91 protein-coding genes (1 of these 91 cut by a window edge) are annotated in these 99574 nt (G+C 70.7%); 42 read left to right on the forward strand and 49 right to left on the reverse strand.

Annotation, left to right across the window (positions count from 1 at the left end):
• Together ACIP89_RS14640 and ACIP89_RS14645 are read left to right on the forward strand one after the other, a co-directional pair.
• Window positions 1–2064, forward strand: the final stretch of a protein-coding gene (locus ACIP89_RS14640; RefSeq protein ID WP_402115222.1) for a DNRLRE domain-containing protein. Its footprint begins 3963 nt before the window's first position; only the last 2064 of its 6027 coding nucleotides appear in the window; the start codon falls outside the window, past its left edge; it ends in the stop codon at window positions 2062–2064.
• A 138-nt stretch (window positions 2065–2202) separates the two neighbouring features.
• Window positions 2203–2730: a hypothetical protein gene (locus ACIP89_RS14645; RefSeq protein WP_401920910.1), complete on the forward strand. Its 528-nt coding sequence runs from the start codon at window positions 2203–2205 to the stop codon at window positions 2728–2730.
• Window positions 2731–3135: 405 nt separating this feature from the next.
• Here ACIP89_RS14645 and ychF read toward each other — a convergent pair whose 3' ends face one another.
• Entirely contained in the window at window positions 3136–4224 is a 1089-nt protein-coding gene (gene ychF, locus ACIP89_RS14650; RefSeq protein ID WP_401929565.1) for a redox-regulated ATPase YchF, read from the reverse strand.
• A gap of 358 nt (window positions 4225–4582) precedes the next feature.
• Here ychF and ACIP89_RS14655 point away from each other — a divergent pair, with 358 nt between their 5' ends.
• Window positions 4583–5179 (forward strand): DUF6542 domain-containing protein, encoded by a 597-nt coding sequence (locus ACIP89_RS14655; protein WP_402115224.1) that lies wholly within the window; start codon window positions 4583–4585, stop codon window positions 5177–5179.
• Window positions 5180–5480: 301 nt separating this feature from the next.
• Here ACIP89_RS14655 and ppgK read toward each other — a convergent pair whose 3' ends face one another.
• Complete coding sequence (ppgK, locus tag ACIP89_RS14660; RefSeq protein ID WP_401920921.1) at window positions 5481–6218, reverse strand: polyphosphate--glucose phosphotransferase; 738 nt, start codon at window positions 6216–6218, stop codon at window positions 5481–5483.
• 101 nt (window positions 6219–6319) lie between these two features.
• A complete protein-coding gene (locus ACIP89_RS14665; RefSeq protein WP_185092206.1) occupies window positions 6320–7309 on the reverse strand; it encodes a 4-hydroxy-3-methylbut-2-enyl diphosphate reductase in 990 nt (329 codons plus the stop codon).
• Between the two features lie 128 nt (window positions 7310–7437).
• Between ACIP89_RS14665 and ACIP89_RS14670 the strand changes: the two genes are divergently transcribed.
• The 4 genes from ACIP89_RS14670 (at window position 7438) to ACIP89_RS14685 (ending at window position 11230) form a co-directional block, all read left to right on the forward strand.
• Window positions 7438–8808, forward strand: a complete 1371-nt coding sequence (locus ACIP89_RS14670; protein WP_401929568.1) for an APC family permease — start codon at window positions 7438–7440, stop codon at window positions 8806–8808.
• Window positions 8809–8868: 60 nt separating this feature from the next.
• Window positions 8869–10080: an exodeoxyribonuclease VII large subunit gene (gene xseA, locus ACIP89_RS14675; protein WP_402115128.1), complete on the forward strand. Its 1212-nt coding sequence runs from the start codon at window positions 8869–8871 to the stop codon at window positions 10078–10080.
• A gap of 88 nt (window positions 10081–10168) precedes the next feature.
• Window positions 10169–10438, forward strand: a complete 270-nt coding sequence (locus ACIP89_RS14680; protein ID WP_401929571.1) for an exodeoxyribonuclease VII small subunit — start codon at window positions 10169–10171, stop codon at window positions 10436–10438.
• 201 nt (window positions 10439–10639) lie between these two features.
• Window positions 10640–11230, forward strand: coding sequence for a malonic semialdehyde reductase (locus ACIP89_RS14685; protein ID WP_401920927.1), 591 nt, complete (start codon window positions 10640–10642; stop codon window positions 11228–11230).
• A 117-nt stretch (window positions 11231–11347) separates the two neighbouring features.
• Here ACIP89_RS14685 and ACIP89_RS14690 read toward each other — a convergent pair whose 3' ends face one another.
• A complete protein-coding gene (locus ACIP89_RS14690) occupies window positions 11348–11866 on the reverse strand; it encodes a DUF4245 domain-containing protein (RefSeq protein WP_402115129.1) in 519 nt (172 codons plus the stop codon).
• Between the two features lie 141 nt (window positions 11867–12007).
• On the opposite strand from ACIP89_RS14690, the gene glpX reads away from it, so the two are divergent.
• Complete coding sequence (gene glpX, locus ACIP89_RS14695) at window positions 12008–13039, forward strand: class II fructose-bisphosphatase (protein ID WP_401920931.1); 1032 nt, start codon at window positions 12008–12010, stop codon at window positions 13037–13039.
• Window positions 13040–13384: 345 nt separating this feature from the next.
• Here glpX and ACIP89_RS14700 read toward each other — a convergent pair whose 3' ends face one another.
• Both ACIP89_RS14700 and ACIP89_RS14705 read right to left on the reverse strand, forming a co-directional pair.
• On the reverse strand, window positions 13385–13756 hold the full coding sequence (locus tag ACIP89_RS14700; RefSeq protein WP_390086844.1) for a WhiB family transcriptional regulator: 372 nt from the start codon (window positions 13754–13756) through the stop codon (window positions 13385–13387).
• A gap of 161 nt (window positions 13757–13917) precedes the next feature.
• Window positions 13918–14586 (reverse strand): DUF1707 domain-containing protein, encoded by a 669-nt coding sequence (locus tag ACIP89_RS14705; protein WP_401920933.1) that lies wholly within the window; start codon window positions 14584–14586, stop codon window positions 13918–13920.
• A 190-nt stretch (window positions 14587–14776) separates the two neighbouring features.
• Between ACIP89_RS14705 and ACIP89_RS14710 the strand changes: the two genes are divergently transcribed.
• Complete coding sequence (locus ACIP89_RS14710; protein WP_401920935.1) at window positions 14777–16444, forward strand: fumarate hydratase; 1668 nt, start codon at window positions 14777–14779, stop codon at window positions 16442–16444.
• Window positions 16445–16487: 43 nt separating this feature from the next.
• On the opposite strand, the gene ACIP89_RS14715 is transcribed toward ACIP89_RS14710, so the two are convergent.
• The gene (locus tag ACIP89_RS14715; RefSeq protein ID WP_401929576.1) at window positions 16488–17510 is read right to left on the reverse strand and encodes a LuxR C-terminal-related transcriptional regulator; all 1023 of its coding nucleotides are present in this window, start codon (window positions 17508–17510) and stop codon (window positions 16488–16490) included.
• 157 nt (window positions 17511–17667) lie between these two features.
• Here ACIP89_RS14715 and ACIP89_RS14720 point away from each other — a divergent pair, with 157 nt between their 5' ends.
• On the forward strand, window positions 17668–18912 hold the full coding sequence (locus ACIP89_RS14720) for an MFS transporter (RefSeq protein ID WP_402115131.1): 1245 nt from the start codon (window positions 17668–17670) through the stop codon (window positions 18910–18912).
• 337 nt (window positions 18913–19249) lie between these two features.
• Window positions 19250–20551 (forward strand): M18 family aminopeptidase, encoded by a 1302-nt coding sequence (locus ACIP89_RS14725; protein ID WP_402115133.1) that lies wholly within the window; start codon window positions 19250–19252, stop codon window positions 20549–20551.
• A gap of 98 nt (window positions 20552–20649) precedes the next feature.
• Here the strand turns inward: ACIP89_RS14725 and ACIP89_RS14730 are convergent, their stop codons facing one another.
• Window positions 20650–22176, reverse strand: a complete 1527-nt coding sequence (locus ACIP89_RS14730; protein WP_401929581.1) for a ricin-type beta-trefoil lectin domain protein — start codon at window positions 22174–22176, stop codon at window positions 20650–20652.
• Between the two features lie 107 nt (window positions 22177–22283).
• Here ACIP89_RS14730 and ACIP89_RS14735 point away from each other — a divergent pair, with 107 nt between their 5' ends.
• From ACIP89_RS14735 to ACIP89_RS14745, 3 genes are all read left to right on the forward strand, one after another.
• Complete coding sequence (locus ACIP89_RS14735; RefSeq protein WP_401920939.1) at window positions 22284–23687, forward strand: class II fumarate hydratase; 1404 nt, start codon at window positions 22284–22286, stop codon at window positions 23685–23687.
• Between the two features lie 41 nt (window positions 23688–23728).
• Window positions 23729–24448, forward strand: a complete 720-nt coding sequence (locus tag ACIP89_RS14740) for a DUF402 domain-containing protein (protein ID WP_401920940.1) — start codon at window positions 23729–23731, stop codon at window positions 24446–24448.
• 385 nt (window positions 24449–24833) lie between these two features.
• Window positions 24834–26741 carry a SpoIIE family protein phosphatase gene (locus ACIP89_RS14745; protein ID WP_402115136.1) on the forward strand — a complete coding sequence of 636 codons (1908 nt, stop codon included), beginning with the start codon at window positions 24834–24836 and terminating at the stop codon, window positions 26739–26741.
• Window positions 26742–26975: 234 nt separating this feature from the next.
• Here the strand turns inward: ACIP89_RS14745 and ACIP89_RS14750 are convergent, their stop codons facing one another.
• Complete coding sequence (locus tag ACIP89_RS14750) at window positions 26976–29270, reverse strand: transglycosylase domain-containing protein (protein ID WP_401920943.1); 2295 nt, start codon at window positions 29268–29270, stop codon at window positions 26976–26978.
• A 222-nt stretch (window positions 29271–29492) separates the two neighbouring features.
• On the opposite strand from ACIP89_RS14750, the gene ACIP89_RS14755 reads away from it, so the two are divergent.
• The 5 genes from ACIP89_RS14755 to ACIP89_RS14775 all read left to right on the forward strand — a co-directional run bounded on the left by ACIP89_RS14755 (window position 29493) and on the right by ACIP89_RS14775 (window position 34409).
• Window positions 29493–30464, forward strand: coding sequence for an SPFH domain-containing protein (locus ACIP89_RS14755; RefSeq protein ID WP_402115138.1), 972 nt, complete (start codon window positions 29493–29495; stop codon window positions 30462–30464).
• 41 nt (window positions 30465–30505) lie between these two features.
• Window positions 30506–30694, forward strand: coding sequence for a hypothetical protein (locus ACIP89_RS14760; protein ID WP_402115226.1), 189 nt, complete (start codon window positions 30506–30508; stop codon window positions 30692–30694).
• A 114-nt stretch (window positions 30695–30808) separates the two neighbouring features.
• Window positions 30809–31333: a PadR family transcriptional regulator gene (locus tag ACIP89_RS14765; protein ID WP_390086823.1), complete on the forward strand. Its 525-nt coding sequence runs from the start codon at window positions 30809–30811 to the stop codon at window positions 31331–31333.
• Window positions 31330–32016, forward strand: coding sequence for an ABC transporter ATP-binding protein (locus ACIP89_RS14770; protein WP_401920949.1), 687 nt, complete (start codon window positions 31330–31332; stop codon window positions 32014–32016). Before ACIP89_RS14765 ends, ACIP89_RS14770 begins: the two co-directional genes overlap by 4 nt.
• On the forward strand, window positions 32013–34409 hold the full coding sequence (locus tag ACIP89_RS14775) for an ABC transporter permease (RefSeq protein WP_402115140.1): 2397 nt from the start codon (window positions 32013–32015) through the stop codon (window positions 34407–34409). The genes ACIP89_RS14770 and ACIP89_RS14775 overlap by 4 nt, the downstream gene beginning before the upstream one ends.
• Before the next feature lie 28 nt (window positions 34410–34437).
• On the opposite strand, the gene ACIP89_RS14780 is transcribed toward ACIP89_RS14775, so the two are convergent.
• Window positions 34438–35403, reverse strand: a complete 966-nt coding sequence (locus ACIP89_RS14780; RefSeq protein ID WP_401920952.1) for a hydrogen peroxide-inducible genes activator — start codon at window positions 35401–35403, stop codon at window positions 34438–34440.
• Between the two features lie 132 nt (window positions 35404–35535).
• Between ACIP89_RS14780 and ACIP89_RS14785 the strand changes: the two genes are divergently transcribed.
• Window positions 35536–36090 carry a peroxiredoxin gene (locus ACIP89_RS14785; RefSeq protein WP_073744729.1) on the forward strand — a complete coding sequence of 185 codons (555 nt, stop codon included), beginning with the start codon at window positions 35536–35538 and terminating at the stop codon, window positions 36088–36090.
• A 12-nt stretch (window positions 36091–36102) separates the two neighbouring features.
• On the forward strand, window positions 36103–36636 hold the full coding sequence (locus tag ACIP89_RS14790) for an alkyl hydroperoxide reductase (protein ID WP_360453165.1): 534 nt from the start codon (window positions 36103–36105) through the stop codon (window positions 36634–36636).
• Window positions 36637–36743: 107 nt separating this feature from the next.
• Here ACIP89_RS14790 and ACIP89_RS14795 read toward each other — a convergent pair whose 3' ends face one another.
• The 4 genes from ACIP89_RS14795 to ACIP89_RS14810 form a co-directional block, all read right to left on the reverse strand.
• Complete coding sequence (locus tag ACIP89_RS14795) at window positions 36744–38159, reverse strand: AI-2E family transporter (RefSeq protein ID WP_401920953.1); 1416 nt, start codon at window positions 38157–38159, stop codon at window positions 36744–36746.
• 152 nt (window positions 38160–38311) lie between these two features.
• Window positions 38312–39022, reverse strand: coding sequence for a transglycosylase SLT domain-containing protein (locus ACIP89_RS14800; RefSeq protein ID WP_401920954.1), 711 nt, complete (start codon window positions 39020–39022; stop codon window positions 38312–38314).
• Between the two features lie 390 nt (window positions 39023–39412).
• A complete protein-coding gene (locus ACIP89_RS14805; RefSeq protein ID WP_401920956.1) occupies window positions 39413–40735 on the reverse strand; it encodes a PhoH family protein in 1323 nt (440 codons plus the stop codon).
• 429 nt (window positions 40736–41164) lie between these two features.
• Window positions 41165–41926, reverse strand: coding sequence for an isoprenyl transferase (locus tag ACIP89_RS14810; RefSeq protein ID WP_024492153.1), 762 nt, complete (start codon window positions 41924–41926; stop codon window positions 41165–41167).
• 190 nt (window positions 41927–42116) lie between these two features.
• On the opposite strand from ACIP89_RS14810, the gene mgrA reads away from it, so the two are divergent.
• Entirely contained in the window at window positions 42117–43157 is a 1041-nt protein-coding gene (gene mgrA, locus ACIP89_RS14815; RefSeq protein ID WP_401920957.1) for an L-glyceraldehyde 3-phosphate reductase, read from the forward strand.
• A gap of 296 nt (window positions 43158–43453) precedes the next feature.
• On the opposite strand, the gene ACIP89_RS14820 is transcribed toward mgrA, so the two are convergent.
• The 3 genes from ACIP89_RS14820 to ACIP89_RS14830 form a co-directional block, all read right to left on the reverse strand.
• On the reverse strand, window positions 43454–43912 hold the full coding sequence (locus tag ACIP89_RS14820; protein WP_402115142.1) for a hypothetical protein: 459 nt from the start codon (window positions 43910–43912) through the stop codon (window positions 43454–43456).
• A 61-nt stretch (window positions 43913–43973) separates the two neighbouring features.
• A complete protein-coding gene (locus ACIP89_RS14825) occupies window positions 43974–44807 on the reverse strand; it encodes a class I SAM-dependent methyltransferase (RefSeq protein ID WP_402115227.1) in 834 nt (277 codons plus the stop codon).
• A gap of 80 nt (window positions 44808–44887) precedes the next feature.
• Window positions 44888–45706, reverse strand: a complete 819-nt coding sequence (locus ACIP89_RS14830) for a prepilin peptidase (RefSeq protein WP_401929594.1) — start codon at window positions 45704–45706, stop codon at window positions 44888–44890.
• 75 nt (window positions 45707–45781) lie between these two features.
• Here ACIP89_RS14830 and ACIP89_RS14835 point away from each other — a divergent pair, with 75 nt between their 5' ends.
• Window positions 45782–46192 carry a DUF192 domain-containing protein gene (locus ACIP89_RS14835; RefSeq protein WP_401929595.1) on the forward strand — a complete coding sequence of 137 codons (411 nt, stop codon included), beginning with the start codon at window positions 45782–45784 and terminating at the stop codon, window positions 46190–46192.
• A 427-nt stretch (window positions 46193–46619) separates the two neighbouring features.
• Here ACIP89_RS14835 and ACIP89_RS14840 read toward each other — a convergent pair whose 3' ends face one another.
• The 3 genes from ACIP89_RS14840 to ACIP89_RS14850 form a co-directional block, all read right to left on the reverse strand.
• Window positions 46620–47828, reverse strand: a complete 1209-nt coding sequence (locus ACIP89_RS14840) for a glycosyltransferase family 39 protein (RefSeq protein ID WP_402115145.1) — start codon at window positions 47826–47828, stop codon at window positions 46620–46622.
• A 95-nt stretch (window positions 47829–47923) separates the two neighbouring features.
• Window positions 47924–48289: a hypothetical protein gene (locus ACIP89_RS14845; RefSeq protein WP_402115147.1), complete on the reverse strand. Its 366-nt coding sequence runs from the start codon at window positions 48287–48289 to the stop codon at window positions 47924–47926.
• On the reverse strand, window positions 48286–48879 hold the full coding sequence (locus ACIP89_RS14850) for a hypothetical protein (RefSeq protein WP_401920965.1): 594 nt from the start codon (window positions 48877–48879) through the stop codon (window positions 48286–48288). The genes ACIP89_RS14845 and ACIP89_RS14850 overlap by 4 nt, the downstream gene beginning before the upstream one ends.
• A gap of 277 nt (window positions 48880–49156) precedes the next feature.
• Between ACIP89_RS14850 and ACIP89_RS14855 the strand changes: the two genes are divergently transcribed.
• Together ACIP89_RS14855 and ACIP89_RS14860 are read left to right on the forward strand one after the other, a co-directional pair.
• Window positions 49157–49789, forward strand: a complete 633-nt coding sequence (locus tag ACIP89_RS14855) for a GNAT family N-acetyltransferase (RefSeq protein WP_402115149.1) — start codon at window positions 49157–49159, stop codon at window positions 49787–49789.
• Window positions 49790–49890: 101 nt separating this feature from the next.
• Window positions 49891–50394, forward strand: coding sequence for a DinB family protein (locus ACIP89_RS14860; RefSeq protein WP_401920966.1), 504 nt, complete (start codon window positions 49891–49893; stop codon window positions 50392–50394).
• A gap of 90 nt (window positions 50395–50484) precedes the next feature.
• Here ACIP89_RS14860 and ACIP89_RS14865 read toward each other — a convergent pair whose 3' ends face one another.
• The 3 genes from ACIP89_RS14865 to ACIP89_RS14875 all read right to left on the reverse strand — a co-directional run bounded on the left by ACIP89_RS14865 (window position 50485) and on the right by ACIP89_RS14875 (window position 53002).
• Window positions 50485–51462, reverse strand: coding sequence for a YihY/virulence factor BrkB family protein (locus ACIP89_RS14865; protein WP_402115151.1), 978 nt, complete (start codon window positions 51460–51462; stop codon window positions 50485–50487).
• 155 nt (window positions 51463–51617) lie between these two features.
• Window positions 51618–52040: a hypothetical protein gene (locus ACIP89_RS14870; RefSeq protein WP_402115154.1), complete on the reverse strand. Its 423-nt coding sequence runs from the start codon at window positions 52038–52040 to the stop codon at window positions 51618–51620.
• A gap of 35 nt (window positions 52041–52075) precedes the next feature.
• Window positions 52076–53002: a nitroreductase/quinone reductase family protein gene (locus ACIP89_RS14875; RefSeq protein ID WP_402115156.1), complete on the reverse strand. Its 927-nt coding sequence runs from the start codon at window positions 53000–53002 to the stop codon at window positions 52076–52078.
• 329 nt (window positions 53003–53331) lie between these two features.
• Here ACIP89_RS14875 and ACIP89_RS14880 point away from each other — a divergent pair, with 329 nt between their 5' ends.
• Entirely contained in the window at window positions 53332–53715 is a 384-nt protein-coding gene (locus tag ACIP89_RS14880; RefSeq protein WP_402115158.1) for a VOC family protein, read from the forward strand.
• A 139-nt stretch (window positions 53716–53854) separates the two neighbouring features.
• On the opposite strand, the gene ACIP89_RS14885 is transcribed toward ACIP89_RS14880, so the two are convergent.
• Together ACIP89_RS14885 and ACIP89_RS14890 are read right to left on the reverse strand one after the other, a co-directional pair.
• Window positions 53855–54256, reverse strand: coding sequence for a hypothetical protein (locus ACIP89_RS14885; RefSeq protein ID WP_402115161.1), 402 nt, complete (start codon window positions 54254–54256; stop codon window positions 53855–53857).
• A gap of 91 nt (window positions 54257–54347) precedes the next feature.
• Window positions 54348–54812 carry an ATP-binding protein gene (locus ACIP89_RS14890; protein WP_401920972.1) on the reverse strand — a complete coding sequence of 155 codons (465 nt, stop codon included), beginning with the start codon at window positions 54810–54812 and terminating at the stop codon, window positions 54348–54350.
• 347 nt (window positions 54813–55159) lie between these two features.
• Here ACIP89_RS14890 and ACIP89_RS14895 point away from each other — a divergent pair, with 347 nt between their 5' ends.
• The 3 genes from ACIP89_RS14895 (at window position 55160) to ACIP89_RS14905 (ending at window position 57172) form a co-directional block, all read left to right on the forward strand.
• Entirely contained in the window at window positions 55160–56026 is an 867-nt protein-coding gene (locus ACIP89_RS14895; protein ID WP_401929611.1) for a helix-turn-helix domain-containing protein, read from the forward strand.
• Window positions 56023–56274 carry a DUF397 domain-containing protein gene (locus ACIP89_RS14900; protein ID WP_401920976.1) on the forward strand — a complete coding sequence of 84 codons (252 nt, stop codon included), beginning with the start codon at window positions 56023–56025 and terminating at the stop codon, window positions 56272–56274. The genes ACIP89_RS14895 and ACIP89_RS14900 overlap by 4 nt, the downstream gene beginning before the upstream one ends.
• A gap of 82 nt (window positions 56275–56356) precedes the next feature.
• Window positions 56357–57172 (forward strand): SAM-dependent methyltransferase, encoded by an 816-nt coding sequence (locus tag ACIP89_RS14905; RefSeq protein WP_401920977.1) that lies wholly within the window; start codon window positions 56357–56359, stop codon window positions 57170–57172.
• A 301-nt stretch (window positions 57173–57473) separates the two neighbouring features.
• Here the strand turns inward: ACIP89_RS14905 and ACIP89_RS14910 are convergent, their stop codons facing one another.
• From ACIP89_RS14910 to ACIP89_RS14975, 14 genes are all read right to left on the reverse strand, one after another.
• The gene (locus ACIP89_RS14910; RefSeq protein WP_402115228.1) at window positions 57474–58124 is read right to left on the reverse strand and encodes an OmpA family protein; all 651 of its coding nucleotides are present in this window, start codon (window positions 58122–58124) and stop codon (window positions 57474–57476) included.
• An 8-nt stretch (window positions 58125–58132) separates the two neighbouring features.
• Window positions 58133–58747 (reverse strand): hypothetical protein, encoded by a 615-nt coding sequence (locus tag ACIP89_RS14915; protein ID WP_402115164.1) that lies wholly within the window; start codon window positions 58745–58747, stop codon window positions 58133–58135.
• Between the two features lie 31 nt (window positions 58748–58778).
• Window positions 58779–59435: a pilus assembly protein TadG-related protein gene (locus ACIP89_RS14920; protein ID WP_402115166.1), complete on the reverse strand. Its 657-nt coding sequence runs from the start codon at window positions 59433–59435 to the stop codon at window positions 58779–58781.
• Complete coding sequence (locus ACIP89_RS14925; RefSeq protein ID WP_402115168.1) at window positions 59432–59665, reverse strand: hypothetical protein; 234 nt, start codon at window positions 59663–59665, stop codon at window positions 59432–59434. The genes ACIP89_RS14920 and ACIP89_RS14925 overlap by 4 nt, the downstream gene beginning before the upstream one ends.
• Before the next feature lie 210 nt (window positions 59666–59875).
• A complete protein-coding gene (locus tag ACIP89_RS14930) occupies window positions 59876–60946 on the reverse strand; it encodes a response regulator (RefSeq protein ID WP_402115170.1) in 1071 nt (356 codons plus the stop codon).
• A gap of 14 nt (window positions 60947–60960) precedes the next feature.
• Window positions 60961–62316, reverse strand: coding sequence for a sensor histidine kinase (locus tag ACIP89_RS14935; protein ID WP_402115172.1), 1356 nt, complete (start codon window positions 62314–62316; stop codon window positions 60961–60963).
• A 50-nt stretch (window positions 62317–62366) separates the two neighbouring features.
• Window positions 62367–63251, reverse strand: coding sequence for a DUF5936 domain-containing protein (locus ACIP89_RS14940; RefSeq protein WP_401920985.1), 885 nt, complete (start codon window positions 63249–63251; stop codon window positions 62367–62369).
• A gap of 14 nt (window positions 63252–63265) precedes the next feature.
• Window positions 63266–64204, reverse strand: coding sequence for a type II secretion system F family protein (locus tag ACIP89_RS14945; protein ID WP_402115174.1), 939 nt, complete (start codon window positions 64202–64204; stop codon window positions 63266–63268).
• Window positions 64205–64214: 10 nt separating this feature from the next.
• Window positions 64215–65552 carry a CpaF family protein gene (locus tag ACIP89_RS14950; protein ID WP_401920987.1) on the reverse strand — a complete coding sequence of 446 codons (1338 nt, stop codon included), beginning with the start codon at window positions 65550–65552 and terminating at the stop codon, window positions 64215–64217.
• A 45-nt stretch (window positions 65553–65597) separates the two neighbouring features.
• Entirely contained in the window at window positions 65598–65969 is a 372-nt protein-coding gene (locus ACIP89_RS14955; protein WP_402115176.1) for a TadE/TadG family type IV pilus assembly protein, read from the reverse strand.
• A 3-nt stretch (window positions 65970–65972) separates the two neighbouring features.
• Entirely contained in the window at window positions 65973–66308 is a 336-nt protein-coding gene (locus ACIP89_RS14960) for a TadE/TadG family type IV pilus assembly protein (RefSeq protein ID WP_401921095.1), read from the reverse strand.
• Between the two features lie 252 nt (window positions 66309–66560).
• Window positions 66561–67832, reverse strand: coding sequence for a CpaE family protein (locus ACIP89_RS14965; protein ID WP_401920990.1), 1272 nt, complete (start codon window positions 67830–67832; stop codon window positions 66561–66563).
• A gap of 7 nt (window positions 67833–67839) precedes the next feature.
• Window positions 67840–68547: a Flp pilus assembly protein CpaB gene (cpaB, locus tag ACIP89_RS14970; RefSeq protein WP_401920992.1), complete on the reverse strand. Its 708-nt coding sequence runs from the start codon at window positions 68545–68547 to the stop codon at window positions 67840–67842.
• Between the two features lie 136 nt (window positions 68548–68683).
• Window positions 68684–69550 carry a hypothetical protein gene (locus ACIP89_RS14975; protein WP_401920993.1) on the reverse strand — a complete coding sequence of 289 codons (867 nt, stop codon included), beginning with the start codon at window positions 69548–69550 and terminating at the stop codon, window positions 68684–68686.
• Between the two features lie 580 nt (window positions 69551–70130).
• Between ACIP89_RS14975 and ACIP89_RS14980 the strand changes: the two genes are divergently transcribed.
• Window positions 70131–71864 carry a chitinase gene (locus ACIP89_RS14980; protein WP_401920994.1) on the forward strand — a complete coding sequence of 578 codons (1734 nt, stop codon included), beginning with the start codon at window positions 70131–70133 and terminating at the stop codon, window positions 71862–71864.
• Between the two features lie 103 nt (window positions 71865–71967).
• Here the strand turns inward: ACIP89_RS14980 and ACIP89_RS14985 are convergent, their stop codons facing one another.
• From ACIP89_RS14985 to ACIP89_RS15000, 4 genes are all read right to left on the reverse strand, one after another.
• Window positions 71968–73443, reverse strand: coding sequence for a GntP family permease (locus tag ACIP89_RS14985; RefSeq protein WP_401929628.1), 1476 nt, complete (start codon window positions 73441–73443; stop codon window positions 71968–71970).
• Between the two features lie 299 nt (window positions 73444–73742).
• The gene (locus ACIP89_RS14990) at window positions 73743–74153 is read right to left on the reverse strand and encodes a RidA family protein (RefSeq protein ID WP_311303532.1); all 411 of its coding nucleotides are present in this window, start codon (window positions 74151–74153) and stop codon (window positions 73743–73745) included.
• Window positions 74154–74159: 6 nt separating this feature from the next.
• Window positions 74160–74918 carry an IclR family transcriptional regulator gene (locus ACIP89_RS14995; protein ID WP_401920997.1) on the reverse strand — a complete coding sequence of 253 codons (759 nt, stop codon included), beginning with the start codon at window positions 74916–74918 and terminating at the stop codon, window positions 74160–74162.
• 73 nt (window positions 74919–74991) lie between these two features.
• The gene (locus ACIP89_RS15000) at window positions 74992–76023 is read right to left on the reverse strand and encodes a sugar kinase (RefSeq protein ID WP_402115178.1); all 1032 of its coding nucleotides are present in this window, start codon (window positions 76021–76023) and stop codon (window positions 74992–74994) included.
• A gap of 157 nt (window positions 76024–76180) precedes the next feature.
• Here ACIP89_RS15000 and ACIP89_RS15005 point away from each other — a divergent pair, with 157 nt between their 5' ends.
• Window positions 76181–77497: an amino acid deaminase gene (locus ACIP89_RS15005; protein WP_402115180.1), complete on the forward strand. Its 1317-nt coding sequence runs from the start codon at window positions 76181–76183 to the stop codon at window positions 77495–77497.
• Between the two features lie 133 nt (window positions 77498–77630).
• Entirely contained in the window at window positions 77631–79238 is a 1608-nt protein-coding gene (locus ACIP89_RS15010; protein ID WP_402115181.1) for an amidohydrolase family protein, read from the forward strand.
• On the opposite strand, the gene ACIP89_RS15015 is transcribed toward ACIP89_RS15010, so the two are convergent.
• Entirely contained in the window at window positions 79235–80077 is an 843-nt protein-coding gene (locus tag ACIP89_RS15015; RefSeq protein ID WP_402115229.1) for a siderophore-interacting protein, read from the reverse strand. The genes ACIP89_RS15010 and ACIP89_RS15015 overlap by 4 nt on opposite strands.
• Window positions 80078–80166: 89 nt before the next feature.
• Here ACIP89_RS15015 and ACIP89_RS15020 point away from each other — a divergent pair, with 89 nt between their 5' ends.
• Entirely contained in the window at window positions 80167–80997 is an 831-nt protein-coding gene (locus ACIP89_RS15020) for a TetR/AcrR family transcriptional regulator (RefSeq protein WP_402115183.1), read from the forward strand.
• A 9-nt stretch (window positions 80998–81006) separates the two neighbouring features.
• On the opposite strand, the gene ACIP89_RS15025 is transcribed toward ACIP89_RS15020, so the two are convergent.
• Window positions 81007–81174, reverse strand: a complete 168-nt coding sequence (locus ACIP89_RS15025; protein ID WP_402115184.1) for a DUF5670 family protein — start codon at window positions 81172–81174, stop codon at window positions 81007–81009.
• Window positions 81175–81294: 120 nt separating this feature from the next.
• Between ACIP89_RS15025 and ACIP89_RS15030 the strand changes: the two genes are divergently transcribed.
• A complete protein-coding gene (locus tag ACIP89_RS15030; RefSeq protein ID WP_401929639.1) occupies window positions 81295–82140 on the forward strand; it encodes a DUF1206 domain-containing protein in 846 nt (281 codons plus the stop codon).
• Between the two features lie 69 nt (window positions 82141–82209).
• On the opposite strand, the gene ACIP89_RS15035 is transcribed toward ACIP89_RS15030, so the two are convergent.
• Entirely contained in the window at window positions 82210–83103 is an 894-nt protein-coding gene (locus ACIP89_RS15035; RefSeq protein ID WP_402115186.1) for a serine protease, read from the reverse strand.
• Window positions 83104–83318: 215 nt separating this feature from the next.
• Between ACIP89_RS15035 and ACIP89_RS15040 the strand changes: the two genes are divergently transcribed.
• The 3 genes from ACIP89_RS15040 (at window position 83319) to ACIP89_RS15050 (ending at window position 85958) form a co-directional block, all read left to right on the forward strand.
• Window positions 83319–83531 carry a DUF4287 domain-containing protein gene (locus ACIP89_RS15040; RefSeq protein WP_123523909.1) on the forward strand — a complete coding sequence of 71 codons (213 nt, stop codon included), beginning with the start codon at window positions 83319–83321 and terminating at the stop codon, window positions 83529–83531.
• 696 nt (window positions 83532–84227) lie between these two features.
• Window positions 84228–85439, forward strand: coding sequence for a pyridoxal phosphate-dependent aminotransferase (locus tag ACIP89_RS15045; RefSeq protein WP_402115188.1), 1212 nt, complete (start codon window positions 84228–84230; stop codon window positions 85437–85439).
• A 126-nt stretch (window positions 85440–85565) separates the two neighbouring features.
• Window positions 85566–85958, forward strand: coding sequence for a hypothetical protein (locus ACIP89_RS15050; protein ID WP_073736763.1), 393 nt, complete (start codon window positions 85566–85568; stop codon window positions 85956–85958).
• An 89-nt stretch (window positions 85959–86047) separates the two neighbouring features.
• Here ACIP89_RS15050 and ACIP89_RS15055 read toward each other — a convergent pair whose 3' ends face one another.
• Entirely contained in the window at window positions 86048–87874 is a 1827-nt protein-coding gene (locus ACIP89_RS15055) for a phosphoenolpyruvate carboxykinase (GTP) (RefSeq protein WP_402115189.1), read from the reverse strand.
• Window positions 87875–88085: 211 nt separating this feature from the next.
• Here ACIP89_RS15055 and ACIP89_RS15060 point away from each other — a divergent pair, with 211 nt between their 5' ends.
• The 3 genes from ACIP89_RS15060 to ACIP89_RS15070 all read left to right on the forward strand — a co-directional run bounded on the left by ACIP89_RS15060 (window position 88086) and on the right by ACIP89_RS15070 (window position 91083).
• Entirely contained in the window at window positions 88086–88787 is a 702-nt protein-coding gene (locus ACIP89_RS15060; RefSeq protein ID WP_401921012.1) for a hemolysin III family protein, read from the forward strand.
• 137 nt (window positions 88788–88924) lie between these two features.
• Window positions 88925–90442, forward strand: a complete 1518-nt coding sequence (locus ACIP89_RS15065; RefSeq protein ID WP_402115191.1) for an MFS transporter — start codon at window positions 88925–88927, stop codon at window positions 90440–90442.
• Window positions 90443–90453: 11 nt separating this feature from the next.
• Window positions 90454–91083 (forward strand): TetR/AcrR family transcriptional regulator, encoded by a 630-nt coding sequence (locus ACIP89_RS15070; protein WP_401921016.1) that lies wholly within the window; start codon window positions 90454–90456, stop codon window positions 91081–91083.
• A gap of 7 nt (window positions 91084–91090) precedes the next feature.
• Here the strand turns inward: ACIP89_RS15070 and ACIP89_RS15075 are convergent, their stop codons facing one another.
• Window positions 91091–93109, reverse strand: coding sequence for a thioredoxin domain-containing protein (locus ACIP89_RS15075; protein WP_402115193.1), 2019 nt, complete (start codon window positions 93107–93109; stop codon window positions 91091–91093).
• A gap of 141 nt (window positions 93110–93250) precedes the next feature.
• Between ACIP89_RS15075 and ACIP89_RS15080 the strand changes: the two genes are divergently transcribed.
• On the forward strand, window positions 93251–93817 hold the full coding sequence (locus ACIP89_RS15080) for a Uma2 family endonuclease (protein ID WP_402115194.1): 567 nt from the start codon (window positions 93251–93253) through the stop codon (window positions 93815–93817).
• Window positions 93818–94300: 483 nt separating this feature from the next.
• On the opposite strand, the gene ACIP89_RS15085 is transcribed toward ACIP89_RS15080, so the two are convergent.
• On the reverse strand, window positions 94301–98146 hold the full coding sequence (locus ACIP89_RS15085) for a hypothetical protein (protein WP_402115196.1): 3846 nt from the start codon (window positions 98144–98146) through the stop codon (window positions 94301–94303).
• Between the two features lie 373 nt (window positions 98147–98519).
• Here ACIP89_RS15085 and ACIP89_RS15090 point away from each other — a divergent pair, with 373 nt between their 5' ends.
• Window positions 98520–98696 (forward strand): hypothetical protein, encoded by a 177-nt coding sequence (locus tag ACIP89_RS15090; RefSeq protein WP_401921024.1) that lies wholly within the window; start codon window positions 98520–98522, stop codon window positions 98694–98696.
• The last annotated feature ends 878 nt before the right edge of the window (window positions 98697–99574 follow it).

The raw sequence follows: 99574 nt of genomic DNA on the forward strand, positions 1-99574 counted from the left end.
GACGCGGGCCGGGTGGCGAGCACCCGCACTCCCGGATCGACCGGCTCGGATGCGGGCACGCTGAAGTACACCTACTACGACGCGGACACCACAGGAACCTGCGCCTCGGTCGAGTGGGACGGCCTGCTCTGCAAGACGACTCCGGCCGCCACCATCACCGGCGGGGGGTCCAGCCCGGATCAGGCCGTCACCACCGTCTACACCTACGGTCGGTGGGGCCAGATCGTCACCGAGTCCGAGACCGCCAACGGGGTGACCCGCACCACCACCACCACGGCCGATCCGACAGGGCGTCCGCTCAAGACGACCGTCACCGGCGGTGCTGGAACAAGTACCCCGGCCACCGCGATCACTTACGACGAGTCCACCGGACAAGTCGCCAGCACCACCGCCAATGGGCAGACCTCCACCACGGAGTACGACGCCTTGGGCCGGACAGTCTCCTACAGCGACGGAGTGGGCAACACCACCTCCTACGCCTATGACATTCTCGACCGCCCGGTGACGGCATCCGACTCGGCGCCCTCCACCACGTCCTACACCTACGACGACACAACCGGCCAGGCGCTGTCCGTCACCGACTCGGTCGCGGGGACGTCCAAGGCCGTCTCCTACGACGCCGACGGCGCACTCACGGGTGAGTCCCTTCCCGGCGGTTACAACCTGGCCAGGACGTTCGACACAGCCGGCAGCCAGACCTCTGTGACCTACACGGACTCCGAAGGCACCACCGTGCTCTCCGACTCCGCGACCTACACCATCCACGGCAAGCAGGCCGGCCACACCCAGACCGACGGCGGGACCCTGTCCACCGCCTACGAGTACGACGCCCCCGGGCGTCTGGCCCTGGCCAACGACGACAACGGCACCACAACGACCTCGCGCGCCTACGCCTTCGACGCCGATGACAACCGCACCTCGCTGACCACCACCCTTGCCGGGGCGGACGGTACCGCCACCACCTCCACCAAGGCGTACCAGTACGACACGGCGAACCGCCTCAGCTCTGAGGGCCACACGTACGACGCCTTCGGTCGCACCACCAAGCTGAACGGCAACACCCTGGCCTACTACGTCAATGACCTGGTCGCCAGCGAGACCGCGGGAGACACCCGCACCACCTGGGGGCTGGACGCCGCCGGTCGCCTGGCCTCGTCGGCTACCGCGACCACCAGCGACAGTGGCACGACCTGGTCGACCAAGAGCACCACGGTGAACCACTACAGCTGTGGCTGTGACACTCCCTCCTGGACGGTCACGACCGCTGGCTCGACTTCCGCCGTGAGCCGCCACGTCTCGGACCTCACCGGCGGTCTCGCCGCCATCACCGGTGCCACCGGCGATGTGGTCCTCCAACTGGCCAACTTGCACGGCGACATCTCCGTCCAGATGGACCTGGACACCGCCACCGCCACCGTCCAGCGTTATGACGAGTACGGCAATCCGCTCGATCCCACCGCTGCCGCAGCGAAGTACGGATCCCTGGGCGCCTACCAGCGCGCCACGGACGGCCTCGCCGGATACACCCTCATGGGTGTCCGAATGTACGATCCCGCCACCGGCCGCTTTCTACAGGCCGATCCGGTGTACGGGGGCAACACCAGCAGCTACATCTACCCCGCCGACCCGATCGGTCAGTCGGACACCAGTGGCGAGCTGAAATACCGCTACCAGACGAAGTCGACAAAGAATTACACCCTCGGAATCAGCCGGAACTGCACCTCATCGAAGTCGAAGTGCAGTCTGTCGTGGTACGTGAAACTGAAGGCGATCTGGAAGAAGCACGGATCGTTGAAGTTCGTGTACAGCATCGTCCTTCCGCTGTACAACGCCGCAAAAAATCAGAGCTACGGCCACCTGGAGTCGGGCACCTACACCTTCCATGGCTCCTGGGGCGTCCCGAACGGGAGAGGCAGACCGGAGTCGGATCGCGGGAAGTACAGGGCCATGGGGATGACCTTCTGGTTCGACTGGACGGACAACGTCGAATTCAGCGGAAAATTCACCGTGCAGAAAGTATGTGTGAAGAACCCGACGCTGAACGTGTACGGTCTTTTCACCTGAGACTTCGCAGAGTGATCCAAGACGTCTCGTGAGTACGCCGCTGGGGGGAAGGACGCGAAAATCGCTGCTCCCCCTGGCGGCGCAACGTTTTCTGAGACTCGATGCGATCGAGTCGCTCCCTTCGAAAGGTGTCGGAGTATGGCAAATTTTGCAGACTGGCGAGACAGGATGCTCCGAGCAGCATGGCGAGAGGGAGACGATCTGCCGCAAGAAGTTCTGGAATGGATGTCCGAGCTGTACGGAGAAGCCGGCGAGATCTCGGAGGAGGTCTTTTGTGAACTTTGGACCTCGCGAACCTTCTCGATGGCCAGGGCGGCTTTCCAGGTCATTGAAAAGTCAGCAGAAGAGGAGACCGGCAAGAAGACAACTGGGGAGGAATACTGCTACATCGACTATGTGCGCGACCCGGACATCGGGCCGGTCGGCGTCGTCAAGATTAAATCCGTAGAAGTCTCGATGCCAGATTGGGAAGAAATCTTGGGCACCATGGCAGAAGGGGTTCAGGAATTTGTTATGAGTCATTACAGAATCGTCTGGCCTGTTTGCGAGAATCACCGAACAGGTTTGCATGTGGGCTATTTCCGTGGCATTTCAGTCTGGCGCTGCAGAGAAGGGCATACGGACGGTCACGTAGTGAGAGCGATCGATCCTGTCACCCGCCTTTAAGGCTGTGTCCTACATGGCGAGTTGGTCATTGTGCCAGGTATGGACGGTGGGAATGGATCGTTCCCGACGGACTCTGGGCGATCGCGAGGCCACCGCTGCCGCCGACCCGAGTTCGGTCGCAGGACGGCGGGGTCGCGAACATCGATGACTCCCGATATCGCATCCCCGTTGCCGCACCTTGGACGTTCACAGGGATAGCTCGAATCCCGGACACTCTGCTTGCACTTTTGGAAAACGTTGGCCACCCACGCCTCCTCTCGCGCCGAGAGCGAGGCGGCCCCTGTATCGCTCTCCGTGCGGCGCGACTGCGGGGACACCTGATGGGGCCGGGACGAACTCGTCCCGGCCCCATCAGTCACTTGTACTTTCGGGCTGAACTCCACCACATCAGCGACGTGGTGGAGTTCAGTTGTTGAAGCGGAACTCCACCACGTCCCCGTCCTGCATGACGTAGTCCTTGCCTTCCATCCGGGCCTTGCCCTTGGCGCGGGCCTCGGCGACCGAGCCCGTTTCAACCAGGTCGTCGAAGGAGATGATCTCCGCCTTGATGAAGCCCTTCTGGAAGTCGGTGTGGATCACACCGGCCGCCTCGGGGGCCGTGGCGCCCTTCTTGATCGTCCAGGCGCGCGCTTCCTTCGGGCCTGCCGTGAGGTAGGTCTGCAGGCCCAGGGTGTCGAAGCCGACGCGGCCGAGGGTGGCGAGGCCGGGCTCTTCCTGGCCCATCGACTGGAGGAGTTCCAGGGCCTCGTCGTCGTCGAGCTCGATCAGCTCGGACTCGATCTTGGCGTTGAGGAAGATCGCCTCGGCCGGGGCCACCAGGGCGCGCTGCTCGTTCTTGAAGTCCTCGTCGACCAGCTCGTCCTCGTCGACGTTGAAGACGTAGAGGAACGGCTTCGTGGTGAGCAGGTGCAGCTCGTGGAGGAGGCGGCCCTTCTCGGTGGAGGCCGTGATGCCCGCGTGGAACAGGGTGTCGCCCGCTTCGAGGATCTTCTGGGCCTCCTCGACGGCGGCCAGGACGGCGACCTTCTCCTTCTGGAGGCGGGCCTCCTTCGTGAGGCGCGGGACGGCCTTCTCGACGGACTGGAGGTCGGCGAGGATCAGCTCGGTGTTGATCGTCTCGATGTCGTCCTTGGGCGAGACCTTGCCGTCGACGTGGACGACGTTCTCGTCCTTGAAGGCACGGATGACCTGGCAGATCGCGTCCGACTCACGGATGTTCGCGAGGAACTTGTTGCCCAGGCCCTCCCCCTCGCTCGCGCCGCGCACGATGCCCGCGATGTCGACGAAGTCGACCGTCGCCGGGAGCAGCTTCTGGGAGCTGAAGATCTCCGCGAGCTTGTTCAGGCGGGGGTCGGGCACGCCGACGACGCCGACGTTCGGCTCGATCGTGGCGAACGGGTAGTTGGCCGCCAGCACGTCGTTCTTGGTCAGGGCGTTGAACAGGGTCGACTTGCCGACATTCGGCAGGCCGACGATTCCGATCGTGAGCGACACGGTGGCGACTTCCCTAGGGGGTGGGCGGGCTGGGCAGTGAGGTCCGGCCCCGGTGGGCCGATTCTCCAGTTTACGGGCGGGGGCGAGCGCGTAACCACGGGTCCCGTCGGGTGCTGATCCGGTTCCCATTGGGCCGTGTGGCATCGAACTCATCGCCAAGGTCAGCCAAAGCGCGTGTCCCGCACGTGATTACTGCCGCCCGGCGACCTACGTTGTCCCGGTGGAGCAGCACAGGACACGTCCCCCGCAGCGCAGCCGGACTCAGCAGGCCCCGCTGTCCCCGCTCGGGACCAAAGGAGCCAACGTGGGCAACGGAGCGAAGGGAGCGGTCGGCGAGAGCGCGGCCGTCTACCGGGTGATGAGCGCACCCGCGGGCCGGGCGCGCCCGGTGCCGCCCGCCGTGCTCGCCCTGCGGCGGCTGCCGAATCCCCGGCTGACGGGTATCGGCGCCGGGCTCTTCGCGGCCGCCACCATGTTCGTGCTGGCCTGTGCGGACTGGCTGCTGTTCGACAGTTCAGCCGTCGTGTTCGGTGTGCTGTTCCTGCCGGTCAGCGCGCTGACCGCGTTCTGGGTGCGCCCCGCGGACCTGGTGACCGCGCCGATCAGCGTGCCGATCGCGTTCGCCGTCGGGATCATCCCGATCTCGGGCGGCACGGGCGGCTTCGGCGGGCAGATGATGGCCATCGTCACCGCGCTCGCCGTCCACGCCGGCTGGCTGTACGGCGGCACGCTCGTCGCCGGGCTCATCGCGACCGTACGCAAGGTCCGGCTCATGCGGGCCCGGCAGCGCCGGATGCTGCTGGCCGCACAGACCGCGCGGGCGGGCGGCCAGCAGCAGCCGCCGCAGTCCCCCGGGGCCGCTGGACAGCCGCCCCGGGCAGCCGCCGGACAGGCACGAGCCGTGGCGCAGTCTCCCCGCGCCGCCGGTCAGGCACCCCGGCGTCGGCAGCGCTGACCCGGACGGGGCGCGGACCCTGCGGACCCGGACCCGGCGGACCCGGACCCGGACCCGGCCGGAACGCGGACCCGTTCGGGGCGCGGACGGCGGCCGGGGCGCGGACGGCCCCGGGCGCGGACGGCCCTGGGCGACCGGAAGCCCTGAACGAACCGAGCCAGGACGCGAGCACCGTCCGGAAACCCTCGGCAACCCGAGCCAGGACGCGAGCACCGTCCGGAAACCCTCGGCGGCCCGAGCCAGGACGCGAGCGGGGCGATCCGGGGCCGGACGGAGACGCTCCGGGAGCGGGAGCGGTCTCTCAGCCTTCCTTTGCCGCCATGGCCGCGCCCACGATGCCGGCGTTGTTCTGGAGCTCCGCCGGCACCATCTCGGCCCGTACGTGCTCGATCAGCGGCAGGAACTTCTCGGCCTTGCGGCTGACACCGCCGCCGATGATGAACAGCTCGGGCGAGAACAGCATCTCCACATGGACCAGGTACTTCTGCACCCGGTGCGCCCAGTGGTGCCAGCTCAGGTCCTCGTCCTCCTTGGCCTTCGTCGAGGCGTGCTTCTCCGCGTCGTGGCCGTTCAGCTCCAGATGGCCGAGCTCGGTGTTGGGCACGAGCCTGCCGTCGGTGAAGAGCGCGCTGCCGATACCCGTACCGAGCGTCAGCACGATGACCGTGCCCTTGCGGCCGCGTCCGGCGCCGAAGGTCATCTCCGCGAGGCCGGCCGCGTCCGCGTCGTTCAGTACGGTGACCGGCAGGCCCAGCTTGTCGCTGAGCAGCGTGCGGGCGTCCAGGTCGATCCAGCCCTTGTCGACATTGGCCGCGGAGCGGGTGACGCCGCTGGTGACCACGCCCGGGAACGTGATGCCCACCGGGCCCGACCAGTCGAAGTGCCCGACCACCTCGGCCACGCACCCGGCCACGTCATCAGGTGTGGCCGGGTGCGGTGTGAGTACTTTGTGGCGCTCGCGCGCCAGGTCTCCGCGCTCCAGGTCCACGGGAGCACCCTTGATCCCGGATCCGCCGATGTCCACGCCGAAGATCTCCATGTGATCCACGGTACGGGCACCGGGCCCCGCTCACTTCCCGGAGCGGAAATCCAGAGCGGAAACCGGAGTGGGAACCCCGCGTCGGGTCACCCCGCGTCGGGTCACTCCGCGGACAGGGCCGCCGCCTCCGCGCGCAGGTCCCGGCGGAGCTCCTTGGGCAGCGAGAAGATGATCGACTCCTCGGCCGCCTTCACGATCTCCACGTCCTCGAAACCCCGCTCGGACAGCCAGGCCAGCACACCGTCGACCAGCACCTCCGGGACGGACGCACCGGAGGTGACGCCGACCGTGGAGACGCCGTCCAGCCAGGCCTCGTCGATCTCGTCGGCGGAATCGACCAGGTGCGAGTCGCCCGCGCCCGCGCCGAGGGCGACCTCGACCAGCCGGACCGAGTTGGAGGAGTTCTTGGAGCCGACGACGATCACCAGGTCGGCGTCCGCGCCCATCTGCTTCACCGCGATCTGGCGGTTCTGCGTGGCGTAGCAGATGTCGTCGCTGGGCGGCGAGATCAGGAGCGGGAACTTCTCCTTGAGCGCGCCGACGGTCTCCATCGTCTCGTCGACCGAGAGCGTGGTCTGGGAGAGCCAGACGACCCGGGACGGGTCGCGCACCTCGACGTTCGCGACGTCCTCGGGGCCGTCGACCAGCGTGATGTGGTCCGGGGCCTCGCCGGAGGTGCCGATGACCTCCTCGTGACCCTCGTGGCCGATGAGGAGGATGTCGAAGTCGTCCTGCGCGAAGCGGACGGCTTCCTTGTGGACCTTGGTGACCAGCGGGCAGGTCGCGTCGATCGTGGCGAGCTTCCGTTCGGCGGCCTCGTCGTGCACGGTCGGGGCGACGCCGTGCGCGGAGAACATCACGATCGAGCCCTCGGGGACCTCCGCGGTCTCCTCGACGAAGATCGCGCCCTTCTTCTCCAGCGTCTGCACGACGTATTTGTTGTGGACGATCTCGTGGCGCACGTAGACCGGTGAGCCGTACTGCTCCAGAGCCTTCTCCACGGCGATCACAGCACGGTCCACGCCCGCGCAGTAGCCACGGGGAGCGGCGAGCAGGACGCGTCGGGGTGTCGTAGCAGTCATGCGTCCCATCGTAACGGCCTCCCCCGCGCCGCTCGCTGGTCCGCTCCCCGCCGCGGGAGCGGCCGTTAGGCCGTACCGAACAGGCGCGGGGCCCGCGCAGTCGCGAGACTGATCTTCACGCGACCAACGGAGGACCCATGGCCGGCAGCGGTACGGATTCCACCAGTGGCAGCACCGCGGACCGTGCGGGGCTGCGGCGGACGCTGGGGTTCCGGGATCTGGTGGTTTACGGGCTGCTGTTCATCGCCCCGATGGCGCCGGTCGGCGTCTTCGGCACGCTCGACGCGAAGTCGCACGGCGCGGTGGCGCTGGTCTACATCGCGGCGACCGTGGTGATGGCGTTCACCGCCTTCAGCTACGCCCAGATGGTGCGGGTCGCTCCGCTGGCGGGTTCGGTGTTCGCGTACGCGCGCAAGGGGCTCGGGGAGGGTCCGGGGTTCATCGCGGGGTGGATGGCGATGCTCGACTACCTGCTCATCCCGGCGGTCGCCTACCTCTTCTCCGGGATCGCGATGAACTCGCTGGTGCCGGAGGTGTCGCGGTGGGTGTGGACCGCGCTGGCGGTGGTGCTCACGACGCTGCTGAACCTCTGGGGCGTGCGGGCGGCGGCCCGGGTCGGATTCGCGGTGCTCGCGATGGAGATCGTGGTGCTGCTGGTGTTCGTGGTGTCCGCCGTGGTGGTGCTCGTGCAGGACGGGGCGCACCGCGGCTGGCTGACACCGCTCAACGGGGACACGGGGTTCTCCGCCTCCGCGGTGCTGGGCGCGGTGTCCGTGGCCGTGCTGTCGTACCTGGGCTTCGACGCCATCGCCACGTTCGCGGAGGAGGTGACGGGCGGTTCGGCGAAGGTGGCGCGGGCGCTGCTGTTCTGCCTGGTGCTGGCGGGGTTCCTGTTCGTGGCGCAGGCCTATCTGGCGGCGCTGCTGGAGCCGATGACGTCGGCGGAGCTGGCCGCCGACCCGGTCGCCCAGGGCTCGGCCTTCTACGACACGGTGGACTCCGCGGTCGGGACCTGGCTGCACGATCTGGTGGCGGTCAGCAAGGCGATCGGGGCGGCGTTCGCGGCGCTGGCCGGGCAGGCGGCCGCGGGCCGGCTGCTGTTCGCGATGGCCCGGGAGCGCCGGCTGCCCGCGCTGCTGTCCAAGGTCGATCCGCGCTCGGGGGTGCCGCGGGTCGCGATCCTGATCGCGGCGGTCGTGACGCTGGTGGCGGCGGTCTGGGCGGCCCGGCGCGACGACGGCCTGGACCATCTGGTGTCGGTGGTGGACGTGGGCGCGCTGACCGCGTTCGTGCTGCTGCACGCCTCGGTGGTGGGCTGGTTCGTGGTGCGCCGGATGGAGGGTGCGCCGAGCTGGTGGCGGCACGTCCTGATCCCGGTGGTGGGCGCGGGCGTGCTGATCGCGGTGATCGTGGAGGCGACGTCGAGCGCGCAGGTGGTGGGTGCCTGCTGGTTCGTGGTGGGGCTGGCGGTGCTCCTGGTGCAGCGCGGACGCCGGGTGACGGGGTGAGAGCGAGGCTGTGGCCGCGGGGCCGCCCGGCTGTCGGTGGTGCCGGATACGCTCGCTCGCATGGCTCTCCAAACATCACCGGAAGCTCCGCTGCCCGTCGGTGACGTGTCACGGCTCATCGGCGGCTGGATCGACCGGCTCGGTGCCGTCTGGGTCGAGGGGCAGATCACCCAGCTGTCGCGGCGCCCGGGTGCCGGAGTGGTGTTCCTGACGCTGCGCGACCCCTCGCACGACATCTCGGTGAGCGTGACGTGCTTCCGGCAGGTCTTCGACCGGATCGCGGACGTGGTCACCGAGGGGGCGCGGGTCGTCGTCCTCGCGAAGCCCGAGTGGTACGCGCCGCGCGGGCAGCTCTCGCTGCGCGCCACGGAGATACGGCCGGTCGGCATCGGCGAGCTGCTGGTCCGGCTGGAGCAGCTGAAGAAGTCACTGGCCGGGGAGGGCCTCTTCGCCCTCGACCGCAAGAAGCCGCTGCCCTTCCTGCCGCAGCTGATCGGGCTCGTCTGCGGCCGGGCCTCCGCGGCGGAGCGCGATGTCCTGGAGAACACCCGGCGCCGCTGGCCCGCGGTCCGCTTCGAGGTCCGCAACACCGCCGTGCAGGGGGTGCACGCGGTGAATCAGGTGATCGGGGCGGTGCAGGAGCTGGACGCGCTCCCGGAGGTCGACGTGATCGTCGTGGCGCGCGGCGGGGGCAGCGTGGAGGACCTGCTGCCCTTCTCGGACGAGCAGCTGATCCGTACGGTCGCGGCCTGCCGCACCCCGGTGGTCTCGGCCATCGGACACGAACCGGACTCCCCCCTCCTCGACCTGGTCGCGGATGTGCGGGCCTCCACCCCGACGGACGCGGCCAAGCGCATCGTGCCCGACGTGAGCGAGGAGCTGGACCGGGTCCAGCAGCTGCGGGACCGGGCGCTGCGGACGGTACGGGGGCTGCTCGACCGCGAGGAGCGGGGGCTGGCGCACGCGCTGGGGCGGCCCTCGATGGAGCGTCCGCAGCGGATGGTGGACGAGCGCGCGGCGGAGATCGACGCGCTGATCGGGCGCGGGCGGCGGGTGCTGGGGCATCTGCTGGACCGCGCGGACTCGGAGCTCGCCCACACCAGGGCCCGGGTGGTCGCGCTGTCCCCCGCGGCGACCCTGGAACGCGGCTACGCGGTGCTCCAGCGGGCGGACGGGCACGTGGTGCGCGATCCCGCCGACGCCGGGGCGGCGGGGGACGCGCTGCGGGCCCGGGTCTCCGGGGGCGAGTTCGTGGTGCGGGTCGACGGGTGAGCGACACCTTCCGGGGCCGGCGGACAGCGCCCCGGAGGCCGGCCGGGGCCGGGGATGGACGGACATGCCGACGCATAGGGTGGATCACATGACGGACGACGGGACGACGGCTGCTGCGGCCACGGGCACGCTCGGATACGAGCAGGCGCGCGACGAGCTGATCGAGGTGGTGCGCCGGCTGGAGGCCGGCGGGACGAGCCTGGAGGAGTCCCTGGCCCTGTGGGAGCGGGGCGAGGAGCTGGCGAAGGTGTGCCGGCACTGGCTGGAGGGCGCACGCGCCCGGCTGGACGCGGCGCTGGCGGGGCCCGCCGCTCCCGGGGACGGCGCCGAAGGCGGCACGGCGGCCGACGCCGGCTGAACCGGCCCTTTGGGCGCCAGGGGCGCGGAGCAGGGGCACGGAGTACGGGGGTATCGGGCGGCGCGGAGTGCGGAGCGTGTGACCGCCGGCACTCGCTGTGGAGTGAATCACTCCCGTTTTAGTTGAAAGTTAACCTACCTCTCCCGTACGGTGATCGGTGTCGTTCGATCCCCCGTGTACGTCCGGAAGGTAATACGCAAGATGTCCCTCGTTCTTGACCCCGCCGCCCAGGACCTCCTCTTCCGTGAGGCCCGCACCGCCAACACCTTCACCGACGAGCCGGTGACCGAGGAGCAGGTCCAGGCGATCTACGACCTGGTCAAGTACGGCCCGACCGCGTTCAACCAGTCGCCGCTGCGCGTCATCCTGGTCCGCTCGGACGACGCCCGCGCCCGCCTCGTCCAGCACATGGCCGAGGGCAACCAGCCCAAGACCTCGACCGCTCCGCTGGTCGCGATCCTGGCCACCGACAACGAGTTCCACGAGGAGCTCCCGGCGCTGCTCCCGCACTTCCCGCAGGCCAAGGACGCGTTCTTCTCCGAGCGCCCGGTCCGCGAGTCCGCCGCCGCGCTGAACGGCGCGCTGCAGGCCGCCTACTTCATCATCGGCGTCCGCGCCGCCGGCCTGGCCGCCGGCCCGATGACCGGCTACGACGCCGCGGGCATCGAGAAGGAGTTCCTGGACGGCGACCACAACGTGCTGATGGTCGTCAACATCGGCAAGCCGGGCGAGGACGCCTGGTTCCCGCGCCTGCCGCGACTGGCCTACGACGAGGTCATCAAGAGCGTCTGAGCCGCACCGGCCGAACGCCTCCTCCCGGACCCTTCCGGCCCGGGACACACGGGAAAGTCCCTGGAGCACCCGCTCCAGGGACTTTCCCGTTTCCGCACGGCCCCGCCCCGAAGGGCGTCAGGAGGTCTTGAGCGCCGCCGCCATCTCCGCCAGCCGCTCCGGCGACGCGGAGCCGGTGACGACCGTGGTCGCCCCCTTGCCCTCGCGCACGAGGGCGTCGTACTTCGGGCCCTCCCAGTGCTGCCAGGCCTCACCGGCGACCTGCTGGGTGCGGCCGGTGTCCTTCGCGTTCTGGCTGACAGCGGAGATGTACTTCTTCGCCGGGGAGGTGGACTGCTCCACCGCGACGTACCCGCCGTCCGGATCGAGGAAGCCCAGGTGCCAGCTGTTGCCGACCTCCCGCTCGTAACTGACGGAGGTCGGCTTCCACTTCTCCGCCAGACCGCTGGGGGCCGCCACCGGGTAGGGGGCCGCGCGCCGCGCGGTCAGGAGCTCGACCCGGTAGTCGACCGCCTTGACCGGATCGGCCTTCTCGTCGTGCGGGACGAAGATGTAGACGACTCCCGCCACCGCGGCGATCACCGCCAACGACAGGAACATGTCCCGCACCGTCTGCTTGCCTCGCTTGCTTGCCACGGGTCCATCGTCGCATCAGCCCCCGCTCGGCCGAATCGGGGGCGCCCGCTCATAAGTGACCCGGTCTGCTCATTTTATCGACCTGACGATAGAGTCACATCACCCTCATCCGGTCGTCGTCGTACAGAAAGGTGCGCTCCGATGTCCGAGCATCATCTGCCGTCCCAGCTGGAGGTCTCCCCGGAGGCCCCCGACCGCAACCTCGCCCTGGAGCTCGTCCGGGTCACGGAGGCCGCCGCCATGGCCGCCGGACGCTGGGTCGGCCGCGGGGACAAGATCGGCGCCGACGGCGCCGCCGTGAAGGCCATGCGGACCCTCGTCTCCACCGTGTCGATGAACGGCATCGTCGTCATCGGTGAGGGCGAGAAGGACGAGGCCCCCATGCTGTTCAACGGCGAACGGGTCGGTGACGGCACCGGCGCCGAGGTCGACATCGCCGTCGACCCGATCGACGGCACGACCCTGAACGCCAAGGGCATGCCGAACGCGATCGCCGTGCTGGCCGCAGCCGACCGGGGCGCGATGTTCGACCCGTCCGCGGTCTTCTACATGGACAAGCTGGTCACCGGGCCGGAGGCGGCCGACTTCGTCGACATCAACGCCCCCGTCTCGGTGAACATCCGCCGGGTCGCGAAGGCGAAGAACTCCACCCCGGAGGACGTCACCGTCGTCATCCTGGACCGCCCGCGCCACGAGGGCATCGTCAAGGAGATCCGCGAGACCGGCGCAAGGATCAAGTTCATCTCCGACGGGGATGTCGCGGGCTCGATCATGGCCGCCCGCGACGACACCGGCGTCGACCTGCTGATGGGGATCGGCGGCACCCCCGAGGGCATCATCTCGGCCTGCGCCATAAAGTGCCTCGGCGGTGTCATCCAGGGCAAGCTCTGGCCGAAGGACGCGGCCGAGCGCCAGCGCGCGCTGGACGCCGGTCACGACCTGGACCGGGTGCTCTCCACGGACGACCTGGTCAGCGGCGACAACGTGTTCTTCGTGGCCACCGGCATCACGGACGGCGAACTGATGCGCGGTGTGCGCTACCGCGCGGAGACGGCGACCACCGAGTCGATCGTGATGCGGTCCAAGTCGGGCACCATCCGGAAGATCGACTCGACCCACCGGCTGTCGAAGCTGCGGGCCTACAGCGCGATCGACTTCGACCGCGCGAAGTGACGTAGGCACGTCCGGCACGTTCACCTGAAGGGGCGCCCCCATGTGCGGTGGGGGCGCCCCTTCACGTCTTCACGCTCGAACGGATGCGGTGCGCCCGCACGCGGACGATGCGACGGACGCGGCGCACCCGCACGACCTCCGGTTGCGACAGAGACGGGGTGCCCGCACGACATCCGGTTGCGGCAAAGACCGCGACAAGGCCGCGGCAAAGACAGGGTGCCCGCACGGCGTCCGGTTACGACGGATGCGGTGCGCCCGCACACGGACGAGTCCGAGGGGCGCGGGAGTGTCCGCGCGACGTGCCGGACGGATGCCACGACGTGCCGGACGGCTGCGGTGGGACCGTCAGCCGGCCGCGGCGATGTGGCCGGCCGCGCCGGACGCCTTGAGCTCGGCCTCGCGCCGCCGGCGGCGGGCGAGGGCCACGCGGCGCTCGGCGGCCGTGAGGCCGCCCCACACCCCGTACGGCTCGGGCTGCACCAGGGCGTGTTCCCGGCACTCGACCATCACCGGACAGCGCGCGCAGACCCGCTTCGCGGACTCCTCACGCGAGAGCCGGGCAGCGGTCGGCTCCTTCGACGGGGCGAAGAACAGCCCGGCTTCGTCCCGGCGGCACACCGCCTCCGAATGCCAGGGGCCTGCCTGGTCCTCCCGAGCGGGATTCCGCTGGGAAGGCACGGCGGCGACCTGCAGGGGCTGATGCGGCAGTTGCAGCACGGTCCACTCCTGACGACGGCTTCGCGGGCGAGAAGACGATGCAGCTCTCCCTACCCGCTGTGCGCGCGCCTAAGCACTGAGTGGCACTCAGGTCCGGTCCGCGAAATTGCGGCCGATCGTGATTTCGGCTGAAATCCGTTCCTCCCGCATCCGCCTCTCCGTCACTGGCCGAGGTGTTTGCGCAGCCGGTCCTGGAGATCCGTAATGAACTTCCCGCGCTTGGGCTTTGCCTCGACGCTGCCGAACACCGAATAACCGTTGACCACCACTACGGGCGCCTCCGGATCCCCGGATTCCAGAGTCACGACTTCGAAATTCCCGAAGATGCCAGTTCCGCTGCCGCGCAGCGAGATGTTCTCGGGAACCCGGATCTCGACACTTCCGAAGATGGAGGTCGCGTTGATCACCGTCAGACGCTGTCCGAAAAGCGCCTCGGTCAGATCGATCTCCACACTGCCGAACAACGAGAACGCGTTCGTCCGGCCGCCGACCCGCCAGCGCCCCTTGCGGGTGGAGCTGCTGAAGACCGCGACCAGGTTCTCGGCCGGACCCGCCGCCGCCTCGGGGCCGTGGGCGTACGGCGCGGCGGCGGGCCTGGCGGCCGCGCCGCCCGGCGCGGGCAGGTCCCGTACCAGCGGCTCCAGTTCACCGACGGTCTTGGCGCGGTAGACCGCGTCGACCCGCTCGCCGTGCTCCTCCGCGGTCAGCCGGCCCTCGGCCATGGCTTCCCGCAGGATGTCCGCGATCCGGTCGCGATCGGCGTCCGAGGCGCGGATGACGTCGGGTTCCGCCGGCGCGGTGGGCTGCTGGGGGTGCTTTTCGAGGTCCACCGGCCCAGCGTACCCAAACGCGATAGATCGCGACTAGGCCTTGAGCGGTGACGGCGAGGCGTGAAGCCCAGCGCGCGAGGCCGCCGGGTGAGCCTTACCTCACAGACTCGCCGCCGTCGCGGGGTCCTACCCTGGTGGGTGCGCTGCCCAAGGGAGGGCAGCCGCTGTCACCGAGTGAGGAATGGCCGTAATGCCAGAGTTTGCGTACTCCGATCTGCTCCCCCTGGGAGAGGACACCACGCCGTATCGTCTGGTCACCTCCGAGGGTGTCTCCACCTTCGAGGCCGACGGCCGTACGTTCCTCAAGGTCGATCCGGCGGCGCTGCGCACCCTGGCCGCGGAGGCCATGCACGACATCTCGCACTACCTGCGGCCCGCGCACCTGGCGCAGCTGCGGCGGATCGTGGACGACCCCGAGGCGTCGTCCAACGACAAGTTCGTCGCGCTCGACCTGCTGAAGAACGCGAACATCGCCGCGGCGGGCGTGCTGCCGATGTGCCAGGACACCGGCACCGCGATCGTCATGGGCAAGCGCGGGCAGAACGTACTCACCGAGGGCGGTGACGAGGAGGCGCTGTCGCACGGCATCTTCGACGCGTACACCAAGCTCAACCTGCGCTACTCGCAGATGGCCCCGCTGAACATGTGGGACGAGAAGAACACCGGCTCCAACCTCCCGGCCCAGATCGAGCTGTACGCGACCGACGGCGGCGCGTACAAGTTCCTCTTCATGGCGAAGGGCGGCGGCTCGGCCAACAAGTCGTTCCTCTTCCAGGAGACCAAGGCGGTCCTCAACGAGGCCTCCATGATGAAGTTCCTGGAGGAGAAGATCCGCTCCCTGGGTACGGCCGCCTGCCCGCCGTACCACCTGGCGATCGTGGTCGGCGGTACGTCGGCCGAGTTCGCGATGAAGACCGCGAAGTACGCCTCCGCGCACTACCTCGACGAGCTGCCCGCCGAGGGCTCCCCCACCGGTCACGGCTTCCGGGACAAGGAGCTGGAGGAGAAGGTCTTCGAGCTGACGCAGAAGATCGGCATCGGGGCGCAGTTCGGCGGCAAGTACTTCTGCCACGACGTGCGTGTGGTGCGCCTCCCCCGGCACGGCGCCTCGCTGCCCGTCGCCATCGCCGTCTCCTGCTCGGCCGACCGCCAGGCCACCGCGAAGATCACCGCAGAGGGCGTCTTCCTGGAGCAGCTGGAGAAGGACCCGGCGCGCTTCCTCCCGGACACCACCGACGAGCACCTGGACGAGGCGGGTGACGTCGTACGCATCGACCTCAACCGCCCGATGGACGACATCCTCGCCGAACTGACCAAGTACCCGGTCAAGACCCGGCTCTCGCTGACCGGCCCGCTGGTCGTGGCGCGCGACATCGCGCACGCCAAGATCAAGGAGCGGCTGGACGCGGGCGAGGACATGCCGCGGTACCTGAAGGACCACCCGGTCTACTACGCGGGCCCGGCGAAGACGCCCGAGGGGTACGCCTCCGGCTCCTTCGGTCCGACGACCGCGGGACGGATGGACAGCTACGTCGCGCAGTTCCAGGCGGCCGGCGGCTCCAAGGTGATGCTCGCCAAGGGCAACCGGTCCAAGCAGGTCACCGACGCGTGCGACGCGCACGGCGGCTTCTACCTCGGCTCGATCGGCGGCCCCGCGGCGCGCCTCGCGCAGGACTGCATCAAGAAGGTCGAGGTCGTCGAGTACGAGGAGCTCGGCATGGAGGCGGTCTGGAGGATCGAGGTGGAGGACTTCCCGGCGTTCGTCGTCGTCGACGACAAGGGCAACGACTTCTTCACCGAGCCCGCCCCGGCCCCGACGTTCACCAGCATCCCGGTGCGCGGCCCCGGCCTCGGCTGACGTACGTGCCCAAGGCTGAGGGGCGTCGCGGCCGCGACGCCCCTCAGCCGTCGAGCAGGCCCGATGTCGCGACCAGGTAGCCGAGTTGGGCCCGGCTGGTGCTGCCGAGCTGCTCCGAGACCTTCCGCATGTGCTCGGCCACGCTGCGGCGGCTCATCCCGATCCGGCGGGCTATCGAGGCGTCCGTCTCGCCGTTGACCACCGCCCGCAGGATGGCGCGTTGCAGGTCGGACGTGACGACGGGGGTGCGCAGCGGCGCCCGCTCCGGGCGCACCGGCACCGCGCGGGCCCAGGCCTCGTCGAAGGCGCGGGCCAGGAACCGCACCAGTGACGGGTGCTGGACGCGCAGGGCTTGGTGGGGTTCGTCGGATAACGGGACGAACGCCAGGTCCCGGTCGAACACCATCACCCGGTCGACCACCTCCGCGAGCGTCCTCACCTCGGCTCCTGCAGCGGTCACCTGCTCGATGTACGCGAGGGTCGTGCGGTCCGAGCGGACGGTGTGCTGGTAGACCGTCCGCTGCCGGATGCCCCTCCTCAGATTGCCCAGGTCCCTGGTCAGCGCCTCCTGGAGCACGTGCGCCGGGCGGCCGCCGCCGGGTTGCGCGGTGCGGACCTGTTCCCGGCAGCCGCCCACCGCCGCCTCCAGCGCCTTGCTGATGACGGCCTCCCCGGACAGCCGGGTGAGCGCGGACTGCCCGCTGCGGTGCACATCCGCGTACAGGGTCTCGAAGACGGAGAGCGCGGCGCGGGTGGCGCGCAGCGCGCGGCGCCGGTCCAGGAGGTCCTCCTGGAGCGGGGCGAGCGCGGTGTAGGACGCCGTCTCCGGCGGTACGGGGACCATGAATCCGGGTGAGCCCCGGTCGGCCACCATCAGATGCAGCTCCCGCAGGCAGCCGGCCACCTCGCCCTGCGGAAGACATCCGGCCACCAGTGCGCGCCGGTACGTCGCGAGCGCGCTCTCGCAGGGGTGTTCCGGGCCGGTCCCGGCCCCGCCCGGTGCGGAGCCGTCCGTCGGCGATTCGCGGCAATCGCATGCCGGTGGGCGGGAATGATCGTCCTTCACAAGTATGCAGATTACCTTTGTGCACAAGGGATGACGGCGGGGAGTTCAGCGGTTCGGCGACTATGAACGGGTGACGCCCGGCCCCGACAACACCCTCAGCCGGCCGAGCGCCGAATCGGCCGGCTCGCGGTACGGAGTCCGGCGATATCGATTCCTCGTGACCGGCTACGCGATCTCCTCGTACGGCACCTTCCTGAATATGGTGGCGCTCAATCTGTTCGTCTATGAGACGACCGGACGGGCTCTCGCCATGGGGTTGTTCATGGCGGTGCGACTGGCGTCCGGATTCGCCGCCGGACTCACGGCCGGCGGTCTGCTCGCCCGATTCACCGCGAAGAGCGTGATGCTCTGGACGAATATCGCGCAGGCGTCGGTGATGCTGCTGCTGGTGCTCGCGCCGGACGGGCTGCGGACGGCCGCGCTGATCGCGGTGTCCGTGGTGGTCGGCTCCTGCGGGACCCTGTTCATGGTGTCCCTGCGCAGCTCCATTCCCGAGATGGTCGGCGAGGACCGGCGCTCGTGGGCAAACTCCCTTTCGATCACCGGTCGTTCACTGGCCATGGTGGCGGGTTTCGCGTCTGCGGGCGTCGTCGTCTCGCTCGTCGGGTACACCGCCGCCTTCGTCGTGGACACGGCCACCTTCGCGGTCTGCGCGGTGACGGTGGCCCTGCTCCCCATCCCGGGCGGCGGCGAGCGGCGCGACGGGAGCGGGCGCCGGGCCCGGCCGGAGCCGGAGGAGGCGGCCGCTGCCGGACCGGGGGCGGACGGTGCGCCCGCCCGTCGGCGGGGGCCCGCCGCACTCGCCGCCCTGGCCGCCGCGCCCGGACTGGCGCTGATGGTGGCGCTGCGGGGGGTGGACGCGCTGGGCTCGTCCTCGCACAACGCGGCGCTCCCGGTCTACTCCAGCGAGCTCGACGCCGCGCGCCCCGCCGTGTTCGTCAGCGCCTTCTGGTGCCTGTGGGCGCTCGGCAACATCGTGGTGCAGCAGCTGATCCAGCGATACGCGCGCCGCACCGGCCGGTCCGTCGGGGCGCTGGGCTTCGGCTGGGGCACCTGTCTCATGTCGGCGTCGTTCATCCTGGCCTTCGCGGGGTTCCCGCCGGCGGCCACGGCGGCGATCGCGCTGGTCGCGGGGGCCGCCGACGGGCTCACCGAGGTCTCGTACACCTCGCATCTGCAGACCCTGCCGGCCGGGCCGCGCGCACACGCCTTCGGGCTCTCCGCCACGGTGGAGAATCTCGGGTTCGGCGCCGGAATGATCCTGGTCGCGGCCGCGCTCGACCACTACACCCCACTGACCGTCGTCGGCTGGTCCCACGGTGCCGCGATCGTGGTGGCCGGGGTGTTCCTGATCCGGGTGGCGGGCCTGCGCACGTCTTCGCCCGGCCCGTCCTCCCCGTGACGGGGACGAGCGCGGAGGCCGGTGCCGGGCCGGTCCGCGTACGGCTGTATTCAGCCAAATCCGCAGCGGACCGTACGGGGCCGCCGTCCGGGCCACCGGCCGGGGACGCCCGCACCGCACCGCCGCATTCGCGCACCGGGCCGCCGGCCGGGCTTGCGGGGTGCCCGGCCGATGCGGTGAGTTGTCCGCGTCGCGGGAGCACCCGCACCGCCCGGCCGGCCCGGTGCGGACGCCGCCCCGCGATCCGGCAGCACACCTTCACGCCCGACCACCCGCATGTCCGAACACACGCACGCCCGAACGCCCTCACGTCCCACACCGGAAAGGCGGAGACCGCATGACGCCGGTCCAGCACCGCAGCCACGTCGACGATCTGCTCTCCTTCATCAGGGCGAGCCCCTCCCCGTACCACGCCGTGGCGAGCGCCGCCCAGCGGCTGGAGAAGGCCGGCTTCCGTGAACTGCGCGGCACGGACGACTGGACGGGCACCACGGGCGGCAGCTTCGTCCTCCGGGGCGGCGCGCTGATCGCCTGGTACGCCCCCGAGGGCACCACCGCCCACACGCCCTTCCGGATCATCGGCACCCACACCGACTCACCGAACCTGCGGATCAAGCCCACTCCGGACACCGGCTCCGCCGGCTGGCGGCAGATCGCGGTGGAGATCTACGGCGGCGTCCCGCTCAACACCTGGCTCGACCGGGACCTCGGCATCTCCGGACGGCTCGCCCTGCGCGGCCCCGGCGGCACGACCGACTCCCGGCTCGTCCAGATCGACGAACCGCTGCTGCGGGTGCCCCAGCTGGCCATCCACCTGGACCGGTCCGTCAACGACGGCCTGGCCCTGGACCCGCAGCGCCACATCGCCCCGGTCTGGTCGCTCGGCACCGCGCAGGAGGGGGCGCTGCTGCGCCGGGTCGCGGCGGCGGCCGAGGCCGATCCGGACGAGGTGCTGGGCTGGGACCTGATGCTCCACGACATCCAGCCGCCCGGATACCTGGGCGCGGAGGAGGAGTTCGTGGTCTCCTCCCGGCTGGACAACCTGGTCTCCGTGCACGCGGGTGTCACGGCACTGGCCGGAGCGGCGACGGCGGCCGGGGAGCCCGCGTACATCCCGGTCCTGGCGGCCTTCGACCACGAGGAGGTCGGCAGCGGCTCCGACACGGGTGCGCAGAGCCCGCTGCTGGAGCGCGTCCTGAGCCGTTCGGTCACCGCACGCGGCGGCAGCGCGGAGGACTGGTCGCGGGCGCTGGCGGGTGCCTTCTGCCTCTCGGCGGACATGGCACACGCCGTGCACCCCAACTACGCGGAGCGGCACGACCCGGACCACCACCCGCTGCCCAACAGCGGCCCCACGGTCAAGGTCAACGTCAACCAGCGGTACGCCACCGACTCGACCGGCATCGCGCTGTTCGCGGCGGCCTGCGAGCGGGCGGGCGCCCCGTGGCAGCCGTTCGTCTCCAACAACGCGATGCCGTGCGGTACGTCGATCGGCCCGCTCACCGCGGCCCGGCTGGGTGTCCCGACCGTGGACGTGGGGGTACCTGGGCTGTCGATGCACTCGGCGCGCGAGCTGTGCGGGGCGCAGGACCCGGGTCACCTGGCGGCCATCCTGGGCGCGTTCGTGACGTCCGGCTGACCCGGGGTGCGCGGAGGGGCCGCGTGCCGCCCCCTCCCCTGGCCCGGGGTGCGCGGAGGGGCCGCGTGCCGCCCCTCCGCGCACCCGCGGACCCCGGTCTACGCGAAGCGCTGGCGCGCGCTCCCGTCGCAGGTCTGGAGCCTCAGCGGCTCGTGGGCGCCCGCCAGGGTCGCGCACAGCCCCGTCGAGGCGGCCGGGCTCAGGGTGCCCGACTGCCGGACGAACCGCTGGTTGGCGGCGCCGGAGCAGTTGTAGAGGATGAGGGCGGCGCCCGCCTTGTACTCCGCGCCCGGTACGTCCAGGCAGCGGTCGTGGCTCAGGGCCGTACGGACGGTCTTCGTGCCCGAGTCGTACCACCAGTTCTGGTTGCGGCCGCCGTGGCAGTCCCAGCCGGTCACTCCGGTGTTGTTGCGGGTGACGGAGGCGGGGACGTCCAGGCAGGCGCCGGTGGACTCATTGGTCAGCGGCTTGAAGACGTCGTCCCAGGCGGCGGGCTGCAGCACGGGGGCGCCGGTGCTCGCCGGATCGGCGCAGCTCGCCTCGCGCAGGCCCGAGTTGTAGATCTGGGTCAGGCAGGAGGCGAAGGCGCCGTGGCCCGCCGCGTTCGGGTGGAAGGACTGCCGGAGGGAGTTGGAGTCCGGCGGGAAGTGCGACAGGTCGATGAAGAGGCCGCGGGCCCAGGTCGACTCGCTGCACACCTCGTGGCCGTGGAAGAGCCGGGAGTTGTCCAGGTAGACGGCTCCGGTGTCGGCCGCCGCCTTGCGCATACCGCGCTCGAAGGTGGGAACGGCGGTGTTACGGCCCCAGGCGGCGTCGGAGTCGTATCCGGCGCAGCCGCCGGGAAGCTTGCCGGGGAAGTTGGGGTTGTCGTAGAAGTCGGGTCCGATCGGGCTCGGGTAGCCCATGACGACGAGCTTGTAGTCGCCGGCGGCGTACCCCGCGTCCGACATGACGGTGCGCAGGTCCCTCACGGTCTTCTCGACCTTGGGGACGAGTCCGTCGACGCGGGCCTGCCAGCCGCCGGCGTACTTGGGCTCGCAGGTCCCCTGGATGAGGACCCAGCGCTCGACGCAGTCCGTCATGACCGGACCGAACTGGAGGTCGTCATTGGCACCCGCCACCAGCACGACCATCTTGATGCGGGTGTTGCGCGCCTTGATGGCGAGGTTGTCGCTCTGCACCAGTTCGTCGGCGTACTGTTTCGAACCGCCGATGACGATGTTCCCGGTGTACGCGCCGGAGCAGGAGACGTTGTACGTGACGTCGGCCGGGATGCCGGTGCGGTGGATGGCGGAGTCCGGCGAGCGGTGGCACCAGTTGTCGGGGCCGTTGGTGCCCGCCTCGTACGTGCCGACGCCCTCGCCCGAGATCTCGCTGTCGCCGAGCGAGATCAGCCCGGTCTTGCGGTCCGCGAGCGGGCGCTCGGCCGGGTCGCCGTACAGCCGGGTGGCCTCGGCGGCGCGGATGGCCTCCAGTTCGGGCGAGAGCGCGGTGGATGCGGTAGTGGTGGTGGCGGACTGCGCCGCGGCCGCCGGACCGGCGGCCGCGGTCATCCCGCCCAGGGCCGCCGCCGTGGCGGCGACGGCCGCGACGGTACAGCGGAGTCTGAACCTTGTGCGCCTCATTGCGCCTCCCGAGATTGTTGTTACCCACGGTATTTACTGGTCGGTAGGCGACTTGGGAATACATAGAACAAGACAAGTGCTCATCTTTTTCAGGAGGTTGAACCGGAGTGGACGACGTCACTACAGGTGGAAAGCACCGCATCGAGCACGATTCGATGGGCGAGGTGAGGGTGCCCGCTGACGCCAAGTGGCGGGCCCAGACGCAGCGGGCCGTGGAGAACTTCCCGATCTCCGGGCAGCGCCTGGAGCGGGCCCACATCGAGGCGCTCGCCCGCATCAAGGGCGCCGCCGCCAAGGTGAACGCCGAGCTGGAGGTGGTCGATCCGGAGATCGCGCGGGCCATCCAGGACGCGGCGGCAGAGGTCGCCGAGGGGCGCTGGGACGCGCACTTCCCCATCGACGTCTTCCAGACCGGCTCCGGCACCTCGTCGAACATGAACACCAACGAGGTGCTGGCCACCCTCGCCACCGAGCGCCTGGGCCGCGAGGTCCACCCCAACGACCACGTCAACGCCTCGCAGTCCTCCAACGACGTCTTCCCGTCCTCCATCCACATCGCCGCGACGGGCGCGGTGACCGGCGAGCTGGTCCCCGCCCTGGACCACCTCGCGGCCGCCCTGGAGCGCAAGTCCGCCGAGTTCGCGACGGTCGTGAAGTCGGGGCGCACGCACCTGATGGACGCGACACCGGTGACCCTGGGCCAGGAGTTCGGCGGGTACGCCGCGCAGATCCGTTACGGCATCGAGCGGCTGTACGCCTCGCTGCCCCGCCTCGCGGAGCTGCCGCTGGGCGGCACGGCGGTCGGCACCGGCATCAACACCCCGCCCGGCTTCTCGGCCGCGGTGATCGCGGAGGTGGCCCGCGTCACCGGACTGCCGCTCACCGAGGCCCGGGACCACTTCGAGGCACAGGGCGCGCGGGACGGCCTGGTGGAGACGTCCGGCCAGCTCCGTACGATCGCGGTCTCGCTGACCAAGATCTCCAACGACCTGCGCTGGATGGCCTCCGGACCGCGTACCGGACTGGCCGAGATCAGCCTGCCCGACCTCCAGCCGGGCTCGTCGATCATGCCGGGCAAGGTCAATCCGGTCATTCCGGAGGCGGTGCTCATGGTCGCCGCCCAGGTGACCGGGAACGACGCGACGGTCGCCGCCGCGGGGGCCGCGGGCAACTTCGAGCTGAACGTGATGCTCCCGGTCATCGCGAAGAACCTGCTGGAGTCCGTACGGCTGCTCGCCAACGTCTCCCGGCTGCTCGCGGACCGCACGGTCGACGGCATCACCGCGAACGCGGAACGGGCCAGGGAGTACGCGGAGTCCTCGCCGTCCGTCGTCACCCCGCTGAACAAGTACATCGGGTACGAGGAGGCGGCGAAGGTCGTCAAGAAGTCCCTGGCCGAGCGGAGGACGATCCGCGAGGTGGTGCTGGCCTCGGGTTACGTCGAGCGCGGGGACCTCACCGTGGAGCAGCTGGACGAGGCGCTGGACGTGCTGCGGATGACCCGCCCGTGACGCGCGTCGCCGCGGTGGGGCGGCCCCTCTAAGATCTCTTCATGACAGGTACCGGAGAGACCGAGCGCTGGGCGCCGGGTGATCAGATCCTGTGGCGCTACCGCGGCAACGGACCGCTGCGGCACGGTCCCGCGCCCGGCGGGGCACGGAACCCGGTGCACATCTGCCGGCCCGTCACCGTGGCCCAGGACACCGAGGACCTGCTCGCCGTCTGGGTGGCGCCCGGCACCGAGTGCGTGAAGCCGGTGCTGGCGGACGGCACCGACGTGCACGCCGAGCCGCTCGCCACCCGGTACACCTCGCCGCGCACCACCGCCCGCACACCCTGGCTGGGCAACGGGGTGCTGAAGCTGGCCCGGCCCGGCGAGCCCTGGTCGGTCTGGCTGTTCTGGGAGCCCGGCTGGGAGTTCCGCAGCTGGTACGTGAACCTGGAGGAGCCACGGACCCGCTGGGCCGGCGGCATCGACTCCGAGGACCACTTCCTGGACATCTCGGTCTACCCGGACCGCAGCTGGCTCTGGCGCGACGAGGACGAGTTCGCCCAGGCCCAGCGGGTCGGCCTGATGACCGCCGCGACCGCCCGGCGGGTACGGGAGGCGGGGCGCGCGGCGGTCGGCGTGATCCGCGAGTGGGGGGCGCCGTTCCGGGACGGCTGGGAGGACTGGCGGCCCGATCCGCGATGGCGGGTACCCGCGCTTCCGGACGACTGGGACCGGCTTCCGGATGACTGGGACCGTACCCCTTCCGCCATGCCGTCGTGAGACCCTTGATGCACCCCAGGAGGGCAAACGTAGGATCGTCCCGAGGACGGACGGTCCGCCCCACCCTCCGGGCGCCGCAGACGAGCTGACCGTAAATCATCGAGTCATCGCACTGGTTGCACGTTTCATGACCGCATCAGTCGTATGAGTCGCACGAGTTGCCCGCATCGCATGAGCCACTACGAGGGGGTGGAGACGTGCACACTGTCCGCCGCTCCATCGCTGAAAACGTTGTCACCGCCGCCGTTCGCGGACGTCCGGTTTCGGCCCGGCGTTCCGGGGCATGCGGTGTCAGCCGTTGTTATTGCCGCTCATGGCGGGGCACAGTAGCGCCCCACAAGGTGATTGCCTCATACAACCGGCCCGGACGGACGGAACCCCAAGCGTGACGGAGCACCCCACCTCCCACGAAGGCCGGCAGCCTCTCGCCGCCCGGCCGCAGGAACGCGCCCGGCCCCGGCAGCGGGATACCGCATCCGCGGCCGCCTCCGCGATCCCCGGCCCCGCCAAGGGCCCCGGTCCGGCCGCTGCCGGACCGGGCCCGGCGGCCGGCCCCGACCCCCAGGCGGTGGCCCGCCGCGAGGGGGACCGGCTGCGCTTCGTAGGTGCCGCGACCCGCCGGATCGCCCGCGGGATAGACCTGGACGAGATCGTGCTGGGCCTGTGCCGGGCCAGCGTGCCGACGTTCTCCGACGCCATACTCGTCTACCTCCGCGACCCGCTGCCGGTCGGCGACGAGCGCCCCGTCCACCCGTTCGTGCTGCGGCTGCGCCGCTCGGACCGGCTGCGGCTGAGCGACGAACTCCCCGACGGGCTGCCGGAGAGCGAGCGGCTCCGGCCGGCCTTCATCGATCCGCAGACCGATCTGACGCCCGCCGCCGAACTGTGCGAGGTCCGGCCGGGCGGTGCGCTGGCCGAGGTGCTGCGCGGGGTGCGGCCGGTCTTCGGCGACTCCGCCGCGGCCCGTGCCGCCCTGCCCGAGCTGCTCGGCGCCGGCCGCACCGTGCCGTCCGGCCACCGGGCGATCCTGGCCCCGCTGCGCGGCCGGCGCCGGGTGATCGGCGCGGCGGTCTTCCTGCGCGGCACCGAACGCCCGCCGTTCGAGGCCAACGACCTGCTGGTCGCGGCCCAGCTCGCGACGCACACCGCGCTCGGCATCGACAAGGCCGTGCTGTACGGGCGCGAGGCCTACATCGCGGACGAGCTCCAGCGCACCATGCTGCCCGACTCGCTGCCGCAGCCCACCGGGGTCCGGCTCGCCTCCCGCTATCTGCCGGCCGCCGAGACGGCCCGGGTCGGCGGCGACTGGTACGACGCGATCCCGCTGCCCGGCAGCCGGGTCGCCCTGGTCGTGGGCGACGTCATGGGCCACTCCATGACCTCCGCCGCGATCATGGGCCAGCTGCGCACCACCGCGCAGACCCTGGCCGGGCTCGACCTGCCGCCGCAGGAAGTGCTGCACCACCTCGACGAGCAGGCCCAGCGGCTCGGCAGCGACCGCATGGCGACCTGCCTGTACGCGGTGTACGACCCCGTCGCGCACCGCATCACCATCGCCAACGCCGGCCACCCGCCGCCCGTGCTGCTCCACCTCGGCGGCCGCGCCGAGGTGCTGCGGGTACCGCCGGGGGCCCCGATCGGCGTCGGCGGAGTGGACTTCGAGGCCGTCGAGCTGGACGCGCCCGCGGGTGCCACCCTGCTCCTCTACACCGACGGCCTGGTCGAGTCGCGGCTCCGGGACGTGTGGACGGGCATCGAGCAGCTGCGCGAGCGGCTCGCCGCCACCGCCCGGCTGACCGGGCCCGACCACTCGCCGCCGCTGGAGGCCCTCTGCGACGACGTGCTGGACATGCTCGGACCCGGCGACCGGGACGACGACATCGCGCTGCTCGCCGCCCGCTTCGACGGGATCGCGCCGAGCGACGTCGCGTACTGGTTCCTGGAGCCGGAGGACTCCGCCCCGGGCCGGGCCCGCAGGCTGGCCCGCCGCGCGCTCAGCCGCTGGGGCCTGGAGGACCTCTCCGACTCGGTGGAGCTGCTGGTCAGCGAGGTGGTGACCAATGCCGTGCGGTACGCGGAGCGGCCGGTGACGCTGCGGCTGCTGCGGACCGACATCCTGCGCTGCGAGGTCGGTGACGACTCCCCGCAGCTGCCCCGCCAGCGCCGCGCCCGCGACATGGACGAGGGCGGCCGCGGTCTGTTCCTGGTGAACCGGCTGGCCCGGCGGTGGGGTGCGACGCGCCTGTCGACGGGCAAGGTCGTCTGGTTCGAGATGCCGACCCGGGGCCAGTAGCAACGCCGCGAGGGGTACGGCGCGGACGGCGGCTCCCGGCCGACGCCGCGCCGGAGCGGCGACCGGCCCGAACATTTCCGGCCATCTCCTGGACGGGGTGATCCGCCCCGTCCCGCCCCGTCCCGTCCAGGACGCGGCTCCGCGGAGTGTCCGAACGCCGGAACGGGCGGTGTACGAGGAGGAATCCTCGTACACCGCCCGTTCCGGCGTTCCGGCGGCCGGTTCAGCGTGACGTCACTGCGTCAGGCTGTTGTCGCCGTTCGGCAGGTCGCCCCCGGGGTCCACCGGCGGCTCCGCCGAGTCGCTGGGGTCCGGATCGGTCGACGGATCGGGCGGCGGGTCGCTCGTCGGGTCGTCCGACGGGGAGGGCGGCGGCGTCGACGGGGACGTGCTCTCCTTCGGCGGCGAGGACGACGGGGGCGGGCTGGACGGCGTGTGCGAGGGCGTCGCGTCGTCCGAGGGCGAGGTGGACGAGCTCGGGGTGATGGACGGGCTCGGCGGGGTGACCGCGGCGCCCATGTCGGTGTCCAGGTCGAACTTGCCCGGGTCGCCCATCGCCTGGGCGGTGAAGCTCGCCCAGATGTCGGCGGGGAAGCCGCCGCCGTTGACCCGGCCGCCGCCGCCGGCGCCCTTCAGGGGCACCTGGGAGCCCTTGTTGATCTTCTTGCCGTCGTCGTCGCTGCGCGGGTAGGCGGCCTCGCCGAAGAGACCCACCGAAGTGACCAGGCGGGGGGTGTATCCGGTGAACCAGGCCGACTTGTTGTCGTCCGAGGTACCGGTCTTGCCCGCGATCTGCTGGTCGGACAGCCCCTCCGCGTTGCGCACCGCGTCGTGGGCCGTACCGTCGTCGACCACACCGGTCAGCACGGAGGTCACGGAGTCCGCGGCCTGGCGCTTGATGACCTGCTCACCGATCGCGTCGGGCAGCTCGATCGCTGACTCGCCCTGCTTCTGGGCCGACTTCACGATCTGCGGCGTGACCTTCTTGCCGTGGTTGTCGAGGGTCGCGTAGACCCCGGCCATCTCCATCGGGCTCGCGCCCATGGAGCCGAGGGTCTGGGCCGGCACCGCGTCCAGTCCCTTCACGTCCATGCCGAGCTTGCCCGCGGTCTGCATGACGCGGTCCATGCCGACGTCCACGCCCATCTGCGCGAAGACGGAGTTGATGGACTTGTTCATCGCGGTCTGGACGGTGACCTGGCCGTAGTCCGCGTCGTCCTCGTTCTCCGGCGCGAACGCGACGGTACTGCCCTTGACCGGGCGCTTGCTGGTGCCGTCGTAGCGGGTGTCCGCGGTGATCCGCTGGTTGTCCTGGGTCTGCGACTCCTGGTCGAGCGCCGCCGCGAGGATGACCGGCTTGAAGGTGGAGGCGGGCTGGTAGTCGCGCCGGGTGGCGTTGGAGATGTAGTGCTCGGTGAGCCCGCGTCCGCCGTACATGGCGAGCACTCCGCCGGTCTTCGGATCGACCGAGACGGCACCGGCCTGGACGTCCTGGTCGAGCTTGCGCCCCTTGGTGTCCAGCTTGTCGGTCAGCTTGGCCTTGACCGACTTCTCCAGCTCCTGCTGCTTCTTCCGGTCGATGTTGACGGTGATCGTCCAGCCGCCGGCGTCGAACTGCGCGTCGGTGATGTTCTCCTGCTTCTGCACCGCCGCACGCGCCGCGGCGACGATGTAGCCCTTCTGGCCGGAGAGGCCCTGTGCCGGCTTCGGCGTCTGCGGGATCTTGAACTTCATCCCCTGGCGCTCACCCGCGTCCAGCCAGTGCTGGTCGACCATGTTGTCCAGGACGTAGTTCCAGCGCTCCTTGACGAGCGCCTTCCCGTTGTCGCTGGCGACGGCCCAGTCGTACTGGCTCGGCGCCTGGAGCAGCGCGGCGAGGTAGGCGCCCTCGGCGACGTTCAGCTGCTTGGCGTCCTTGTTGTAGTACGCCTGTGCCGCGGCCTGGATGCCGTAGGCGCCGCGGCCGTAGTAGCTGGTGTTGATGTACCCGGCGAGGATCTCGCTCTTGCTCCGCTTCTGGTCGACCTTCAGCGAGATGACCAGCTCTTTGAGCTTCCGGGTGACCGTCTGGTCGGCGTCGAGGTAGTAGTTCTTGACGTACTGCTGGGTGATGGTCGAGCCACCCTGCTTGCCCTTGCCGGAAACGGTGTTGACCAGACCTCGGGCGGTGCCCTTGAAGTCGACGCCGTGATCGTCGTAGAAGGACTTGTTCTCCGCGGCCACGAAGGTCTTCTGGACGGCCTTGGGGACCTCGGCGAGGCTGACGATCTCCCGGTTGACCTGTCCCGTGCGGGCCAGCAGGGTGCCGTCGGAGTACTTGTAGACGTTGGACTGGAGCTTGGCCTGTGCGTTGCCTTCCGGCACCTGCACGACCATGTAGAGCACGGCGAACGCGCCCATGCCCAGCAGGCAGATGCCCAGAGCGGCGCCCAGTAGTTTTCGCCAGGTGAAGAGTCTGCGTATGCCGCCGCTCTTCACGGCCCGCCGCGACCCGCGCCGCTGGGCTCGTCGCGCATCCGCTCGACCCATTGCTGTGTTGCTCCCGTTTCTCTGCTCGACCGGATCAGCCCGGACCAGCCAGCTAACACCGTTGGCAAGGACAGAAAGCCAACGATCCACCCTTTTCCGGACGTGACAATCAGCACCCGCTCTCAAGGGAACCGACTCACGAGAGGTGCGCAGGGTTGCCACATCAGTTAATGTGTAATCACATTGCTAGCACTGCGCCAGCCCAGACAAACGGGGGATTCCATGACCGATCCGCACGTCCCGGCCACGCCCACCGCACCGTCGGCCGACCTCACGCCGGACGCGCCCCAGATGCCGGAACCGCAGGTCCGGGAGACGACGGCGCACAGCATCCCGGGCGGCATCGGCCTGCTGCTGACGGTGATCGGGGTGATCGTCGGCGTCGGTCTCGCCATCGTCGGCGGCATCGTCGGGTCGAACGGGAACAACGGCGTCGGCATCCCGGTCTGCATCCTCGGGGTGCTGCTCGCGATCGTCTCGTTCTTCTGCATGGGCGGTGTGAAGATGGTCGCACCGGGCGAGGCACGGGTCATCCAGCTCTTCGGCCGGTACGTGGGCACGATCCGCGCCGACGGTCTGCGCTGGATCAACCCGCTGACCTCCAGCCGCAAGATCTCCACCCGGGTCCGCAACCACGAGACCGCGGTCCTCAAGGTGAACGACGCCTACGGCAACCCGATCGAGTTGGCCGCGATCGTCGTCTGGAAGGTCGAGGACACCGCGCAGGCGCTCTTCGAGGTCGACGACTTCCTGGAGTTCGTCGCCACCCAGACCGAGTCGGCCGTCCGGCACATCGCGATCGAGTACCCGTACGACGCCCATGACGAGGGCGGCCTCTCGCTGCGGGGCAACGCGGAGGAGATCACCGAGAAGCTGGCCGTGGAGCTGACGGCGCGGGTGCAGGCCGCCGGCGTCCGGATCATCGAGTCCCGCTTCAGCCACCTCGCATACGCCCCCGAGATCGCCTCCGCGATGCTCCAGCGCCAGCAGGCGGGCGCCGTCGTCGCGGCCCGGCAGCAGATCGTGGAGGGCGCCGTGGGCATGGTCGAGATGGCGCTCACCCGGATCGCGGAGCAGGACATCGTCGAGCTCGACCCGGAGCGGAAGGCGGCCATGGTGAGCAATCTGATGGTGGTGCTGTGCGGTGACCGGGCGGTGCAGCCGGTCCTCAATACGGGCACGCTCTACCAGTGACCGAGCAATCGCCGCGGCGCGGGCCGCAACAGCGCAAGCAGATGCTGCTGCGGCTGGACCCGGCGGTACACGACGCGCTGGCGCGCTGGGCGTCGGACGAACTGCGCAGCGCGAACGCGCAGATCGAGTTCCTGCTGCGGCGGGCCCTCGCGGAGGCGGGGCGGCTGCCGGGCGGGGCGGCGCCGATCCGGCGCCGCGGGCGGCCGCCGAAGAGCCCCGACCAGGAGTGACCCCCCGGGGGCCCGGACACCCGGGTCCCCGGTTCCGGATCGCGGCACGGCCCCCGACGCCGGCGGAACAGCCGGTATACACAGCAGGTATACACGCCGTGTACAGTGCTCCGCATGTCTATCGGCCACACCCTGCTCGGGCTCCTTGAGTCCGGCCCCCGCCATGGTTACGACCTCAAGCGGACGTTCGACGAGAAGTTCGGTCACGACCGCCCGCTGCATTACGGACAGGTCTACTCGACCATGTCCCGGCTCCTCAAGAACGGCCTCGTGGAGGTCGACGGCGTGGAGGCCGGCGGCGGCCCCGAGCGCAAGCGCTACGCCATCACCGACGCCGGCATCACCGATGTCGCCGCCTGGCTGGCGCAGCCGGAGAAGCCGGAGCCGTACCTCCAGTCGACCCTGTACACCAAGGTCGTGCTGGCCATGCTCACCGGCCGCAGCGCCGCCGACGTGCTGGACGCCCAGCGCTCTGAGCACCTGCGCCTGATGCGCATCCTCACCGACCGCAAGCGGCGGGGCGACCTCGCCGACCAGCTGATCTGCGATCACGCCCTGTTCCACCTGGAAGCGGATCTGCGCTGGCTGGAACTGACCGCCGCACGGCTCGACAAGCTCGCGGAGGTGGTGGCCCCGTGACCCCCGCCGGCTCCCTGCTCACCGCACACGACCTGCACAAGACCTACGGCTCGACCCCGGCACTGGACGGCGCCTCCTTCTCCGTCCACCCCGGCGAGGTCGTCGCCGTGATGGGCCCCTCCGGCTCCGGCAAGTCCACCCTGCTGCACTGCCTCGCCGGAATCATCACCCCCGACTCCGGCACCATCACCTACGCCGGCCGCGAGCTGTCCACGATGTCCGACGCGCAGCGCAGCGCCCTGCGCCGCAGCGAGTTCGGCTTCGTGTTCCAGTTCGGCCAGCTCGTCCCCGAGCTGACCTGCGTGGAGAACGTGGCCCTGCCGCTCCGGCTGAACGGCACCCGGCGCAAGGCCGCGGAGCGCACCGCCCTGGAGTGGATGGAGCGGCTGGAGGTCGACGACCTCGGCGCCAAACGCCCCGGCGAGGTGTCCGGCGGCCAGGGCCAACGCGTCGCCGTGGCCCGTGCGCTGGCCGCCTCCCCGAAGGTGATCTTCGCGGACGAGCCGACCGGCGCCCTGGACTCCCTCAACGGTGAGCGCGTCATGCAGCTGCTCACCGAGGCGGCCAGGTCCACCGGTGTCGCCGTGGTCCTGGTGACCCACGAGGCCCGGGTCGCCGCCTACTCCGACCGCGATGTCACCGTGCGCGACGGCCGGGCCCGCGACATGGAGCACGCCGTATGACGCTGCTCGACGAGAAGAGGACCCCGGCGGGACCGGTGCCCGCTCCGGAAGCCCCCTCCCGCACCGCTCCCTGGCTGCGCGATCTCGCGCTCGGCATCAGGTTCGCCGCCGCCGGCGGCCGCGAGGGCTGGGTCCGCACCCTGCTCACCGCCGTCGGCGTGGGAATCGGCGTGGCCCTGCTGCTCACCGCGGCCTCCGTGCCGCACATGCTCGACGAACGGTCCGCCCGGGACCAGGCCCGCTCCGAGACCAAGGTCTCCGACTCCCCCGACGTCTCGGCGAAGAAGTCCGACAGCTCGGTCCTGCGGATCGAGGCGAGCACCGAGTTCCGCGACCGCTCCATCACCGGCTTCCTGATGCGTCCCGACGGCGCCCACCCCGTCGTCCCGCCGGGCGTCACCGCCCTCCCCGGCCCCGGCGAGATGGTGGTCTCCCCCGCGCTCGAAGAGCTCCTCGGCGACCCGGGCAGCGCGCTGCTCAGGGAGCGGCTGCCGTACAAGGTGACCGGCACGATCGCGGACGCGGGGCTGCGCTCGCCCAACGAACTGTGGTTCTACGCCGGCAGTGACACCCTGACCAGCGCGTCGGGCGGCCACCGGGTCGCCGGGTACGGCGACCCGGGACCGTCCGATCCGCTGCCCCCGATGCTCATCGTGCTGGTCATCATGATCTGCGTGGTGCTGCTGGCCCCGGTGGCCATCTTCATCGCCACCGCCGTGCGCTTCGGCGGCGACCGCCGCGACCGCCGGCTCGCCGCCCTGCGCCTGGTCGGTACGGACATCCGGATGACCCGCCGGATCGCGGCCGGTGAGGCGCTCTTCGGCTCGGTGCTCGGCCTTCTCATCGGGCTCGCCGTATTCCTGGTGGGGCGCCAGTTCGTCGGCCACATCGAGGTCTGGGACGCCAGCGCCTTCCCCTCCGACCTGGCCCCCGACGCCCGGCTGTGTGTGGTGATCGCCCTCGCGGTACCGCTCACCGCGGTGCTCGTCACCCTGGGAGCCATGCGCTCCGTGGTCATCGAGCCGCTCGGCGTCGTACGCAACAGCCGGGGCGGCAAGCGCCGCCTCTGGTGGCGGCTGCTGCTTCCGGTCGCCGGACTCGCGGTCTTCGGGCTCTCCGGCAAGGTCGATGAGTACAGCCCCGTCAACCCGTATCCGGTCGCCGGAGGCGCGGTGCTGGTCCTGGTCGGCCTCGCCCTGCTCCTGCCCTGGCTGGTCGAGGCCTGCGTCAAGCGGCTGCGCGGCGGACCGGTTCCCTGGCAGCTGGCCACCCGGCGGCTCCAGCTGAGCAGCGGGGCGGCCTCCCGCGCGGTCAGCGGCGTCACCGTCGCCGTGGCCGGTGCGGTGGCCCTGCAGATGCTGTTCGCCGCGATGAACGACGACTTCAACAGGATCACCGGCCAGGACCCGTCCCGCGCCCAGTTCTACAGCACCTCCGAGATCGTCAGAGGCGACGCCGCCCTGCACAGCATCAAGGCGTTCCGCGCCACCAGGGGTGTCGTCCAGGTCATCGGCACGGTCGAGGCGTACGCGACCAAGCCGGGGAAGTACAAGCCCGACGACATCCAGCCCACCACCTCGTTCACCGTCGGGGACTGCGCGACCCTGCGTGAGCTGGCCCGGATGACGTCCTGCCGGGACGGCGACACCTTCGTCTCCCACCCCGAGGACAAGGGACAGGCGGACTGGGTCGACAAGACCGCCCGCAAGGGCAAGGCGATCGAGTTCGACTCCTACGGCAGTGGCAAGAAGCTGCGCTGGACGCTGCCGGCCGACTCCCGGACCGTCCCGGCCCGGACCGACCCGATGGGCGAGGAACACTCGGGCATCCTGGTCACTCCGGGCGCGGTCGACGCACGGACCCTGCCGGGAGCCTCGACCGTCTCACAGATCCGCATCGACGAGGATGTCCCGGACGCCGCCGAGTACGTACGCAACACAGCGGCGCGGCTCGACCCCGGCATGCGTCTGGTCACCCTGAACTCGGTGGAGCGCGACCGGCAGTACGCGAGCATCCAGACCGGTCTGCAGGTCGGCGCGACCGCCACGCTGCTGCTGATCGCCGCGTCCATGCTGGTCTCCCAGCTGGAGCAGCTGCGTGAGCGCAAGCGGCTGCTGTCGGTCCTGGTCGCCTTCGGCACCCGGCGGACCACGCTGGGCTGGTCGGTGCTGTGGCAGACCGCGGTCCCGGTGGTCATCGGGCTCGCGGTGGCGGTGGCGGGCGGTCTCGCCCTCGGCGCCACCCTGTGCTGGATGGTCGGCAAGCAGGTGACCGGCTGGTGGCTGTTCCTGCCGCTGGCGGGCGCGGGCGCGGCCCTCATCCTCGTGGTCACCCTGCTCTCCCTGCCGGCCCTGTGGCGCTTGATGCGCCCGGAGGGGCTGCGGAGCGAGTAGCACCCGCGACGGCCGGCCGGACCCGTGATCAGGTCCGGCCGGCCGTCGCCACGCGTACCGGCAGCGCCGCCATCGCCCCGCGCAGCGCCGCCGCGAACTCCTCGAACTCCTCGTGCCGGGCCGCCCCCGTCCGCATGCCGAGGGCCACCCGCCGGGCGGGCGCAGGCTCCGCGAAGTACCCGGTGGTGAGCGCCTCGTTGCGGGCGGTCTCGACCGTCACCGCGGTGCGCGGCAGCAGCGTCACCCCGAGCCCGCCGGCCACGAGCTGCACCAGGGTGGAGAGCCCGGCGGCGGTCGTGGTGACCGGCGCGCCCTCGGTACGGCCCGCCTCCCGGCAGATGTCGAGCGCCTGGTCGCGCAGGCAGTGCCCCTCGTCGAGCAGCAGCAGCGGCAGCTCCCTGAGCGCCTCGCGCGGGATGTCGGCCCGCCCGCCGAGCCAGTGGCTGCGCTCCATGACCAGGACGAAGTCCTCCTCGAAGAGCGGGAGTTCGCTCACCCCCGGCACCCCGAGCGGCACCGCGAGCAGCAGCAGGTCGAGCCGGCCCGCCGCCAGCCCCTCCAGCAGCGAGGAGGTCTGCTCCTCGTGCACCTGGAGGTCGAGGTCCGGGTAGCGCTCATGGACCAGCCGCAGCACGGTCGGCAGCAGGTACGGGGCGACGGTCGGGATCACGCCGAGCCTGAGCACCCCGGTGAACGGTGCCCGCACCGCCTCGGCCTCCTCCATCAGCTCGCCGACGGCCTCCAGCACGGCGCGGGCCCGCACCGCGAGCCGCTCCCCGGCGGGCGAGAGCAGTACCTTGCGCGTCGTACGCTCGATGAGCTGGACACCCAGTGCCTCCTCCAGTGCGGACACGGCCCCGGAGAGCGCGGGCTGACTCATCCCGATTGCTGCCGCCGCGTCCCGGAAGTGCAGATGCTCCGCCACGGCGGTGAAGGCGCGCAGCTGCGAGAGGCTGGGCTGTTTGGGCCGGTTGCCCTGGTTCCCGTGTGCCACTGATAGGCACCTCCGATCATCCCGACCGAGTGTAGCTATTTCCGCGATCAATGCACTCTGTGCCAAGGTGGGGACCGTCCAACCCTCAGGAACTCCCCCAAAAAGGGAATTCCTACGCTGCAAGGAGAGCGCGTGCTCACTGTCGGTGACAAGTTCCCCGAGTTCGACCTGACCGCTTGTGTTTCGCTGGAGAGCGGCAAGGAGTTCGAGCAGATCAACCACAAGACCTACGAGGGTCAGTGGAAGATCGTCTTCGCGTGGCCGAAGGACTTCACGTTCGTCTGCCCCACGGAGATCGCCGCGTTCGGCAAGCTGAACGAGGAGTTCGCCGACCGCGACGCCCAGATCCTCGGCTTCTCCGGTGACTCCGAGTTCGTGCACCACGCCTGGCGCAAGGACCACCCGGACCTGACCGACCTGCCTTTCCCGATGCTGGCCGACTCGAAGCACGAGCTCATGCGTGACCTCGGCATCGAGGGCGAGGACGGCTTCGCGCAGCGCGCCGTCTTCATCGTCGACCAGAACAACGAGATCCAGTTCACGATGGTGACCGCCGGTTCCGTGGGCCGTAACCCCAAGGAGGTCCTGCGGGTCCTCGACGCCCTGCAGACCGACGAGCTGTGCCCCTGCAACTGGACCAAGGGCGAGAACACCCTGGACCCGGTCGCGCTCCTCTCGGGCGAGTGAGCTGACACCGATATGGCACTCGACGAACTGAAGGCCGCCGTTCCGGACTTCGCCAAGGACCTGAAGCTGAACCTCGGTTCGGTCATCGGGAACAGCGAACTGCCGCAGCAGCAGCTCTGGGGCACCGTCCTCGCCTGCGCGATCGCCTCGCGCTCGCCGAAGGTGCTGCGCGAGCTGGAGCCGGAGGCGAAGGCCAGCCTCTCCGCGGAGGCGTACACCGCCGCGAAGTCGGCCGCCGCCATCATGGCGATGAACAACGTCTTCTACCGGACCCGGCACCTGCTGTCGGACCCCGAGTACGGGAACCTCCGCGCGGGCCTGCGGATGAACGTGATCGGCAAGCCGGGTGTGGAGAAGGTCGACTTCGAGCTGTGGTCGCTCGCCGTCTCGGCGATCAACGGCTGCGGCCAGTGCCTGGACTCCCACGAGCAGGTGCTGCGCAAGGCCGGCGTGGACCGTGAGACCATTCAGGAAGCCGTCAAGATCGCCTCGGTGATCCAGGCGGTCGGCGTGACGCTTGAGGCCGAGGCCGTCCTCGCGGAGTAGCGCCGGCAGTACCCGCAGACGAGAAGGGCCCCGAGGACGACCGACCGTCCCCGGGGCCCTTCTTATGTGCCGGCCCACTCCTGAGCCGGCCCTTCTCGTGCGCCGGCTCAGACTTCCTTCCGCGCGTCCGCCACCGGCTCCTCCTGGCCGTTGCCGTCGTCGCCGGTCTCCTCCGGCGGCGATCCGGGGGCCGGGGTCGGCGCGGCGTCCAGGGCGGTCGCGCCGTGCGGCGGCGGCGAGTGGCGCCGGGACCCCTCCTGCCCGTACGCCCGCAGATAACCGACCACCGTATTGGTGACCGCGACCAGCGGCACCGCGACGACCGCTCCCCCGATGCCCGCGATCATGCCGCCCGCGGCGACCGAGAGCACCACCGCCAGCGGGTGCACGCGCACCGCGCGGCCCAGGATGAACGGCTGCAGGATGTGGCCCTCGATCTGCTGGACCGCGAGGACCACGACCAGCACCAGCAGTGCCGTGAACACGCCTTGGGTGACGAGGGCGACGACCACCGCCAGCGCCCCGGAGACCACCGCCCCGACGAGCGGGATGAAGGCGAACAGGAAGATGAAGACGGCCAGCGGTACGGCCAGCGGCACGTTGAGGAAGTAGATCCCGAGGCCGATGAAGATCGCGTCGATCAGCGCGACGATGACCGTGCCCCGCACATAGGCGGTCAGCGTGCGCCAGGCGCGCGGACCCGCTCCGGCGACACCCGGCCGCGCCTGCGCGGGCACGAGCTTCAGCACCCAGAGCCAGATGCGCTTGCCGTCGTACAGCAGGAAGAGCGTGGAGAACATCGCCAGCAGCATTCCGGTGAGGAACTCCACCATCACGGTGACGCCCTGGAGTCCGGCCGAGGTGATCGCCTCTGTGTTGGTGCCGACGGTGTCGCTGAGGTTCTTCGCGACGTCGTTGATCTGCTTTTCGGTGACGTGGAACGGGCTGTCCAGCAGCCAGTTCTTCAGGTCCGCGATACCGGTCTGGACCTGGTCGGACAGCGAGTCCAGGTTGTCCATCACCTGCCACACCACGAACCAGCCGACCAGGCCCATGATCACGAAGCCCAGGATCGCGGTGCCCGCCGTGGCGAGCCCGCGCGGCAGCCCGGCCCGCCTCAGCCGCTCGACCGTCGGCTGGAGCATCGCGGTGACGAGCAGTGCGGCGGCGAAGGCCAGCACCACCAGCTGCACCGCGCTGATGACCCGCATGAGCACCCACAGGGTGCCCGCGAGGACCAGCAGCCGCCAGCCCGCCTCGGCGGCGACCCGCATCCCCCAGGGGATCGCCGCGACCGGATCGGGGCGCGCGGCGACGTCGGGGGCGTACGCGGGGGGCGGCGGCACATGGTCCCCTGCGCCCGGCTCGGCCCCGCTGCCCGGCTCCGCGCCGGTCGTCACCGACGAGGCGCGCCCGGGTGTGTCGTGCTCGTCGTCGGCCTCGGCGCGACGCTCCTCCAGGCGCTCACCGATTTTGGTGAGTTCAGCCCCCAGTTGTCCGAGCCATCCCGGAAGTTTTGACATAACGGTTCCTCTACCCCCGTCCGCTCTCCCCACCGCTCCCCCCGGGAACGGTTCCGCACGACCGTACATGCGCGAAGCCCCTCACCGTAGGACGGCGAGGGGCTTCGCGGGGTTGCGACGGAACCGGCGAGGGCTCCAGGTCGGGCAACTCCCTAGTACGACTGGTGCTGCAGCCAGAAGGACCAGGCACCGCACGGGCTGCCGTAGCGGCCGTTCATGTAGCTGAGGCCCCACTTGATCTGTGTGGCCGGGTTGGTCTGCCAGTCGGCACCGGCGGACGCCATCTTCGAACCGGGGTACGCCTGGACGAGGCCGTAGGCGCCGGAGGACGGGTTGGTCGCCCGGTAGTTCCAGGTCGACTCGTGGTTCACGATGTTGCTGAAGCACTGGAACTGGTCGGCGGGCACGATCTGCCGCGCCATCGCCTGGATCTCGGCCACCGAGTAGGAACCCTGGACGGCGAAGGTGCTGGCGCTGCGGACCTCGGAGCGGCTGGCGCGCTCAGCCTTCTCCTGGCGCTCCTTCTCCTGGCGCTCCTTCTCCAGCTTGTCCTCGGCCGCCTGCTTCTTGGTCTTGGCGTCCTTGGCGGCCTGGATACGAGCCGATTCCTCCGCGGACTTCTTCGCCGTCGCGTCGGCCGCGGACGCCTGGGCGTCTGCCTGCTGCGTCAGGGAAGCGGTCTGCACCTGGGCCTGCTGGCCCGCGGGGATGTCGGCGAGCAGCGTGGTGTCGGCTGCGGTGGCCTCGAAGTTGTTGTCGTCGACAGCAGGGGTACTGCCCGCTGCAACTCCCACGACGGCGCCTACGGTGGTTACCGCTGTGGCAGATGCCACGGCGAACCCCCGGACCGAGATCCGGCTCACACGGTGTCCTTCCAGCATCGCCCGCTTAGGTGACCTCGCGGGCGCAATCGTGCCCCTGACACTGGCCTCCCTACTGCTTGGGTCACGGGAGGCACGGGCCCGGTGGGCGACTCCCCGGAGGAAGCGCCGCGTGGTACTCGCGGGCGGCATACGGACGGCGGTTGTTGAGTTGTGCGGTGCGTTGCACCTCTGGTGGTGCGGGTGTGCCGTATGCGGGGCCTGACGGAAGCAAGACTCTGCCGGAACGGGACGCCACGAAGCAATTCTCTGTTGCGTGTGAAAGCTCACACCCCGTTTGGAGCAAGTGAATTACGGAATTGGCACCGCAACACGGTGCCGCCCGGCTAAGCTCCTTCGCTCGCCGGGCGGCACCAACTGTTCCATCCCGTGTCAGATCTGGCCTTCCTCCAGCATTTCGGTCACCAGCGCGGCGATCGGCGAGCGCTCGGACCGGGTGAGCGTGGTGTGCGCGAAGAGCGGATGCCCCTTCAGCTTCTCGACCACGGCGACCACTCCGTCGTACCGGCCGACCCGGAGGTTGTCCCGCTGGGCTACATCATGCGTGAGCACCACCCGCGAGTTCGCCCCGATCCGGGACAACACGGTCAGCAGGACGTTCCGTTCGAGCGACTGGGCCTCGTCGACGATCACGAAGGCGTCGTGGAGGGACCGGCCGCGGATGTGGGTGAGCGGCAGCACCTCCAGCATCCCGCGCCCCAGGACCTCCTCGATGACCTCGCGCCCGGCGACCGCCGAGAGCGTGTCGAAGACGGCCTGTGCCCAGGGACCCATCTTCTCGGCCTCGGACCCGGGCAGATAGCCGAGGTCCTGCCCGCCGACCGCGTACAGCGGACGGAAGACCATCACCTTCTTGTGCTGCCCCCGCTCCAGCACGGCCTCCAGACCGGCGCAGAGCGCCAGTGCGGACTTGCCGGTGCCGGCCCGGCCGCCGAGCGAGACGATGCCGACGTCCTGGTCCAGCAGCAGGTCCAGCGCGATGCGCTGTTCGGCGCTGCGGCCGTGGATGCCGAAGGCCTCCCGGTCGCCCCGGACGAGCCGGACGTTGCCCTCCGGCGTCACCCGGCCGAGCGCCTTGCCGCGCTCGGACTGGAGGACCAGGCCGGTGTGCACCGGCAGGTCGGCGGCCTCCGGGATGTACAGCGTCTCCTCGGAGAAGAGGAGGTCGACCTGCTCGGCGGAGAGGGACAGCTCGCCCATCCCCGTCCAGCCCGCGTCGGTGATGGCGAGTTCGGCGCGGTACTCCTCGGCGAGGAGGCCGACCGAAGAGGCCTTGATCCGGAGCGGCAGGTCCTTGGAGACGACCGTGACGTCGTACCCCTCGGCCTGCAGATTGCGCGCTACCGCGAGAATCCGTGAGTCGTTGTCCCCCAACCGGTAGCCGGCGGGCAGTACGCCGGGATCGGAATGGTTGAGTTCGACGCGCAGCGTCCCGCCCAGGTCCCCGAGGGGGATCGGGGCATCCAGCCGGCCGTACCGGACCCGGAAGTCGTCCAGCAGGCGCAGGGCCTGCCGGGCGAAGTACCCCAGCTCCGGATGGTGCCGTTTGGCCTCCAGTTCCGTGACCACGACGATCGGGAGCACGACTTCGTGCTCGTCGAACCGGGACATGGCGTTCGGATCGGCCAGCAGGACGCTGGTGTCGAGAACATAGGTGCGCCTGTCGGGCATGCGGCGCTTTGTGCTGGTCACCACGGAAGGACGTACCCCCTCGGACGAGGTTGGGGTGCGACGGCGTCGCGGAGCATCCCAAAGGGAGAGGACGGACCGGGCTTCGGCCACCTTGCACGGGCCGAGCGCCGGCCCTCGACGTCAGCCGCACTGTATGTACGGTCCTTCGTGTGCAAAGGGCCTCCCGGGCGAGCGGACTCCTTGCCGCTCACTTGGTGACGACGTCCGCCTGGTTCCTGACCGGACGTCGACCTGTCAGGGGTATGCCCTCGAACACGCGAAGCCATGCCGACCAGGGCCGGCGGAGTGAACGGCGAGCGGGCGCCCGTGACCGGGGGCGGGAGCACACCACCTGGGCGGTTCCGTCCTCGGGCGCCGGACGGGCCTGGGGCGCCGGACCGGTCGGACCGGTCCGGATCTCCGGCGGGCCGAAGGCGCCGGCGCGCCGTGGTGTCAGCCGCCGTAGCGGCGGTGGCGGGCCGCGTAGTCACGCAGGGCGCGCAGGAAGTCGACCCGGCGGAACGCCGGCCAGAAGACCTCGCAGAAGTAGTACTCCGAATGGGCGCTCTGCCACAGCATGAAGCCCGACAGCCGCTGTTCGCCGCTGGTCCGGATCACCAGGTCCGGGTCGGGCTGGCCGCGGGTGTAGAGGTGCTCGGAGATCAGGTCGGTGGAGACGATCTCGGCGAGGTCCTCGAAGGACGTGCCCTTGGCGGAGTGGTCGAGGAGCAGCGAGCGGACCGCGTCCGCGATCTCCTGCCGGCCTCCGTAGCCGACGGCGACGTTGACCAGTATTCCGTCGACCCCGATCGTGGCCTGTTCGGCCTCCTTGAGGACCGTCTGGGTGTGTGCGGGCAGCAGGTCGAGCGTGCCGACGTGGTGGACCCGCCAGCGGCCGTCCGCGACGAGGTCGCGCACGGTGTTCTCGATGATGCCGAGGAGCGGGATGAGCTCGGACTCGGGCCGGTCGAAGTTGTCCGTGGACAGCATCCAGAGCGTGACGACCTCGACATCGGTCTCGCTGCACCAGCCGAGGAGCTCCTTGATCTTGTCCGCACCCGCCTGGTGGCCCTCCGCGGCCGTGCCGCCGGAGGCCTTCGCCCAGCGCCGGTTCCCGTCGAGGATGACCCCGATGTGCTTGGGCACCTGGGCGTGATCGAGGCGGGCCTCCACCCGGCGGGCGTAGAGCCCGTACACCAGGTCGCGCAAGTTCACTGAGTCCACCTCTCGGTTCGGTGCGGGCCCGCCCGCCGCCTCGCCCGGGGCTGTCCCCCTGGGGATCGTCGCACCGGTAGAGGGCCGATCGCCCCGCCGTGCCGTGGCAGTCCCGAAGCCGCCACATTACTGCGCAGGCGCCGCACCGGCCCAACTCGGCCTGTCACAAGTCCGTGATAAAGAGGGAAACGTGACTGAATCCTCTTCCTATTACCGGGCCGCCGGCACGCGCTACGACTCCATGGAGTACCGGCGCACCGGCCGCAGCGGCCTCAAGCTCCCGGCCGTCTCGCTCGGCCTCTGGCACAACTTCGGCGACGACCGCGCGCTCGACTCGCAGCGCGCCATCCTGCGCCGCGCGTTCGACCTCGGGGTGACCCACTTCGACCTGGCCAACAACTACGGCCCGCCGCCCGGCTCCGCCGAGCTCAACTTCGGGAAGCTCTTCCGGCAGGACTTCGCCCCGTACCGCGACGAGCTGGTGATCTCCACCAAGGCCGGGTACGACATGCACCCCGGCCCCTACGGCGAGTGGGGCTCGCGCAAGTACCTGCTGTCCTCGCTCGACGCCTCGCTGAAGCGGATGGGCCTCGACTACGTCGACATCTTCTACTCGCACCGCTTCGACCCGGACACCCCGCTGGAGGAGACGATGGGGGCCCTGGCCTCCGCTGTGCGGCAGGGCAAGGCGCTGTACGCCGGGGTGTCCTCGTACAACTCCGAGCAGACCGCGGAGGCGGCCCGGCTGCTCAGGGAGATGGGCGTCCCGGCCCTGATCCACCAGCCGTCCTACTCGATGATCAACCGCTGGACGGAGGAGGACGGGCTGCTGGACACGCTGGAGGCGGCCGGCATGGGCTGCATCTCCTTCGTACCGCTGGCCCAGGGGCTGCTGACCGACAAGTACCTGAAGGGCATCCCGGAGGGTTCGCGCGCCACCCAGGGCAAGTCCCTCGACCCGGACCTGCTCTCCGACGAGGTGGTGCGCCGGCTCAACGGGCTGAACGACATCGCGCACGGCCGCGGCCAGTCGCTGGCCCAGCTGGCCCTCAACTGGGTGCTGCGCGACAGCCGTATGACGTCGGCTCTGATCGGCGCGTCGAGCGTGCGGCAGCTGGAGGAGAACGTCGCGGCGCTGGCCGGACCGGCGCTGAGCGCGGCGGAGCTGAAGGAGATCGACACCTTCGCGGTGGACACCGCCGGCACGAACATCTGGGCCGGGCGGGCCTGACGGCCGGGCCCCGTCCGCGCCGGGGCGCGGAAACCGGGGCACAAAAAAACGGGCCGGTCCGTGGGGGGGGTTACGGACCGGCCCGAGGGGGGGTTTCCACCATAACCCTTCGTAAGTGCTGCTGTGTGCATCGACGCCGAATAATTACTCTCCGGATGCGCGGGGCTCCGTTGTGAGCACGGAATACGGGCCTCCGGCCCCTCCCGACCTGCCCGGACGCCCGACGGCGTGGCCTTGACGCCCGAGGCGCCCACGAGACGTACACAGGACGTGCACATTCCGGGCGCCGTCCGCTGTCAGGTCGTGGACGCGGCGCCCCGGTGGCCCCGGGTGAACCTGATGCCCACGGTGTCCCCGCCGATGACCACGAAGCGGCCGCCCTCGCAGCGGATGACGGCCTCGTGGACCTCGCCCCGGTCGTCCCGGCGCTCCTCCGTACTCAGCACCGTCCAGCCGCCGTCGGGCGGCTGCGGCAGCTTCGCCATCGTGGCGAACTCCCACTGCGCGGCCGGCACGCACCAGTCGGGAAGGTGCGGCCAGGTGCCGGAACCGACGTGCAGGGTGCCGTCCGAGGCGCAGGTCAGCAGCACCGACGGGCTGTCGGACAGCAGGAATTCAACGGCCTCCGGCTCCCCCATCCGGCCCTCGGGGCGGTAGAACACACCGAGGACGCCGACGATCCGGGCACCTCTCAGCCATTCGGCGTTGCCCTGCCGCGGGCCGCTCGTGGCTTCCTCGTCGCTGCCGGCCCTCATGGCGTGGCTCCTTCCCCGTGCGCTCAGCGACCAGAGTGCCATCCTTCGGGCGCGGGAAGGGCTACGCGGGTGAGACCGGCCGCCCGGGTTTGCGGGCCTCGATCAGAAAACGGGTCGTGTGGGCGACGAACGGCCCCTCGTCCTCGATCCGCCGGTGCAGCGCGGCGAGTTGCGGCCGGTACCGCTCGACGGTGAAGCCCGGCACCATCCAGATCACCTTGCGCAGGAAGTAGACGACCGCGCCGATGTCGAGGAACTCGGTGCGCAGCCGCTCAAGCCGCAGGTCGACGACTTCGAGACCGGCCGCCTCCGCGGCGGCGCGCGCCTGTTCCGGGTCACGGCCGCCCCGTACCTCCGGCGGCTGCGGGCCGAGGAAGTACTCGACCAGCTCGAAGACGCTGGCGGGGCCCACCTGTTGGGAGAAGTACGTGCCGCCGGGCGCCAGGACCCGGGCGATCTCGTCCCACCAGGTGGTCACCGGATGCCGGCTGACGACCAGGTCGAACGCGGCGTCGCCGAACGGCAGCGGCGGCTCGTCGGCGTCCGCCACCACGGCCGCGCCGAGCGGGTGCAGCAGCGCGGTGGCGCGGGCGATGTTCGGCGGCCAGGACTCGGTGGCGACGGTCAGCGGCGGCAGCTTCGGCGCGGCGGCGAGGACCTCACCGCCGCCGGTCTGGATGTCGAGCGCGGCGCTTGCCCGGCCCAGCCGCTCCCCCATGGCACGGGCGTAGCCCCAGGAGGGCCGCTGCTCGGTGGCCCGGCCGTCGAGCCAGGAGAAGTCCCAGCCCGCGACGGATACGGTGTCCGCCTCTGCGACCAGGGCGTCGAACCGGGCGCGCCGGGCCGCCGACTGCGCGTCCTGCGCTGTCTGGGGGTTCTCGGGTGTCGCTGGCATCTCGGGTGTTGCGGGCATACGGAAATGATCTCAGCCGGACCCCGCCGCCCGCGACCGGATATCGGCCGCCCGGCAGCCGCTCAGGCGGCCAGCCCGCCGAGCAGGATGCCCAGCAGCGCCCCGGCGATCATGAACGGTCCGAACGGGATGCCCGTCCTGCGCCCGGCACGCCGCATGATCATCAGCGCCAGACCGTACACCGCGCCGAACAGGAACCCGGCGAAGCCCCCGGCGAACACGACGGCCCAGCCGTACCAGCCCAGTGCCACCCCCAGCGAGAGCGCGAGCTTCACGTCCCCGAAGCCCATGCCGTTCGGGTTGACGAGGAAGAGCAGCAGGTAGAAGGCGCCGAGGCCGAGGCCGCCGAGCAGTGCGGACACCCAGGAGCCGCCGTGCTCCGGCAGCAGCGCGGCGACACCCAGGAGGGCGGCGGCCGCCCCGGCGGCCGGCAGCGTCAGCTCGTCCGGCAGCCGGTGGACGCGGCGGTCGATGGCCGCGAGGAGTACGGCGACGGGGGCGAGGAGCAGCCATACGCCGAGCTCGGGACGGGCCCCGGTGGTCGCGGCGAGGGCGGCGCAGCCGAGGGCGGAGACGACGGGGGCGAGGAGGGCGGGCGCGTAGCGCGGCGCGCCCCGGCGCCACGGCGCGGCGCGCGGGGCCTCACCGGCGTCCGGGCCGGTGTCCGTGTGCACGGCGGCCGTCGCCCCCGCCGCCGCGCAGGCGGCGCAGCGTGCGGAGCCGAGCCAGCCGCGGCCCGGCCCGGCGAGGGCGTGGCCGGCCGGGCAGGCGTCCCGCCACGCGTCCTCCGGTTCGACGGAGAACCGGTAGGCGGCGCGCGGGACCAGCAGTCCGGTCGCGGCCCCCCAGAGGGCGGCGACCGCTATCAGCGTGGCGTACACCTCACCGAGCCTAGCCGGGGCCCGGGGCGCTCTGTTCCGGCCCGGGGGGCGGCAGTTGGCGCTACCGTCAGGTCCATGGCCCGATGGCGCAATGGCACTGGAACGCTGACGTTCGCGGACCCGGAGGGGGAACGGGAGACACGGATACCGCTGCGGATCGCGGCCTCCTACCGGCACCGGAGCCGTGGGCTGCTCGGGCAGGACGGGATCGAGGGCGCGCTGCTGATCACCCCGTGCGGGAGTGTGCACTCCTTCCGCATGCGGTTCACGATCGATGTGGCCTATCTGGACCGAAGGTTGAACGTGGTGGCGGTCCACACGATGAAGCCGGGACGGCTGGGCCTCCCCCGGCTCCGCGCCCGGCACGTGATCGAGGCCGAGGCCGGCGCGATGGCGAGGTGGGGGCTGCGGCCGGGCGTGCGGGTGGGGATCGCGCAGGGCGACGGCCCCTCGGCGGCACGGCCGCCGCACGACGGGGAGCCGTGAGCCGGCCGTCCGGCGAGTGGGGCTCGGACCGCCGAGTGGCCGGGGGCTGAGATCCGCGCGGGTACTGGCCGTGTCCGGCGCGGCGGGCGGCTCACGACGCGGGCTCGCCCGGCCGGTGGCGCCCGGCTCACGGCCGCCGGACCGGTGCGGAACACGTACGGCCCGGCCGCCGCACCCGCGCCGGACGCCGTCCTGCGGGGCGGGGAGTCCGGTGCGCCGGAGGGCGCCGCGGTGCTGTCCGGCGCTGTCCGCCGTCGCGTTCCGGAGTGGTGCGCTGCGGCCGGTGTCAGTACCGGCCGTCATCCGGCCGTGTGCGGCGGCGGTCCCGGGGTACGGGCCGGGCTGTGCCGGCCGGGCGGGTTCGGCTGGGTGTCGCGGCCGGGCGGGCGCGCGGACCGGTGGCTGACGCGCGGCCGGCCGGCGCGGCTCACGGCGGGCCTGAGCCCAGCAGCGTCCACGCCCCGTACGCGGCGGAGGCCGCGGCGAGCACCGCGAGGACCGTCGCCGTACGGGCCGTGGAGCGCAGCCGCAGCAGGCCGACGGCGGGCGGCAGGAGGAGCGGGAACGCCGGCATCATCAGCCGGGGCCGGGAGCCGAAGTAACCGGAGCCGATCAGCGAGATGACGACGACGGCGATGCCGTAGACGAGTACGGGGAGCGGCTGGCGCTGCCGCACGCACAGGTGGACCAGCCATCCGAGCCCGGCCAGCGCCGCGCACAGCCCGAGCGCCCCCGGCAGCGGAAGGCCGAGGATGAACCCGGCGAGGGCGGCGCCGCCGTCGATGCTGTTGCCCCACTGGGCCTGGATGTCGAAGTAGGCGAACGGGCTGCCTTCGCGCACGGCCACGAACACCACGTACCCGAGCCAGCCCAGCGGCGCGAGGACCACTCCGGCCAGCATCCGGCCGTTGCGGCGGACGATGCCGTCGGTGGCACCGGCCCGGTACTCGCGCACGAGCGTGGCGGCGGCGGTGATCGCGAGGGCGGCGATGAGCGCGGCGGCGGACGGGCGGGTCAGCCCGGCCAGTACGCACAGAGCGCCGGCCACGATCCACCGCCGGGTCAGCACGGCGTACAGCGACCAGGCGGCGAGCGCGGTGAACAGCGTCTCGGTGTACGCCATCGACTGGACGAACGCCGTCGGGTACACCCCCCACAACGCGGCCAGCGCCACCCCGGCCCGGCGCCCGTACAGCCGCGCTCCGACGGCGAAGATCCCCCAGGCCGCGAGGAGACCGGCCAGCCACGCCACCAGCAGTCCGGCGCCCGCGAGACCGAGCGGCGTCACCTCCGCGATGCCGCGCTCCAGTGCGGGCAGCAGCGGGAAGAACGCCAGGTCGGAGTGGACGGCGCCGTCGGGGAGCGTGACGGTGTAGCGGTAGCCGTGCTCGGCGACCCGTTGGTACCAGACCGAGTCCCAGCGCTCGGCGAGCAGGTGGAAGGCGTCCTTCCCCGCTGCGGACGCGGCGGCCCAGAAGACGAGCAGCCCGACGATCCGCACGCCCGCGTAGGCGCCGAGCGCCGGCGCCGCGGAGGCGAGGGCCGCGACGGCCCGCGCACGGAGCGGCCGGCGTTCCCGCGCGGGCTGCGGGAGCGGCCGGGGGCGGGTGGCCTGCGGGGAGGGTTCTGCCGACATACGGCCGATTATCGCCGTTCCGGGACCCTCGCCCGTGGCCGCCCCGGGCGGGGTCCCGGAGCTGCCGGGAAAGGGCAGGTACCCCGGGAAGGACGTCACCACGACCTCGTAGGCCCCGCGATCCCCCGCGTGCTCCGCTCCTCCAGGAACTCCGGGAACGCCGGAAACTCCGAGAACTCCAGGAACTCCAGGAACTCCGGAAACTCCGAGAACTCCAGGAACTCCGGGAACTCCGGGAACTCCGGCGCGCGACGCCAGTCAGGGGCGTCACCGTCTGGACCGGCCGCGTGCGGGCAGGAGCGCACGGTCTCCCGCGTGGCGTCCCGGAAGAAGACGTGCGCCGGCACGGTGTCCTCGTCGAGCACGTGCGTCCCGTAGAGGTCCCGGAACCCGGGGACCCGCTCCACCGGCTCTGTCACCAGCCGCACGCCCGCGTCACCGCCGTACCGGCCGACGTTCACCGGCTGGGGACCTCGCTGCCGTAGACGACCCAGGGCGACTGCTCGAAGGAGCCCACCCCGAACAGCTGCGGCTGTCTGGAGGCGACCTCGGACCGCACGGCCAGGGTGTCCGGCCAGCAGTCGAAGTACACCGACCCCTTCACGATGAACCCCCTCCAGTCCGTCGCCGCCGACGCGCCCTCGCGGTCGACCACGAAGCCGACACACAGCACGGAGGCCCTGCCTATCGCCTCCCGTATCGCACGGACGACCGCCTCCCGCTCGTCGCGGCTCAGCCCGCCGAGGGCGAACTGCAGCGCGACCGTCCCGTCGTCCGTCCGCCGGACCCGGGCCGGGATCTCGGCCCCGCTGCTCACCCAGAGCAGGAAGTCGACCTGGTCCAGCCGTTGCAGGCCCGCCAGGAGCACCAGCTGGTCCCTGGTCACCCAGGACTGGGTGCCCGGCGGTGCGGCCCCCGGGCTGATGAGCGTGATGCGCCGCGTGACCGGGTGCGCGGGACAGACGCCGGCCGCCTCCAGATCCGCGAGCAGCGATTCCGCGTCGGGGCGGCTCCAGCCCACGTGATACGAGTAGAAGAATCCGTCACTCATGACAGCGCACCCCATTTAAAGTGTGGCCACCCGCCCATCCGGACCAGCCGGTTGAGGGGCGACCGCCCTACAGGTCAGGTAGAGCGTGAAAATCCCTGCGCACCGGAGCGCGCCCGGCCGGCCACCTGAGGACGGCGGTTCCGGACGGCTCGCGGTTGGTCGGTCATGAGCCTAGTCAGCCCGGCTGCCGGGTGCGTGGGCCCTGGGGCCCACGCGTGGACCCCAAGAGAAGAACAGGGATGCGGAGATACGGAGATACGGAGAACGGAGCCGTCTCGTGACGACGTGGGTCCAGCCGGTCGGCGGGGACGAGGTGGCGGCGTACGCGGACGGAATCCGGCGGGTGTACGCGGAGGCCTTCGCCGGGCCCCCGTGGCACGAGGACCCGGCCATGGCCGACGGCTATGTGGAGCGGCTGGCCGGGGATGCCCGGCGTCCCGGATTCGTGGCCGCGCTCGCCCTGAGCCGCGATGAGCGCGCGAGGGGCGACACAGAGACGTGCGGCGAGGCCGAAGGCGGCACGGTGGTGGGGTTCGCGACGGCCTGGACCACGCCCGGCCCGTTCCCCACCGACCGCGGCTACGGGCGTACCGGCGCCGCGCTGGGGCCGGAGCGGACGGCCGCGTGGCTCGTCGGCGCCCTCGAAGTGGACGAACTCGCGCTCGCCCCGCGCGCCCGCGGCGCCGGTCTCGCGGCGGCGCTCCTGGAGTCGGTCACCGCCCCTGCGGTGGACGGCCGTTGCTGGCTGCTCACCTCGGCGCGCGCGGAACCGGCGGTGCGCCTCTACCACCGGCTCGGCTGGCGGCCGGCGCACGCTGTCCCGGACGGCTCGGACCTCGTGGCCTACCTCGGACCGCGGCACCCGCGTCCCGGCCCGGCAGGTACTCAACGGACACCGGCCGGTACGTGAGAACACCGGCCGGTACGTGAGAACACCGGCCGGTACGTGAGAACACCGGCCAGGTCTTAAGCGGTGGACAGTCCGCCGGTGAGCCGTCAGGGTGTACCGCGATGACACGCACTGATGCACCTTCCGCCTGGGACGAGCGCACCCAGCTGACCACCTTCCTCGACTACGCACGAGCGACCGCACTGGCCAAGTGCGAGGGCCTCACGCAGGAGGACGCCTGCAAGGCGCCGCTGCCGGGTTCGCCGCTGATGACAATCGCGGGTGTGGTCAACCACCTGCGCTGGGTCGAGTACGCCTGGTTCGAGATCGACTTCCTCGGCGGGAAGGACGAGGGCCCGTGGACCGACGAGGATCCCGACCGCGAGATGCGCATCGCCGTGGACATGCCGCTCGCCGTCGTGCTGGCGGAGTACGAGGAGCAGTCCGCCCGCTACCGCGAGCTGGTCGCCGCCCATGACCTGGACACCCGGGCCAAGCGTCCGCGGTCCGACGGCCAACACCCCGATCTGCGCTGGATCCTGCTGCACCTCATCGAGGAGACCGCCCGGCACAACGGCCACCTCGACATCATCCGGGAGATCGTCGACGGCACCACGGGGTCCTAAGGGTCCTGGGGGCCCGGGGGTCCTGGGGGCCCGGGGGTCCTGGGGGCCCGGGGGTCCTGGGGGCCCGGGGGTCCTGGGGGCCCGGGGGTCCTAAGGGTCCTGCGGGTCCTGGGTCGTGTCTTTGCCCCCGGCGGCGTCCTCGGCCTCGTCGTGGCCGTCGGTCCGGGGGCGGGTGCCGGCGCGCGCCACCCGGTTCAGCTCCACGTTGAACTGGGCGCCCGTCAACAGCGCCAGGTTGGTGAACCACACCCAGATCAGGAACACCACCAGCCCGGCCAGCGACCCGTACAGCCTGCTGTAGGAGCCGATGTACGTCGCGTACAGCGCGAATCCCGCCGAGGCCACCAGCCACAGGAGTGCCGCCAGTACACCTCCCGGCAGTGCCCGGCGCGATCCGCGCGCCGACGCAGGACCGGTCCGGAAGAGCACCGTGATCAGACAGGCGACCAGGCAGAGCAGCACGGGCCACTTCAGTACCGTCCACACCGCGTCCCCCAGATGCGCCAGACCGATCCAGTGCCCGAGCCAGCGGGCCAGCGGTCCGGAGAGCACGAGCGCGAACGCACTGGCCATCAGGAGCAGCAGCAGCCCGACCGCCGTCGCCACGATGATGTGCGCCTTGCGCAGGGCGGGCCGGGTGTCCGGTACTCCGTGCATCGCGTGCAGCGCCCGCCGGAACACGGCCAGGTAGCTGGACGCGGACCAGACCGCGCTGAGGGTCCCGGTCGCGACCAGCAACCACACCGCCGTCCGCTGCTGCGTGGCCGCCACGAGCGGCTGGCGCAGCGCGGCGCCGGACTCCGCCGGCGCGAAGGCCGTTATGTCCGCGATCAGCGCGTCGGTGGCCCGGGGGTTGGCCAGTCCGATCACGGAGACCGTCACCAGGAGCGCCGGGAGCAGCGCGAGGATGGCGTAGTACGTCAGGGCCGCCGCCCAGTCCGAGAGGTCGTCGTTCCACAGGGAGACGGGCGTCCGTCGCAGCGCGACGGACCAGCGCCGCGCGGGCCCGGGAAGCCCGGTGGCCCGGGGCGGCGCCCCGGTGGCGGTGTCGCCGGTCTTGCTGAACACGGATGGGTCTCCGGAGGACGTAGGAGGACGGGCGGCACAGCCGGGGCGCCTCCCGCCGCGCGGAGGCGGGGGGACGCGGGAGACGCCCTGTGCTGCCTATCCTCTTCTGCTCCCGTTTACCGCTGTTACTCCGGTACCCGGTCGCGACGAGGTCGTCAGTGGTGGTCGCGGATACGGGCGGTGAGCAGGTTGGGGTCCTGTCCGGTGAGATGGACGGCCGAGGTCACGTACGCGGTGTCGCGGCGTACGGCGACGGCTGTGGGGTTCTGCGGCCCGTCCCCGGGACCGAGCACGATGGTGTGGCTGCCGTCGGGCTCGGTCCGGGCGACCTCGCCGGTCTGGTTGGGGGCGGCGAGGATCCGGTCGCCGCGGCCGACGAAGGCGAAGTCGTCGATCCCGGCCGGCTGTGCGGCCCTGACCCGGGCGGGGCCCGCGGCCTCGAAGGCCTCCAGCAGCTCGCGCAGGCAACCGGCCTGCCCGGCCTCGTCGCGTACGCAACGTTCAGCCGGACGGGACGGCCGTCCTCGCCGGAGATCGTTGTCGTCGTGTGCACGCCGCCCGTGCGGCGGCGGGCACACGACGACGACGGACTGAGCCGCCGCCCCGGCTCACATCAGCTCGGGCCGGTGGCCGCCTCCGCGGGAGGGGCGGGCGGCCAGGGCACGTCGGCCAGGAGGGGGACGATCGTCTCCTCCTCGTGGTCGAGGTGCGCGTTCAGCTCCGCCGACATCCGCGCCAACTCGGCCCTGAACCTGTCCGGTTCCGCGATCGCGATACCGGCGAGCAGCTCCGCGAGCGCCGACTGGATCCGTGCGACGGCGCGGTGCTCTTCGTCCAGCCGGGCGAAGGTGTCCGCCAGATCGTGGTGATACCGCGCGATGCCGGGGAACAGGTGCCCGTCCTCGCTGGTGTGGTGGAACTCAAGGGCCTGGCAGAACGCCAGGCAGCGCTGCCTGATCTGCAGCCCGAGGCCCGGCGCCGGCGGCTCGCCCGGTCCGCGAGGGTCCGCGCGCAGGGCGAAGTGGGCATCCGCCTCCGCCGACACCTGCCGCAACTGGCCGCGCAGCCAGGTATGGACCTCCATGACCTTGTCGGCCAGGGTACGGACCTCGCCGGGCCGCCACCCGTCGGGATCGGCGCGCTCCAGCACGACGACGGGCAGCACCCGCTCCGTCTTGGCCCGGTAGTCCTCGTACCCGGGGGCGCACCTCACCGCGTGCGCGAACAGTTCGTCGCGCCGCTCCCCCTCTGCGGGGACGGCGAGGGCCTGGAAGGTGCTGGTCCCGAGCTCCACCCGGACCACCGGGTGGGCGAGCAGGTTGTGGTACCAGCCGGGGTGGCTCGGCGCGCCCAGGTTGGAGCCGATGAGCAGGATCAGCTCACCGTGGCGGACGAAGCCGAGTGGGGTGGTCCGCTCGGTCCCCGACCTGGCGCCGGTGGTGGTCAGGAGCAGCAGGTCGCCGCCTTCGAAGGGGCCACCGACCTTGCCCCCGTTGGCGCGGAACTCCTCGATGATCGTTTCATTGAAAGACGTGGGCATACGGATGCGTGTCTCCGGAGCTTCAGTGATTCCGCGGTGTCCGCGGTCATGGCGTGTGGTGTGGTGACGTGCCCAGGACGAAGCGACCGCACAGCCTCTGCCGCCCGGAAGAGGGCGACGGGGTGCGGTGGCGTTCGATCAGGTGCGGGGCGCGGAGTGTGAACTCATAACGGACCCCTGTGAGAAGGGTGCTCGCCCGATCACCGGCCGGCCCACTGCTCTTTGGCCGGCGTCACGCGACACCGCGTCCATTACACGTATCTCCGGGGCACCTGTCAACGCGCCTGCCATCGCTGGCGGACCGGGCCGCGCTCAGGCAGGCTGGGGGCATGGTCTCGGTAGTGCAGAACGTCGCGATCGACTGCTCGGACGCCTATGAACTGGCTTGTTTCTGGAGTGAGGTGACCGGCAGTCCGCTGCACCCGCAGGACGGACCGGGCGACCGGGAGATCCAGGTGATGCTCCCGGAGGGCCCGCTGCTGCACTTCAACCAGGTGCCGGAACCGAAGACGGCCAAGAACCGGATCCACCTGTGCCTGCGCCCGACGACCTCGCGCGAGGAGGAGACCGAGCGGCTGCTGGCGCTGGGAGCCACCCTGGTCACCGACCGCAGGGAACCCGGCGGTGCGGGCTGGGCCGTCCTCGCCGACCCTGAGGGCAATGAGTTCTGCGTGCTGCGCAGCGAGTCCGACCGCGCCGCGACGGCTTCCTGAGCCCTCGCGGCAGCGTGTCAACGGCCGCACCTCACCGGCAGTGGCAGCGCGTCACGGCCAGCGCGTCATGAGCAGCGCGTCATGAGCAGCGCCGCAACGGGCAGCGGCAGCCGCAGCCGCAGCGCGACAACGACGCGGGTCAGCGGGCCTCATCGCTCTTCGACGACTCATCGCTCTTCAACGACGACAAGGGCGCCCAGGTGTAGCGGACGCGCACGCCCCGGTCCTGCAGCCAGGCGGTTTCGCGGCGGCGCAGTTCGGGTGCGGACTCCGGGGCGATGGCGCTGGGCCAGCGGACGAGCACCTCGGTGACATGGCCGGTTCGCACCAGTTGTCTCACCCGCCGCCACCCCGTGCGCTGGGCCGGGTCGGGCTCACCGTAGGGGTCGGTGACGACCTCGGAGATCGTCAGCCCGCGCTCCTGGGCGAAGGCGTGGCCCTCCGTCCGGGCGCGCTGCGTGGCCGCGCCGGGGACGCGGGGGGCCCGGTCGGCGCACACGTACAGCACTACAGGAGTCGCGGTCTCACCGTGGGGGGTCATGAGTGCCTTCTGTCGATGCATCGAGGAACGGGGATTCCTCGCCGCGCACAGGGGGGCGTAGCGGGGCCGTGCTGTGTCGACATCCGTGGCATCAGGGGTTGGCCGCCAACTCCGCCCAGACGACCTTGCCTTCGGCGTGCGCCGAGCGTGCGGAGCCCCAGCGGTCGGCGAGTTGCCGTACGAGGAGCAGTCCTCGTCCGCTCTCCTCGTCCGGTCCTGCCAGGTGACCGGGCGGGCGGACCGGGGTGCGGCCCTCGTCGTGGAGTTCGATGCGCAGGCGCCGCTCGTCGCCGGTCAGGGTGAGGCCGCACAGGACATGGCCGCTCTCGGTGTGCAGTACGGCATTGGTGGTCAGCTCGGAGACGAGCAGCACCGCGTCGCAGCACGTGTCGCCCGGCACCTTCCAGGCGCGGAGCCGGTCCCGCACGGTGTCGCGGGCGGATCTCGCGCTGGTGCGCAGGGCGGGCAGGCCGAACCAGTACTCCCGACAGGGCCCCGTCGCGGCTAAGACAGAGGTCCCGGGCGGGGCGGGGGCCGAGGAGGTGGGCAGAGTCACGGATGTCGCCTTCCAGTGCCTTCCGGGGGGGGCAGGCGCGGTATGGGGGTGCGGGCCGCGGCCCGAGGAGTGAGAGGCGGGTGCGGCGGCAGGGCCTCCGCGGTGAGGGGCCGAGGCGGGCCCCCCACGGTGGGGTGCCGACGACTGCGGAACCGGCATCACGTGTCCCCTCCGGACCGGATGCTGTGCCAGAGCTGCGACGTGACCACTCACACGCCAACTATCGCGTGATAGCACTCACGCTGCAACCGACTCCCTGATAATTTCAGCAGCGCGGTTATCACTCTGGCGTCGTCATCAAGCCACTGTAAGAATGGTGTTGTTGATGAAGCCTCAGGAGGTTGGGCGTGAGCGAAAGCCGATCCGGCACCAGCGCGCCGACAGTCCTGCGCATGATCCTCGGACGCCGGCTGCAGGACATGCGGCTCGCGGCCGGTGCCTCGCTGGAGGACGCGGCAAAGGCACTGCGTGTGACACCCCTGACGATCCGCCGGCTGGAAAAGGCCGAGGTCGCGCTGAAGCCTCTCTACGTGGAGAAGCTCCTGGAGACCTTCGGCGCGGACCGCCAGGAGATAGACGAGTTCGTCGACCTGGCCGAGCAGGCCAACGAGCCCGGCTGGTGGCACTCCTACCGCGACGCCGTGCCCAGCTGGTTCACCGCATACGTCAGCCTGGAAACCGGCGCCCAGACCCTGCGCACGTATGAACCCCAGTATGTGACCGGCCTGCTGCAGACCCACGACTACGCCCGCGCGGTACTGCGCGGCGGGTTGCCCAACGGCAGCGACGAGGAGCTGACCCGCCGCGTCGAGCTGCGGCTGCGCCGCCAGAGCCTGCTTGAGCGGGAGGACTCCCCCACCCTGTGGGTGGTCATGGAGGAGGCCGTTCTGCACCGCACGGTGGGCAGCTCCGATGTGATGCGGGAGCAGATCGAACGGCTCCTGGACGTCTCCGAACTCCCTCATGTCAGCGTCGACGTCGTGTCGTTCGACGCGGGTGCGCACGTCGGAGCGTGTGCCCCGTTCACGTACTTCCGGTTCGCCGAACCCGAGCTGCCGGACATCGTCTACAGCGAAATCCTGTCCGCCTCCGTCTACCTGGACCAGCGGGTGGACGTCGTCGCCCATCTTGAGGCGCATTCCCGTATGGCGCTGCTGACGTCGTCCGAGGACAGCAGAGCGCTCTTGAACCGCATGCGCAAGGAGTACTCGTGACGATCACCGACAAGTGCGTCTACAACGGAATGTCCGCCCAGGACCTCGGGGAACAGGGCTGGGAGCGTCCCTGGAGCGGGCCGAACGGCGGTCAGTGCGTCGAGACGAAGAAGCTCGCCGACGGCCGGGTGGCCGTACGGCAGTCGACCGACCCGGCCGGACCGGCGCTGATCTACGCGCCCGAGGAGATCGCCGCGTTCGTCCGCGGGGTCAAGGAAGGCCTGGCCGATCACTTGGCCGCCGGGTGAACCGATGGCGGACGGAAGGGACGGCGACACCGGTCCCGTCCCTGGCCTGCGGGCTGACAGATACACGTACGAAGGGGAGAACATGACCACCAGGCAGGCCGGCCGGGACCTCGACACGAGCAGGCCGCACTCGGCCCGGATGTACGACTACTTCCTCGGTGGCAAGGACCACTTCGAGATAGACAAGAAGGCGGCCCTGGTCGCCGCGGAGGCCCACCCCGGCCTCTTCGTGACCGCCCGCGAGAACCGGGCGTTCATGCACCGCGCCACCCGCGTCCTGGCGCAGGAGCACGGCATCCGCCAGTGGCTCGACATCGGTACCGGCATCCCGACCGAGCCCAACCTGCACCAGGTCGCCCAGTCGGTGGTGCCCGAGGCGCGCGTCGTCTACGCGGACAACGACCCCCTCGTCCTCAAGTACGCGGAGCGCCTCATGCGCAGCACGACGCAGGGGCGCACCACCTACATCGAGGCCAACGTCAAGGACCCCGACGCGCTGATGGACGCCGTGCGGGAGTCGGAGGTCCTGGACTTCGAGCAGCCCATCGCCCTCTCCCTCAACGCGCTCATGCACTTCATCACCGAGCCGAACGACCCGTACGACATCGTCCGCCGGCTGCTCAGTTCACTGCCGGCCGGCAGCGCGCTCGCCATGAACCACTGCACGCCCGACTTCGACCCCGTCACCTGGAACAAGGTCGCGGAGGTCTACACCAACTCCGGTACCCCCGTGCGGTTCCGTCCCCGCAAGGACATCGGCCGCTTCTTCGACGGGCTCGACGTGATCGAGCCCGGCCTCTGCTGCTGCCACCGCTGGCGGCCCGCCGCACCCGCCGACGGCACGGAGCCCGCGGACGCCGAGATCGGCCTGCTCGCGGGCGTGGGCATAAAGCGCTGACCGGGTCAGCGGGCCTGCCCGGTCCGTCCTGGGGCACGGGGGTGTCCAGGACGGAGCGGGGGCCGCGGGTGGGTGGCCGGCACGTCGGAATCGAAGCGCGGCTTCACGTGGGGCAACATCGCCTGACAAGTCGATGACCGTTGCCCGGGTGGCCCGAACCCGAGGTTCGGGCCACCCGAACGAGCAAACCGCCTGATCGGGCATTCCCGGAACTACGGCATGTCTGCCGCTACTTTGCCATCCCCCTGAGATCCGGCCAGGGCACATGGGAGCCGGCGAGTCGTCCGGTCCGGCAGCCGGATCAGGAAGAGCCTCCGCGTGGGAAGGAGACCTCGACGCGGCGGTTCTTCTTCCGGCCTTCCTCCGTGCTGTTGTCAGCGATCGGGTACTGCTCGCCGTAGCCGCGGATCTCGAAGGTGACGGTCGCGTCGAGCTCGACGGACAACACCTTGTTCACCGCCTCGGCCCGCTGCTTCGACAGCACGTCTCCGTGGGCGGAGGAGCCGAGGTTGTCCGTGAAGCCGAATACCCGCACCTTGGTGGCGTTCTGCTTCTTGGCCTCGGCGGCAATCCCGGCGATACGCGAGTTGGCCTCGGCGCTCAGCTTCGCGCTGTCCTTGCTGAACAGAACCTCGGCCTGGAGGGCAAACTTGATGTCCGCGTTCGTGTCCTCACGGCGCTCCTCGCCGCCCTGGTCCTCGACCACCTGGATGATGTCGAGCACCTTGCCAGGGGCGAGAGTGCCGCCATCAGGCATCCTGAGGTCCGGGTCGTCGCCGTCGAGCTTGACGGGCGGCTCGGACGAGGCCTCCGTACCGGGCGGGACGCTTGGGCCGTCGTCGGCCGAGACAGTTGTCGCGCCGAAGACCGAGGTGCCGGCAAGCAGTGCAGCCGCCACAAGGGCCCGGCCTGCGGTGTGGGCGGGCCTGTGTCGTGCGCGGATTCTGTTCATATCGGCCGTCACCCAGAGATCTTCAGCGAAGCCGTGGCGAACGTCGGGAGGGTGAAGTCGACTTCAGTCGTGGTTTCCGGGGGAGCCGGAAACTGCATGAAGACGGAGACCGACTTGCCGGGCTGAATGGCGCTCAGCCCAGTTGTGCAGAGGCACCGGCCATCCGTGTCACGGAGAATGTAGTATCGCTTCTTCCCCACCTTGTCCACAAGCGTCGCACCGGCGACCGAGTTCGGATTCTGAGCCAGGATGGTGCTTTCGGTGCCTGCCCACTGGCCGCCGCTCCGAATGCCGTCACCGCCATTCTTGATGACCGCACTCACGGTGACGAAACCGCCACTGTCGCGCTTGACCTCGTTGACAATGAGAGTCAGCCCGTCACGCCCATTGACCTGAGCCAGATTCGCATCCTGATCCACCGGGTCACCGGCAGCGGTGTCTTCCTCCGCACCCTTGTCGTTACTGGTGTCCCCTCCGGAAGGCTTCGAGGACGACGACGCTCCGGGATCCTTCGCGTTCCCGCCGTCATCACCACCGCAACCAGTGACAACGAGGGCCAGGGCAGCCGCCAACGCGGCAGCCGACACTACCCTTCGGGACTTCGCAGTGCGCAGAATGCTCATGGATTCTGATTCCTCTACTGGTCATTCAACGTCAGTCGTCGATCAGGTGCACGGCAAAGATCAACTTGCTCAGATCGGCCAACGGGTCGCTGCTACTCAGGTCGATGATGACGGGGCGTCCATCGCAAGTGAACTCGAACGGTCCGGGTGTGTCCTTCGAGCCGTCCTTGTTTTCTTCGTCGCCCTCACCCTGTCGGGGGCTGGTCGGCTCGGGCGCGGTCTCCAGACTGCACCGGAACTCGACTACCGCCGTCGCCGATGCCGTGGCATGCCGGTCCTTGGTCGACGGGATCACCGAGGTCCCGACGGTGTACCGCGTCTTGACCCTGGCAGTGACCCTGTCCTGCCAGAACCCCTGCTGCCAGTAGAAGCCGGTCACGTCCGAACGGTTCTCGGCTGCCAGCCGATCGGCTTCCTCACGCCCCAATCCCGGGTTCTGAGATCCGCTCAGGAAGTCATTGAGACCGTCAGGCTCACCAAGGGCTTGGAGGAACGGCAACTTCATAGCATCGCGCGCCTCCTGAGCGGCCGCGAGTGCAGCCGCGTCGGCGGCACCCTGGGCGCCATTGCGTGCTGCTGACGCCTGGCCGACTGCGAAGAAGGCAAACGCGAGAAAGAGCAGACCCGCCACCATCACGATGTAGATGGGGAAGGCCTGCCCTCGATCGCCGCGGCGATCCGGGATCACGAGCCAGCGGTGATCGAATTCACCAGCCCGGTGATACGCGCGGTGATCGCCGCGCCGATCCCCGAAGCCACCATGCCCCCGATAATCGCGACGACCACCAGAATGATGCCGAGGTACTCGAACGCCGTCTGGCCCCGGTCCGCGGTCTCGTAGCGCTTCTGGATCCGCGATACCGCGGTGCTGGCCCAGCCGTTGACGCGGGCGGCGGTCTTCAGGGTGATGTTCGACATGGTGGTCCCCTCCGGATTCGGCCGACCGATTGCCGGCGGGCTCGCGCGTTCCTTCGCTGTCGCTCCCGTTGCCGGCCTCGTCCCGGCCGGTCCCGTGAGTGACGGGAGAAACATACGGCGGAACACCCTGTCCGCCAGAGGGTCCCAGGACCCATTCCCGGGCCCAATCACCCAACCGGGCCCCGCGCGTCCCGTTCCGCCCCGGCACGGCTACCTGCCCCCTTGTCCGCCGGGGCCCGGGGTGGGGGCCGTGCCGAGCCAGCGGGCTATTGCCTCGCTCCGGCTGGCGCTGTGCAGCTTGGTGAAGATCCGGTTGATGTGGTTCTTCACGGTCTTCTCGCTGATGAAGCAGGTGGCGGCGATTTGCTGGTTGCTCATTCCCGAAGCGATCAGGTCCATGACCTCCACCTCCCTCGAACTCAGCCCGTACTGGAGCCCGTTAGAGGCAGCGCCCCGCCCCCCGGTCATTGAAGACTGTCCCATACTTAATTGCACATGCGAAAGACCCTGCGGTGGCTGTACAGGGCGAATCGCAGGTGGCGGCATCGGCGCGGGCGTTCCGGGCGGGGGGACGTGTGCATACGCACCAGGGCCGGGGGGCCGGACCTCGTAACCGGGCACCTGGTAGGGAACGCCCGTGGTCAGGGCCGATCCGAGGCCCTCCGGGAGCGGGGCGCCCGGCGGTCCGGGGTCCTGGCGCACGTGGGCGAGCAGCGCGTCCGCCGCCGTGGCGGTGAAGTGCGCGCGGCCGCTCCTGGTGTCGCGTACCGCCTGTACGAGCTGGTCCGCCGTGAACTCGCCGTGGACCAGGTAGCCGCTCGCGCCCAGGCGCAGCGCCTCGTGGACGATCGTGCTCTCGCGGCTGTAGGTCAGCATCATCACGGGGGCGACCCGCACCAGGTGGGGCAGGGCGGATATGCCGTCCACGCCGGGCATCCGGACGTCGAGCAGGACGACGTCGGGACGGTGGCGCAGCGCCGCCTCGTAGGCCTGGCGGCCGTCCGCCGTCTCCGCCGCGACCTCTATGTCCTCGCGGCCGGAGAGCAGGGCGCCGAGGCCCGCCCGGACCACCGGGTTGTCGTCGGCCACCACGACCCGCAGCGGGCCGGAGGCGGGCGGGAAGGCGGGCAGGGGGACGGGGGGCGCGGTCTGCTGCGGGGCGGGGAAACCCGGGGAGCTGGATTCCGAATTGATGGGCGTGGCATGCGAGGACGTGTGCTGGGAGGCGTGGTGCCGCGCTTCCCAGTTCCGGCCGGCGGCGTGCGAGATCTCGTCCGGCATGGTGCGACCTCCTCTCAGGGAGCGGTGCTTGCGGTGGGCTGCTGTACGGACTGCCGCAGTGGCTGCGGTACGGACGGTGCTCGGGTCAGGGCCGTCAGTGGCAGCTCCAGGCGCACCTCCGTGCCGGTGACCGCCTCGCCCCTGCCGATGCGGATGCGGGCGCCGATGGACGCGGCGCGTTCGACCATGCCGACGAGGCCGAAGTGGCCGGCCCGTTGGAGGTCGTCGAGCGTGGTGCCCTCGGGGAGGCCCTGCCCGTCGTCGTACACGCTGACGCGCAGGACGTCGCCCTGTACGCCGGCCAGCACGACCACGTGGGAGGGGTGGGCATGGCGCTGTGCGTTCTCCATCGCCTCGGAGGCGATGGTGAGGAGATGGCGGCCGACCGCCTGGGGCACCGGCGGGACCGGCGTCTCCTGGAGGGTCCTGAAGGTGGCGGTGAGGTGGTGGCGGCGGGTGAAGTCGGCGGCGCGGCAGCGGAGTTCGGCCACGATGTCCACCCCGCCGTCCAGTCCGTGGTCCCGGCGCAGGTCGGACAGGAGCTCCCGTGACTCGGCGACGGCGCGGCGGGCGGAGCGGGCGACCAGTTCCGCCTGGTGCTTGACCGTGAGGGGGTCCATCCGGTCCGAGGAGTGGGCCAGGCCGTCGGCGGCGAGGGCCAGTCCGTGCAGGGTCTTGGCGACCGAGTCGTGCATCTCGCGGGCCAGCCGGGTGCGTTCGGTCACGACGGCCTCGCTGACCGCGAGCCGGGCCCTGGTCTCCGTGAGGGCCTGGCTCGCGGTGCCGAAGCGGAGCAGCAGATTGCGCAGGGTGACGCCGACGGCCCCGGCGATCACGCAGAATCCGGGGAGGAGGAGCGCGGTCGCCTCACTGCCGTCCAGCTTCGGGTCGGCGCCGTAGACGACGAAGATGATCACCGTCTGGAGTGCGGTGAAGACCGCGGAGCCCCGCCATCCGTAGACGAGCCCGGCGAGCAGCGGTGTGCAGACCGTGACGTACGCCAGGGTGGATTCCGGTGTGGCGGTGACCAGCAGCAGTGCGCCGAAGCAGGCGTCGACACCGATCAGCCAGCGGTGGCGCAGGAAGACCGGGCCGAAGCGCTCCCAGTCCCGGAAGAGGACGTAGGAGCCCATGAAGGTGACGACGACGGCCGCGCCGATGAGCCAGGTCGCCGGGCCCCGTGCCGTGCGGTCGATGGCGAACGGCGTCGCCATGGCGATCATCGCGAGCCGGAAGCCGAAGACCTGGCGGCACATCGCCTGGAGGGCGTTGAGCTGGATCGCGAAGGCCGGTCGGGCGGTCGGATTGGCGAGCGCGTGGCGCACGTCGTCCGTCGGTTCCGCCCGCGGGCCGCCGAGTGGGAATGCCATGGCCTGTCACCTCCGCCTGCGCGTGCTGCTCATCATCCTCGTCATGCGGGTCATCCGCCGAGGAACGAGAAGTCGACGTCGGCCCCGTACACGAATCCGACCGTCAGGAGCAGCAGGGTGCCGGGGAGCAGGAAGGTGGTCACCGCGAAGGTCGCCTTCGGGACGGCCTTGGCCGCCTTGCGGCGGGCGTTCTGGGCATCGGTGCGGCGCATGTCGTTGGCGATCTGGATCAGCGTCTCGACGATCGGCGCTCCGAGTTCCTCACCCTGCTGGAGTGTCGTCACGAACATCGCGACCTGCTCCGAGTCATTGCGCCTGCGGAGCTCCTCGAAGGCCTGGCGGCGGCTGACGCCCATGTCCATCTGGCGGAGGGTGATGCGGAGTTCGTCGGCCCAGGGGCCTTCGTACTTCTCCGAGACGCGTTCCAGGGCCTGCCGGAAGCCGAGGCCCGCGGAGACGACGACGGCGAGGACGTCCAGGAAGTCGGGGAGCGTGCGCTCGATGTGGTCCCTGCGGACCCGGACGGCCGACCAGATGCCGACCTCGACCCAGAAGACGCCGAACGCGACGAGCAGGACGGCGAGGAAGAGCTGCCCGCGCATCAGCATCGTCAGGGCGCCGAACGCGCCGAGCACCCCGTAGACGGCGCGGCGGGCGGCGTACCGGTCGATGGTGAGCCCGCCGGGGTTGCCGGCCATGTCGATCTGGCGGCGCTTCTTGCCGACGGCCTTGGGGCCCATCATCCTGAGCACCGCGGGGGCCCACCGCATGCCCATCCGGTCGATGACGGAGCCGACCGCGCCGGTCCGGGTGGAACCGACCTCCAGGGCGATGGCGAGGTCGCCGGGGAGCTTGGCGTCGGCCCGGTACATCCGGATTCCGGCGATCGCGCCGTACACGGCGAGACCCACGACGAGTGCGAGCAACAGGTCCATGTCCGCTCCTCCCCTCAGACGTCGATACGGGACAGGCGGCGGATCACTACGAATCCGATCGCGTACAGGATGAGCGCGACGACCACCGCGACCTGGCCGATCAGGGCCCCGGTCATCCGGTCCAGCGCGCCCGGCATCACGGCGTTCATCAGGAGCATGGCGGCGAAGCCGAAGCCCGGGACGGCGTACGCCGTGACGGTCACCTGCGAGAGCTGGGTCTTGACCTCGCGCCGGGTCTCCTTGCGCTCCTCCAGCGTCTCGGTGAGGTTGCGCAGCGAGCTGACGACCATGCCGCCGGCCCGGTTGGACAGGACGAGGGTGGTGACCAGGACGACGAGTTCGCGGGACGGCAGCCGGTCGGTCAGTTCGCTCAGGGCGTCGTCCAGCGATTCGCCCACGTCGAGCCGGCGTACGACCCGGGCCAGTTCCTCGCCCGCGGGGTCCTCCAGTTCCTCCGCCGCCATGGCGAGCGCGGTGCGCAGGGCGAGTCCGGCCTGGGTGGCGTTGGCGAGGATGCGGGAGAGTTCGGGGAGCTGGTTGATGAAGCGGTCGGTGCGCTTGGTCCGCTGCCAGTTCAGGAAGGCGTTGGTGCCCCAGAGGCCGATCAGGGCGGCCACCGGGCCGAAGAAGGAGGCCAGCACCGAGGAGGCGGCCAGCCAGAGCCCGGCCATGGCGACCAGCGCGTAGACGAAGAACTCGCCCGGCGTGATGTCCAGACCGGTGGCCGTCAGTTTCAGCTCGATCCTGCGGCCAAGACCCGTCCTGCGCAGCCGGCGGTCGACGCCCTGGAAGCGGCGGTGGCGTCCGGCGGACGGCAGCCGGCCGGGGTGCGAGAGGCGGTCGAGGAGGGCGTCGCGGTCGGCCTTCCCGCCGGCGTACGCGTGCAGACCCACGACGCCGAGTACGCCGCAGACGAGGGTGACGCCAATCGTGATGAGGGCGAGATTGGTCATGGCGCGGTACCTACTTGGCCTCTCGGGTGGCGAGCTGTTCTTCGGACGTGGCGACCCCGAAGGCCTGCGGGATGGGCTGGCCGGCCATGTAGAGGCGCTCGGCGGCCCTCCGGGGCAGCGGGAGGTACTGGAAGCGGCCGTGGACCCGGCCGTCGGCGCCCATGGGCCGGGCGTCGAAGCGGGCCACGCTGACGATCCGGTAGTTGTCCCGGCCGTGCGAGTCGAGCACGGCGATCTCGGTGACCTTCCGGGTGCCGTCGGCGTGCCGGGTGAGCTGGACGATCACGTCCACGGCGCTGTTGATCTGGTCGTGCAGCGCCTCGAAGGGGATCTTGATCTCGGACATCGAGGCCAGCGTCTGCAGGCGCATCAGCGCGTCCTCCGCGCTGTTGGCGTGCACGGTGGCGAGGGAGCCGTCGTGGCCGGTGGACATCGCCTGGAGCATGTCGAGGGACTCGCCGCCGCGGACCTCACCGACGATGATGCGGTCGGGCCGCATGCGCAGGGAGTTGCGGACCAGGTCGCGGATGGTGACCTGGCCCTTGCCCTCGACGTTCGCGGGCCGGGACTCCAGCCGGATGACGTGGTTCTGCTGGAGCTGGAGTTCGGCGGAGTCCTCGATGGTGACGATGCGCTCGTTGTTCGGGATGAGACCGGAGAGCGCGTTGAGGAGGGTGGTCTTCCCGGTGCCGGTGGCGCCGGAGACGATGATGTTGAGCTTGGCCTGGATGAGCCCCGAGAGCAGGAGCAGCATCTGCTCGTCGAGCGAGCCGAAGCTGATCATCTCCGGGAGGGTGAAGGACCGGGGGAACCGCCGGATGGTGAGCGTCGCGCCGGTCAGGGAGAGCGGCGGGATGATCACGTTGACGCGCTCCCCGCTGGGGAGGCGCGCGTCGACCATCGGATTCGACTCGTCCACCCGGCGGTTGACGGTGGAGACGATGCGCTCGATGGTCTGCATCAGCTGTTCGTGCGAGCCGAAGCGCATCGGGAGCTGTTCGACCTTGCCGCTGCGCTCCACGAAGATCTGGTCGGGCCCGTTCACCATGATCTCGGTGATGGACGCGTCCTCCAGGAGCGGTTCGAGGATGCCGAGGCCGAGGGCCTCGTCGACGACCCGGCGGATCAGCTGCGAGCGCTCCACGGTCGACAGGACCGGGCCCTCGCGGCTGATGATGTGGCCGAGTACGCGCTCCAGGCGGGCCCGCCGGTCGGCGGCGGCCAGCGAGGACATCTCCGCGAGGTCGATCTCCTCCAGCAGCTTGGCCCGGTAGGAGGCGACCATGTGGCCGTCCTCCCGGCCTCCACCGCGTTCCTCGGGGGCGGTGATGCGTGCCCGCAGACTCATGGTGCCAACTCCTCGGTCCGGCTTGCTGGTGGTGCGGTGCGGGGCTCAGTCGCGGGGCATGGTGGAGCTGCGGGTGGCCTGCCCCAGGGAATCGAGGCCGGGGATGACGCTGGGGATGTCCACGCGGGCGGTGTACGTGACCTCGTCGGCTCCGCTCGACGATCCCCAGCTCAGTCCGTCCGCGAGCCAGCCGCTGATCGCGCTCGCGCCGGCCTGCTCGGGCGACCCGGCCGGGTCGTCCTGGGCCGCCGTGCGGGCGGCGACGCGTGCGGCGGTGCCCGCCTGGTTGACGGTGTACGCGGCGATACCGAGCTGGATGGCGCAGAGGCCGACCAGCAGCAGCAACGGGATGAAGCCCAGGTACTCGATGGCGGCCTGTCCGCGCTCACGACGGGGTCCCCGCCCGGTTCCGGTCATCGTTCAGCCCTCCTTCACCGAAGCCGCTTCGCCGGTGACCGTCGGCCCCCAGTCGAGTACGCCGGGCACCAGGACGGGCACGTCCAGGTGGACCCTGGCCCGGTACAGGCCGGAGCCGCTCGCACCGCAGTCGATGGAGCCGCCCCGCCAGGCGCCGGGCAGGTCCTCGTTCGCCGCGCTCTGGCAGGCGGCTTCGCGGTTCCCCTGCGATCCGCCCCCGGCCCGCGCGCCCATGTCCGCCGCGTTGCTCGCCAGGGTGAACGTGTAGCCGTACAGGGCGCACTGCCAGAGCAGGACGAGCAGCAGAATGATCAGAGGCGTCACGCCGACGAACTCGATCGCGGTCTGCCCGCGGTCGCGGCGGAGGCCACGGCCGCGCCTCCTGCCTGAGCCTGTACCTCTGCCCGCGCCTTCTCCCGTCCCCGCGCCACTGCCCGTGCCTCTGAACGCGGCTCCTCCCGTCCCCGCGCCACTGCCCGTGCCTCTGAACGCGGCTCCTCCCGTCCGCCTGCCTACGCCCCTGCCTATGCCCCCGCCCGTGCCGGTCTCCGCCGCCGCTGTCCGCGTGATCGCCATGGATGCGCCCGCCCCTCAGTCGGTTCTGCCGCGGCCGGCGATCTCGCCCCGCCTGCGCGGACGGCCGATCGAGCCGCGGTCGGCCCGGTTCTTCTCCCTGCCCGCCGGGGCGGCGGGGAGCTTCACCAGGCCCAGCTCTCCCGCCAGTGCCCAGAGCGCCTGCTTCACCACGCTCTTCTGGTCGAGTTCGTGCATCCGTCCGGCATCGACGGCGCTCTGGAGTTCCTTGAAATTGGCGGGGACCGACGTTCCGGCGAGCCGGGTCCCGGTGATCTTCTGGATCAGCGCCGGCTGGATCTCGGTGTTGCGGTTGAAGCGGTTGACGACCGTCGTCGTCTCCTCCGCCTTGCGGATCTGGAGCCGGTCCCACATCCGTACGATGCGCTTCGCCCCGCGTACCGCGACCACGTCCGGGGTGGTGACCAGCAGCGCGGTGTCGGCCATCTCGATGGCGGCGGCGTTGGCACCGCTCATCTGGGCGCCGCAGTCGATGATCAGGACCTCGTAGCGCGAGCGCAGTGCGCCGACGATCTGCCGGGCCGCGCGGTCGCTGACCTCCTCGCCGCGCTCGCCCTCGCCGGGGGCGAGGAGCAGCGCGATTCCGGTGCTGTGGCTGAACACCGCGTCGGCCAGGACGCGCGGCGAGATGTCGCTGATCGCCGCCAGGTCGACGATGGAGCGGCGGAACTGGACGTCCAGGTAAGAGGCGATGTCCCCGGACTGGAGGTCCATGTCGACCAGCGCGACGGTCTGTCCGGAGGCCTGGGCGGCGAGGGCGAGCTGCACCGCCGCGACGGTGGTCCCCACGCCGCCCTTGGCACCGCTGACCGTCACGACGGTGCCGCCCGGACCGGTGAAGACGTCGCCGCCGACGCCGAGGTGCCGCCGTACGCCGACGGACCACTGGGCGGCGGACTGGACCCGGTTGATCAGTTCCTCGTAGCCCAGCGGCAGGGTGACCAGTCCGCGCGCCCCGGAGTCCATCGCCGCGGAGAACAGGCTGGGGCTCGCGTCGGCGGTGATGAGCACCACCCCGACGGCGGGGAAACGCAGGGACACCTCCCGGATCAGTTCCAGGGCCGGCACCGGTCCGATCCGCTCGTGGACCAGCACCACCTCGGGCAGCTCGTCGAGCGACTCGCCCGCGAGCCGGGCGAGTGTGTCGATGAGCTGGGTCGAGTCACCGACCGGAGCCGCCGGTTCGGCGTCGGGGAGCTGGCTGAGCAGGGTGGTGACGGATCTGGCCGCGTCGGCTTCGCCGACGGCCGGGAGGATCCTCGTGGTCATCCGATCCTCACTTGTCCTTGTCGAGCGTGTACGTGCGGTCGCCCGGACGGATCTTGCTGTCGCTGCCCGGCGCGACGAGCGCGAGGCGTACGTGCTGCGCGAACGATTCCGCGTACGCGATGCGCTGGGTGTCGAGGGTGTTCAGCGCGAAGGTGATCGGCACCGCTTCGGTGGCCTGGCTGCCCTTGCCGTCGCGGCTCGGGTCCAGGGGGGTCAGCTTGCCCACGTCCAGGACCCTGGCGTTGGAGACGATGACCTTGGACTGTGCCGGTTCGCCCTCGCGCTCGCCGGCGAACGTGGCGTAGACGTTGACCGTGGCGCCGGAGGTGATCTTCCCCGCGACGCCGGTGGCCGCGTCGATCATGATCGCGATCTCCTGCTCACCGGGTTTCAGGGCGGGCTGCGCCTCCATCATGTCGGACTGGAGAAGCGAGCCCTTCTTGAGCGTGGTGAGGGCGATCTTGCCGTTGACGTCCGAGAGGTCGGTGACCGCGTTGGCCGAGAGCCACCGCTTCGGCATCGACACCTTCTCGAACTTGTCCGGAGTCAGGCCGGTGAAGGGGGTGATGTCGCTCTTCAGCCGGTAGGCCGAGACCTCGGGTCCGACCTTCGAGTTCACGTCACTGATCACCGAGAGCACGCCGGCGAAGGCGCCGAAGGCGCACAGGACCGAGAGCAGCAGGAGTATCACGCCACGGCGCTGTCGGGAGTTCATGGGCCGGACAACCTCGTTCGGGTCGGATGTGTGGGGGCGGACGGGGAAAGGCGGGGCCGGGCGGGCCGATCCGGGTGTGCGGCGCGGACGGGTGTCCGGGCCGCGAGGGGAGCCGCGGCGGAGGAATCCGCGGTTGCTACGGCCGCGGCGGTGCGGGCGCCCCTTGGCTCATGACGCCGGACGACAGCATTCGGGTCTCGGTGGCGGGAAGGGGCGAGGAACAGAAACCGCAGCGATCACCGATCAGCTCCATTCCGCACCAGTGACACGTCACGCGCCTTACTGAGGACACGAGTTGATACAGGACGGAGATATCCGGAAGGTAGGCGGCAAATTCGATGAGCTTCCCGGTTCCCCACCACCGGGGGGATTCAGCGGGAAGCTTCACGTCCTGAATCGCCTGCACCTTCCAGTCGGCCGCCAGGGTCTGCCGCACCCAATCGGACTGCAACTGCCCCTGGGCCAAAGCCAGATGGGTTCCGAACTGCGGTCCGGCCAGTGGCTCCGCCGCCGGGCCGACCTTGATGAGCTGCGGGTTCGGCCCCGCCAGTACGGCGAACTGGGAGCCGGGCACCCAGGAATGGGCGTGGGTCTTCAGGCTGACGGGGACACGGTCGAACCTGGTCACCGAATTCAGCAGGGCGCCCGCATGGATGTAGTGGGACAGAAGCCGCACGGAGGAGGCGATCACTCCGGGGCTGAAGTCGCAGACGGACAGCTGCCGTAACTGCCTGACCAGCACGGCCACACCCAGTGGCGGCAGATCCACCTTGAGCAGGGCGATGCGGTCGCTCTCCAGCACCGAACGGACGGCGTGCAGCCGCCGTTCGTGCGCGAGTGCGATTCCTGTCGGGTACACAGCGATTACGTACCCGTGCCGCTCCAGCATCATGTGCATGTCGCCGATCGCCAGGTCCATCGTCTGCGCATCGGGCGACTGGAGCAGGGCCGCCGTCGGCGTCTGCTGGTCTGTCGGCGGCAGGACCAGGTCGGCACTGGTCACTGCTATTGCGGTCGGCACGCTGTTCCCCGTTCGGCTCCGGTCGGCGTCGCCTTGACGTCGGCCGCAATCGCTACTGCTCCGCGCTTCCGCCTCAGCCCCTCCTCCAGCACTTTAACCGTGTCCTACACGGCAGAGAACACCCAAAGGAACCCGGCAACAGCACCACTCCCCCATCGGCGGCACAACGCTCCCGTACGAAATCGGACCAAACCGAAGGTTGTTAACTCCCGTACCACTGCGGAGGGTTACTGTCAGGCATTCCCATTTCCGTACCGCTGGAATTCATTCGCGCACGTCACCGCAGACCTTGACATGCACTTGCCATAAGAAAGGGCGGCGGAAATCGTCACTGTCCGGCCCCGTCGCACACGTCACCCGTGAGTGGGTACGCACGCCGGGCCGCCGGTTGCCGCCCGCGACAACCGGCACACATGGACAGCTCTCGCTGCCAGAGGTCTTGACAACTTGATTGGTCTGGACCAGTTTATCGGCCAGCGGTGGCCACCGTTCCTCGATTCCACACCCCCGACATCCCCGTGTCGCTCCCCCGCCATCCCCAACTCCCCCACGGAGGCAGCAAGTGGAACGTTCCCCCGTAACCAGCCGAAGAGGGCGTCGCACCCGTCAGGCGCTGGGCGCCGCCGTGGCCGTCGCCGCCGCCGGCGCCCTGACCGTCACCGGCCTCGTCAGCACCGCGCAGGCCGCCGACGTCAACGTGGCCAAGAACGCGGGCTTCGAGTCGGGCCTCGCCAACTGGACCTGTTCCGGCGGCTCCGGCACCACCGTCTCGTCCCCCGTGCACGGCGGCACCTCCGCCCTCAAGGCCACCCCGGCCGGCCAGGACAACGCCCAGTGCACGCAGACCGTCGCGGTGAAGCCCAACTCGACCTACGCGCTCAGCTCCTGGGTCCAGGGCGGCTACGCCTACCTGGGCGTCAGCGGCACCGGCACCACCGACGTGTCCACCTGGACGCCCGGCTCAAGCAGCTGGTCCCAGCTCTCGACCAGCTTCAAGACCGGGGCGAACACCACCTCGGTCACCGTGTACACGCACGGCTGGTACGGCCAGTCCGCCTACTTCGTCGACGACCTCTCGGTGAGCGGCCCCGACGGCGGCGGCGGGACCGACCCCGGCCCGACGATCCCCGCCGCCCCGGCCGGTCTCGCGGTCGGCACGACCACGGCCTCCTCCGTCTCCCTGTCCTGGAACGCGGTCTCCGGCGCGACCGGCTACACCGTCTACAAGGACGGCGCGAAGGCCACCACCACCACCGGCAACTCGGCCACCGTCACCGGGCTCACGGCCAACACCGCGTACCAGTTCACGGTGACCGCCACCAACGCGGCCGGTGAGTCCGTCAAGTCCGGTTCGGTCAGCGGCCGTACGGCCGTCGGCGGCGGTACGGACCCGGGTGTCCCGTCCACCTCGGTGCCCAAGCACGCGGTCACCGGCTACTGGCAGAACTTCAACAACGGCGCGACCGTGCAGAAGCTCAGCGATGTTCCGGCGAACTACGACATCATCGCGGTCTCCTTCGCCGACGCCACGGCCACGCCCGGCGCCGTCACCTTCAACCTGGACACGGCGGGCCTGAACGGCTACACCGTCGACCAGTTCAAGGCCGACATCAAGGCGAAGCAGGCGGCCGGGAAGAACGTCATCATCTCGGTCGGCGGCGAGAAGGGCTCGGTCTCGGTCAACAGCGACGCGTCCGCGACCAACTTCGCCAACTCCGTCTACTCGCTCATCCAGGAGTACGGCTTCAACGGTGTCGACATCGACCTGGAGAACGGCCTCAACTCCACGTACATGACGAAGGCGCTGCGCTCGCTGTCGCAGAAGGCGGGCTCCGGCCTCGTCATCACGATGGCGCCGCAGACCATCGACATGCAGTCCACCGCCGGTGAGTACTTCAAGACGGCGCTCGGCATCAAGGACATCCTGACCGTCGTCAACATGCAGTACTACAACAGCGGTTCGATGCTCGGCTGCGACGGCAAGGTCTACTCGCAGGGCTCGGTGGACTTCCTCACCGCGCTCGCCTGCATCCAGCTGGAGGGCGGCCTCGACCCCTCGCAGGTCGGCCTCGGTGTCCCGGCCTCCACCAGTGGCGCGGGCAGCGGCTACGTCGCCCCCTCGGTCGTGAACGCGGCCCTGGACTGCCTGGCCAAGGGCACCGGCTGCGGCAGCTTCAAGCCGTCGAAGACCTACCCCGGTGTGCGCGGCGCGATGACCTGGTCCACCAACTGGGACGCCAAGTCGGGCAACGCGTGGTCCAACGCGGTCGGCCCGCACGTGCACGGCCTGCCGTAACCGTCCGAGGTCCCGCACCACGGGGCCCGCATCCATGACCAGCAGCGCCGCCGCTCCCCCGGCGGCGCTGCTGCATGTCACGGGCCACCGTGCCGGAGCGACGCTAGATCACCAGGCTCAGCAGCGCCGCGACCAGGAATCCCGTGACGGACAGGACCGTCTCCAGCACCGTCCAGGACTTCAGGGTGTCGCGCTCCGAGATGCCGAAGTACTTCGACACCATCCAGAAGCCGCCGTCGTTGACGTGCGAGGCGATGATCGAACCGGCCGAGATCGCCATGATGATCAGCGCCAGATGCGGCTGCGACATGCCCTGGCCCTCGACCAGCGGGACGACGATGCCCGCCGTGGTGACGATGGCGACCGTCGCGGAACCCTGCGCGATGCGCAGCACCGCGGAGATCAGCCAGGCCAGCAGGATGACCGGCAGGCCGACGTCGTTGAAGGTGTCCGCGAGCGCGTCCGCGATGCCGCTGTTCTTGAGCACGGCGCCGAAGATCCCGCCCGCGCCGACGACCAGCAGGATGTTGCCGACCGGCTTGAGGGAGGAGGTCGACACCGATTCCAGGGACTTGCGGGACCAGCCGCGCCGGATGCCGAGCAGGTAGTACGCGAGCAGCAGCGCGATGGTCAGGGCGACGAACGGGTGGCCGAAGAACTCGATGACCGAGCGGAGGGTCGAGGGGTCCAGCGCGATGGAGGAGAACGTCGCGGCGAGGATCAGCAGCAGCGGGGTGCCGATGATCCCGAGTACGGTGCCGAGCGCGACCGGGGCCTCCTGCGGGGTGACTCCGGCGGTGCGCTGTTCCGCGACGACGGCGGCCTTGGCCTCCTCGGCCGCCTCGACCATGTCCTGCGGGACGTCGACGAAGATCCGCTTCCCGATCCAGGCGGCGTAGCCCCAGGCGGCCAGTACGGACGGGATGCCGACGACGGCGCCCATCAGGATGACCCAGCCGAGGGAGACGTGGAAGAGCCCGGCGGCGGCGACCGGTCCGGGGTGCGGCGGCAGGAAGGCGTGGGTCATGGACAGGCCCGCGAGCAGCGGCATCGAGTACAGCAGGATCGACTTGCCGGAGCGCTTGGCGGCGGCGTACACGATCGGCGCGAGGACGAAGATGCCGACGTCGAAGAAGACCGGGATACCGAAGATCAGACCGGTCAGGCCCATGGCGAGCGGGGCGCGCTTCTCACCGAAGAGGTTCAGCAGGCGGGCGCTCAGCACCTCGGCTCCGCCGGAGACTTCGAGGATCGCGCCGAGCATCGTCCCGAGGCCGATGATGATCGCGACATGGCCGAGGATGCCGCCCATGCCGGATTCGATGATGGAGACGGCGGCGGAGCTCTGCACCGTTCCGAACAGCTCGGTGACGGAGAGTCCGGCGCCCAGGCCGACGGCTATGGAGACGGCGAGCAGCGCGACGAAGGGCTGGAGCCTGACCTTGATGATCAGGAGGAGGAGGAGCGCGATACCGAGGACGGCGACGGTCAGGAGACCGGCCGTCCCGTCTATGAGGAGGAGGAGTCCACCGGTGTGGGGTGGCGTCTCGACCGGTGGGGGGCTGGCGGCGAGCTGCATGGGTAACTCCGTTGTCGTCCATGGGGCTTTGGGTAGGGCGTGCCGTCCAACTGTCGTCGTAGCCCGGAGGGCGGCCGCGCGGCGCCCGGTGCGTGCGATCGCAAGGCGCCGGAGTGGCCTCGTAGCGGAGCTACTAGGTCATTTCGGCAACGCCGCGAGCGTGCGTGCCAGGCGCCGCGCGGCAGACGGCAGTTGGACGGCACGCCCTGCGAGGGGAGCGCGGCACGGCGCCCCGGTGGGGCGGGGCGTCGTGCCGTGCGTGGTGCGGTGGTGCGGGTGCGGCAAGGTGGCGGTCAGGCTCAGCCGAGCACCGCGAGGGCGTCGATCTCGATGAGCAGGCCCTTGGGCAGGCCGACGTAGACGGTCGTGCGGGCGGCGGGGGCGGCCTTGAGGTCCTGCTCGCCGAAGTAGGTGTTGTAGATCTCGTTCATCTCGGCGAAGTGGTCGACGTCCGTGAGGTAGACGCGCATCATCATGACGTCGTCCCAGCTCGCGCCGCCCTCCTCCAGGATCGCCTTGACGTTGGCGAAGGTCTGGAGGGTCTGTTCGCGCAGGGTGGGACCGGCCGGGGTCGGGGCCTGGCCCTCCACGGCGGGCAGGAAGCCGACCTGGCCGGCGACCTGGAGGATGTTCCCCTTGCGTACCCCGTGCGAGAACTTCGCGGGCGGGGCGGTGTGGGTGCTCGGGGTGAGTGCGGTCTTGTCGGTCATCGCTGATCAGGCTTTCTTGGGTCGGTTGGTGCCGGAGTACTCCCGGCTGATGGTGTCGGCGGTGCGCCGGACCAGCGGGAGCAGGGTGAGGAGTTCCTCTGCCGTGACGACCACGTTCGGTGCGGAGACCGACATGGCGGCGACGACGCGCCCGTCGGCGCCGCGGATGGGGGCGCCGACGCAGTTGATGGACTCCTCGTGGCCGCCGAGGTCGGTGGCCCAGCCCTGTTCGCGTACGGCGGCGAGCTCCTTGAGGAACGCGCCGGCGCCGGGGGTCGAACGGGACGTGTACATGGGGTAGTCGAGCTTCTCCGCGACGGCGCGCCGCTCCGGCTCCGTCAGGTCCGCGAGCAGGAGCTTGGCCACGGCGGCGACGGTGATCGCGACGGGTTTGCCGATCCGGGAGTACATCCGGACCGGGTAGCGGCTCTCGACCTTGTCGATGTAGAGGACCTCGTTCTCCTCGTACACCGCGAGGTGGACGGTGTGTCCGCAGCTCTCGTTGAGTTCGGCGAGGTGCGGGTGGGCGATCTCCCGGACGTCGAGGTTCTCGACGGCCTCCTGGGCGAGCGCGAAGAGCCGTGCGCCGAGCCGGTAGCGCTGGTCCTGCTGGCGGTAGACGAGTCCGTGCTCGTGGAGTGTGCGCAGCAGCCGCAGCGCGGTGGACTTGTGGACGTCGAGCCGCTCGGCCACCTGCCCGAGGTCGGCGGGTCCCTGTGCGAGCAGCGGCAGGATGCTCAGCGCCCGGTCGACGGTCTGGCTCATCCGCGTGCCCCGCTGCCTTCGGCCCGGCCTTCGCCGGTGACGTCCCTCTTGTCGGATCGCTCGCCGCGCTCGCTCATGGTGTACGTACCTCCTGGTCGTCCCCCGTCCACCCGGGGCCGAGACGCAGTCTCCCCCAGGCGGTGTCGTCGAGGGCCACCAGGCGGTCGGCCCGGTCGCGGGCGGGCGGGTCGGTGAGGTCGCCGGGGACGGTGAGGGCGGCGGCGGCCATCAGGTGGCCGTGGCGGGCGCGGTCGCGGACGGGCAGTCCGCGCAGGGTGGCGGAGAGGAATCCGGCGGCGAAGGCGTCACCGGCGCCGACGGGCGCGACGACGTCGACCCGGAGGGCGGGCACCTCCGTGACGGTGTCGCCGGCGATGACCGTCGCCCCGTCCGCGCCGCGCTTCACGACCAGGACCGCCGGCTCCGGGAGCGCGGCGCGGATCGCCTCGGCTCCGGTGATCCCCCAGGCCTCGGCCGCCTCGTCGTCCCCGACGAAGACGAGGTCCGCGCCACGGGCCAGCTCCAGCAGGACGCGGGGAGAGGTGTCGCCGCCCCGCCACAGTCCGGGCCGGTGGTTGACGTCGAAGGAGACGAGCGGCCGGCCGGGACGCGGCGCGGTCAGCTCGCGCAGCAGCGCCAGGCAGTCGGCGGAGAGCGCGGCGGTGATGCCGGACAGGTGCAGGACCCGGCCGGCGAGCAGTGCCTCGTACGGGACGTTGGCGGGGGACATCGCGGAGGCGGCGGAGCCGGCCCGGTAGTACGCCACCTCGTGGACGTCGGCCGCGCGGTCCGTCGCCGTGCGGAAGTAGATGCCCGTGGGCCGGTCGGGGTCGCGCCGGACGGCGGAGGTGTCGACGCCGTAGCCGGCGATCGTGTCGACGAGGTGGTCGCCGAAGCCGTCCGCCCCGACCCGGCTCACCCAGGCCGCCCGGTGCCCGGCCCTGGCGAGCGCGCAGGCGACGTTGGACTCGGCGCCGCCGATGCCCCGGCCGAAGGACGGCACGTCGGCGAGGCGCCCCGGCTGCGAGGGCAGGAACGTCACCATGGACTCACCGAGGCAGACGACATCCGTGGTCGCGGCGGTCCTGGCCGGGGTTCCGGACACTCGGGGCTCCTCTTGGTCTGCGGGCGGCACCGGTTCTCACCATTGACCGGGCGTCGGCTCGGATGTTAGACAGCCCTGAGCGATATGCGCAATGGGTGTTGCATATGCTGCAACGTAATCGTACGACGACGACCTACTTCGATCGAGGAGGCACCCCATGGCTGCCGAGGCTGCCGACCGTCCCGTGGCCGGGCTGACCGGTCTGGCCGGACTCGCCGACGAGCGGGTCGACCACCGGTTCAAGGCGCTCCCGCCCGACGCGCAGGGGCTGACCGTGGCGGCGCTGGCCGCCGAGCGGCGCTCCCTCTTCACCGGCGGGTTCACCACTCCGGTGCTCGCCCTGTCGGCCGAGTCCGTCGAGCACAACCTCGCCCTGTTGGAGACGTACGCCGAGCGCCACGGACTCGCGTTCGCCCCGCACGGCAAGACGTCGATGTCCCCGCAGCTGTTCGCCCGCCAGCTGGAGCACGGCGCGTGGGGCATCACCGCGGCGGTGCCCCACCAGGCGCGGGTCTACCGGGCCTACGGGATCCGGCACATCTTCCTCGCCAACGAACTCGTGGACGCCGCCGCGCTGCGGTGGCTCGCGGGCGAGCTGGAAGCCGACCCCGAATTCCGGTTCGTCTGCTACGTCGACTCGGTGCGCGGCGTCGAGCTGATGGAGGACGCCCTGCGCGCGGCCGGCGCCTCCCGCCCGGTCGACGTCGTCGTGGAGCTCGGCGCCGGCGAGGGCGCCCGCACGGGGGCCCGTACCGAGGCCGACTGCGCCGAGGTCGCGGACGCGGTCGCCGGGGCCGGGACCCTGCGCCTGGTGGGCGTGGCCGGTTACGAGGGCGAGGTGCCCCAGGCCTCCGGCGAGCGGGTACGGGACTGGCTGCGCCGACTCGTCGCGCTGGCCGCGGACTTCGACGCGCGGGGACGGTTCGCCGCACTGGAGGCCGGTGAGCCGATCGTGATCAGTGCGGGCGGCAGTGCCTGGTTCGACGCGGTGGCCGACGTGTTCGCCGAGATCCCGGAACTGTCCTCCCCCGTACTCAAGTTGCTCCGCTCAGGGGCGTACGTCTCGCACGACGACGGTCACTACCGCCAGCTGACCCCCTTCAACCGGGTTCCCGAGGAGGGCGCTCTGGAGCCCGCCTTCCGGCTCTGGGCGCAGGTCGTCTCGCACCCCTCCCCCGGGCAGGCGTTCCTCAACGCGGGCAAGCGGGACGCGGCCTACGACCTGGACCTGCCCGTGGCGCAGGTCGTGCGGTCGGGACGGGACGGATCGGTCCGCGAGGCGTCGGGGATCGAGATCACCGGGCTGTCCGACCAGCACGCGTGGGTGCGTACGGCGGACGGGGCCGGGCTGGAGGTCGGCGACTGGGTGGGGATGGGGCTCTCGCACCCCTGCACGAGCTTCGACAAGTGGCAGCTGATTCCGCTGGTCGCGGCGGACGGCACCGTCACGGACTACATCCGCACGTTCTTCTGATCCCCCGCGGGGTGCCTTCCCCACCCCGCCCGTTCCCGTAACCGGGGCCCCGCCCCGGACCCCGCGCCTCACACGCCGGCGAGGCTGGATGTCGCAGCCGCGCGGCGGGGCCGGGTATCGAAAGGCACCCCGCATGGACCTGGTCATCCGCGACGCCCGCGTCATCGACGGCACCTCCACCCCCTCCTACCGCGCCGATGTAGCCGTCCGCGACGGCCGGATCGCGGAGATCCACCGCGAGGGCGCCCCCGGGCCGCGCCCCACCGGCACCCGTGTCCTGGACGCCGACGGGCTCGCGCTCTCCCCGGGCTTCATCGACATGCACGCCCACAGCGACCTCGCACTGCTCCGCGACCCCGACCACAGCGCGAAGGCCGCACAGGGCGTCACCCTCGAAGTCCTCGGCCAGGACGGGCTGTCGTACGCCCCGGCCGACGACCGCACCCTCGCAGAGGTCCGCCGCTCCATCACCGGCTGGAACGGTGACGGGAGCGACATCGACTTCGACTGGCGCACGGTGGGCGAGTACCTGGACCGGCTCGACCGCAACTTCGGCGGGCAGGGCATCGCCGTCAACGCCGCCTACCTGATCCCGCAGGGAACCGTCCGGATGTACGCGGTCGGCTGGGACGACCGGCCCGCCACAGCGGCCGAGCTGACCCGGATGAAGGAACTCGTCGCCCAGGGCATGGCCGAGGGCGCCGTCGGGATGTCCTCCGGGCTCACCTACACCCCGGGCATGTACGCGGACGACGCCGAACTCACCGAACTCTGCCGGGTGGTGGCCCAGCACGGCGGCTACTACTGCCCGCACCACCGCTCCTACGGGGCGGGTGCGCTGGAGGCGTACGAGGAGATGGTGCGGCTCACCCGAACCGCGGGCTGCGCCCTGCACCTCGCCCACGCCACCATGAACTTCGGCGTGAACGAGGGGAGGGCGCCGGAACTGCTCACCCTCCTCGACCGGGCCCTGGACGCGGGCGCCGACATCTCCCTCGACACCTACCCGTACACCCCGGGCTGCACGACCCTGGTCGCCATGCTGCCGAGCTGGGCGAGCGAGGGCGGCCCCGAATCGGTCCTGGCCCGGCTGGCCGACGACGCGACGGCGGCCCGGATCCGCCACGACATGGAGGTGGTCGGGGCGGACGGCTGCCACGGTGTGCCCATCGAGTGGGACCGCATCGAGATCTCCGGGGTCAGCGTGCCCGGCCTCGACGCGTACGTCGGCCGTACGGTGGCCGAGTCCGCGCGGCTGTGCGGCGAGGAGCCCTGGGTGACCGCGCGGCGGGTGCTCCGGGAGGACCGGCTCGGCACGACGATCCTCCAGCACGTGGGCCACGAGGAGAACGTCCGGCAGATCATGCGCCACCGGGTCCACACCGGCGGCAGCGACGGCATCCTCCAGGGCGACAAGCCGCACCCGCGCGCCTACGGCACCTTCCCGCAGTACCTCGGCCGGTACACGCGGGAGCTGGGCATCCTCAGCCTGGAGGAGTGCGTCGCCCACCTCACCTCCCGGCCGGCGGCCCGGCTGCGGCTGGCCGACCGCGGGCTCCTGCGCGAGGGCTACCGGGCGGATCTGGTCCTCTTCGACCCGTCGACGGTGGCTGCGGGCTCCACGTTCGACGAACCGCGCACCCTGCCGTTCGGCATCCCGCACGTACTGATCGACGGCCGCTTCGTCATCGAGGACGGGAAGCGGACCCAGACCCTGGCCGGCCGCTCCGTGCGACCCTAGGACTCCTCGGCCGCCCGCTCCGCCGCCCACTCCAGGTCCTCCTGCGTGGGCGCGTCGTCCTGGGTGAGCGCCCGCCGCCAGTAGCCGCTGAACTCGACGGCGGACCTGGGCAGTCCGCGCTCCTCGACGAGATGGCGGCGCAGTGCGCGGACCGTGCCGGCCTCGCCCGCGAGCCAGCCGGCCGTACCGCCCCGCGGCAGCTCGGCGGACCGGACCGCGTCCAACAGCGATCCGCCCCGGTCCCGGTGCACCCAACACACCGTCACCTCGGCCGCGCTGTCGAACCGCTGCTCCTCGGCCGCGTCGGCCACCTCGGCGCAGACCGTCGCCCGCGCCCCGGCCGGCAGGGCTTCGAGGATCGTCCCGATCGCCGGCAGCGCCGACTCGTCACCGGCCAGCAGCAGGTGCCCGGCCCGGGGCAGCGGCCGGGCGTACGCGGAGGACGGGCCGACCATGCCGGCCACGTCCCCCGGCCCGGCGGTACGGGCCCAGCGGGTGGCGGGCCCGTCGTCGCCGTGGAGCACGAAGTCGACGGCCATCAGGCCGGAGCCGGGGTGGTACGAGCGGACGGTGAAGCTCCGCATGAGCGGCCGCTCCGGTTCGGGGATCGCGAGGTACGCCTCGTACCAGCGCATACCGTAGGTGTCCTCCGCGTCCGGCTCCGGCAGCCGGGGCACGCGCTGCCCCGCCCTCGGGAAGCAGAGCTTCATCTGCTGGTCGGGCCGGTCCTCCATGAGCGACGCCAGCGCGTCCCCGGAGAAGCTGATCCGCAGCATCCGCGGGCTGATCCGCTCGACCTCCTCGACCCGCACGTACGACACAGCCAACCCCTGCACCACCACGCGAAACCAGCCCCTCACCGAACTTTGGTACTTTACGCCATAAGGAATTACTGACCGAAGTTACTTTACGGCGTAAGGAGTCGCAAGTGGTGGTCTATGCCGGGCAGGGCGATGCCCGTCGATCGATGTCGCTGCTGTGGCGCTCGGCCGCACCGCCTGAGCCGCGTGGCACGGCGGGCCCGGGGCCCAGGCCGGGGCTCACGGTCGACGCGATCGTGACCGCCGCGATCGCCGTGGCCGACGAGGACGGCATGGCCGCGCTGTCGATGCGGGCGGTGGGCGAGCGGCTCGGGCGCACGGCGATGGCGCTCTACACCTACGTTCCCGGCAAGAGAGAACTGCTGGACCTGATGTACGACGCGGTGCACGCGGAACTCCCGGCCGGCCGTGCCGGATCGGGCGACTGGCGTACGGATCTGACGGACTGGGCGCGGGACACGCTCGCGTTCTACCTGCGCCACCCGTGGGTGCTCCAGGTCTCCCAGGCCCGTCCGGTGCTCGGCCCGCACGAGTACGCGGGACTGGACGCGCTCGTGCGCCTCCTCTACGGCACCGGGCTCGGCGCCGAGGTGCTGAGGCGCCTGGTCGGGACGCTGTTCCACTTCGTGCGGGGCGCCGCGCAGACCGTCGCCGACGCACGCGAGGCGGCGTCGGCGACGGGGCGGGCGGACGAGGAGTGGTGGTACGCCCGCTCCGCGGCGCTCATGGAGCTGGTCCCGGACTTCGCGGACCGCTACCCGGAACTGAGCCGGATGGAACGGGAGCCGGCGCGGCCGGAACCGGGCGGGGACGACGCGGTGCCGTATCCGGAGCGAGAGGCCCGGGAGACGTTCACCGCGGGGCTGGACGTCCTGCTGGACGGCATCGAAACCGCCGTCCGGCGGGGCCGGGGGGCAGGGCGGACGGACACGCCCTGACCCCTCGGTTCACCAGCGGTACCAACGGCCGCGGCTGCTGCCGGAACCCGACCGCAGGAGAAATCCGAGCAGCCACAGCACCAGCAGGATGCCTGCGATCCACCAGAGCAGATTGAGCGCGAACCCGGCACCGAACAGCAACAGGACGATCAGAAGAACGACAAGCAGGGGAACCATTTTTATCAACCTCCGGAAAGCCGGATGCCCAGGGCCCGACGGTCCACACCCCGGCGCTTGAACTCTCTCCCGGCCGCGGCGGAATCGTTTCCCGATCGCTCTCCCGGGCAACCGGGGGACATGAATACATCTGCGGCAGCGCAAAGAGGCAAAGGGAAGGCTCGCCGGGCCGGCGACAGCAAAGCGGTCGAGATGGGCGGACGGGCGGGTTTCATCGCTCGCGGTGTGATCTATTTCCTGGTCGGTTTCCTCGCGCTGCGGATCGCCTTCAACGGCGGGGGCAGCAAGAAGCAGGCCGACCGAGGCGGGGCGCTGAGCGAGATAGCCCAGAAGCCCTTCGGTTCCGTCCTGCTGTGGGTCCTGGGCATCGCCCTCGTGGGCATGGCCCTGTGGCGGCTGTCCGAGGCCGCGTTCGGGGCCTCGGGACCCGACGGGGACAAGGCGACCAAGCGGCTGGCGTCGGCGGGGCGCGCCGTCTTCTACGGCTTCGTCTCCTACTCGGTCCTGACGTTCGCCGCCGGCAACAAGAGCAGCGGCAGCGGTTCGAGCGACTCGCAGTCGCAGGACGTCACGGCGAAGGTGCTCGACCTGCCGGGCGGCCGCTGGCTGGTGGGGATCGCCGGCGTGGCCATTGCCGGAATCGGCCTGTACATAGCCGCACGGGCCGCGATGCGTAAGTTCCACAAGCGCCTGCGGATGGACGAGATGTCGCCCGCCCAGCGACGTGGCGTGGACATCACCGGAGTGTTCGGCGGGGTCTCCCGCGGCGTCGTCTTCGCGGTCGCGGGCGGATTCGCTGTCGCCGCCGCGGTGAAGGCGCGGTCCGGTGAGGCGAAGGGCATGGACGACACGCTGCGTTCCTTCAGCTCCACCCCGGCCGGCCCGTGGCTGCTGGCCCTCATCGCGGTGGGACTGGCCGCCTTCGGCCTCTACTCCTGGGCGCACGCCCGGTGGCGCAAGATCTGAGCCGGACAGAGACCTGGAACGGGGCGGGGCGGGAGACAACTCCCGCCCCGCCCGGCTGTGCCCCACCCGTTACGGCTTGGGCAGCGCGCACCCTTCCGCATCCAGGTCGAAGACGTTGCCCGCACCGATGCACGGCACGATGCCGTACGTCTCCTGGGCGTAGTTGATGCCCTCGCGGACCGTCACCTGGCCGTTCTCGTCGACCTCGCACGGATTGTTGTCCGTGCACTCCTGCCCGTCCTCGTTACCGGTGTTGTTGACGGCGACGACCTTGCCGGTGGCGTTGTCGATCACCGGGGAGCCGGACGTGCCGCCGATGGTCTGGCAGGCGGAGGTGTAGCGGACCGAGTCCTTCCAGGTCCACTCGCCCTCCTTGAGGCGGTAGACGAACCCGTCGACGTTGCAGCTGTACGTGCGCTTCCAGTACCCGGACGCCACGGTGATCGCCGCGCCCTGCACCGGGTGCGCGGTGTTCAGCTCCAGCGCCTTGATGCCGTACTTGCTTTCGATCTGGGCGTACGTGGAGGTGAGTTGGTACACCGATATGTCGGTGTCCGTCATCGTGCCGTACGCGATCTTGCTCGCCCGTACCGTGCCGAGGTTGCCGCCGGAGGCGGACAGCAGGGTGAAGCTGCGGGTGGAGGGCTGGTCGATCACGACCTCACCGGGCCCGGGGAAACCGGACTCCATGCAGTGCCCGTTGGAGAGCACGAGCGCGGGATCGCCCGGCTGGGAGCCGGGTGTACGGACGACCGATCCCGAACAGTTGCTGAGCGCCACGGTTCCGGCGAAGCCGACCGCCTTGGTCCTGGCCTTCGCCCGGACCGCCGTGTGGCTCGATGACGCCGCCGCCGTGACCGTGCTGGGTGCTGTCGCGTCGTGGCTTGTGGCCGCGGTCGCGGTCGCCGTGCCGGCTCCGAGGAGCAGTACGGCGAAGAGCGCACCGACGAGAGGCTTTTTCATGTGGGGGTCCCCTCAAGTGACCTGCGCAGAGCGTGTGGGGCCTCTGCGACCGAAGTTCTTCCGGTTTGACATGCGCATGGTGGCGCATCGAGAGGAGCCGCACAAGGGGCGGATCCGACCACCGGGCCCTGCCGGCAGGCGTGGACGACCCTCCGGGCACGGTTCCGGAGCCGCGGATCCGGTCGACTGTCAGACCCGGCTGAGAGGCTTACGCCATGACTGACGCAGTGAAGGGCCCCGCGAGCTATTTCCCGTCGATCGAGCAGAAGTACGGCCGTCCGGTCGCGGAGTGGAAGGACCTCATCCGCGCCTCGCCGCTGACCAAGCACATGGAGATCGTGGCCTGGCTCAAGTCCGAGCACGCGATGGGACACGGCCACGCCAACGCCCTGGTCGCGCACACGCTGGCCGAGGACAAGGGCAAGTAGCCGGAGGGCGCGGCTCTGTGGGGGTGCTTCGCTTGTTCGTGGGGTGCGCCTGGTGCGGTGGGTGGGGGGTGGTGCCCCTCCGGGGCGTCTCCTCGGAAATGGCGTGTTCACCCCGGACCGCGAGGGACCCGGGTCGTACGCCATTTTCTGCGGGGACTCCCCTGCACGTCCCCACCCCTGCATCAGTCGCGTCTGCAGACGCGCGACGGCCGGGTTCGGGGGCGTGCAGGGGCGTCCCCGCAGGACGACGAACACAGACCCGGGTGCTCATTGCGTACCCCCCCGCACGTTCGTCGTCCGAGGAGACGCCCCGGAGGGACCCCGAACCCCCAACCCACCGGGCAGGCGGCCCCGCACAGGCGGAGCACCCGCACCGCTCAAGCCCGTCCGGCGATTGAGGACGGAACCGGAGCGCCGGACGGACCCGCACCCCACGGAGCCCCACGCCCCAAGACCCCAAGGCCCCGCGCGCCCCCCGGCCGAGGGCACCGTGGCGCATCTCACCCGTCCTGCCGTGTCACGCCCCGGCCCCACACCTTTCCAAGCCCTGCCCCCGTCCGCGCCCCGCGTTCCCACGGTTCGCGGGCGGTCGGCGCATGGGATGGAAGCCGGGCCGGACGGACCGGCCGACCCGGCTGGGTCAACCTGCGGGGAAAGGCCGGGCACCCCGCGAAACACAGTCGTAAGCTCGCAGACATGCAGGTCATCCAGTCCACGAAGCTCGCCAACGTCTGTTACGAAATCCGGGGCCCCGTGCTGGAGGAGGCGATGCGGCTGGAAGCGGCAGGCCATCGCATCCTCAAGCTGAACACCGGCAACCCCGCCGCGTTCGGCTTCGAGTGCCCGCCGGAGATCCTTGAGGACATCCTGCGCAACCTCTCCGGGGCGCACGGCTACGGCGACGCGAAGGGGCTGCTCTCCGCGCGGCGGGCGGTGATGCAGCACTACCAGACCAAGGGGATCGACCTCGACGTCGAGGACGTCTACCTGGGCAACGGCGTCTCCGAGCTGATCCAGATGTCGATGCAGGCGCTGCTCGACGACGGCGACGAGGTCCTGGTCCCGGCTCCGGACTACCCGCTGTGGACGGCGTCGGTCTCGCTGGCCGGCGGCACGGCCGTGCACTACCGCTGCGACGAGCAGTCCGACTGGATGCCCGACCTCGCGGACATCGAGCGGAGGATCACCGACCGCACCAAGGCCATGGTGATCATCAACCCGAACAACCCGACGGGTGCGGTGTACGACGACGAGATGCTGCGCGGGCTGACGGAGATCGCCCGCCGCCACAACCTGGTCGTCTGCTCCGACGAGATCTACGACCGGATCCTGTACGACGGAGCGACCCACACCCCGACCGCGACCATCGCACCCGACCTGATGGTCCTCACCTTCAACGGGCTGTCGAAGAACTACCGGGTGGCCGGCTACCGCTCCGGCTGGATGGCGGTCTGCGGCCCGAAGGCGCACGCCTCCTCGTACATCGAGGGACTGACGATCCTGGCCAACATGCGGCTCTGCGCCAACATGCCCTCGCAGCACGCGGTGGCCACCGCGCTCGGCGGACGGCAGTCGATCAACGACCTGGTGCTGCCGGGCGGCCGCATCCTGGAGCAGCGGGACGTGGCGTACGAACTGCTGACACAGATCCCGGGCGTGACGTGTGTGAAGCCCAAAGGCGCGCTGTATCTCTTCCCGCGGCTCGATCCGAAGGTCTACAAGATCAAGGACGACCGGCAGATGGTGCTCGACCTGCTGCGGGCCGAGAAGATCATGGTGGTGCAGGGGACGGGGTTCAACTGGCCGGAGACCGATCACTTCCGGGTCGTGACCCTGCCCTCGACCGAGGACCTGACGGACGCGATCGGCCGGATCGCCCGCTTCCTGGACGGGTACAGCCAGGTGTAACCGCCGGGTACGGCCAGGTGTGGGCGCGGCCAGGGCGAGGATGCGCACTCATCCGATCGCGAATCTGGACAACTTTAGACTGAATCCAAGCTAGGATGGTTCCACAGCAACACCAGGAGGCCATCCATGTACGAACCGATCCGCACCAAATCGGTCCACACACCGGCCGACCACGCCGACTTCCCGCACCGCACCCGCGAGGAAGAGCTGGACATCCAGCTCGCCGGACATCTGGCCGCACTGCTCGCGGTCACCGACGAACTGGGGCTCGGCGAGGCGGGCGACCGCATCGCCGAACAGGTCGCCCGGTTGCGCGGCACACCGCCCGCCCGGCACGCCGGTCTGAGCGAGGCCCCCGCCCCGGCCCTGCACCGCCGCGCCCACGCCCTCGCGGGCCGCACCCTGGTGGTGGCGGCGTCCCGCGCCGACACGGCCGTCGCGATCCTCTCGGCCGAGCGGATGGACGCCCACACCGCGGCGCTCTCCGCCGACCCGTCGCACCTGGTCGGCGCCCTCTGACGGCCCCGGTCCACGTGCCGTAGAGGCGCGTGGACCGGGTGCCACCTACCCACGGCGCTCCGGCCGTGGCCACTCCTCGGGACCGGCGCTCAGCCCAGGCGCTGGACCAGGGCCCGGTACTCCTCCCACAGCTCCTTCGGTGTGTGGTCCCCGAAGGTGTTGAGGTGCTCGGGGACCAGTGCCGCCTCCTCGCGCCAGACCTCCTTGTCGACCTTGAGCAGGAAGTCCAGGTCGGACTCGGAGAGGTCCAGGCCCTCGGTGTCGATCGAGCCCTTGGCCGGCAGGATTCCGATCGGGGTCTCGACGCCCTCGGCCTTGCCCTCCAGCCGCTCGACGATCCACTTCAGGACGCGGCTGTTCTCGCCGAAGCCGGGCCAGACGAACTTGCCGGCCTCGTTCTTGCGGAACCAGTTCACGTAGTAGATCTTCGGGAGCTTGGACTGGTCCGGCTTGTCCGCGCCGACCTTGATCCAGTGCTTCATGTAGTCGCCCATGTTGTAGCCGCAGAACGGCAGCATGGCGAACGGGTCGCGGCGCAGCTCACCGACCTTGCCCTCGGCGGCGGCGGTCTTCTCGGAGGCGACGTTGGCTCCGAGGAAGACCCCGTGCTGCCAGTTGAAGGACTCGGTGACCAGCGGCACGGCCGAGGCACGGCGGCCGCCGAAGAGGATGGCCGAGATCGGCACGCCCCTGGGGTCCTCCCACTCGGGCGCGATGATCGGGCACTGGCCGGCCGGGACGGTGAAGCGGGCGTTGGGGTGGGCGGCGGGCGTACCGGACTCCGGGGTCCAGTCGTTGCCCTTCCAGTCCGTGAGGTGTGCGGGCGGCTCCTCCGTCATCCCCTCCCACCAGACGTCGCCGTCGTCGGTGAGCGCGACGTTGGTGAAGACGGAGTTGCCCCACATGGTCTTCATGGCGTTGGCGTTGGTGTGCTCGCCGGTGCCGGGCGCGACGCCGAAGAAGCCGGCCTCGGGATTGATCGCGTAGAGCCGGCCGTCCTCGCCGAACCGCATCCAGGCGATGTCGTCACCGATGGTCTCGACGGTCCAGCCGGAGATCGTGGGCTCCAGCATGGCCAGGTTCGTCTTGCCGCAGGCGCTCGGGAACGCCGCCGCCACGTACTTCGACTCCCCGCGCGGCGGCGCGAGCTTGAGGATCAGCATGTGCTCCGCGAGCCAGCCCTCGTCGCGCGCCATCACGGAGGCGATGCGCAGCGCGTAGCACTTCTTGCCGAGCAGGGCGTTGCCGCCGTAGCCGGAGCCGTAGGACCAGATCTCGCGGTCCTCGGGGAAGTGCGAGATGTACTTGGTGGAGTTGCACGGCCACGGGACGTCGGCCTCGCCCTCCGCCAGGGGTGCGCCGAGCGTGTGGACGGCCTTGACGAAGAATCCGTCGGTGCCGAGCTCGTCGAGGACCGGCTGTCCCATGCGGGTCATGGTGCGCATGGAGACGGCGACGTAGGCGGAGTCGGTGATCTCGACGCCGATCGCGGAGAGCGGCGAGCCGACCGGGCCCATGCAGAAGGGCACGACGTACATGGTCCGGCCGCGCATGGAGCCGCGGAAGACGCCGTTGGCGCCCACGAAGATCTCCCGCATCTCCGCGGGGGCCTTCCAGTGGTTCGTCGGACCGGCGTCCTCCTCCTTCTCGGAGCAGATGAACGTACGGGTCTCGACCCGTGCGACGTCGCTCGGGTCGGAGGCGGCGTAGTAGGAGTTCGGGCGCTTGATCCGGTCGAGTTCGGTGAACGTGCCCTTGGCCACGAGCTCCCCGCACAGGCGCTCGTACTCGGCCTCGGAGCCGTCGCACCAGACCACTCGGTCCGGCTCGGTGAGGGCTGCGATCTCGTCGACCCAGGAGACGAGCTCCTGGTGGTTGGTGGGAACAGTGAGGGGAGCCGCGATGTCGCGCGCCACGATCGCTCCTTGATGAGGGTGTCTGTCTGGTAGGCCCCGTGGGGGCTGCGACCCGGATGCTTGTACCCCTTCGAATTACCCCTGGCGCTCATCCGGTGCCGACCGCACTCATTTGATCATCCGACCGTTCCGCCCATATGTCCAGGGGGCCGCCCACGTGAGCATCGCCACTCATATCCGCAACCTACGGTGGCGTAGGTACGATGCGGGAATGACTGCTGCCGCTGCTGCCGCACCCGAGCCCACCGGGCTGGAACCAGCCGGAACCGACGATGTCGAGCTGAAGCCGCGGATGCGCGGCTGGCTGCACGCCGGCATGTTCCCCGCGGTCCTGATCGCGGGCATCGTGCTCATCGCGCTCACGGACACCACCCGCGGCCGGATCGCCTGCGGGGTCTACATCCTGACCGCGTGCCTGCTGTTCGGTGTGAGCGCCGTCTACCACCGCGGCACCTGGGGGCCGCGCGGCGAGGCGGTGCTGCGCAGGCTGGACCACGCCAACATCTTCCTGATCATCGCGGGCACCTACACCCCGCTGACCCTGCTGCTCCTGCCCCGCTCCACCGGGACCCCGCTGCTGTGGGCGGTCTGGGGCGCGGCGGTCGCGGGCATCGCCTTCCGGGTGTTCTGGGTCGGCGCCCCGCGCTGGCTCTACACACCGTGCTACATCGCGATGGGCTGGGCCGCGGTCTTCTTCCTGCCGGACTTCATGCGGGCCGGCGGGATCGCGGTGCTGGTGCTGGTGGTCGTCGGCGGAGTGCTGTACAGCGCCGGCGGTGTCATCTACGGCATCAAGCGGCCGAATCCGTCACCCCGCTGGTTCGGCTTCCACGAGGTCTTCCACTCGCTGACCCTGGCGGCGTTCGTCGCGCACTACGTCGGCATCTCCCTGGTGGCGTACAACCAGGGCTGAAACCCCCAGCAGGGCCGCGGCGTTCGAGCCGCGGCCCTTTCTCATGCCCTGGCACCGGGAGCGCCGCGGCCCATATTGACACTCGCCACTGTTTGAGAGTTACTGTCACTTGACTGCAACTCTCAAAGGAGTACGCCATGAACCGACGCTGGTGGGCCCTGGGCGCGCTGGTGGCGAGCATGCTCGTCCTGGGCTTCGACATGACCATCCTCAATGTGGCGCTGCCGACCATGGCCGGTGAGCTCGGCGCCACCACCGGCGAACAGCAGTGGATGGCCGACGCGTACGTCGTGGTGTTCGCCGCGCTGATGCTTCCGGCAGGGCTGCTCGGGGACCGTTTCGGCCGACGCCGGATGCTCATCACCGGCCTCGGCGTCTTCCTCGCGGGCTCGGTCATAGGCACGCTCGCCGGCGACGTGCCCACCGTGATCGCGGCCCGCTGCGTGATGGGCGTCGGAGGCGCCCTCGTGATGCCGCTCGCCATGGCCGTGCTGCCCTCGCTGTTCGGGGAGCCGAAGGACCGGATGAAGGCCATCGGTATCGTCTCGGCCGCCTCCGCGCTCGGCATGCCGCTCGGCCCGATCCTGGGCGGCTGGCTGCTCGACCACTTCTGGTGGGGCTCGGTCTTCGTGATCAACGTCCCGATGGTGGGCATCGGCGTCACCGCCTGCGTGTTCCTGCTCCCGGAGACGCGCGACCCCGCGGCCCCCAGGGTCGACCTCGTCTCCACCGTGCTGACCGCCACCGGCCTCGGCACCCTGATCTACGCGGTCATCGAGGCGCCGGGCCGCGGCTGGGGCGACCCGCTGGTCCTGGCGGTGCTGGCCGCAGGCGTGGTCCTGATCGGCGCGCTCGTCCTGCGTGAGCGCAAGGCCACCCGCCCGATGCTCGACATGCCCCTGCTGCGGCAGCGGACGTTCCTGCTCAGCACGCTCGCGGCGACACTCGTGATGTTCGTACTGGCCGGGCTGATGTTCATCCTGCCCGGCTACCTCCAGGCCGTACTGGGCAACGACGCCTTCGGTACGGGGGTACGGATGCTCCCGATGATGGGCGGGCTGATCGTCGCCACGCGGGCGGGCGGCCCGGTCAACGCACGCTTCGGGGCCCGCGCCACGATGTCGGCCGGACTCGTCGTGCTCGCCTTCGCCGCGCTCCTCGGCAGCCGTACGACGGTCGACAGCGGCTACGGCTTCACCGCGCTCTGGCTCTCCGTCGCAGGCGTCGGCTTCGGCTTCGCCGTCGTGCCCGCCATGGACGCCGCGCTGGGCGCCCTGCCCCCGGACCGGGCGGGCAGCGGCTCCGGACTGCTGATGACCGTGCGCCAGACGGGCAGCGCGCTCGGGATCGCCCTGCTGGGCAGCCTGCTCGCCGGTGCCTACAGCGGCCGGCTCGACACCGCCGGGCTGCCGGCCGACGCGGCGGACACGGCCGGGGAGTCGGTCGTCGCCGCCCACGCCGTGGCGGCGAAGCTCGGGGTACAGCGGCTCGCGGACTCCGCCGACGCCGCCTATCTGCACGGCATGAGTCTGGTCATGCTCGTCATCGGCGCCACCGCACTGGTCAGCGCCCTGCTGGTCGGAGCCTTCCTGACCACGCCGAAGCCGAGGCGCGAGGAGCCGGCCGACGTGGCCGCCACCCCCGTCGATGCCTGACAATGGCGACCATGGCCGCCACCTCTCACACCCCTCCCACCGCACCCGGCACGCAGCCCCCGCTGGGACTGCGCGAGCGCAAGAAGCTCAGGACCCGGGTCGCCATCCGGAAGGCGACCTACCGGCTGATCGCCGAGCAGGGGTACGACGCGACGACCATCGAGCAGATCGCGGAGGCGGCGGAGGTGTCGCCGAGCACGGTCTTCCGGTACTTCGCGACCAAGGAGGACATCGTCCTCACCGACGAGTACGACCCGATCATGGAAGCGTCGCTGCGGAGCCGGCCGGCCGATGAACCGCCCCTGGTCGCCGTGCGGTTGATGATGGTCGAGACGCTGACGACGTTCATCGCCACGGCGAGCGAGGAACTGCGCCAGCGCACCCGGCTCATGGTGGAGGTCCCCGCCATCCGGGCGCGGATGACGGAGACCATGTCGGACACCGCGAAGGTCCTGGCCCAGGTGCTCGCCGAACGCACCGGCCGGAGCGCCGGCGACCTGAAGATCCGGATCTTCGTCGCGGCGGTGCTGGGCGCACTGCGCGAGGTGACGCTGTACTGGGCCGAACAGGGCCAGACCGGCGACCTGGTGGCCATGGTCAACGAGGCCCTGGACACCCTGGAGGGCGGCCTGCTGCTGTGACCGCCGGTCAGGACACGGCACCGCCGAGGGCGCGGGCCAGCACCTCCGGGTCGGTGGTCGGCGCCTCGCACACGAAGTGCCTGCACACGTACGCGGTCGGCGCGCCGTCCACCATCGGCCGGTCCGCCAGCAGCGGGAACTCGGACCCGGCCGTCTCCCCCGCCGCGACCACCGCGCCGGGCGCCCGTCCCAGCAGCGCCGTACGGTGCAGCTCACCGCCGACCGGCCCGGCCACGGCCACCTCGCGCGGGCCGTCGAGCAGCGCCTCGGCCACCGCGAGCCCCCAGCCGATGAACCTCGGCGCCTTCGGCCCCAGCGCCTTCACCACGCCCAACGCCTCCTCCGCGGCGGTGCGGTGGGGTTCGGAGCCGGTGTACGCGGCGTACGAGAGCAGCGCGCCGGCCGCCGCCGTCCAGCCGGCCGGAGTCGCGCTGTCGGTGGGGTCCTGCGGGCGGCGGATCAGCTGCTCGGCGTCGTCCGCGGTGTCGTACAGCTGACCGCCCTCGCCGGTGAAGTGCTCCAGCACGATGTCCAGCAGGAAGCCCGCGAACTCCAGCCAGACGCCCTCACCGGTGACCGCCGCCAGCGCGAGGAAGCCCTCCGCGACATCGCCGTAGTCCTCCAGCACGCCCGCGTGCTCCCCGGCGCGCCCGTCCTTGGACGTCCGGACCAGCCGGGCGACCGGCCCCATGTGCAGCCGCACCAGCAGGTCCGCAGCCTCGGTGGCGCGCTCGACGAGATCGGGGCGGTCGAAGTACGCGCCCGCCTCCGCGAGCGCCGCGACGGCCAGCCCGTTCCACGCGGCGACCACCTTGTCGTCCCGCCCCGGCCGCGGGCGCAGCTCACGTGCGGCGAGCAGCCGGGCCCGTACGCCGGCGGCCCGCGCCTCGTCGGCCGGGCCGGTGAGGGGCAGCTGGAGCACGGAGGCCCCCTCCTCGAAGGTGCCCTCTTCCGTCACCCCGAAGTACTCCGCGGCGAAGGCGGCATCGTCCGGCCCGAGCACCTCCCTCAACTGCGCCGGGGTCCAGACGTAGTACGCGCCCTCGACGTGCTTCCCGTCCGCGTCCTCGCTGTCGGCGTCGAGCGCGGAGGCGAAGCCGCCCTCGGCGGTACGCAGCTCGCGCACCATGAAGTCCGCGGTCTCCAGCGCCACCCGGCGGGCCTGCTCGGACCCGGTCGAGCGCCACAGATGGGCGTACACCCGGCAGAGCAGCGCGTTGTCGTAGAGCATCTTCTCGAAGTGCGGGACGACCCACTCCCGGTCCACCGAGTACCGGGCGAACCCGCCCCCGAGCTGGTCGTACATCCCGCCCCTGGCCATCGCCTCGCAGGTGCCGGCCGCCATCTGGAGCGCACCGTCCGCCCCGGTACGGGCATGGTGGCGCAGCAGGAACTCGATCACCATCGACGGCGGGAACTTGGGCGCGCCGCCGAAACCGCGGTTCTTCTCGTCGAACTCCCGGGTCAGCCCGAGCAGCGCCTGCGCCAGCTCCGCCTCGGCCGGCAGCCCCTCCCCGCCGTGGGCGAGTGTGCGCTGCGAGAGGTCGCGGACGATGCGCCCGGCCACCTCACCGACCTCGTCGCGCCGCTCCGTCCAGGCCGCGGCGACGCCTTCGAGCACCTGCCGGAAGGAGGGAAGCCCGTGCCGGGACTCGGGCGGGAAGTACGTCCCGAAGTAGAAGGGCTCCGCCTCTGCCGTGAGGAACACGGTCATCGGCCAGCCGCCCTGCCCGGTCGCCGCCTGCACGGCCTCCATATAGACGGCGTCCACATCCGGACGCTCCTCACGGTCGACCTTGACCGGCACGAAGTGCTCGTTCAGGTACGCCGCGACCACTTCGTCCTCGAACGACTCATGAGCCATCACATGGCACCAGTGGCACGCCGAGTACCCGACCGACAGCAGGACGGGCACATCGCGCCGCCGGGCCTCCTCGAACGCCTCCGGCCCCCAGGGCCACCAGTCGACCGGGTTGTCAGCGTGCTGCAGCAGATAAGGCGAGGTCACACCAGCCAGCCGGTTCATGCGATTCAGCCTCTCACAATGCCCAACCCCATTGGCGAGGCCCGCCGCCCGCATCCGGATCGGGGGCACCCCGGCATCACGCGACAGTAGGCTGAGGCCAGCAGCGCCGAAACTACGGCAGCTCCTCGAAGGAGGTACACCATGGCCGCCGAGATGGTGGCGCCCGCGTGGATGCATACACAGGTCAGCGCGGAGCAGTACGACTCCTGGTCCGAGGAGCAGTGCGCCGGCATCGAGATCGTGGACGGGATGGTCGTCGTGAGCCCGAGCGCCTCAAAACGGCCCAACCGGCTGGCCCGAATCCTGGCCAATGCCCTGGAGACCGCAGCAGGCGAGGACTGGAACGCCGACACGGACTTCGACGTACGCCTGCAGGACGTTCCGCTCACCAACCGCCGCCCGGACGTCACGGTGTATCGGGCAGAGACCATCGACCTCACGCCCACTCGCCCGGAGCACGTGCTTCTGGTCGTCGAGGTCGTCTCGCCCGGCTCTGAGACCACCGACCGAGTCGTGAAGGTGGACCAGTACGCCAAGGCCGGGATCCCCTTCTACTGGCGGGTCGAGCAGGCCGCCACCGGTGTTCCCATCATCTACACCTACGTCCTCGACCCCGCCACCAAGGCCTACCGGGACGGCGAGATGTTCACCGGCGTAATCAAGGTTGCCGCGCCCTTCTCCGTTACGGTCGATCTTGGGGCCGTGTAAGAACGGAGCCGCCTCCCCGCTTTCGACTGCCGATCGGCAGCACTCGAACAGCTCCTCGCGGACCGATCAGAACATTCCACGCCTTCGGGCTGAGCGAGTCGATTCACGCCTCCAACGTTGCTCGCCCAGGATCGCGGTGCGCCATCGCCTGCGTGTGAGGTAAGGACGCCAGGCGGCTGTCGCTCTTTCGGCTTGCGCTTGCTCCGCTCCTCGCGCCCTCCCAACGACTGGCCCGACCGCCCGTCCCGCGCAGCCTCCACTGCCGTTCCGTGTCGACAGCCGCGTAGGGCCGACGCGCGGCGAAACCAGAGCCACCGTCGGCTGCCATTCCCAATCCGCACGTGCGCGGCCCGGGAGTCACCACGGCCATCGGAGGGCCGGCCGGATACCGATCGACGGATCGAGCCGGCCGGAACCGGCACGATATCGGGTCGACTCGGCGTCAGTGTCTCGCCCCTCGTCCGGCATACCGTGCAGGTGCGGTCAGCGGAGCCGGCTGATGTCCCACGTCATTGCGCCCAGGCGGCCCAAGGCCGCCGGAGCAAGTGGTGGGAGCAGAGGGATCGTGTGCGTCCACGCGTCGGATCTGAGGAGCCTCAGCGCGAGGTCCCGAGCCGTCGCCTCGGCGGGGGGACCGCCGTCGTCGCACGTACGGGCGAGTGCCAGGCAGGTCCGGATCGCCCGGTCGGCGGCGTCATGGTCCGGGGTCAGCGTCGTCTGGGCGCCCGCCAGATGTACAGCGGCGGTGCGGAGCGCCGTCGACCGGGCCTCCGGGTCCCGTTGCGCATCTGTGTGGCGCCGTACAGCGGCGGTGTCACCGTCCAGCGCTGCCAGCAGGGCCAGTTCCGCCGCGGGACCCTGCCCCGGCCGGAGGGAGCGCCGCCATCGGTCGGTCGAGCTCGCGACGGCGTAGGTGTCGTCCTCGGGGAGGCAGCCGAGCCGTGCCAGCAGGGTGAGGACTGCCATCGGCTGTGCCGGCTGCGCCATGGACGGGGCGGCCACGTGGTGGGCGGCGCGGTGGAGGCCGTCGCTCAGTCGCGGGGCGGGGTGCCGGACGTCGGGGTAGGCGAGAAGGAGCGCCGCCAGTTCGGTGAGCGGGATGCGCGGGCTGCCGTGCGCTCCGGCCTCGATCCGCCGGGCCAGGGCCTCCACCAGGGGCGCTGCGACACGTGCCGCCCCCTCGGGACAGTGCCGTACGAGGCCGGCGGCGACGGCCGTCAGCGCCTGCCGTCGCTGCGGAGCGGTGTCTCCCCTGGCCATCGCCGAGGCCGCGGGCTCGTCTCCGGTATGGGCGAGCGCCTGGGCCACGGCGTTCGCCGGCCCGGGGGCCGCGCCGTCAGACATCAGGCGGGCCGCCGCTCGGGCGTAGGAGGTGCCCAAGTCGTCGTGCTCGGCGAGGGAGCAGCCGAGGGAAAGGGCCGCCAGGTGCCGCGCGCGGTCCTGCGGGTCGGGCCGGCTCAGCGCGAGCGCTTCGGCCTCGTCCGACAGGCCTGCCGTGCCCATGGCCTGGCACAGCTCAGCCGTCCAGTCTGCCGGGAGGGCCGGTCCGCTCGCGGACGTCGGAGGCCACGCGGCCGCGCGGTTCCGCAGGGCCGTCTCCAGCAGTTCCCGGCTGCGCAGGTGGTTCCCGGCGCCCAACTGGTCGTCCGCCTCCGGCAGGAGAGCGAAGTGCGGATGATCGGGGTGGTCGGGGTGCGGACCGCCGCCCGGGGGAGGCAGGCCGGCCGAGCGCCGGTGTGGGATCGGGGGCGGTCTCCGCACGGCTTCGGGCTCCGCCTGTGCCTCCTGAGCCTCCTCTGCCCTCTTCACTGCTTGTGCCGCTGCCGCCGATCCCTGCTTGCGGCGCACCCTTCGATAGAGCTCCTGCCTCTCGTTCGAGGTCTTGTTCCCGGCGTCCTTCTCCCTGCGCTTGGCCCTCCTCTTCTCGTCGGCGGCAGCCGCCAGCTCCCCGTCCTCTCGCGCCCTCTCCTCCTGGGCTGTCTCGAAGACCCACTGCGCCCGTTCCGGCAGGGCGTCCCCCAGCACCCCGATGCGCAGCCCTTCCGGCAGGTCCTCCAAGAGGCGTCCGATGTCGTCGAGGTCATCCCTCACGACGCCCGTATCGGCCACCGCCTTGGTCAGCCGCGCGAGCGTCCCGGCCAGTTCGCGGCGGAGGTGGCCCTGATCGTCCTCGGACAGGGAGCCGGGCAGGGAATCGGGGTCCCTCAGGGCCTCGATCGCCCTGCGCAACCGGTCCAGGGCCCTCCGCGTCAGCACGGAAGCCGAGCGGGACCGCTTGGCGGGGAGATCGTTGAGCGCCGACGCCGCGGTGGCCAGGACATCGATCGCTCCCAGGCCGTCCGCGTCGCCGAGTTCCTCGCAGATCGCCTCGATACGATCGCCGGCGTAGGTGCTGAAGGACGGTGTGGCCCGTGCCGACGCACCCCAGAGGTCCACCGCCGCCGCCCGGGCACGCATCCCACCCGCGCCGAGCATCCACGCCCGGTCGTGCAAGACCGCCGCAACATCCCCGTCCTCCATCGAATCCAGCATTCCTGCCGCCTCGATGAGTGTTTCCGTCCCGGCCGTCGGATCCTGGAGCACCGCGCGCAGCAGCGGCCGGGCGGGCTCGGGACCCTTCAGTGTGGCGAGCGTACGGGCGGCACCAAGGAGCCGTACGAGCCGCTCCGGATCCCGGAAGGTGCCGGGAAACCCCTGGTCGGCGCGGTCACGGACCAGCCACAGGACTGCCTCCCGTACAACGGCGTCGGCGTCGGCGTCGGCGTCCAGGTCTGCCTGTCCCGCGTACGCCAATTCCACCGCCACGTCCGCCAGGTGCACGGCTCTGGCGACGGCCGTCGGCGCCGAACGGGCCAGGCCGAGTGCCCGCTCCACGTCCCCCAGTCTCACGAGGAGAGAGGCGGCCCCGGCCGGTACGTCGTGCGTGTCCTGGTGCAGGAGGGACCGCGCGGCGCTGAGCGGTACGAGCGCCGCCAGAGTGTCGCCGCCGGGTGTGCCGTCCTGCGGCCACCCGGTGATCTCCGTTTCGAAGGAGTCCAGTTGGGCCAGGGCGGCGTCCGGACCCGCCGTGCGGGCGAGCCGGCGCAGTCGGGGCATGTCGAGGATGTACGCGGCGCGTTCGGCGGTGTCGGTGAGCAGCCGAAGCTGATGCGTCAGGGGGTACGGGGGCGTGTCGTCCGGCCAGCCGGACGCCCGCCAGAGTCGCGACCAGGCCAGTAGTGCACGAGTGTGGCGCAGGACCCCTGCCTCCCCCAAGTCCTCGCGTACCGCGTGGAGGAGACGGTGGTCGGCCAGGGCGTACGTCCCGAACAGCGGATCGTCGGTCACGAGGGCGCGCCCCGACGGCCCCTGCGTCAGGCGGTCGAGGTGCTCTGCGGGGAGTCCGGCCAGGTCCGCCAGGTCTTTCGTACGCAGGCCGCCGCCCGCCACGGCCAGCAGGCCCGCGACCGGTTCGCCCAGCGCGGCGACGTCCGGCGGTGGCTCTCGGACGAGCGGCACGCCTGGGACGGGTACGAGAGTCCGCAGGTGTCGGCTCCGGCTCAGTGGATGCCGCACCTGAGGGACGTCGTCGGGGAGGACGCCGTAGCGCCGGAGGGAGACGATGACGCGCATGTTCGGCGGGGGCCGGGAGGGCAGGAGGGCGGCGATGCTCCCCCGTACGGGTCTCCGCCCGGTTCCGGACGGACCCTTGGCGTCGGCTCCATCGGCTCCATCGGCTCCGGCACCAGGCGTCCCGCTCCCGGCTGCGAGGCCGGACCAGGCGACGTCGTCATCAAGTCCGTCGACCAGGAGCAGCAGCTTACGTCCGTAGCACGCGCTCTTCTCTGCGGCCTCGGCGAAGAGCGCCTTCCACCCCCGGACGTTGCTCGGGACGGCGCGCCCGGTCCTGCCGAGGAAGTCGTCGATCTGGCCGACGATCTCCGCCTCGAACGCGGCGCGTGTGTCCGTGCCGTGGGCCGCGGAGACGAAGAAGCTCACGATGTCGGCGTCGGCGGGGAGGCGCCGGCGGACGTAGTCGGCCAACAGCACGGTCTTGCCTACGGGAGCGTCGGCCTGCCAGCAGAGATACGACGGTGCGTCGGGGTGGGAGTCCCGGACGAACGCGTTCATCACCGCACGCTCGTCCGTTCGCCCCCGGACCTCGACCGCGGAGGTGTCGGGGGCGCAACGGTGCAGCCGGACGAAACGGAGGCCGGAGTCTTCTGGCCGCTGCTTCGGGAAGACCTGCTTCCGCGCGCTCTCCGCTTCGTTCCGAGCGGCACGCAGGGCGGCTTCCCATTCGGCGTGCGCGTACGCCGGGGAGCCGGAGACACGCTGCAACTTCTCCACCACGGACCAGAATCCGGGCTCCCGGGCCGCAGAGGGGACCGCCCTGCCCTCGACCCACCCCGCCAGCGTGCGGGGTGGAATACCCGACTCCGCGGTCAATTCCGCGAATCGCATCCGCCCCGCCGCAGACCACGCCCCCTTCAGCATGTCCCTCAGCTCGTCGCGCGCGGCTCTCGACGAATCCGCCACCCGGCCCCCTCTCGTTCCTTGCTCACTACCCAGAAAACTCGGCCGCCATCGTGCGATGAAAACAGGTCTGACCTGCGGAAATCGTGACGGCAAGGGTAGGCGCGCCTTCACCCCTCGCGGAGCCGCCGCAATTCTGGAGCCATCGCCACAGCAGCCGAACCAGGCTCCCGACAAAGGACGGACCGTGTCCCAGATTTCCCCACTGCTTCATTACACAGCGATCCTGAGCGGATGCGCCGGCCTTCTCTACACGGGCATCCTCTTCGTCGTGGCCCTCGTCTCCGTCCTCGCCTCCGCACCGGACCGACGCAAGGACGCACGTACGACGCTGAGCATCCTCGTCCGCCGGCGGTTGCGTTGAGCACAGAGATGCGTCCGATGCCCTCGACCCGCTACCACCCTTGGAGCGATAGCTGTTTACACAGAACGGCTGCATAGGCTGCGGCGAACTTGGGCGCCTGGAGTGCACCTGAGCTCCGCAGGACGGAACTCGGGAGCCTGAAGGGCTCTGCTAGCTAGTGCTAGAGCCTGCAAGGTGCTGGGCGCGAAAAAGCCTCTGCTCCGGTTTCCAGTGGCCTGAAATGGCCCCTAGGGAAGGAACGTTGGTGTAAAACTTCTCCCGTGCTGCCACCCGCTCAAGCCGTGGCGTTGCCTGCAGCTCTGCGTCCGCGGCGCTGCAGGTCCCGAAACGGAAGGAGAACACGTGGGCAAGGCAGCCTATGAATGGCTGGGACGCCGCAGGGACGAGCTGTTCCTGATCTTGGTTGCCGCAGTGGTGGCCAAGGTGGTCGACTACCTCTGGTAGACGGCCGTTCTCGACCGAATGTGTCGAGAACGGCCTGCCCCAGCAGTGAGTGGTTCTCGTTCCGGGCACACGGGGCGGGGACCACTCACACCTCACCGGCCTCTTGGCGAGGTGCTGCCAGGGGTGCCGATACATCGGCAGTCGGTCAGCTTAACCTCCCTGGTCCGGTGTTTGCCGGTCGGCCGGTTCGGGTGACTGCGCGAACGGGAAGCGTAGAAGCCAGGAAGTACATTCCCGCCGACAGCGGGAGTGGCCCGTCGGGAGCCTGAAGTGCTCTGGTTGGGCTTTTCCCCGCGTGGGCGGGGATGCTCCTCTCCACCGCTTGCCCAGGGCGGGGTAAGAACTCCTAACGAAATGATCTTCGAGGTGATTGGATCGCTCCGGGACTGATGATCCGGGGGTGCGGGGTGGCTCGGCCGAAGCCGTGGGAAGTC

Origin of the sequence: Streptomyces sp. NPDC088730 (assembly GCF_044751215.1) — a bacterium.
Taxonomy (GTDB): domain Bacteria; phylum Actinomycetota; class Actinomycetes; order Streptomycetales; family Streptomycetaceae; genus Streptomyces.

Bases quoted from the DNA above. Each gene is read 5' to 3' on its own strand.
- ACIP89_RS14645 (WP_401920910.1), top strand. From the start codon at position 2,203: ATGGCAAATTTTGCAGACTGGCGAGACAGGATGCTCCGAGCAGCATGG.
- ACIP89_RS14655 (WP_402115224.1), top strand. From the start codon at position 4,583: ATGAGCGCACCCGCGGGCCGGGCGCGCCCGGTGCCGCCCGCCGTGCTC.
- ppgK (WP_401920921.1), bottom strand. From the start codon at position 6,218: ATGGAGATCTTCGGCGTGGACATCGGCGGATCCGGGATCAAGGGTGCT.
- ACIP89_RS14665 (WP_185092206.1), bottom strand. From the start codon at position 7,309: ATGGGACGCATGACTGCTACGACACCCCGACGCGTCCTGCTCGCCGCT.
- ACIP89_RS14670 (WP_401929568.1), top strand. From the start codon at position 7,438: ATGGCCGGCAGCGGTACGGATTCCACCAGTGGCAGCACCGCGGACCGT.
- xseA (WP_402115128.1), top strand. From the start codon at position 8,869: ATGGCTCTCCAAACATCACCGGAAGCTCCGCTGCCCGTCGGTGACGTG.
- ACIP89_RS14680 (WP_401929571.1), top strand. From the start codon at position 10,169: ATGACGGACGACGGGACGACGGCTGCTGCGGCCACGGGCACGCTCGGA.
- ACIP89_RS14685 (WP_401920927.1), top strand. From the start codon at position 10,640: ATGTCCCTCGTTCTTGACCCCGCCGCCCAGGACCTCCTCTTCCGTGAG.
- glpX (WP_401920931.1), top strand. From the start codon at position 12,008: ATGTCCGAGCATCATCTGCCGTCCCAGCTGGAGGTCTCCCCGGAGGCC.
- ACIP89_RS14710 (WP_401920935.1), top strand. From the start codon at position 14,777: ATGCCAGAGTTTGCGTACTCCGATCTGCTCCCCCTGGGAGAGGACACC.
- ACIP89_RS14725 (WP_402115133.1), top strand. From the start codon at position 19,250: ATGACGCCGGTCCAGCACCGCAGCCACGTCGACGATCTGCTCTCCTTC.
- ACIP89_RS14730 (WP_401929581.1), bottom strand. From the start codon at position 22,176: ATGAGGCGCACAAGGTTCAGACTCCGCTGTACCGTCGCGGCCGTCGCC.
- ACIP89_RS14740 (WP_401920940.1), top strand. From the start codon at position 23,729: ATGACAGGTACCGGAGAGACCGAGCGCTGGGCGCCGGGTGATCAGATC.
- ACIP89_RS14750 (WP_401920943.1), bottom strand. From the start codon at position 29,270: ATGGGTCGAGCGGATGCGCGACGAGCCCAGCGGCGCGGGTCGCGGCGG.
- ACIP89_RS14755 (WP_402115138.1), top strand. From the start codon at position 29,493: ATGACCGATCCGCACGTCCCGGCCACGCCCACCGCACCGTCGGCCGAC.
- ACIP89_RS14760 (WP_402115226.1), top strand. From the start codon at position 30,506: ATGCTGCTGCGGCTGGACCCGGCGGTACACGACGCGCTGGCGCGCTGG.
- ACIP89_RS14765 (WP_390086823.1), top strand. From the start codon at position 30,809: ATGTCTATCGGCCACACCCTGCTCGGGCTCCTTGAGTCCGGCCCCCGC.
- ACIP89_RS14775 (WP_402115140.1), top strand. From the start codon at position 32,013: ATGACGCTGCTCGACGAGAAGAGGACCCCGGCGGGACCGGTGCCCGCT.
- ACIP89_RS14790 (WP_360453165.1), top strand. From the start codon at position 36,103: ATGGCACTCGACGAACTGAAGGCCGCCGTTCCGGACTTCGCCAAGGAC.
- ACIP89_RS14795 (WP_401920953.1), bottom strand. From the start codon at position 38,159: ATGTCAAAACTTCCGGGATGGCTCGGACAACTGGGGGCTGAACTCACC.
- ACIP89_RS14820 (WP_402115142.1), bottom strand. From the start codon at position 43,912: ATGAGGGCCGGCAGCGACGAGGAAGCCACGAGCGGCCCGCGGCAGGGC.
- ACIP89_RS14825 (WP_402115227.1), bottom strand. From the start codon at position 44,807: ATGCCAGCGACACCCGAGAACCCCCAGACAGCGCAGGACGCGCAGTCG.
- ACIP89_RS14835 (WP_401929595.1), top strand. From the start codon at position 45,782: ATGGCCCGATGGCGCAATGGCACTGGAACGCTGACGTTCGCGGACCCG.
- ACIP89_RS14840 (WP_402115145.1), bottom strand. From the start codon at position 47,828: ATGTCGGCAGAACCCTCCCCGCAGGCCACCCGCCCCCGGCCGCTCCCG.
- ACIP89_RS14850 (WP_401920965.1), bottom strand. From the start codon at position 48,879: ATGAGTGACGGATTCTTCTACTCGTATCACGTGGGCTGGAGCCGCCCC.
- ACIP89_RS14860 (WP_401920966.1), top strand. From the start codon at position 49,891: ATGACACGCACTGATGCACCTTCCGCCTGGGACGAGCGCACCCAGCTG.
- ACIP89_RS14875 (WP_402115156.1), bottom strand. From the start codon at position 53,002: ATGCCCACGTCTTTCAATGAAACGATCATCGAGGAGTTCCGCGCCAAC.
- ACIP89_RS14880 (WP_402115158.1), top strand. From the start codon at position 53,332: ATGGTCTCGGTAGTGCAGAACGTCGCGATCGACTGCTCGGACGCCTAT.
- ACIP89_RS14885 (WP_402115161.1), bottom strand. From the start codon at position 54,256: ATGACCCCCCACGGTGAGACCGCGACTCCTGTAGTGCTGTACGTGTGC.
- ACIP89_RS14905 (WP_401920977.1), top strand. From the start codon at position 56,357: ATGACCACCAGGCAGGCCGGCCGGGACCTCGACACGAGCAGGCCGCAC.
- ACIP89_RS14910 (WP_402115228.1), bottom strand. From the start codon at position 58,124: ATGAACAGAATCCGCGCACGACACAGGCCCGCCCACACCGCAGGCCGG.
- ACIP89_RS14915 (WP_402115164.1), bottom strand. From the start codon at position 58,747: ATGAGCATTCTGCGCACTGCGAAGTCCCGAAGGGTAGTGTCGGCTGCC.
- ACIP89_RS14925 (WP_402115168.1), bottom strand. From the start codon at position 59,665: ATGTCGAACATCACCCTGAAGACCGCCGCCCGCGTCAACGGCTGGGCC.
- ACIP89_RS14930 (WP_402115170.1), bottom strand. From the start codon at position 60,946: ATGCCGGACGAGATCTCGCACGCCGCCGGCCGGAACTGGGAAGCGCGG.
- ACIP89_RS14935 (WP_402115172.1), bottom strand. From the start codon at position 62,316: ATGGCATTCCCACTCGGCGGCCCGCGGGCGGAACCGACGGACGACGTG.
- ACIP89_RS14940 (WP_401920985.1), bottom strand. From the start codon at position 63,251: ATGGACCTGTTGCTCGCACTCGTCGTGGGTCTCGCCGTGTACGGCGCG.
- ACIP89_RS14945 (WP_402115174.1), bottom strand. From the start codon at position 64,204: ATGACCAATCTCGCCCTCATCACGATTGGCGTCACCCTCGTCTGCGGC.
- ACIP89_RS14950 (WP_401920987.1), bottom strand. From the start codon at position 65,552: ATGAGTCTGCGGGCACGCATCACCGCCCCCGAGGAACGCGGTGGAGGC.
- ACIP89_RS14955 (WP_402115176.1), bottom strand. From the start codon at position 65,969: ATGACCGGAACCGGGCGGGGACCCCGTCGTGAGCGCGGACAGGCCGCC.
- ACIP89_RS14965 (WP_401920990.1), bottom strand. From the start codon at position 67,832: ATGACCACGAGGATCCTCCCGGCCGTCGGCGAAGCCGACGCGGCCAGA.
- cpaB (WP_401920992.1), bottom strand. From the start codon at position 68,547: ATGAACTCCCGACAGCGCCGTGGCGTGATACTCCTGCTGCTCTCGGTC.
- ACIP89_RS14985 (WP_401929628.1), bottom strand. From the start codon at position 73,443: ATGCAGCTCGCCGCCAGCCCCCCACCGGTCGAGACGCCACCCCACACC.
- ACIP89_RS14990 (WP_311303532.1), bottom strand. From the start codon at position 74,153: ATGACCGACAAGACCGCACTCACCCCGAGCACCCACACCGCCCCGCCC.
- ACIP89_RS14995 (WP_401920997.1), bottom strand. From the start codon at position 74,918: ATGAGCCAGACCGTCGACCGGGCGCTGAGCATCCTGCCGCTGCTCGCA.
- ACIP89_RS15005 (WP_402115180.1), top strand. From the start codon at position 76,181: ATGGCTGCCGAGGCTGCCGACCGTCCCGTGGCCGGGCTGACCGGTCTG.
- ACIP89_RS15010 (WP_402115181.1), top strand. From the start codon at position 77,631: ATGGACCTGGTCATCCGCGACGCCCGCGTCATCGACGGCACCTCCACC.
- ACIP89_RS15025 (WP_402115184.1), bottom strand. From the start codon at position 81,174: ATGGTTCCCCTGCTTGTCGTTCTTCTGATCGTCCTGTTGCTGTTCGGT.
- ACIP89_RS15030 (WP_401929639.1), top strand. From the start codon at position 81,295: ATGAATACATCTGCGGCAGCGCAAAGAGGCAAAGGGAAGGCTCGCCGG.
- ACIP89_RS15035 (WP_402115186.1), bottom strand. From the start codon at position 83,103: ATGAAAAAGCCTCTCGTCGGTGCGCTCTTCGCCGTACTGCTCCTCGGA.
- ACIP89_RS15040 (WP_123523909.1), top strand. From the start codon at position 83,319: ATGACTGACGCAGTGAAGGGCCCCGCGAGCTATTTCCCGTCGATCGAG.
- ACIP89_RS15045 (WP_402115188.1), top strand. From the start codon at position 84,228: ATGCAGGTCATCCAGTCCACGAAGCTCGCCAACGTCTGTTACGAAATC.
- ACIP89_RS15050 (WP_073736763.1), top strand. From the start codon at position 85,566: ATGTACGAACCGATCCGCACCAAATCGGTCCACACACCGGCCGACCAC.
- ACIP89_RS15060 (WP_401921012.1), top strand. From the start codon at position 88,086: ATGACTGCTGCCGCTGCTGCCGCACCCGAGCCCACCGGGCTGGAACCA.
- ACIP89_RS15065 (WP_402115191.1), top strand. From the start codon at position 88,925: ATGAACCGACGCTGGTGGGCCCTGGGCGCGCTGGTGGCGAGCATGCTC.
- ACIP89_RS15070 (WP_401921016.1), top strand. From the start codon at position 90,454: ATGGCCGCCACCTCTCACACCCCTCCCACCGCACCCGGCACGCAGCCC.
- ACIP89_RS15075 (WP_402115193.1), bottom strand. From the start codon at position 93,109: ATGAACCGGCTGGCTGGTGTGACCTCGCCTTATCTGCTGCAGCACGCT.
- ACIP89_RS15080 (WP_402115194.1), top strand. From the start codon at position 93,251: ATGGCCGCCGAGATGGTGGCGCCCGCGTGGATGCATACACAGGTCAGC.